Genomic DNA, 114,631 nt, shown 5'->3' on the forward strand with positions numbered 1-114,631 from the left:
GCGCATCGGCGAGCGGCTTGAGAATGACCAGTCGGCCATGCAGATGCAGATTATCGAGGAACCGGAAGTTCCCAAATATCCCTCGTCCTCGCGGCGGCTTCTTGGGGTGGCGTTTGTGTTGGCTCTCGCCGGCGGCGCGGGTGCTGCCGGGGTGGTGATCGCGGACATATTCACATCGCATATACGCGGGACCTTCGATCTCGCGGAGGCTCTGCAGGGACAAACCCTGGTCGTTATTCCGGAATGGTCGTCGAGCGGTGATGAGAGTCATGCTGTCGTGAACTGGGCGAACAGGGTCGTCAAGGAATTGCGAGGCCGCCCACTATTCCCGTGGCACTCGCAAACCCAAGATGGCTCGACGTCGTAGCCTGTTGCTGGATTGATTAGGGGTAAGATTGATGGATATCATTGCTAAAGCTCTCCAGCGGGCCAAAGCCAAACCGCATTTTTCTATCGCGGACAACACACGTCCGACTCCGGTTGCCGGAGAGGCGCTCGTTGAACGTGAGCGCTCAATAAACAAAGCAGGGGCGTTCACGCTCTCGTCTTCGGCGCTGATATCGAACCGCATCTTCGCGCAGGACGGTGCCCATCGGATGACGCGGTCCTATGACGTTCTGCGCGGCCAGCTGGCGACTCTCAACGAAGGGTACACGCCAGGGCTCCTCGCGGTAACGGCTCCCAACGCTGGATGTGGCGCAACCACGGCGGCGATCAATCTCGCGTTCAGCTTCGCACGAATGCGCGATGCGAACGTTCTCCTGGTCGATGCGAACCTCCGTTCACCCTCCGTGAAAAGGCTATTCGGTCGTAGCGCGACACCTCACGCGGAAGAGACGCGATGGCCCGACTTGAGCCAGGTGGAAGTCGACGGCCTGCATTTGCATGTCTTTGCGCCTGGCCAGGATGTAAACGGCACGGCAGGGCGGCCTGGAGCTGCTCAACTGTCGCGTCAAATCGACTCCGTTCGCAGGTCGCTAAATCCGTCGATAACGATCGTCGATCTACCACCGTTGCTCGCGGCTGACGAGACCGCCTCCCTGATGTCGAGTGCCGATACCGTCGTTCTTGTTCTCGCTGTTGGCCAATCAAAGGTAGCAGAACTCGAGATGTGCAAAACCTATCTTGATCCCCGCGCCAAGGTGCAGGTGGTCCTCAACAAATGCCGCAGGCATGGATTGTGACTGGCAGCGCCACCAACATCGATGACCCCGCGCTTGCGTATTTGGAGTTCTTGAATGTACGAACAGTTCTATGGCCTGACCGAGAAGCCCTTCTCCATTTTGCCTGATCCGAAGTTTCTCTATTTCGGTCAGTCGCACACGATGGCCTTTTCCATGCTTGAGTACGGGCTCGTGAATCAGGCCGGGTTCACGGTCATCACCGGCGCGGTGGGGTCGGGCAAGACGACGCTTATTCAGCACTTCCTTGCCAGCATGAATCAGACCGCCAAGGTCGGCATGATAACCCATACCACGCGTGCCGGCGGCAACCTGCTCGAATGGATCTTGATGGCTTTCGGGCAGGGCTTTGAGGACGCGTCCTATCCACGGCTCTACAAACGCTTCTGCGAGTTTGTCGAAGGAGAGGTTCGCCGGCGCGGGCGGGTGGTGCTTATTATCGATGAAGCACAGAATCTGGAGCCCGACCGGCTCGAAGAGCTCCGGATGCTGTCCAACATGAACACCACGTCGATGATGATGCAGCTGATCCTCGTCGGACAGCCGGAATTGCGGACAACACTGCGGCTGCCCGAATTACGGCAGTTCGCGCAACGCATATCGTCCGACTTTCATCTGCCTGAGTTGCAGCGTTCGGAGGCGCGCGCTTACATAGATCACCGCGTTCGCGTAGCGGGCGGTGCCGATCAACTCTTCTCGCCAGCCGCAAAGACAATGCTTTTCGAGGCATCCAAGGGCGTTCCGAGGCAGATCAACGTCCTTGCGGATCGATGCCTGGTCTACGCTTTCGCCAAGACGAAGGATCGCGTGAGCTCAAGCATCGTACGTCGCGTGCTGGAGGATCGCAACCGATACGGAATTTTCGCTTCCGAGGAAAAGCCCAAGCAACGTCATGAAGCTAGCGAGCCGCACTACCTTGCGAGCGTTTCGCGATGAGCAACGCTCCTGAACTCTTCGTGGTGGTGGTGAACTACCGCACCGCGGATTTGGTGATCGATTGCCTGCGATCGCTTGCCTCTCCGGCAATGTTGCCGCAGGGGACGCGCGTGGTTGTGGTCGATGCCGCCTCCAACGACAGCTCGGCCGATAAGTTCGCCGATGCAATCGAGGAGAACGGTTGGCATTCCTGGCTCGATCTCTTGCCCCTGGACGTGAACGAAGGGTTCTCCTACGCCAATAACCGGGGGAAGGATTATCTGACCGGACGATATGGACGACCGAAATACGTCCACCTGCTGAACCCCGACACAGTGGCTAAAGAGGGAAGTATCGTCGCCCTTGTGGATTTTCTGAAGGAAAATTCGCAGGTTGGCATTTGCGGGAGCCAACTCGAAAACCTCGATGGCTCCAATCAGTGCTGTGCCTTTCGGTTTCCATCGCCGATCGCGGAATTTGAAGCAGAGATCAGCTTCCGGCCGATGACGCGCTTACTGAATCGCTGGCGAATACTGCCCGAGTTGCCAGATGCACCAACGCCTGTCGGCTGGGTGAGCGGCGCGAGCATAATGATAAGGTCCGAGGTCTTCGACGATATCGGAAACCTCGATGAAGGATATTTTCTCTACCACGAGGAGGTTGATTTCTGTCTTCGCGCTGCGCGGGCGGGCTGGCAGTGCTGGTATGTCCCCAAGAGCCACATTATTCACCTGTGTGGACAGTCGACCGGTGTCACCGTCCTGGATCGGCGCCCGGGGCGTCGTCCGGCCTACTGGTTCGAATCCCGTCACCGCTACTTCCGGAAGAACCATGGCAGTACCTATACATTGGTTGCCGACGCATCCTGGGTTGCCGGCCATGTGCTGGGCGTGGTCTGGCGAACGATAAGACGGAAGCCGAACCTGGAATCGCCCTACCTGCTTCGCGATTTTTTGAAGCACGCTTGGCGAGCAAATTCACGAAAATTCAAGGACGCCCGGGCACCGCATTAACGCGTTCGATCAGCGCTTCCAGTGATCGTGCTGAATTAGATATGTCATGCATTTCAAGCACGAGACGCCGCGCCCGCTCTCCCATTTCCGAAAGCTGACGAACATCCGCAGACAACGCAGCTCGCATTGCGTTCGCCAACAATTCGACGTCGCCTGCCGGCACAAGCCAGCCACTTCCTGGCTGAAGGAGCTCTGGAATGCCGGCGATGTAGGTAGAAATGGCTGGTCGCTTTAGCGCCATGCTTTCCATCAGAACCACGGGCAATCCCTCGGCAAAACTGGCAAGCACCATTGCCTTCGCGCGATGAATTTCCGATCGGACACGGTCCTGCGAGATGCTGCCTGTCAATATGACGACCGTGCTTAAAGATAGTCTTTCGATTTCACGCTCGATCTGCGGGCGCAAAGGCCCGTCGCCAGCGAGGACGAGTTGGAAATCAACACCATCTCTCGCCAGCATCGATGCCGCCTGCAAAAGAATTAAATGACCCTTCTGCTCGCTAAGGCGCGCGACGCAAACAAGCCGGTTCTCACTCGACGTCGGAGAAGTTTCCTGGGGTGCTCGATAGCTTTCATCTATTCCGCACTTTACCACATGAAGCTTGTGCCAATCGGTAAGATCAGCCCAGCGCATCAGCTGGCTGCGTCCAAATGAGCTTACCGCGATTGTGAAGGAGGCCAGCTTCGCCTTGATGCCCAATCCTAGAGCCGCGGGCTGATCAAACTCCTCTGGTCCGTGTACGGTCATGCTGAATGGTACACGCGAGATTTCATGGGCGAGCGCGGCGATCGTAGCCGGGTTGGTGCCAAAGTGGACGTGCAAGTGCGAGACCTTGTCGGTCATACACCATCTCGCAAGCACCATCGCTTCGATGAGATAGGCCAGATGCCGCAGAAGATTTCCGCGCGAAGATGATGAAAATCGGAAGGCCAATACGAGGGCTTTGTAGCATCCGACGGGTCGGCTCGCGAGCATCGACAAGAAAGCTGACATCAATCCGACCATGCCGATCTTCAGCACATGTCGTGTTCGTTCCAACTCTTTGAAATCTTCAGCATCGGCCAATGGGCCAAGGGACGGTCTGATTGCATAGCGCTGAACGACGTGGCCTCGTGCTTCAAGTGCAACTATCTCCCGTCTGATAAAGGTGTGACTTGGCGCGGGGTATTGGTTGGTGAAATAAGCGATTTTCATAGAGGCTCGTTGAATGCCGGGAGCTGAGTTAGACTACACTACTACAGGAGTTCCCCCTTTTCTGAAATTCGTCCAAACGGGCGAACGAAATAAACGTTTGCTAACGGGATGCTGTCGACAGCTTCAACAACCGTCTTCGCGGGAATATGATGTGTTTCATGGGGAAAAGCTTAGGATTCGAATGCATCCTAAAGTCTATATGCCCATAACATTATAGATGAGTTGTATTCGTCATGTTCTGTTGGCGATTATATACTAAACATTGCGATGTTTTATCTATTGATCGATTTTATTTTTCGGCTTAGCATTGCTTAAATTATGAAGATAACACGCCTGAATACCGGGTGTAGTAAGGGTTTTCACGACCTAGGTCTTTGCACTGGTCAGTCAACACCTGCCAGTTGATAAGTTGTGTATGTCGAGATCGACTCGTTCGGGGGCTGCAGCCGTACGTTGGTCAGATCATGGGTGACTTCGATAATTGCGGCGTAATCATGCGACCAAGGCACTGACCAGCTACCCTGGATGGCTGCCGAGACACACGCCGGAAAAGCGCCCGCATCAGGCGGCAGCCGGTCTCAGCACGCGAGTGACAGGCGAGTTCAACGAACAAGTGTCGGGGTCAAAGACACTGCTGCAGGGGATGGAGTACGATGGGGTGGAAGGGCAATCGCCAGCGCAGTATAACATTTAGAAAAAGACTGCAGCGCCAAGCGCTTGACGGTTGGAACCTCGAAAGTAGTCGCGAGCCGGCATCTTCCCGATCCGCTATTCTTGCCTGCACTGCGCTGATCGTCCCGCCGCGGCCTGGCTCCGGTCTTGAGCAGAGCCATAATTGGGTCGTTCTGGTGAGAAATGAGGTACTCGCTCGAGCTCATCGGCAGATACCCGATCGGATGCAGGTACAAACGGCGCATGAGACAGACACCGAAAAATAGCGCCGCCGCCTTTGAGAGGTGAAGGCCGGAGCTTACAACCGCGGCGCCTTTGGTCAGTTCGTCCCCATGGCTAAGGTGCCCAATCAGACCTTTGGTTTGCGCTCCCCATTTGGTTCCTAGCAACTTTGGTGGTTTTACTTCGGAATTACGTAATAAGGCGTATTTCTGTTCAATTGTATGGCCCGTTAATATTGTGATAACTATACGGCAAGGTTGAGGGTGTAGACTATGACCGTGCCAGTAGAGGAGAGTTGGATCTCGCCGTTCCCGGGTCGAAAAAACCGGAAATGGCTTGGCTTCAACAGCATTGCGATTGCGTATCTCGCTGCTGCGGCGGATTTCATAGCAATCTTGGCCGCCAGCGGTGCCGGGTATTCGATATACGAACAGTTCGCGTTCGGAATTCTCGCCGATCCGTCGCTCTACGTTGGCATCGGCTTGCTGGTCGCTACGATTTTCGTATTGGCCATGGGTGGCGCTCATGCGTACCGCCCTTCTGAAATCTTGGCATTTCGACGCCAGATTTTGCTGGTCGGAGCATTTTTGCCATCCACACTTCTGTTTCTTCTAGCGGTCGCATTCTTTCTTAAGATCAGCGATACCATCTCTCGCGGAGCGGTGCTTGCAACGGCCGTGATATCAATCGCTGCGTTGATGTCGTTGCGTGCAATCTGGTACAGGCAATTGACCAGAGCGATGGCGCAGGCGTCATTTCCGACCCGCCGAGTTTTGCTGATTTGCGGAGAGTCGACCCCTGCGGGGAAGATCGTCGAAAAGGCCGCGCTGAGCGGCCTCTCGATCAAGAATGTCATGCAGATTTCCGAAACAGCACACGCCGCGTCCGGAACCGCTTATCAGCAGCATGGGATCGCTGACGTCGATGAAGTGCTGGTTGCGTGGAACGACTATGAACACCTTGGCGTTCTGGAGGCTTGCCTGCGTAGCCTGCAACAGTTCTGCGTGCCTGTCAGCGTCATGTTCGGCGGACTGGTCGGCGATGTCGTGGATGGCTTGGCTCACAATGTCGGTGAGAAACGAATATTTCAGACACACAGGCCGCCGCTGGATGTCTATGAGCGGGTTTTCAAGCGGATATTCGACGTGCTTTTCTCCCTTGGCGCCCTGTCTGTCATGCTCCCGATCTGTGTCGTCGTTGCGATCGCAATCAAGCTCGATAGTCCGGGTCCGATCTTCTTCAGCCAATCCCGCAAGGGCTATAGCGGCCGTACGTTCAGGATTCTGAAGTTCCGGAGCATGTCGGTTATGGAGGATGCCGCTGATATCCGCCAGGCGACACGGGGCGATAGCAGGATTACGCGTGTCGGCGCCTTCATCCGATCAACGAGCCTCGATGAGCTGCCGCAATTCTGGAATGTTTTGAAAGGTGACATGTCTGTCGTCGGTCCGCGCCCGCATGCGCTGGCGCATGACGATCTCTACGATGTGCAAATTGCGCGTTACGCTTCCCGACGGCACGTGAAGCCGGGGCTCACAGGATGGGCGCAGGTCAACGGCTGTCGTGGCGAAACGCCGACTGTCGACAAGATGGCGGAGCGCGTACGTCATGACCTGTGGTACATAAATAACTGGTCGCTATGGCTGGACATGCGGATAATTCTGCTCACCGTGGCCGGCATGCAGGATCGAAGCAACGTCTATTGATCATCACGCGGCGCTGTTTACCCTGCTTTTCAATAGTTTCGAAAGACGATTGTCTTGGAATCGCGGTAACGTCTATTACGGAGTTATCGCGGATTTCGTGCTTGGCTTTGGTTGCATAAGGGTGCGTAGACGATGATTTTGGTTACCGGCGGGGCGGGCTTTATCGGTTCGAACTTCATTCTCGATTGGCTGGCCACCTGTGACGAACCGGTGGTGAATCTTGATGCCTTGACCTACGCCGGCAATCTTCACAATCTGGCATCCATCAAGGACGATCCAAGATATACGTTCGTGCATGGTGATATCGGCGATACCGCGTTGATCGCCGATCTGTTCGGAAAGCATCAACCTCGCGCCATCATAAATTTTGCGGCCGAGAGCCATGTGGATCGGTCGATCCACGGACCGGAAGATTTCATTCAGACCAATATTGTGGGGACGTTTCGCCTGCTGGAGGCGACGCGCGCCTATTGGAGTAGCCTTGTCGATCGGGCGGCATTTCGCTTCCTTCATATATCTACGGATGAGGTGTTCGGCACGCTTGGTGCAACCGATCCGGCTTTCAGCGAGATCACTCAATATCAGCCGAACAGCCCGTATTCAGCGAGCAAGGCCGCCAGCGATCATCTCGTCCGCGCCTATCACCACACCTACGGCCTTCCGGTTCTTACGACCAATTGCTCGAACAATTACGGACCCTACCATTTCCCAGAGAAACTCATTCCATTGGTCATCCATAATGCGCTTGAAGGCCGTTCGCTGCCGATCTACGGTGATGGCCAGCAGATCCGCGACTGGCTCTATGTGAAGGACCACTGCAGCGCGATCCGGCGGGTCCTCGAAGCCGGCACGCCGGGCGAGACATACAATGTCGGCGGCTGGAACGAGCGCGCCAACCTCGATGTGGTTCACGTGCTCTGTGACATTCTCGACGAGCTCGCGCCCAAGAGCGACGGCGCATCCTATCGCAAGCAGATCACCTTCGTGACGGATCGCCCGGGCCACGATCGACGCTATGCGATCGACGCGCGCAAGATCGAAGTCGAACTCGGTTGGCGGCCCGTCGAGACATTCGAGAGCGGCATCCGCAAGACGGTTCGCTGGTATCTCGACAACGCAGAGTGGGTTCGCGGAGTAACATCCGGCAGTTATCGCAACTGGGTAGAGAAGCAATACGCATGAAGATTCTGTTGCTCGGCAGGAACGGCCAGGTCGCCCGCGAGCTGCAGCGGACACTTCTGCCATTCGGAACTGTAACCGCGCTCGGACGCAGTGAACTGGATCTCGACGCTATCGACAGTATCGAGCCCACCTTGCAGGCACACGTCCCCGACATCATCGTGAACGCCGCGGCGTACACACAGGTCGACCGCGCCGAGACTGATCAAGAGGCCGCCCGGCGCCTGAACGCGGAAGCGGTCGGGATTGTCGCGAATTTTGCTCGCAAAAGCGGGGCCACCCTCGTTCATTACTCGACGGATTACGTCTTCGACGGCACCAAGGATGGGCCGTATCTCGAAGCCGACAAGACCAATCCTTTAAGTGTTTATGGCGAAACGAAACGCGCGGGCGAACTTGCTATCGAAGCGTCCGGTTGCCGATTTCTCTTGTTTCGCACCAGTTGGGTCTTTTCCGCCGATGGCGCCAATTTCATCAAGACCATCCTGCGGCTGGCCAAGGAACGAACGAGTCTTCGTGTCGTCGCCGATCAATTCGGTGCTCCGACCTCGGCTGAGCTCATCGCTGACGTCACTGCTCTCGCACTGGCCGCCCACCGCCGAGACATGTTTGCAGACGGAATCTATCATCTGACGGCGGCGGGACGAACGAGTTGGCACGGGCTGGCATGCCATGTCGTCCAGCGGGCATCCCAGCTCGGTTTCGAGTTGAAGGCGACGGCGGAGAATATCGAACCGATCACCACCGCTGAATACCCCTTGCCCGCAGCGCGTCCGCGCAACTCGTCGCTGAGCACGGATCTTCTGGCAAGGGGACTGGGTCTTTCCATGCCCGCGTGGACCGTGCATGTCGACCGCATGCTTGAGCAACTTCGAAGACAGGAGCCGCAGTCTTGAACAGAAAAGGCATCATTCTGGCTGGCGGCTCCGGCACACGGCTGCATCCGGCAACGCTTGCCATCAGCAAGCAGTTGCTGCCGGTCTTCGACAAGCCGATGATCTATTATCCCTTGAGCACGCTGATGCTGGCCGGGATACGGGACATCCTGATCATCTCCACGCCGCAGGACATTCCACGCTTCGAACAATTGCTGGGGACCGGCGAGGACTGGGGCGTGAGCTTCACCTATGCGGTACAGCCATCGCCCGATGGACTGGCACAGGCATTCCTGATCGGTGAAACGTTCCTCGATGGCGCGCCTTCGGCGCTCGTCCTAGGTGACAACATTTTTTATGGCCACGATCTGCCTGTTCTGTTGCGCGATGGTATGGCTCGCGGGGAAGGGGCGACCGTGTTCGCCTATCACGTGCTGGATCCCGAACGTTATGGCGTTGTGGAGTTCGACTGCGACAAGAGAGCGGTTTCCATCGAAGAAAAGCCTATTCAACCCAAGTCGAACTATGCCGTTACCGGCCTTTATTTCTACGACGGTCGCGCGTCCGAGTTTGCCAGGCAGCTGAAGCCGTCGCCGCGAGGCGAACTGGAGATTACCGACCTCAATCGCCGCTATATGGAAGACGGTACGCTGACTGTCGAAATCATGGGGCGCGGCTATGCCTGGCTCGACACCGGGACGCATGACTCGCTGCTGGATGCAGGCCAGTTCATCGCCACGCTTGAACGCCGCCAGGGCCTCAAGGTCTCGTGCCCGGAGGAGATCGCCTTCCGCAACGGCTGGATCGGGCGGGACGATCTCGAACGCCTTGCAGTGCCGCTTGCCAAGGGCGGATACGGGAAGTACCTGCTGCGAATTCTGGCGGAGGGAACAAGCTTTTGACAGTTACGCGGCTTGCGATCCCCGAGGTGTTGCTGATCGAGCCGACGGTATTCGGCGACGATCGGGGTTTTTTCTTCGAGAGCTTCAATCAGGCTCGCTTCAACGAGGCGGTCGGCCGAGACATAAGCTTTGTTCAGGACAACCACTCGCGCTCTGGCGCTGGCGTGTTGCGCGGGCTGCATTACCAGATCCGACAACCGCAGGGAAAGCTGGTGCGGGTGGTCGAGGGGGAGGTATTTGATGTCGCGGTGGACCTGCGTCGTTCCTCTCCAACCTTCGGCAAGTGGGTCGGCGAATTCCTTTCGGCTGAAAACAAGCGGCAGCTCTGGGTGCCGGCCGGTTTCGCCCACGGGTTCGTTGTGACATCGGACGCAGCCCAGTTTCTCTACAAGACTACCGATTTCTATTCGCCGGAACATGAGCGTGCGGTTGCCTGGAACGATCCCACGCTCGACATTGCATGGCCGTTGAAGACGCCGCCGATCCTCTCCAAGAAGGATGCAGTCGCCACGACACTGGATGGGGCGGAACTGTTCGACTAGGCTTCGCATTTCCCGTGCACCCTGAAGGCGTGTGTGGCAATAGTAGCACCGGCTCGAACGAGGGGAGGGAGATCGCCGTCGATGAAGGGAATTCGCCAGCTAGCCAAGCATCTCGACATCTCGATCGGGACGGTTTCCCGCGCGCTGAACGGAAAGCCGGATGTAAACGAGGATACCCGCAAGCGTGTTCTCGAGGCGGCAGAAGAGCTTGGTTATGTCGCGAACCAGTCGGGGCGCAGCCTTCGCCAGGGGACGACGAATGTCATCGGCCTGATGATCGAATCCAGCAAAGAGATGGTTGAAAACAGCGACAACTTCTTCCTCGGTGTGACCGGCGGCCTGCAGAGCGTGCTGGCGCGGCACAAGCTCGATCTCGTGATGCTGCCGTGCCCGAACGATGAGGATCCGCACGAATATCTGAAGCGCATGGTCGCCCGCCGCGTGGTGGACGCGATGATCATCTCGGCGACGCAGCGCATCGACAAGCGTATCGATCTGCTGGTCAAGGCGAAGATCCCGTTTGTCGCACTCGGACGCAGTTCGTCCGGCGGCAGCCATCCATGGATCGACCTCGATTTCGAAGGCGTGGCGGCGTGCGCCGTGGATCGGCTGGTCGCCAAGGGGCACAAACGCATCGCCATCGCGGCGCCGTCGAACGATATCAACCTCGGCTATATTTTCGTCGATGCCTATCGCCAGTCTCTTGAACGCCACGGCATTCCGTACGATCCGTCGCTGGTCATCCGCGTCAAGTCGAGCGAGCAGGGGGGATATCAGGCCGGGCACGAGATGCTGTTGCTCGACGACCGACCGACCGCGATCATCCTGATCTACGAGTTGATGGCGATCGGGCTCTATCGCCGTCTGGCGGAGGCGGGAATTGTTCCTGGACGCGATCTGGCTGTCATTGGTTTCCGCGAGGAGCCACGCGGCAGGTTCCTGCAACCCTCTCTCACCTGTTTTCGAATGTCGCTCCGGGACCTTGGTGTCGAGCTCGCCGAGACGCTTCTTGCGACGATGCCTGCTTATGCAGAGCACTATCCGCGTGGCGCGCGCAATACGATATGGCCGTTGGAATTGGCACCTGGCGAGAGTGACGCATTCTCTCTGTCGAACTGACTCGCTGACGTATCCGGGCGGCGCATTTTTTCTGTTGGTCCTGCCAGCAATTTTCATTGTTGCGATGCAGCGATCGATAGCTAAGCGCCCGCATTTTCAGATGTTTTCCGCAGCATTTTTAGCTTGAATGCGACCTATTGACACCAGGAAACGTTTCTGACTAGTATCGTAAACGTTTACGGGGTCCGTTTCGGGAGGAAAACCAGAAGCGACCCATCGGAGGAAATCGTGACATTGAATGCCGTTCTCTGCGGTTGCGGAGCCATGTCGAAGGGCTGGTTGCGCGCCATCAAGGAAACCCCGGCTCTCGCAGCCGAAATCGAGATCAAGGGTCTCGTCGATGTCAATCCGGCGGCGGCTGAAAAGCTCGCCGAGGAATTCGGGTTGAGCGGTGCCGTGATCGGTTCCGATCTCGCCGACGTCATCGCAAAATCAAAAGCCGGCATCGTCTTCGACGTGGTTATCCCGACCGCGCGCTTCAACGTCGTATCGACGGCGCTGAAGGCCGGCTGCCACGTGCTGAGCGAGAAGCCCATGGCAACATCGCTTGCCGAGGGTGCAGCCCTCATCGATCTCGCAGCCGAGACGGGCAAGGTACACGCCATCATCCAGAACCGCCGTTTCATCTCTGGCGTCCGCCGCATGCGCCGTTTCGTCGAAAGTGGTGCGATCGGCGATATTACCGGCATCCATTGCGACTTCTTCCTGGCGCCGCACTTCGGCGGTTTCCGCGAAGAGATGGACAATGTCCTGTTGCTCGACATGGCGATCCACACCTTCGACGCCGCCCGCTTCGTCGCCGACAAGACGCCGCTGGCGGTCTACTGCGTCGAGCGCAATCCGAAGGGTTCGTGGTATCAGCACGGCGCTTCCGCCAACGCGACGTTCGAGTTCGCCGATGATGTGGTCTTCACCTATCGCGGATCCTGGTGCGCCGAAGGCGAGCGCACGAGCTGGGAGAGCCAGTGGCGCCTCGTCGGCTCCAGGGGAATGCTCACCTGGGACGGCGACGAGGGTTTCAAGGCCGCGACCGCTGGGCAGGAGCCAGGGCTGCTGCACGGCTTCACGCCGGTGGATGTTCCAGCGCCCGCCCATGACGAAGAGACACATGGCCACGCCAGCGTGATCGCGAGCTTCGTCGAAGCGATCAAGACGGGCAAGCGCCCGGAGACCGCAAGTTCCGACAATATCAGAAGCCTGGCCATGGTCTTCGGCGCGATCGAAAGCGCCAAGACCGGCAAGCGTATCGAAATTTCAGCATAAGGATCGAGATTGTGAGCAACCCCGCCAAGTCCATTCGCATCGGAACCATGGTCAGCGCCTCCAAGGGCGGCGCCGACAAGCGGATCGGCCAGATCGCCGATCTGGGCTTCGAAAGCTTCGAACCGTTCTTCTGGCAGACGACCAATGGGCAGAACCTCGCCGAACTCGGTAAGCGCTGCGTCGACGCCATCGGCGACCGCGACATCACCATCTCGACGCTCGGCATGTTCGGCAATCCGCTGGAAACGACCGATATCGATCTCGACACGCTCCAGGGCTGGAAGGACTGCATCGACAACGCGCATCACTTCGGCGCCACCTGCGTTGCTGGCTTTACCGGCCGTATTCGTGGCAAGGTGCTGACCGACAGCCTGCCGCGCTACAAGGAAATCTGGAGTGAGCTTGCCAAGCGCGCCGCCGACAAAGGCGTCAAGATCGCCTTCGAAAACTGCGCGATGGACGGCAACTGGCAGACCGGCGACTGGAACATCGCGCACAATCCGGATGCCTGGGAGCTGATCTTCAACGAGACGCCTGATGACAACATCGGCATCGAATGGGAGCCGTGCCATCAAATGGTTTATCTGATCGAGCCGCTGCCGCAGATCCGCAAGTGGGCGTCGAAAATCTTCCACGTTCACGGTAAGGATGCAACGATCCGCTGGGATGTCATCAAGGAGCATGGCATCTTCGGTAAGGAGAAGTTCGTGTTCATGCGAACGCCTGGTTTCGGCGACAGCAACTGGACGGACATCATTTCGGAACTGCGCCTCGCCGGCTGGTCGGGATCCATCGACATCGAAGGTTGGCATGATCCTGTTTATCGCGACGCGCTCGAGATGACCGGCCAGGTTCATGCGCTGAACCATTTGAAGCATGCCCGGGGCGGCGATTTCGTCGTCGATCCGGTTTGATGATATCGCGGCCGGCAAGGAGGAATTGCCGGCTTCACGATCAAGGATAACCACAAAGGAGGAGAACCATGGCTATCCGTAAATTTGCAATGATCGGCGCGCTTGCTCTGGCGGGCGTGTCGCTCTTCGGTCTTGCCGCCAAGGCCGAGGACGTCACCCTGACCCTCTGGTCGCTGGATCGTGATATCCAGCCGGCGCCGAACCTGATCAAGGAATTCAACGATCAGAACAACGGCATCAAGATCGAATATCGCCAGATCCAGTTCGACGACGTCGTCAGTGAATCCATGCGCGCGTTCTCGACCGGCAAGGCACCCGATATCATCGCCATCGACAACCCGAACCACGCGATGTTCGCCGCCCGCAAGGCGTTCCTCGATCTCACCGACATGATTTCGAAGTCGACGGTCATCAAGCCCGAGAACTACTTCCCCGGACCGTTGAAGTCCGCCACCTGGGATGGCAAGCTCTATGGCGTGCCGAAGGCCACCAACACGATCGCGCTTTACTACAACAAGGACATGTTCAAGGCCGCCGGCCTCGATCCGGAAAAGCCACCGCAGACCTGGGACGAACTGGTCGCGGACGCCAAGAAGCTGACCGACCCGTCGAAGAACGTCTACGGCCTGACCTTCTCGGCCAAGGCCAACGAGGAAGGCACCTTCCAGTTCCTGCCTTGGGCACAGATGGGCGGCGCGACCTACAAGACGATCAATGCTGATGGTGCTGTGAAGGCGCTGACTGTCTGGAAGCAGATCATGGACGAGAAGCTCGCTTCTCCCGATACGCTGACCCGCAGTCAGTGGGATGCGACCGCGACCTTCAACGCCGGCAACGCGGCTATGGCCATCTCCGGCCCATGGGAAATCGATCGCATGCTGACCGACGCCAAGTTCGACTGGGGCACGGCGCTGCTGCCAGTGCCGCAGGAAGGCGCACAGCGGTCTTCAGCCATGGGCGACTACAACTGGGCGATCTTCTCCAGCTCCAAGCATCCGGAAGAAGCCTTCAAGGCGCTCGAATTCTTCGCCTCGAAGGATGACACGATGTACCAGAAGTTCGGCCAGCTGCCGGCTCGTTCCGACATCGCCATCCCGCCGACTGGCAACAAGCTGAAGGACGATGCGCTGAAGACCTTCGTCGAGCAGCTGAAATATGCCCAGCCGCGTGGTCCGTCGCCGGAATGGCCGAAGATCTCCAAGGCTATCCAGGATGCGATCCAGGCCGCGCTGACCGGCCAGATGTCGCCGAAGGACGCGCTCGATCAGGCCGCCGAGAAGATCAAGGCCGTCGAAGAGTGACATATAAGGGCAAGCGGAGTGCGAGTGCGCTCCGCCTGTCCGACCCCAATGGCGTTTTCGCCATCCCACCGTTTCCTCCCGGCAGGGGCTGTCTTCCGCGCAAGCGCCAGGCAGCCCCGTTCGGAGCTTAAGGGGTATCCATGAAGAGGCTTTTTTCCAGCATCACCGATGGCCGCGGTTTCGACATCACGCTTGTCACCCTGCCGCTCATCTTCCTGTTCGTGCTTGCGGGCCTGCCGCTTGTCTACAACATCGTCATGAGTTTCCAGGAGGTCGACATGTTCAGCCTCGGGACCTTCGTGCGCCCCTTCGTCGGTTTCAAGAACTATGTCGATCTGTTCAAGCAGCCTGAAACGCTGCCGATCATCTACAACACCGTGCTGTTCGTCGTCGGCTCCATCGCCGGCCAGTTCCTGATCGGCTTCGGCCTGGCGCTGTTCTTCTGGGTAAACTTTCCCGGCGCCTCCTGGCTTCGCGGTCTGTTCCTTGTTTCCTGGGTCATGCCCGGCCTCGTCGTCGGCGCGATCTGGAACTGGGTGTTGTCGGGCGATTTCGGCGTCTTGAATTTCATCCTGCGCGAACGCGGGTTGATCAGCACCAACATCTTCTGGCGCTCGGACCCCAATTTCTCGCTCTGGGCCGTCGTCATCGCCAATATCTGGCTCGGCACGTCCTTCAACATGATCCTGCTTTCCGTCGGCCTTTCTTCCATTCCCGGCGATCTCTACGAGGCTGCCGAACTCGACGGTGCCAATGCCTGGCAGCGCTTCTGGACGATCACGCTTCCGATGATGCGCTCGACCATCGGCGCCATCGTCTCGCTCGGCCTGATCTTCACGCTGCAGCAGTTCGACCTGTTCGCGGCCATCACCGACGGCGGGCCGAACAATTCGTCCAACGTTACGCAATACTGGGCCTGGGATCTCTCGTTCCGGCAATATGACTTCGGCAAGGGCGCCACGATCTCCGTCATCATGATCGTCTTCGTGATGTTCGCCTCGATCGTCTATGTCCGGTCGACAAAACATGAGGTGCGCGGATGAGCGATACCAACCGCAACCGCCTGATGCTGTTCATCGCGATCGTCCTGGCGGCAATCTATCTCTTCCCCCTCTACTGGATGTACATTACGGCGCTGAAAAGCGGCTCCGAGATGTTCGCCAACCCGCCGAGCTTCTGGCCGTCCTCACCGCAGTGGGGAACCTACGCCTATGTCTGGGAAAGCCGGAACATGGGGCGCTATCTCTGGAACTCTATTGTCATTGCCTTCGGTTCCGTGGCGCTGATCACCGTGCTCGGCGTCGGCTGTGCCTATGTGCTGGCGCGCTATCGCAACATGTGGGTTGATATCGGCTTGTTCCTCATCCTGATGCTGCAGGTCCTGCCGGCGTCGCTGATGATCACGCCGATCTTCGTGGGCTTCTCGCAGTTCGGCCTGCTCGACTATCCGCGCTTTGCCGTGATCCTGGCGATCGCCGCGAAAAGCATGCCGTTCTTCGTCGTCCTGGTGCGCGCCACGTTCATGGCCGTGCCCATGGAGCTTGAAGAAGCCGCGCTGGTCGACGGCAATTCCCGCTTCGGCGCCTTCTTCAACATCGTGCTGCCGCTTGCCCGCAACGGCATTCTCGTCAGCGCCATCCTGATCTTCATGCAGGCCTTCGGCGAGTTCGTCTATTCGAAGTCGATGATCCAGGAAGCCGAGCTTCAGCCCGCCAGCGTCGGCCTAAACTCCTTCATGGGGCCGAACACCAGCGAGTGGAACAACATCATGGCCTACGCCACGATGTATGTGACGCCCGTTCTCGCCATCTTCGTTCTCTTGCAGCGCCGCATCGTATCCGGCCTCACCTCTGGAGCCCTCAAATGACCAATCAGATCGAGCTCAGCGGCGTCAACAAGCATTACGGTGCCTTCCATGCGCTGAAGAACATCAACCTTGAGATCGCCAAGGGCAGCTTCGTGGCGCTCGTCGGCCCTTCGGGCTGTGGCAAGTCCACCTTGCTGCGCTCTCTGGCAGGCCTCGAGAGTATCTCCGAAGGCGATCTGAAGATCGCCGGCGAGCTGATGAACAACGTGCCGCCGCGCAAGCGTGACGTCGCCATGGTGTTCCAGTCCTACGCGCTCTATCCGCATATGACGGTGGAGGAAAACCTGACCTACAGCCTGCGCATTCGCGGCGTTGCCAAGGCCGAGGCCAAGAAGGCCGCGGCCGACGTGGCCGCAACCACGGGGCTCTCCAACCTGCTCAAGCGCTATCCGCGCGAGCTCTCGGGTGGTCAGCGGCAGCGCGTGGCCATGAGCCGCGCCATCATCCGCCATCCCAAGGCGTTCCTGTTCGACGAACCGTTGTCGAACCTCGACGCGGCGTTGCGTGTCCACATGCGCAAGGAAATCCGCTCGCTGCACGACCGGCTCGGCGCGACCTCGGTCTACGTCACCCACGACCAGATCGAGGCGATGACGATGGCTGACCACGTCGTCGTCATGCGCGAGGGTGTCATCGAGCAGCAGGGCAAGCCGCTGGAGCTATACGACATGCCGGCCAACAAGTTCGTCGCGGGGTTCATCGGCTCGCCGGCGATGAATTTCATTCCTGGCGTCGTGCAGGCGGACGGAAGCGGGCTGACGATCGACCTCGGGACAGCACAGCACACCTTCCGGAGCGCGCGGCAGCTGCAACCGGGTCGCAAGGTCACGGTCGGTATCCGGCCGGAGCATATCGGGATCACGGCGGCCGGGCAGGGGACGTTCGACGTGCCCGTCGAGGTCGTCGAATCCACCGGCTCTTCTACCTTCATCACCGCCGCGACGACGCCGGAACTGACGATCGTGGAGACCGGTCGGGGTTCGGCACGTGCCGGCGAGGCGCTTGGTGTTCTGATCGACCCCGCGCAACTGCATCTCTTCGATGACGCAAGCGGCGTTCGCATCTGATAAGGCGAAGGGCGGTGGCCGCATCAGTCGCCGCCCAAATTTGCCCGCTGTTCCGCCTCTCCGGAGGAGCACATCGACGGGTCCTGCTGTGTCGCTGTCGTCAGGAAATCGAGCACTGTCCTGACCCGTAGCGGTATGTTGCGTCTGGACGGATAGACGAGATAGATCGGCAGGCGCGTCGGCGGAAAATCCTTCATCACATGCACAAGCCTGCCTGCGGCAATGTCGGGGATGGCGATGATGTGGGACAATATAGCCAATCCCGCGCCCGACAACGCAGCGCGATGGACGGCAACGGCACTGTTGGAGAGTAGCCTCGGCGTGATCCTGACCGCAACCTCATCCGACCCGCTCGAAAACGACCACGTCCGCCCGTTGCCGGCGCGGCTGTAGCAGATGCACTCGTGCGTCGAGACGTCCTGCGGTTTGCGCGGCGCCGGGTATCGTTCGATATAGGCGGGCGAGGCGACAAGGAAGGCCGTGGTCCAGCCGATCCGCCGGCATATGAGGCTGCTGTCTGCCACCTCGCCAAGCCGGACCTCGAGGTCGATCCCTTCTTCTATGAGATCCGATGGCTCCTCGCGGAGGATCAGTTCCACCGAGAGCTTCGGATGCGTTGACAGCAGATCGCCCATGCGATCGCTCAGGTAGAGACCCATTGGCACGGGCGCACTCAGGCGTACCTTTCCTGAGGCCGTTGTTCCGTCCGAGCCGACGGCGTCGCCAAGCTCTTCCACCGATTCCAGAATGTGAAGCGCCATAGGCAGCATGCGCTCGCCTTCGGCGGTAAGCGACAGGCCGCTCGTGGTCCGATGCAGCAGGCGGGTATTGAAGTGGCTCTCCAATGCCGCGACCTGGCGCGACACCGCCGGCTGGGTGACACCCAGATCGGAGGCCGCTGCCGAGAACGAGCGTGTCTCCACCACTCGCAGGAAGGCCTGCAATGCCGATACGATGTCCATGTGATCTCCCCCTCATACTTTTGCGCATAGGCTTTATGCCGCGATCCTAGCGAGGAATGACTTTACAGTCCAGTCATTACGGATATCTTGTATCCATAAGGATATTCACTGTCCTTAAATGAGAGGAAAGACAATGACACAGCGACTGAACTACATGCAGCATTCCCCTGAGCTCGTGAAAAAGTTCATGGATTTCAGCCTTGCGCTGAAGAGCAGCGTCATCGAGGGGAGCATTCGCAATCTCGTCCAGGTCCGCGCATCGCAGATCAATGGCTGCGGCTTCTGCCTCGACATGCACGTCAAGGAAGCGAAGATCGCCGGCGAGACGGAGCTTCGTCTCTACCACGTTGCCATCTGGCGGGAATCGACACTCTTCGCTCCACGTGAACGCGCGGCTCTTGCCTGGACAGAGGCCCTGACCAAACTGCCCGAGGGCGGCGTTCCCGACGAACTCTATGAACGCGTTCGCGGCCAGCTTTCGGAGAAGGAAGTCTCCGACCTGACCTTCTCGATCATGGCGATCAACGCCTGGAACCGCATCAGCATCGGCTTCAAGAACGTGCCCGGCTCCGCCGACAAGGTGTTCGGCCTCGACAAGGCCGGCCTGAACTAATCCGCAGCTGAATTTCATCCACTGTCCAACAACAACGCAGCCGCAGCGCGGCTGCGAAGGAGAACTGCTATGAAAATCGTTGTCATCGGCGGAACCGGCCTCATCGGTTCGAAGACTGTCGAACGCCTGCGCAGCCAAGGCCATGAAGTCATCGCGGCCTCCCCGAACACGGGTGTCAACACCATCTCGGGCGAGGGGCTGAGCGAGGCTCTCGCGGGCACCGATGTCGTGCTCGATCTCGGGAACTCGCCTTCGTTCGAGGACAAGGCCGTGCTCGAATTCTTCGAGACGTCCGGCCGCAACCTCATCGCCGCGGAAAAGGTGGCCGGCGTCAGGCATCATATCGCCTTGTCCGTGGTCGGCACTGAGCGTCTTCAGGAGAGCGGATACTTCCGTGGCAAGCTCGCGCAGGAAAAGCTCATCCGGCAATCCGGCATTCCCTATACCATCGTTCACTCCACGCAGTTCATGGAGTTTCTTGCAGGCATCGCTCAGTCAGGGACGGTCGGCCAGACCGTACGCCTGTCGCCTGCCTATGTGCAGCCGATCGCCTCGGACGATGTGGCGGATGCGATGGCGAAGGTGGCACTTTCGGCTCCGGCCAATGCCACTGTCGAGATCGCCGGTCCTGAACGCGTCCGTCTCAGCGACCTCGTTGCGCGTTATCTGAAGGCGACGAACGATGCGCGCATTGTCGAGGCCGATCCCGAAGCCCGCTACTTCGGTGCGCGGCTTGACGACAACTCGCTCGTCTCCAACGACAACCCGCATCTTGGCCACGTCACGTTCGAGCAATGGTTCGCCACCTCGAGGCCGGCCAAGTGACACCAACAGCGACGGGCTGCCTCAATATACATGAGCGGCCCATCCTGCTTATCTCTAAAGATGGAGTTTTGAGATGATCACGAATCTATCCGCCGCCATGGCAATCGCCATGCTCTCGGCAACCGCCGTCGCCGCCCACGACACCAGCAAGGCCTCGAAGGTCTCGGTCGTCTATGAACACGTGCTTCCCAATGTACCGGGCAAGAGCATCAAGGGCGTTCTTGTCGAATACGGTCCGGGTGGCTTCTCCGAGGCGCACACTCACCCGGATACCGCCTTCATCTATGCCACCGTGCTTGAGGGCGCGATCCGCAGTCAGGTGAACGACGGTCCGGTCAAGGTCTTCCATGCCGGCGAGAACTTCTCCGAGATGCCGGGTGATCGGCATGGTGTCAGCGAAAATGATAGCAAGACCAAGCCCGCAAAGCTGCTCGCGGTGTTCGTTGTCGATGCCGAGCAGAAAGAGCTGACATTCCCGATTAAGAAATGATGCCAGAGCGATGGCCCGCGCTGTTTGATGCCAGCGCGGGCGGTGGCTTTTAGACATTTTTGCTGGAGGTTAGCGGCGATGTCGCAAGTGTTTCATGACGTTATTCTGACCAGTCCGAGAATGTCGCTAATCGTCGTAGGCTTGGTGGGGATCGTCGCCTGGCATCTTATCCCGAACGAAAAAGCCAATACGCGGCTCATCGTTCAAATCCTGTTCTTCGGCGTCATGTCGGCCATCCTGCTCGCCGGGGGAATCGTGCCCTACCGTTTCGAGGGGCAGAGGATGGATGCCCGAGAAGCTGCCATCTCGGCAGTGGCGAAGGCGCTCTGGTGGATCCACCTGGCTTGGGCGATAATCGGCTTCATCAGGATCTATCTCGTGCTGGATGGCGCGCCGCGCGAGGCACGGCTTCTGCAAGATCTCGTCGTCGGCGTCGTCTATCTCTGCGTGGCGCTCTCGGTTCTCGCATTCGTCTTCGGTATTCCGATCGGTACGCTGGTCGCAACATCGGGTGTTATCGCCATCGTGCTCGGCTTGGCGCTACAGAACACCTTGAGCGACGTCTTCTCCGGCATCGCGCTTACGCTCGGCCGCCCCTATGTCATAGGTGACTGGATCTTGCTCAGCGATGGCACGGAGGGTCGCGTCATGGAGAGCACATGGCGAGCGACGCATATCCTTACGGCTGCGAACAATCTCGTCGTCCTTCCAAACAGCTTCCTCGCAAAACTCGGCCTGACCAATATCAGCCGGCCGGATGAGGCGCATCTGCTAACGCTGGCGATCCGGCTCGCGCCGACGCGCATGCCGGCGATCATTCGCGATGTCATGCGCTCCGCGCTGGCGAGCTGCAATTCCATCGTCAGGGAACCGCCGCCGATCGTGGCGCTGAAGGCACTCGACGCGACCGCGCTGGAGATCGAATTGCAGTTCAGGGTCGCGAGCCCGGCGCTCAGGACCGCTGCACGTAACGAGGTGCTTGATCTGGTCTATCGCCACTGCAAATCGGCCGGAATTCTGCTTGCGGTTCCAGCCACGGCCTCGGTGCTGCAAATGGAGCTTCCGACCGAGGAAAACACACAGCCGCCGCGCGTGACGCCGCTTGAGTTGATAGAGGCAATCCCGATCTTCGTTACGCTGACAAAAGAGGAGAAGCAGGTCCTTGCCGAGGCCACCATCGCGCGCGAGTTCGGAAAGGGAGACGTGATTGTGAGGGAGGGAGAGCTGCTTTCGTCACTGATGATGATCCGCGCCGGCGTGGTGATGATGCGCCATGACGGGATTGATCGTGGAAGGCTGGCGCCGGGTGATTTCGTCGGTGAAACGGGCTTGTTGGCGGGAATGGGCGAGGTCGCCACCTTGGAGGCGCTTACGCGCGTCACGGTCTACGAGATCGATCAGCGAAGCCTCGCGCCACTGCTTCTCAACCGCCCGGCTTTGGCCGAGGACCTCGCGGCGATTCTAGCCAGCCGGGTGCCGCGCGTCGAAAACGGAAGTGCCGCGGAGGCAAGCCAGGTGCACAGGGCGCGTGCCTTGCTGCATTCCATCCGCATGATCTTTCAAAGCTGAGTACGCGATATTAGCCGGCGCGCTTCAGAACCCACTCGTAGCTGCCCTTCCAGATATCCGGCGGCACCTCCTCGCCGAGGGTTTCGACAAGGTCGGAAAGGCGCACACCGCGCAGCGTATTGCGCCAGGCCTCATCGGCCTGCCACATCACGCGCGCGACGGCACAAGGCTTGGTATCGCAGAAGCCGGCGGGCCGGCAGGGATTGTTGGCGCGTATGTTGTTGCAGGTGAAGGTGCGGGCCTTGCCTTCGACCGCCTCGACAATGTCCAGAAACGTGATCTCGGACGGCGGCCGGGCCAACCGGTAGCCGCCGCTCGGGCCAAGCGTCGTCTCCACGAGGTTCGCTTGCGACACACTCTGCAGGGCCTTGGAGAGATATTCCTTCGGCAGGCCGTGAAACTCGGCCAGTGCCTTGGTGGAAAGGTACCTGCCTTCCGGCAGGCCCGCGAGAATGGCGCAACAGTGGAGCGCCCACTCGACTTGGCTTTTCAGATTCATTCGGCTTCTCGTGCAAAAGCAGGCAATTGCAGGGGTTTATTACGGATATAATATATCCTCAAATAAGGACAATGTAAACGAGCGGGGATCGATGCGCGTCCGGCTTGCAACACGATCCCCTGTTTGACGTCAGCGGATGCCCACTTTGACGAAATCATCCTTCATCTTCTTGTCTGGCTAATGTATTTGCCGCCAACGTTGCTATTTAGGATGGCATACCGGAGTTACCCGATGCAGTTCTCTCCTTCCGCCCCCACGTCGATCAATGGCGATGACGGTTCATGGCCGGTCCACCGGCGCGCCGTGCTGGACTGGTTGGTCAACGAGACGAACGGCCAGCGTTTCATCGATGAAATCATCCTGGAAATGTGCGCTCGGCTGAACGCGAGTGGCGTTCCGGTGGCGCGCTGTTCTCTTCATCTGCGCATACAGCATCCGCAATGGTCAGGCGCGAGAATATTGTGGCGCACCGGCATGGAGAAAGCGCAGATCGACACCTTCGACTACGCCACCAAGACCACGGACCTTTTTCTGCGCCGTCCGGCGAACGAGATCTATAAAGGCGCCAACGAGGTGCGGCAGGATTTGACGCGGCCGGATATCGACACAGAGCGTTACCCGCTGTTCGCCGAACTCAGGGAAAGCGGGTTGACCGACTATGTCGTCTGGCCGATCGACCATACGTTTGGCAAACGCCATGTGGTGACCTTCGCGACGGAACGTGCGGGCGGCTTCAGCGACGAGCACATCGCCTATCTCAAGGATCTGCTTCCGGCTTTCGCGCTGGTCATCGAGATCCGCATGAAGAACATCATGGCGCGCAATCTGCTGGAGACCTATGTCGGGCCTCACGCGAGCGAGCAAATCCTGGCGGGCGCCACTACGCGTGGCAGCGGGATGACGGTGAGTGCCGCCATCATGATCTGCGATCTGCGCGATTTCACCGAGCTCTCCGATATTTGGCCGCGCGACAATGTGATCGAGATGCTGAATGCCTATTTCGACGCCCTGTGCGAGCCGATCGAACAGCGCGGTGGCGAGATTTTGAAGTTCATGGGTGATGGCCTGTTGGCGATCTTTCCGCTCTCGAAGCCCACAGCCTGCGCCGACCTCTTGGCGGCTATCGCCGAAGGCCGCGCCGGCATGACCGCCCTGAACGAAAAGAATGCCGCCCATGGGCAGCCCGCGCTTCGCTATGGCGTTGGCGTCCATGTCGGTGACGTCATGTACGGAAACATAGGCTCCCGCAAGCGTCTGGATTTCACGGCGATCGGACCGGCAGTCAACGTGGCATCGCGTCTCGAGGAATTGACGAAGCTGATCAAGCGGCCGGTTCTGCTGTCGCGCGCCTTCGCGGAGATGGCCGGATCGAGTTTTGAGTTCGACAGTCTCGGCTCGTACCCGCTTCGCGGCCTAGGGCAGCCGGTCGATGTCTTCGGCATCAAGGATTGATATTCCGGGACGTCACGTTGACGGATCGCGAAAGACGAAGCCGGCGTGGATCGAAGATGTCGACCCCACGGTTTTGAACCGTGGGGTCTGCGGTGACGCGATGACTATGCCAGGAAACGCTCCGTCAGGCGCGCCCACATGGCCGCACCCGCCGTCAGGCTATCGTCGGCGAAGTCATACTTGGCGCTGTGCAGGATGGCGGAGTTCATGCCGTTGCCGAGGCGCAGGAAGCTTCCCGGCTTGTGCTGCAGGAAGTGCGAGAAGTCCTCGCTGCCGGGGATCAGTGGGCAAAGCGCGACATTGCCCTCGCCGACCAGTTCCTCGGCGACCATGCGAGCAAACTCTGTTTCCTTTTCCGAATTGACGACGACGGGGTTGCCGTAGGCGTAGTCGATCTCGACGGTGGCGCCGAAGCCCTCGACGAGGGAGGTCGTCAATGTGCGGATGCGCTTCTCGAGGGTCTCGCGGACCTTCGGATCGAAGGAGCGGACCGTAATCAGCATCTTGGCGCTTTCGGGAATGACGTTCGCGACCTCGCCGGCATGGATGGCGCCGACGGTGACGACAGCCGTCTGCGTCGGGTCGACATTGCGCGAGATGACCGACTGCAGCGCGACGACGAGATTGGCGGCGATGACAACAGGGTCGATCGTCAGATGCGGACGCGAGGCGTGGCCGCCCTTGCCTGTTATGGTGATTTCGACGGTATCGGCGGCCGCCATCAGCGGGCCGGAGCGCATCAGCCAGCTACCTTCTGGCGCGCCCGGATGGTTGTGCAGGCCGAAGATGGCGTCGAAGGGAAAACGCTTGAACAGACCGTCGTCGATCATCGCCTGGGCACCGCTGAAGCCGCCGGCTTCCTCGGCCGGCTGGAAAATCAGGTTCACCGTGCCGTTGAACTTGCGGGTGCGCGCCAGATATTCGGCAGCGCCGAGGAGAACCGTCGTGTGGCCGTCGTGACCGCAGGCATGCATCTTGCCCGGCACCGTGCTCGCATAGGGCTTGCCGGTCTGCTCGGTGATCGGCAGTGCGTCCATGTCGGCGCGGATGGCGATGCTCTTCTTGCCGGCGCCCTGTGTCATGCGGGCGACGACGCCGTGGCCGCCGACATTGCGCGTCACCTCATAGCCCCAGCCTTCCAGCTTGTCGGCCACGAACTTGGCGGTCTCGGTTTCCTCGAACGACAGTTCGGGGTGTGCGTGCAGGTGCTGGCGGATGGCGCGAAGCTCGGCATCCTTGGGCTCGAAATCCGAAAGGCGGGCAAAATCGTTGTCGATGGTCATATCCGTTCCAATTTTTTGCATGCTCGGTCCTGCGCCGGCCCCGGTGAGGAGGCCGGCCGGTTTCTTGAAGTCGCTTTGAACGCCTGGTGGACGAGGCGTCAGAGGAAGCGCGACAGGAAGGCCTGCGTGCGCGGATGCTGCGGATTGCCGATCACATCCTCGGGCTTGCCCTGCTCGATGACCACGCCGCCATCCATGAACACCACGCGGTCGGCCGCCTCGCGGGCAAAGCCGATCTCGTGGGTGACGACGATCATGGTCAGGCCCTGCTTGGCGAGATCGCGCATCGTCGTAAGCACCTCGCCGACCAGTTCGGGATCGAGCGCCGAGGTCGGCTCGTCGAACAGCATCAGCTTCGGCTTGATCGCCAGAGCGCGGGCGATCGCAACGCGCTGTTGCTGGCCGCCGGAGAGCTGGCGCGGATAGGCGTTGGCCTTGTCCGAGAGGCCGACACGCTCGAGAAGCCGCTTGGCGTTGGCGATGGCATCCGCGCGCTTCTCACCGTGGACGCCAACAGGCGCCTCGATGATGTTTTGCAGCACCGTCATGTGCGGGTAGAGGTTGAACTGCTGGAACACCATGCCGATCTTGCGGCGCTGGCGGGCGATGCCGTTGGGCGACAGCCGCTCCAGCCGGTTGTTGCGCACCCGGTAGCCGATCTGCTCGCCATCCACCTCGATATAGCCCTTCTGAATGGACTCGAGGTGGTTGATACAGCGCAGAAATGTCGATTTGCCCGAGCCGGATGGGCCGAGAACGACGACCACTTCGCCCGGCATGATGTCGAGGTCGATCCCCTTCAGCACTTCGAGATGGTCGAAGGACTTGTGGACGTTGCGGGCCTGGACCAGCGGCTTGCTATTGGAGACGGCGGTCAATGGCTTGCCTCCTCTGTGGCAACGGCGGCGGGCTTGGCGATGGCGCCATTGCGGCGTTCACTGCGGCCGTAATAGGCTTCGATGTAGCTTTGGCCGATGTTCAGCACCGAGGTGATGAGCAGATACCAGATGACGGCTACGAGCAGCATCGGGATGATTTCGAAGGTGCGGTTGTAGATCGACTGTACCGAATAGAGCAGATCGGCCATGGCGATGACGCTGACAAGCGACGTTGCCTTGATCATGCTGATCAGCTGGTTTCCTGTTGGCGGCACGATCGAGCGCATTGCCTGCGGAATGATGATCCGCCACAGCGCTCTGCCCTTGGTCATGCCGAAGGCTTCGGCGGTTTCCGCCTGGCCACGATCGACGGAGAGAAGGCCGCCACGGATGATTTCCGCCATGTAGGCTGCCTCGTTTAGCGCCAGACCGACGATCGCCGCCGTCATCGGCGTGATCACCGCATTCGTGTCCCAGCTGATGAGAGACGGACCGAACGGGATCGCGATCGACAGCTGCGGAAACAGCGTCGACATGTTGTACCAGAAGATCAGCTGGACGAGCAGCGGCGTGCCGCGGAAGAACCAGATGAACAGCGAGGCGAATCCGCTCGCCAGCCGATCGCTGGACATCCGCATGATGGCGATGATCAGGCCGAGTGCCACGCCGAGGATCATGGCGACGACGGTCAGACCGAGGCTGACATAGAGGCCGCTGATGACGGTCGGGTCGAAGAAATACTGGGCAACGACGGGCCAGCCGAAATTCTCGTTGTTGGCGACGATCCAGACGAAGTTGAGGACGATGACCGCGATGACGATCCACAGCACGAGACGCCCCGTCCGGAACGGCGTGTGGGCCGTCACCACATCGCGAAAGTCAGCACCGCCCGAAGGCGGTGCATTGGTCGTGGTTTCAGTGCTCATTTGGGAAGCTGTCCGCCGAGGTTGAGACCGGGTTCCTTGATCATGTTGTTCTCAAGGCCCCACTTTTTCATGATCGCGGCATAGCTGCCGTCGGCCATCAGAACCTTGATGGCGTCGATCAGGATAGGTCCGAGCGGCGAGCCCTTCGGCACGACGGCGCCCTGGAAAATATCCGAGAAGCCATTTTTCTGGCCGACGCCGGTCAGTTCCAGCTGGCCGTTCGCCTGCTGGACGAAGTAGGTCAGCGGCGCCTGCGAGGAGAAGAAGGCGTCGGCGCGCTTGGAGCGGACGGCCAAGATCGAGGCCGGCTGGTCGGTATAGGACTGAACCTCGACCGCACCCTTGCCATCGGCGACGCACTTGTCCGACTGCGCCTTGATCACCCGCTCGGCGGAGCCGCCGGCCATCACCGAGATGCGCTGGCCGCAGGATGTTTCGAGCGAGGTGATGCCCTTCGGATTGCCCTTCACGGTTGCGAAGACGACATATTCCTGAACCCAATCGACGAAGTCGTTGGCGGCTTCGCGATCCTTGTAGTCGCCGACCGGGCCGAAAGCGAACTGATAACGGCCGGAGTTCACGCCGGCGAGTAGCGCCGGCAGGCCGCCGACGGTGGCATGCTCGATCTTGACGCCAAGAACCGCGCCGAGGGCTTCCGTCAGATCGGCACTGGCGCCGGTCATGACGGTACCGGTGACGATTTCGTAGGGAGGGAACGAACCGTTGTTGACGGAGATCATCTTGCCCGCGGTCTTGATCTCCTCCGGCAGCCTGTCGTGCAGTGCCTGATCGACCGAGAGCTTGGGCAGTGCGGCATCCTGTGCCATGGCCGTTCCCGACAGCAGGAAGCCGGCCAATGCGAGGGAGGTAAGCAATTTCGATGGCATTTCGGTATTCCCCTTTTTCTCTGATGGAATGCGCGTTTATGAGGTGCTCACGGCGAATTACGACCGCCCGGATTTACCGGTTCGGGAAAAGCTCTTCAGGTGCCAGAACCCGCGGCAGAATGCCTTGCTGATGCAGTTCTTCGGAGAAGTCGGCAATCATCTTGCGGTTGGGTTCGAAGCCGCTAACGTTCCAGTTTTCCGGAAGATCGGTCGCGATCTTGCGGATTTCGTCAAACATCCACGGTGTCGTCTCGGCGTACTTGCGACGCTTGGCTGTCCAGATCCGCTGAGATTCATCGATCATGTCGCTCAGTTCAGCCGCAAGCCAGGGATGCTCCGCGGCAATTTCCGCCTTAATGCCGATAAGATGCATGCCGGGCACGTAGCCGACATCATTGAAATAGGCGAGTTCGGCGCCGCGGAAATCCCCCAGCACCTGGCGGAAGGGCGAATCCGCGTTGAAGTAGCCTTCCGGCATGAAGGGCGTGAAGATGGCATCGAGAAAACCTTCACGAAGAAGGTCGACCATCGGCCGCTCGCCGGGAGCGGCCTCGATGCGGCCGGCGCGGCCAAAGCCATCGAGACGGTCGACGATCGGATGCGCCTCGGTGAGGCGACCGGCATACCACGTGGCGTCCTCGACGCCCACGCCCTCGCGCCGCAGGGCGGCACGGGTCCAGGTATTACCGGAGTCGCGCCATCCGGTCACACCGATCCGCTTGCCGGCGAGCTGGCTCAGCGCGGTGATGGGGCTGTCCTTCATGGTGATGACGCAGCGGTGGCGGAAGCCACGCATGATGAAATTGGGAACGCCGACAACCGTCTCATCGCCATCGATGCGAAGCTGAGTATAGCGGCTGAAGGACATCTCGGCCGCGTCGTGCAACTCGTCCCTGCCGACATGCGAGACCAGGGTTCCTACCCGATCGACCTTCACCTCGACGCGCGGCGAGGAGACATCTCCAAGCACGAGGGGCGTCATGTAATCCCAGTCTCTCAAAGCCAAACGGATTGTAATCGGCATGCAATTCTCTCGCTAAAAATGGATTGCTGATTGCGTGAATAAATGTTCAATATACATTGATCAAATGTTATTATGTTATTGAACATTTATAGTGGTGACAAAATGAGCGATGCCCGCAGCGCCGAATGGTTTGCTGAAAAAATAAGCGACAGGACGATCCGGGGAATAGCTTTGGAAACCAGCGCATTAATACGCGCGGGCGTCTTGCCTGTTGGAACGAAACTGCCGGCTGTTCGCGATCTGGCATTTCGGCTGCAGGTCAGCCCAGCGACCATCTCAGAGGCATGGAGCGAACTGCGATTGAACATTTATAGTGGTGACAAAATGAGCGATGCCCGCAGCGCCGAATGGTTTGCTGAAAAAATAAGCGACAGGACGATCCGGGGAATAGCTTTGGAAACCAGCGCATTAATACGCGCGGGCGTCTTGCCTGTTGGAACGAAACTGCCGGCTGTTCGCGATCTGGCATTTCGGCTGCAGGTCAGCCCAGCGACCATCTCAGAGGCATGGAGCGAACTGCGGCGGCAAAAAATCATCACCGGTCGCGGTCGCAATGGCACCTGGGTGAGCGGAGATCGTTTCGTGGCCCGGCCGGAGCGATTGGCGAGTTCCGGCAATTACGGCGAAAACGTTCTCGATCTCACGCGGGCCGGGCCTGATGTTCGACTGTTGCCACCGCTGGCCGAGGCGATGGCCTACGGTGCTTCCGCTCACGAACTCAACAGCTACGAACGCAGCAGAATTCTGCCGGAACTGGAGGTGGCAGCGCGCGCGACCTGGCCTTACGATCCCGAGGCATTCCTTGCTACCAATGGCGGCTACAATGCCATCTACACGCTGTTTCATGCGCTGGTGACGTCGGGCAACACGGTCGCGATCGAGAATCCCACGGCGATGCGCCTTCTCGACATCCTGGAAGATCGCGGCGTCCGCATCATTCCTGTCGAATGCGATAATGACGGTCCGATCGTCTCGTCGCTGCAGCAGGCTATGCTCCAAAAGCCGTCGGCATTTCTCTTTCAGCCTCGCCTGCATTCGGTCACTGGCCAGACGGTCAGCAAGGAAAGGATCGAAGCGCTGGGCGACGTGCTGGAGGGTACGGACACGCTTATAATCGAAGACGATGGCGTCGCGGATGTCTCCGATGCACCGCGGCAATCGTTGGGAGCACGCTTTCCCGATCGCGTGATCCACATCCTCTCCTATTCTAAGACGCTGGGACCCGATCTGCGGCTTGCGGTTCTGTCGAGTTCGAAGGCGATTGTCGAGGAAATCCAATCGTACCGCAGCTTCAGCGCAGGTTGGACCAGCCGGGTGTTGCAATCCGCGGGAGCATGGTTGCTGCGAGATCCTTCGACGCAGGAAACCGTTGCGCGAGCCGGCGAAATTTATGCGCAACGTCGCGACACACTGTCCAATGCGCTGCGGGAGCGGGGTCTCACAGTGGAGAATGGGAAGGGTCTTTGCAACTGGATACCGGTGACATCGGCGCAGTTCGCGATGGTCACGCTTGCCGCCCGGGGAATCGCCGTTCATCCCGGAACGAAATTCTCGATCACGCCGAGTAACTATATCCGCGTTGCGACGGGAGCGTTGACCGATCGTTGCGAGGAAGTGGCGGATGGGATTGCCTTGGCGTCCGGACCGCCTTGAGCAAGCAAAAATCCTGCGATGAAGTGCAACTCCACCGCAGGATCTGGTTTGCGATTAGCCCGCGGGCGTCAGGGTGACCGAGGTACCGGTCGCCGCAACGTTCAGGCCGAGCTGGCCGGTGACGCTGATCGTCTGCAGCTGGATGGAGCCGGCCGTGCCGCCAACGAGAACGTTGGCACCAACACCGCCCACCAGGGTCGCCTCGGCCGTAATACCCTGATAAAGGCCGCCGAGGGAGCCGCGGTGATAGCCGGCGGTCGGAGCGAAAACGGCCCAGACAAGGCGACCGCGCGTGGTGAAGCCGAGATCGACACCCATCTTGCGGATGACGCCGGAGTAGTGATCCTGCGTGCCGCGTGTGGAGGAGAAGACGCAATCGGCCGACTTGGCTGAGCCCAGAACGTAGCCGACGCCGCCACCGACGTCACAGGTGAGCACGCCGATCTTCACGCCATCGCGATCATCGGGCTGCTCATAGGCAGGGGCGGTGGTGACGAGATCGGCGGCCTGTGCCGTCGAGGCTGCTACCGGGCCGAGCGACGCAACGGCAGCGAGCGTAGCGATGAAGGTCTTCATTTTTTTCTCCTTGCTGTAGAGGCGGGGCAGACGTTGCTGCTTGCCTTGTGGACGAATGTCCGAGTCGGCGGGAAACTATGGTCTTCCTTGGAGTTGAGCTTCAATGAGACGAAAGTAAGTCAATGTCCTTCAGGTCGGATGCGCTTGGGTCGTAAACAGTCGATCAGAACAATTGTTCCGCATACGTCCGAGAAAACCGCAATCGGCACTTCACGTTTCAAGACATTGTATTTCATGGGTGATTGGCGCTCGAGAAGACTGGCTTGGCGCCATCAGGCCTTCTGCGCGGGCTTTGTCGCCTGCTTATCCGCTGCCTTCTCTCCATCCTGCTTCTTCGCGTTCTTCAGCTTTTCGAGCAGTTTCTGTTTTGCCTCGTCGGCCGCCTTGCGCCGGTTTGCAAAGCTATCGTCGCCTGGATGTCTCAATGATTTCGTCCTTCGAGTTTCGTGGCACTGGAAGCCGTCCGAAAACGGGCGGCATCGCTATATAGTAGCGTTGCCGCTTGAGGCAAACAATGCAACCGCGCCGGCCCTTGGCGACGCCGCCGAATGGAATTAGCGCGGCTTCGTGCCCAGCGCGTGGAAGATGCCGCGCAACTCGGCAAGCCCGCGCATGCGTCCGATCGTGGGATAACCCGGTGTCACCGTCTTCGAGAGATCGTCGAGCATGCGGTGACCATGGTCAGACCGGAACACGATATCGTCTGAGTGGTCCCTCTTGCCATCCTCCGCCGCCAATTCCTTCAGGACGGCGACCATATCGACGTCACCTTCCAGGTGAGCGCTTTCATGGAAACTGCGACCGTCGCCTTCGCGCTTGGTCGCGCGCAGGTGCGCGAAGTAGATTCTCGATGCGAAGCGTCTGGCGATGGAGGGCAGATCGTTGTCTGCGCGCACGCCGAGGCTGCCGGTGCAATAGCACATGCCGTTCGCCTTCGAGGGCACGGCGTCGAACAGCGCTGCGTAGTCATCCGCGGTCGAAGCGATGCGGGGAAGCCCGAAGAGCGAGCGCGGCGGATCGTCCGGATGGAGTGTGAGCTTCACGCCTCTCGCATCAGCGGCCGGTGTTACAGCCTCCAGGAACTCGATCAGATGCTGACGAAGCCTGCCGGCGTCGATCCCCCTATAGGCTTCGAGCTTGTCCCGGAATCCGGGGACCGTGAGCGGTTCGGTGGTCGAACCCGGTAGCGCGGACGTGATGATCCGCGTAATCTCGGCAATCTCCTCTTCGGTCATCGCTTCGTAGACGTCGCGTGCGCGCTTCCGGTCTTCGGCGGAATATTCGATCTCCGCGCCCCGGCGCTGCAATACGAGGAGGTCGAAGGCTGCGAACTTCTCGTGGTCGAAACGCATGGCGGTCGCGCCGGTATCGATCTCGTAATCCAGCTCGGTGCGAGTCCAGTCGACGACGGGCATGAAGTTGTAGCAGATGATCGGGATGCCACAGGCGGCGACCGCTTCGAGGCTGGCGATCCAGGCTTCGATCTCGGTCTTCGCCTTCCCGCCCAGTCTCTTGACCGCGTCCGGTATCGGGATGCTCTCGACGACGGACCACGTTAAAGGTGAGCGCCCCGAAGGCGTGGTCTCGATCATCGACTGGCGCTCGCGGACCTCGCTTTCCGTCCAGGCCTGGCCGATCGGGATCTGATGCAGCGAAGACACGATATTCGTCGCCCCAGTCTGCCTGACATCATCGAGCGTTACCGGTGAATTGGGTCCAAACCATCTCCAGCCCTGCCGCATTCTTCTGTCTCCACCCTGTTGTTCGTTATTTTTGCTCTGCGTCAGCAGAAGTAATCGGGATAGCGCATACGCAACTCGGCGACATCGGGAATGACGGCGCTCAGGTGCTCTGTCATCGACGCCCGCGCCGCGCCAACGTCATGCGATGCAATGGCGTCACGGATCAGTTTGTGTTCCCTGATGACGTTATCCATCCTTCCCAGAGCGGGAAGGGTGAGCCGGCGCGCCCGGTCGATCTGGACCTTTACTGTCTTCAGGATAGCCCAAATACCGGGATAACCCGCAATCTCGGCAATCGCCTCGTGAAAAGCCTCATCCTCTTCGTGGAAGCCCGAGGTATCGCCGATCGCAGCCAGCGCTGTCTGTCGCGAGATGATCGCGTCAAGTCGGGCGACATCCTTTTCTCCTGCAATCTCGGTTGCCCGTTCGACGGTTGTCCCTTCGAGCGCCTTTCTGACGACCACCGCCTCGGGAATCGCGGAAACGGGAACGCGCGACACGACGGTGCCGGATTGCGGGTAGATATCGACCAATCCACCCTCGGCGAGCCGAAGCAACGCCTCGCGAACGGGGGTGCGGCTGACGCCGAATTCTTCGGCGATGCGTTTTTCCTGAAGCGGCATTCCCGGCGGCATGTGCAGCGAAATGATGTCGGTGTGAAGCCGCTCGAATATCGCATCGGCCGTCGTCGCACGGCGCAGCTTTGTGGACCGGTCCGAGGGGGAGAACGAAATGATCGTCTCGGTGGATGCCTGCGGCATGATGCGCCCTGTCGTTGACTTTCGTGCATACTAGTATATCAATTCAATTTCATTGCCAAGACGGACCGAGGAGGAACGGGACGTCTGATGCAGCAATCAGGAGGCCCAGCCAACAGTCGACAGAGGCGCTTCGATCTCGCCAAATACATAATGGGAGCGCAGACGCGTGTGGCCATGAGCCACTGGCGCTGCAGAAAGAGGAGGAGAGAAGATCATGAAGTTTACCCGCAGAACATTTGTGGCGACCGCGGCAAGTGCCGCCGTGGCCGGCTTGCTTCCAGTGCGAAGCTGGGCGCAGGCCAAGAAACCGGCAAGTCCCGTCACCATCACGATCGCCGATGTCGCCGGCAATCTGGCGCTTACGCAAGGCATGTTTGAAGCCTACGCTGCGGAAAAAGCCGACTGGGTCTCCAACTTTGCCTTCACCAAGGCGCCGGCGCCCGAGCTTCCAGGCAAGATCAAGGCGCAGCAGGCGGCAGGGAAGGTCGACATCGATCTGGTCCTGACCGGGACCGACGCGCTTTCGGCCGGTCTCGACCAAGGTCTATGGATCGATCTTTCCGCGCACAAGGGCGACCTTCCCAATCTTGAAAGCATCCTGCAGCCGCAAGCCTTCAAGATGCAGGCGCTCGCCAAGGATCAGGGCGTTGTCATCACCTATTACCCCTCGGGACCGCTGATCGAATACATGCCCGACAAGGTAGCGACGCCGCCGAAGTCGGCGCCGGAGCTGCTCGAATGGGCGAAAGCCAACAAGAACCGGTTCATCTACGCCCGGCCGGCGAACTCCGGCCCCGGCCGCACCTTCCTGATGGGGCTTCCCTATCTTCTCGCCGACAGCGATCCCCGTGATCCGGTCAAGGGCTGGGCGAAGACCTGGGAGTATCTGGCCGCGCTCGGTGAGCACATCGAATATTACCCGACCGGCACCGGCCAGGTGATGAAGGAGCTCGGCGAAGGCACGCGCGACATCGTCGTTTCCACCACCGGCTGGGACATCAACCCACGCGCGCTTGGCATCGTCCCTGCCGAGGCCAAGGTGCAGAAGCTTGACGGCTTCCATTGGGTGACCGACGCCCATTATGCGGTGATCCCGAAGGGCGTATCCGATGAGAAGATCGCTGTGCTGGTCGATGTCTTGAACTACATTCTGCAGCCGAAGCAGCAGGCGATTGCCTACGACGCCGGCTATTTCTATCCGGGTCCGGCCGTCAAGGACGTGACGATCGAGATGGCGCCGCAGGAAAGCCAGGATGTCATCAAGGAATTCGGTCGGCCGGAATATGCCGACTGGATCGCCAACAACCCGCTCGAAGTGCCGCTCGAGCCCAAGTCGCTCGTCGAGGCTTTCCGTATATGGGACGAAAAGATCGGCGCCAAGAAGGGCTGATCCGGATATCGCTGGCGCCGCGCTCTCTGGCGGCGCCGGCATCCTTCGCCAATAGATGGAGATTGGGTTGACCTCGATCCAGAATGCAGCGGTCTCGCCGCGCAATGCCGCGCGCCTCGAACTAGACGGCCTCCGCCGTTCCTTCGGCGCCTACAACGCACTCGATGGCATCGACCTCTCGATCGAACCGGGCGAATTCATCGCGCTCCTCGGGCCATCGGGCTGTGGCAAGTCGACCGCGTTGAACTGCATTGCAGGCCTGCTCGGACTGTCGGGGGGAGAGATCCGTCTCGGCGGCAACCGGATCGACCAGCTCGAGCCGGAAAAGCGCGGCTTCGGAATGGTGTTTCAAAGCTACGCACTCTTTCCCCATATGAGCGTACGCAAGAATGTCGGCTTCGGCCTGACGATGCAAGGCATCAAGGGTGCGGAGGCCGACAGACGCGTCGATGCTGCGCTGGCGCTTGTGCGTCTGGAGAGCCAGGCCGAGAAACTGCCCGGACAGCTCTCCGGTGGCCAGCAACAGCGTGTCGCCATCGCGCGCGCGGTCGTTATCCGGCCGCCGATCGTCTTGATGGATGAGCCCTTGTCGAACCTGGACGCAAAGCTGCGGCTCGAGATGCGCGCCGAAATTCGTGGCATCCACGACCAGATCGGCTCGACGACCATCTACGTTACCCACGACCAGGACGAGGCGCTGTCGCTGGCGGATCGCATCGTCGTGATGAGCCAGGGCCATATCGAGCAGATCGGCACGCCTCAGGATCTCTATCAACGGCCCGTCAACATCGATGTCGCCGACTTCATGGGCTTCCGCACCCGCATCGATGGTCGCGTTGTTGCCGTCTCCGGCAGCCAGGCTGAGATCGAGGCGGCAGGTGCGCGGCTCACGGGCGAGATGCGAACACCGCTTCAGGTGGGCGACGCCGCGGTGCTTTCCGTTCGGCCGGAAGACCTAGTGGCGGAAGCCGGCACCGACGGCATATCGGCCACCGTATCGAGTATGGAGTATCGCGGTCGTGCCTTTTTCGGCATGGCGCGCGCAAAGGATGGTGGGGAACTCTATTTCCGTGCGGACGAGCACCTGCCGCGCGGCGCGGCAACGACACTTCGCCCGGCTGCGGGCAGGGCGCTGATGTTCAAGGCGGCCGCACCATGACCGGGCCGTCGCTGCGCACCAGGCTTGCCGCGCGCGGCCTCGACGGAACGACGATGCTCGTTCTGCCCGGCCTGGTCTTCATGCTGGCGTTGTTTGTCTATCCGTTCTTGTACGGTGTCGTGGATTCGCTCGTGCCGAAGGAAGGCGAGTGGTACTCGAACTACGCGAAATTCTTCAGCGATCCCTTTCAATACAACACGATCGCCGCGACCCTCTGGCTCGCATTGCCGGTCACGATCATCAACCTTGCCCTTGCAGTGCCGATCGCCTTCCGCGTCCGGCTGATGCGCCGGCAGCGGTTGCTCACGACGATTCTCGTCCTGCCGATCACGCTGGGTACCGTCTTCGTGGCGGACGGCCTCCTGACATTCCTCGGGCCGCGCGGTTGGTTCAATCACACGCTTCTCCTGCTCGGAATTCTGGAATCCCCGGTCAAGCTCACCAACAACTACTGGGGCGTTTTCGCATCCCTGCTGATCACCGGTTTTCCCTTCGCGTTCCTGCTGACCTTGTCCTATGTCACCGGCATCGATCCGGCGATAGAACAGGCGGCGGCGACGCTTGGGGCCGGTCCGCGCCAGCGTTTCTTCCGGGTCTTCCTGCCCCTTCTGGTGCCCGGTCTCGCCGTCACTTTTTGTCTCGCATTCGTGCAGGCCTTCGCCGTCTTTCCATCGGCGGTATTGCTCGGCGCGCCGGCCGGTGCAACCCGAGTCATTTCGATCGCCGCCTATCAGGCCGCCTTCGAGCAATATGACCACTCGCTTGGTTCTGCTATCGCCATCGTCATGGGGCTCGTCGAACTGGTTGTCGTGCTCGCGGTGCTCGGCGCCCGTTCCTTCTTCTACCGCGGCCCGGCCGGCGGCACGAAAGGCTAATCATGATCCGCGATCAGGGGCTTGCATCGAAAATCTGGCGAACCGCGATCTGGGCGGTCGCCGCGCTCTTCGTGCTCAATCTGCTGGCAGTCATCGCGGCCGTCATCGTCAACTCCTTTGCGACCCGGTGGCTCGGTACATGGCTTCCGGCAGGCTGGACGACGCGGTGGTATTTCAGCGCCTGGAAAGAATTCCAGCTGACCAGTGTCGTGCTCGTCACCTTCGAGATCGTGTTCACCGTGGTGATCATCTCCGGGATCCTTGGTGTCATGACGGCCTATGCGTTAGCCCGGCGCGACTTTCCCGGCAAGCGGCTGATCGTCCTGCTTTTTCTGCTGCCGCTGCTGATCCCGCCGCTTACTTACGGCATTCCGCTTGCGACCGTGCTCTACCGCCTTGGCCTTGGCGGCACCTTCTGGGGCGTCGTCCTCATCAATCTTGTTCCGTCTCTGCCCTTCGTCGTTCTGGTGATGATTCCGTTCATCGAGCAGATCGACCCACGAATCGAGGCGGCGGCCCGTGTCTTCGGCGCCGGTACCACGAGCCTTTTCGTTCGCATCCTGCTGCCGCTGCTTCTGCCAGGAATGCTGGCTGCGTTGCTTCTGGTTCTCGTGCGGACCATCGCGATGTTCGAATTGACTTTCCTTATCGCCGGACCGACGACGCAGACGCTTGTCGTGTCGCTCTACTATGCAGTCTTCGCGTCCGGGGTACGAGCCGGGCAGTCGATCGACGCAATGGCCGTGGTTTACATGATCACGACGCTCTTCTGGCTGGTGATTGCGCTGCAGTTCGTCAATCCAACGCAGATCGTCGCGCGCGCCAAGCAGCAATCAGCTCATTGATGCCATGGCGAGAATTGCGGATCAATAATCATTGTCAATTTTAATGGTTTCATAAGTAAAGCGTAGAATATTTCGCCTTGGCAGAGTTCTGGGAGGAACTGCTCGTCATGATGACGTGCGCGCGTGCCATGATCCTCCAGATGCCTCCACATCCTTCGTTATCGTTTCTCGCGATGCTCGGGCAAGTCGAGTCGATGACTATCACCTGTGGTTTTTCAAGGGCTCGCTATGAATTTTCTTCAGAACGCCAAAATTCGCACCAAAATTGTCTCTGTCATTGTCCTGATGGGCATGATCTCGATTGCTGGCCTTGCTTATGTGAGTGCCCAGTACAAGGGCGCCGACCGTCGCTATTCCAGCTTCCTTTCGCACGAGAGCATGGCCGCCATGCTGAATGCGCGTGCCACTGGTGGCCTGTTGCAGCTGGGTTTCCAGCTGGGGCTTCTGCTGATTAAGGATCCCGCGTCGCCTGACTTCGCCGCATCGGTGAAGATCTACAACGACAACTTGGTGCTCATGAAGGATCGTCTCGACACGACTGCCACACTCGTAGATGCGCGGTCGCAGTCTGTTGCGGAAATGCAGAAGGCTATCGCTTCCTTTGACGCTCATGCACAGCAGGTCATCTCGCTGGCCCGGGAGGGCAAGCGCGAAGAGGCACAGCAACTGATGCTCAAGACCGGCGCAGAGCTGACGGCTATCCTGCCTCTTTTCGCGGGTGGCAACGACCAATTGATCAAGCTCCTCGAAACAGGTACCGCCGAACTTCAGGCGGAGACCAATGATTCGATCATTACCGGCCTCGTTTCGCTCGGCATTGCGCTCGTGGCGATCGTCCTTCTCGGTCTCTTCGTTGCCTCCCGCGGCATCACCGGTCCCATCGATCGTTTGCGCGAGCGCATGGGCAGCCTTGCTTCCGGCGAAACCGACAGTGCAGTCCCCGGTCTTGGTCGTAGGGACGAAGTCGGCCAGATGGCCGCGGCGGTCGCCACTTTCCGCGACAACGCCGTCGAGCGGCGCCGCCTCGAACAGGCAGCCGACGATGGACGCTCTCTGTCCGAAAGCGAAGCGCGCGCCCGCGAGGCCGCCAAGGCCAGAGATGCGGCTGACACACAGGCTGCTGTTGATGCCCTGGCCACAGGCCTTGAGCGACTTGCGGATGGCGATGTCTCCTACCGCATTCAACAGCCTTTCGTCGATCATCTCGATTCGCTCCGCGGCAGCTTCAACTCCTCGCTCGACAAGCTTCAGGGCGCGCTCAGTGAAGTCGGCAAGAATGCCAGCGTCATCAACTCGGGTGCGACTGAAATCCGCTCCGCCGCCGACGACCTCGCACGCCGCACCGAACAGCAGGCCGCCTCGCTCGAGGAAACGGCAGCGGCTCTCGAAGAGATCACCACCACCGCCAAGGATTCGACCAAGCGTGCGGAAGAGGCCGGTGTTCTTGTCGAGCGCACGCGTGCCGGCGCAGAAAAGTCGGGTGGCATTGTTCGTAACGCCGTGTCGGCGATGAACGAAATCGCCCGGTCGTCGGGTGAGATCATCAACATCATTGGCGTCATCGACGATATCGCTTTCCAGACGAACCTTCTGGCGCTGAACGCCGGTGTCGAAGCCGCACGCGCCGGCGAAGCAGGCAAGGGCTTTGCCGTGGTCGCGCAGGAGGTGCGCGAGCTTGCGCAGCGGTCGGCGAAGGCCGCCAAGGAAATCAAGGTCCTGATCAACACCTCCGAAGCGCAGGTCCGCACAGGTGTGTCGCTTGTCGGTGAGACCGGCGAGGCGCTTGTCCAGATCGAGAAGGAAGTGACCGAGATCACGGCGCATGTCCGTGCCATCGTCGAAGCGGCCCGCGAGCAATCGACCGGCATCCACGAGATCAACACCGCCGTCAACTCGATGGATCAGGGCACGCAACAGAATGCCGCCATGGTCGAGCAGACCAATGCGGCAAGCCACAGCCTGGCGAAGGAAGTTGGTTCGCTCAATGCCTTGCTTGGTCAGTTCAAGCTGCAGGGTGGTGCCGCACCCAGCGCGCAGCGTCCAAGCATTGCAAACGAAGCCTCCCGTCCCGCCACGTCACCGGCGCGTGCGCTGAAGGATCGCCTGGCCAGCAGCTTCCGCGGCAATGCAGCGGTAGCGGTCGCGCAGGACTGGGAGGAGTTTTGATCCAAACAGACAAGCCCGCGCATCGAAGATGAGCGGGCTTTTCGAAGGTGTTCCTAGAAGAACGGCGTATCCTAAAGGCCAGTCCGGCAGATAACCGGGCTGGCTTCGTCTTATTTCGCCCGCTTCAGGGCGTCGCCGATAACGGAAACGATCGTCGCGATCTGATCCTTCTCGATAATCAGCGGCGGCGAGAGGGCAATCGTGTCGCCCGTTACGCGGACCAGCAGGCCGCTCTTCAAGCAATCCACAAAGACATCATATCCACGAGTGCCGACCGCGCCTTCGCGCGGCGCAAGTTCGATCGCGCCGACGAGACCGAGATTGCGGATATCGATCACGTTCGGGAGACCCTTCAGCGAGTGAAGCGCTTCCTGCCAGGTTTCCGCAAGTGAGGCGCCGCGCGTGAGCAGACCCTCTTCCTCATAAATCTCCATCGTGGCCAGACCCGCCGCGCAGGCAACAGGGTGACCGGAGTAGGTGTAGCCGTGGAAAAGTTCGATCTGGTTGTCAGGACCGGTCATCAGTCCGTCATGCACCTTGCGGCTGGCGAACACGGCACCCATCGGCACGGAGCCATTGGTCAAGCCCTTCGCGGTGGTGACGAGATCCGGGACGACGCCGAAATAGTCGGTCGCAAACGGTGTGCCGAGGCGTCCGAAACCGGTGATGACTTCATCGAAGATCAGCAGGATCCCGTGCTTGTCGGCAGTGGCGCGCAACCGCTCCAGATAGCCCTTCGGCGGCAGAACGACGCCGGCCGAACCGGACATCGGCTCGACGATAACGGCCGCGATGGTTTCCGCGCCGTGCAAGCCAACCAGCCGTTCCAGGTCCTCGACAAGCTCGATGCCATGCTGGGGCAGACCTTTGGAGAACGCGTTGCGGTCAAGATCAAGCGTATGCCGCATATGGTCAGCGGGGATCTGCGGGAAAACGCGGCGGTTGTTCACCAGACCGCCGACCGAGATGCCGCCGAAGCCGACGCCATGATAGCCCTTTTCGCGTCCGATGATCCGGGTGCGGGTGCCCTGGCCGATCGCGCGCTGGTAGGCGATCGCGATCTTCAGCGCCGTGTCGACCGATTCAGAGCCGGAGCCGGTGAAGAAGACGCGGTCGAGCTTGGCGGATGTGCCGCCCGGCGCGTGCTGCGCGAGCTTCTCGGCGAACTCGAAAGCGATCGGATGGCCCATCTGGAATGTCGGAGCGAAGTCCAGCGTGCGAAGCTGGCGATCGACGGCGTCGGCAATGCGCTTGCGGCCGTGGCCGACGTTGACGCACCAAAGGCCCGCGGTGCCGTCAAGGATCGTCTTGCCGTCGACATCGGTGTAGTACATGCCTTCCGCGCTCGCGAGCAGCCGCGGCGCGGCCTTGAACTGGCGGTTTGCCGTAAACGGCATCCAGAAATTTTCGAGGGAAGGGCTGTTCGGCTTGTTGATCTGGTCCATGGCTCGCTCCATTGTCGGTGACACCAGTTCATCGATATTTCATCCGCGAACAAGTCCTTTTCTTAGCGCTGTTAAGCTATTGAAATATTGACTATGGGGTAGCAGTATTTTCGATATTTCGAACAACTGAAAAGCGGTGGGTGTCATGTCGGTCGATATAGGCAATCGGTTGCGTCATTTGCGTCTGGCGAACAAGCTTTCGCAACGCGAACTTGCAAAGCGCGCGGGTGTGACGAATTCGACGATTTCGCTCATCGAATCCAACGCCTCCAACCCGTCGGTCGGCGCCTTGAAGCGCATACTGGACGGAATACCGATCGGTCTGGCGGAGTTTTTCGCATTCGAGCCTGAGCGGACGAGCAAGGCATTCTACGCAGCCGAAGAACTCGTGGAGATCGGGAAGGGCGCCATCTCGTTTCGTCAGGTCGGCGACAATCTTTTCGGTCGAAGCCTGCAGATCCTCAAGGAATGCTACCAGCCTGGCGCGGACACTGGAAAAGTGCTTCTCGTTCATGAGGGGGAGGAGGGCGGGATTGTCCTGTCGGGCCGCCTGGAGGTTACTGTCGACGATGAGCGGCGAATTCTTGGAGCGGGAGACGCCTACTATTTCGAGAGTCGACGCCCGCACCGGTTTCGATGCATCGGGCCGGTCCCATGCGAGGTCATCAGCGCCTGCACGCCACCGACCTTCTAGCGGTGCGTGATAATCAGAACTGCCAGACCAACCCAGAAGAGGATCGATAGTTCGGCAGCAAGCAGAAAGCCCATTGCTCTGTCACTCATTGTCAAATCCTCCGTGGTTGCCTCCAAACAACTGATTAGGAAATGCAATTCTTGCCTGAGAGTTCCAAAAAAGTTCGCGCTTACGGCGTATTTTTGAGCGTGTTGGATGTTGTGGGGCGTTTTTTCCCGAGGCGGGGCGATTCTGCGGCGTCGTTGGTTTCGGCAATCAAACTTGCAGCAACCTCTCGCAGCAAAGCGGCGACGTTCGCCAGAAAGGCGTTCATCGCCGATCCGTGGCGCCAGAAGATCCCGACACGGCGGGCCGGAGCCGTGCCGTCAAAACGAAGCAGGCGAATGCTGTCCATAACGGGATGAAACGCCGCAAGCTCGGGGAGCAGCGTCAGACCAACCTCTGCGCCGACCATCTGCCGGAGCGTTTCAAGACTGGTGGCTCGGAACGACGCGCGTTCCCCGGCACCCGACAGTCGGCACACATCAAGCGCCTGTTCGCGCAGGCAATGTCCCTCCTCGAGAAGCATTAGATCGTGCCGGTCCAACTCGGCGAGCGCGAGGGAAGCACGTTGCGCGAGGTGATGGCTTCGCGGGACGGCAAGCAGAAACTCTTCCTCGAAAAGGAACTCGCTGCGTAGACCATCGTCGTTGACCGGCAACGCCAGGATTGCCGCGTCGAGGTTGCCATTGCGCAGGCGGGCAAGCAATCCGTCGCTCTTCTCCTCGATGAGCAGCGTCTCCAGCTCGGGAAACTGCCGGTGAATGCGCGGAACGACATGCGGCAGAAAGTAGGGGCCGAGCGTCGGAAAGATACCGAGCCGCAAGGTTCCGGCTTCAGGCGTCAGGCTGCGGAGCGCAGCCGACCTGATATCGTCGACCTCGCCCATGATCCGGCGGGCGCGCACCACGGTGTCCTCGCCGAAGGGCGTGAGCATCACGCCGCGCGACGAACGCTCTATCAATGGCGCGCCGAGATATTCCTCAAGCTTGCGAAGCTGCGTCGAGAGCGTGGGCTGCGTGACCGCGCACACCTCGGCGGCCCGGCCGAAATGCCGGTGATCCGCCAAGGCGATCAGGTATTCGAGTTCACGCAGCGTCATTAAAGTATCGACGGGCCGCCTATGCCGCCTGAACGGCGTCGGTATCCGGCACAGAAGTGCGGATCAGATGATCGAAGGCTGCGAGCGAGGCCTTCGCGCCTTCGCCAAGGGCGATGACAATCTGCTTGTAGGGGACCGTCGTGCAATCGCCCGCGGCGAAAACGCCTGGTACCGATGTCTGGCCATGGTGGTCGACGATGATCTCACCGCGTGGCGACAGATCGACGACGCCCTTCAGCCATTCCGTGTTCGGAAGCAGGCCGATCTGCACGAAGATGCCTTCGAGAGGCAGCGTATGGCGCTGGCCGGCAATCCGGTTCTCATAGACCAGGCCCGTCACCTTCTGCCCATCGCCCAGCACTTCCGTGGTCTGCGCGGACAGCAGGATATCAACGTTTGGGAGGCTACGGAGCTTGCGCTGCAAGACCTCATCGGCGCGCAGCTTGTTGTCGAATTCGACAAGCGTGACGTGGCTGACGATATTGGCGAGATCGATGGCCGCCTCGACGCCGGAATTGCCGCCGCCGATAACCGCGACACGCTTGCCCTTGAACAGCGGCCCATCGCAATGCGGGCAGTAGGCCACGCCCTTGTTGCGGTAATGATCCTCGCCCGGAACGCCCATCTGGCGCCAGCGCGCGCCTGTCGAAAGGATCACGGTCTTCGACTGAAGCTTCGCGCCGTTGGCAAGCTCGACCGCAATCATGTTATTATCAGGCACGAGCTTCTCAGCGCGCTGCAGATTCATGACGTCGACGTCATAGGCCTTCACATGTTCTTCCAGCGAGGCCGCGAACTGCGGGCCTTCCGTATGACGCACGGAGATGAAGTTTTCGATCGCCATCGTATCAAGCACTTGGCCACCAAAGCGTTCCGCCGCCACGCCGGTGCGGATGCCTTTTCGCGCGGCGTAGATTGCCGCAGCTGCACCCGCCGGGCCGCCGCCGATCACCAGCACGTCGTAGGCTTCGCGGTTGTTCAGCCGCTCGGCCGCGCGGGCCGCCGAATTGGTGTCGAGCTTCGAAACGATCTCCTCGACCTCCATCCGCCCCTGGCCGAAGAGCTGGCCGTTCAAATAGACCGTCGGGACCGACATGACCTGGCGGTCTTGGACTTCGGCCGGGAACACGCCGCCATCAATGGCGATGTGCTTCACGCGCGGATTGAGCACTGCCATAAGGTTGAGCGCCTGCACCACATCGGGGCAATTCTGGCAGGTCAGCGAGAAATAGGTTTCGAAGACGAATTCGCCGTCGAGATCCTTGATCTGATCGATGATCGCCTGCTCGGTGCGTGGCGGATGCCCGCCGACCTGCAACAGAGCCAGAACCAGCGAGGTGAACTCGTGGCCCATCGGGATGCCCGCAAAACGCAGGTTGATATCGTGACCCGGGCTGCTCAAGGCGAAGGAGGGCGTACGTTCGCCGTCGCTGCTGCTTTCGACAACGGAAATCTTGTCGCACAGCTTTGGGAGATCGCCGAGGAGTGCCGACATTTCGGCTGACTTGGCACTGTCGTCGACAGATGCGGTGATGACGATCGGGCGAACGACGCGTTCCAGATAGCTCTTGAGTTGGGGCTTCAGATTATCGTCGAGCATGGGGCACTCCGCTGAAAAGGGATGGCAGCGGCCACTTCGGGCGCTGAATAAGACTTTGAAAGGTGCCCTCCGCGACGAGGCGGAGGGCAAGGCACTTGCTGCGATCAGATCTTGCCGACGAGGTGGAGCGAAGGAGCGAGTGTTTTTTCTCCTTCTTCCCATTTGGCCGGGCAAACTTCGCCTGGATGCGCACGGACGTACTGCGCAGCCTTGATGCGGCGGAGAAGGTCGGCTGCATTGCGGCCAACGCCTTCCGCAGTGACTTCCATGGCCTGGATGACGCCGTCGGGATCGACCACGAACGTGCCACGGTCAGCGAGGCCTTCCGATTCACGCATCACTTCGAAGTTGCGGCTGATCGTGCCGGTGGGGTCGCCGACCATCGTGTACTGGATCTTGCCGATGGTCTCGGAGCTGTCGTGCCATGCCTTGTGGGTGAAATGGGTGTCTGTGGAGACGGAATAGACTTCAACGTCCATCTTCTGCAGTTCGGCATAGTGATCGGCAACGTCACCGAGTTCGGTCGGGCAAACGAAGGTGAAGTCGGCGGGATAAAAGAAGAATACCGCCCACTTGCCCTTGGTGTCGGCGTCGGTCACTTCAATGAATTTGCCCTGGCGGAAAGCCTGCGCTTTGAAGGGCTTAATGGATGTATTGATAAGGGACATGGATACTCCTGTGGAATTGCTGCGAAGCGAAATACCGCTTTCGCGTTGCAACATAAATACCGAGCAGCCATAAATGAAATAGATAAACAAAAAAAAATCGATTGATGAAAACTATCGGTCTCAACCGTCCTTATGCACAAAAGCCTCCAAGCTTGATCCGGGCTTGGAGGCTTTCAACGTATTGGGCAGCTTAACCGATGCGAAGCCTTAAGCGGCGTTCGGATAGCGCGAGGCGTACCAGCTGCGGAAGAGCTTGTACTGGTTTTCGAGATGACGGCGTTGCGAAGCGCTCAGCTTGTCGCTTTCGTTGAAGTGCAGCGCGTAGCGCTCGTCACCGTTCAGTACCAGCAGGTACTTGTAATGCAGAACGAGGTCCGGGCCTTCGTCATAGGTCGAAAGAACCATCAAGGCTTCCTCGAGGTCGCGTGCTTCGCGGCGCGCTTCGGCATCGCCCTTGGCGGCCTTTTCGCAAAGAGCCACCAGGTGGAGCACTTCCTTGGGCAGCGCGTTGCCAATACCCGTGATAGCGCCGCCGGCACCGCAATTGACGAAGCCATGATAGACACCCGTATCGACGCCGACCATCAACGTCAGGCTGTCATCGCCGGACGTGATGTTCTCGGCTGCATAGGTCATGTCCTGCTTGCCGCCGAACTCCTTGAAGCCGACGAGATTCGAGAAGCGCGAACGCAGCTCGAAGAACAGGTCGGCGCGGGTGGCAAAGCCGTAGTAGGGGCTGTTGTAGATAACGGCGGGCAGGTTCCTGCCGGCTTCGAGCACTGCGGAGAAATGGTCGCGCTGAGCGGCGACGGAAGAGCCGCGGGAGAGAACGCGGGGAATGACCATCAAGCCCTTGGCGCCGACCTTCGCCGCGTGGGCCGCATGGCTCGCGGCAGACTTGGTATTCACCGCACCGGTGCCGACGACAACGGGAACGCCGGCTTCGGCAAGACGTTTCACGCCTTCCTGGCGCTCGTCATCGGTGAGAAGCGGCCAATCGCCCATGGAGCCGCAATAGACAACGCCGGACATGCCGAGCGAGACGAGTTCCTTGCCCTTTTCGACCAGACCGTCGAAATCAGGCGTGCGGTCCGGCTTGCACGGCGTCATCAGAGCCGGGATGCAACCTTTAAATACTGAATCTGCCATCAGTTGTTTCCTCTTTGTGCCTACTGGCGCTGTGTGTAAAGAACACTAGTTGAAGGCTGATATATCAGAGTGTCGACTATTTGTCGACATCAAATTGAATGTCGTCCTTAGTGCCCGACATCGGGACATTTTCTCCTTATCGGCGCATTGGTTAGCCGTATGTTCACCGGACTTGAAAGCTGATCGGCACCAATTGCCGCCTTATCCGTTTGCGCCGCATGGAAAACTTCGGCCGCGTCCAGTACCGCTTGAGTGACCTCCTCGGAAACCGGGAAGGAAACCTTGCCATGACGACGGCCATCGTCCTACCGCTGCTGATCGGCGCCGCCGGCATTGCGATCGATTCGATGAATCTGATGGTTGCGCACGGCCATCTGCAGGAGGCATCGGATTCCGCGGCGCTTGCCGCCGCCACGTCCATTGCCGCGGGCAAGGTCGATGAAGCTGGCGCAAAATCCCTCGCGAAGGACATGGTCAGCGGTCAGATGGCCAACTACGTGGATGCAACGGCGCTTGCCGCGATCAAGCAGAATACCGTTGTCAACATCACCACCACGACGACCGCTTCCGCTGGCAAGAAATACGATATTGTCGTGGGCTCGGCTTATGACGTGTCCGTCACCCCGCTCACCAGTGTGATCAAGGGAACAAAGCAGAAGATCTCGGCAAGCAGCAATTCCACCAGTTCCGTCGGGTCGAACAAGACGGCGCTATCTATGGAGGTGCTCCTCGATGAATCGGGTTCCATGGCCGACAATACCAACACCGTGAAATCGACGAAGTGCGTTCTGCAACTGTTGAACATATGCCTGCAGACACAGACGATCTATGTGACGAAGATCGAAGCGCTGAAACAGGCCGCGGGCAGCCTCTTCGACGCTCTCGACAAGGTGGATCCATCGGCGAAGCTCGTTCGTACAGGTGCGATTTCCTATGCGAACGGCACCAAAGGGCAATCCGACATGGATTGGGGGACGACCGGCGTACGCCGCTACGTGTCCAACATGACGCTCACGCCCACCGGCGGTACGGATGCAAACGCTCCGATGGCGACCGCGGATACCACCCTGAAGAAGAACGCCTATGGCACGGACCCGGAAAGCGTGGCCCACGCCAAAAAGGGGAATACGAACGCGAACCGCCTGATCGTCCTGATGACCGATGGCGAAATGACCGGAAACAGCACGATCTGGAACAGGGGGCTGGACCAGGATATGCGAGACAAGTGTGCGCTCGCAAAGGCTGACGGCATCACGATCTACACCGTCGCTTTCATGGCGCCCGATAACGGCAAGTCTCTGCTCAAGTTCTGCGCGTCGTCACCGACCAACTATTACGAGCCGGACACGATGGACGCGCTTGTCTCGGCCTTCGCATCCATTGGGCAAAATGCGACAAAGCCGGTCACGCGGCTGACGCAGTAGACCTCAGGCCCCCTCGAAGCCAGCAAGCACGCCAACGGCATTGATCCCGATCTCTTCGACGGCGTAGCCGCCCTCCATCACGAAAAGCGTCGGCAAGCCGAGTGCTGAAATGCGCTCGCCGATCTTCGGGAAGTCATCTGTCTTCAGCTTGAACTTGCTGATCGGATCCTTCTCGAAGGTATCGACGCCAAGCGACACGACAACGACATCAGGTGCATAGGCCTTCAGCCGGCCGCAGGCATCTTCCAGCGATGCACTCCATTCCGTCCAGCTTGTTCCAAAAGGCATTGGATAATTGAAATTGAAGCCTTCGCCTTCGCCGCTGCCCCGCTCGTCGGCATGACCGAGGAAATAGGGATATTCCTGCATTGGATCGGCATGCAGGTTCAGCACCTGAACGTCGGCCCGCGCATAAAAGATTTCCTGCGTGCCATTGCCGTGATGATAGTCGACATCGAGGATCGACACGCGTTTGGCGCCGTTGTCACGCAGCCATTGCGCGGCGACCGCCGCGTTGTTGATGTAGCAATAGCCCCCTGCGAAAGCCGCGCCGGCATGGTGCCCGGGTGGCCTGCAAAGCGCGAAGGCGGCGCGCTCTCCGGCTTGAACGATGCCCGCAGCGGTGAGCGCGACATCGTGAGACGACTTGATCGCGTCCCAAGTCCCTTCAACGAACCCGGCACCGGCGTCGAAGGAATAGTAGCCCAGCAATCCATCGATAAAGTCCGGCGGCACGTCGCCACGCAGGCCGCGCGTCGGCCATGTGAATGGCAGCGCCGTTCCACTGCGTCCCTCCGCCGTCCAGCGGTCCCATACGGTCGGCAGGAAGTCGAGGTAGCCCTGGCGATGCACTTTTGCCGCCGTGGTCAGGTCATGGACATCTGGTTCGAGAATGGGGCCGAGCGCGACGGCCTGAATGCGCTCCGCCACGAACTTCGGCCGCGACGGCAGCTCGAAGCCCGACACGATCGCGCCGGCGACAAGTTCCAGCTGGCTCGAATGGCCGAGATGGCGCGGAGAAAACACGGTCTTCATGAAAATACCCATGCGCTTATAGAAATACCGCGCCACCCGGAATTCGGGGTGGCGCGGCTGTGACTCGTTACTTCTGCAGTTCAGTCCAGATCTTGGTGTAGAGCGCCTGAACATCAGGCGGGCAGGTCTGCGAGGGAACGCCGACCGACTTGAATTCATCCGGCACCTTGATTTCGGGCGCATCCTTCATGTCGGCGGGCATGTATTTTTCCGAGCCGGCGATGCCGTTTGCATAACGGTGGAAACCAGAATTCATGCCGGCGTTTTCAGGATCCATCATGAAGTCCTGGAAAAGCTTGGCGTTCTCGACATTCTTGGCGTCCTTGAGCACGACCAGATTGTCGCTCCAGTTGACGAACCCTTCCTTCGGATAGCCGAAATGAATCTTTGGATTGGCCAGACGCTGACGGAAAGCCGAGCCGTTCCAGTCGCTCGATGCGGCGAAGTCGCCCGAGCCCATCTTCTGGATCGTGCCGTACTCCATCGCGATCCAATTGGGCTTTGCGGCCAGCAGCGTATCGCGCACCTTCTTGAGTATGGTGAGGTCGCCCGTGCACTTCTTGCCGCCATTGTAAAGAATGGCCGCGTCCATGACGTCGATCATTTCGGGCACGACGTTGACCTTGCCCTTGAGCTCGTCCGGCGGATTGAAGATGATGCCCCAGGTGTTGATGTCGCCCTTATAGACATCGGTGTTCACGACCGTGCCGACGATGCCCATTGCCCACGGAACCGAATATTTGCGGCCGGGATCGAACTCCGGATCGGCCCATTCCTTGGCAACGTTCTTGAAGTTCTCCATCTTGCCCGGATCGGTCTCGAGCAGCAGGCCTTCCTGGATCCAGATCGGCAGGTAGTTCTGCGACGGCACCGCCATGTCGAAGCCGGAGCCGCCTTGGCGAACCTTGGCGAGCGCCGTGTCGTTCGAATCGTAGTCGGTGATGGTGACCTTCACCTTGTACTTGTCTTCGAACTTCTTGATCATGTCGGGGCTGGTGTAGTTGCCCCAGTTGTAGATGTTGAGTTCGCCCTCCGCCGAAGCAAGCGAGGTGGTGGCGAGCAGAGTGGCCAAGGCGACAATGCCGCAGTTCAAGATCTTCATGCTGTTCCCTTTCTTTGTTATTCGCGTTTCTTGCTGACGAAAAAGAAGACGGTGACCGCCGCGATCGAGAGGACGAGGAAGACCGTCGAAATCGCATTCATCTCAGGCGTGATGACACGGCGGATCTGACCAAGCATGTAGGTTGGTAGCGTGTCCTGACCTGCCGACTTGACAAACTCGGTGATGACGACGTCATCGAGCGAGATCACGAAGGCCAGCATGAAGCCGGCAAGAACGCCCGGCCAGAGAAGCGGCAGGGTGATATAGCGGAAGGTCTTCAGCGGCGTCGCATAGAGATCTGCCGCGGCGCGCTCCAACGTCAGGTCCATGTTCTCCAGACGCGCGCGAATGGGCAAATAGGCGAATGGGACGCAGAAGGCCGTGTGAGCCGCGATGAGGTAGCCCAGTCCCGTATAGCCTGTCCAGATCTTGATCCTCGAGAACAGGATGAGCAGGGCGACGGCCGTTACGATCTCTGGCACCATCAGCGGCGTATTGATGAAGGCGTATTTCATCGTCAGCCCGCGATAGGCAGCCGTCCGCGTCGTGGCTATGGCCGCCATGGTGGCGGCGATCGTGGCAACGATCGCGGCGATGACAGCAATCTGCAGGGATCGCAGCGAGGCATCGATAACCTGTTGGTTGTGGTAGGCCTGCGCGAACCAGCGCATGGAAACGCCCTGCCACGAGGCCAGGGATTCCCCGGCGTTGAACGCATACACCACCAGAACCGCGATCGGCAGGTAGAGTAGGAAAAAGCAGATAATGGCGATGGTGGTAAAGCCGGTCTGGCGCCGGACGGAAAAACGCCTAGCCATGCCGCGCTCCGTTCGATGCGGCGTTGCGCACATAGATGAGAAGAGCCGCCATGACGAAGATCATGAGCGTGATCGACAAGGCCGAGCCGAGCGGCCAGTTGCGGCCCTGTCCGAATTGCAGTTCGATCAGGTTGCCGATCATCAGGTTCTTGCCACCACCGAGAATGGTGGGCGTTACATAGGCGCCGAGCGAGGGGATGAAGACGAGAATCGAACCGGCAACGATGCCGGGCATCGATAGGGGCAAGACGATGCGGCGGAGCACTTTTCCGGGCGTGGCATAGAGATCGTAGGCCGCTTCGAGCAGACGGAAGTCAAGTTTTTCCAGGCTGGCATAGATCGGCAGCACCATCAGCGGCAGATAGACGTAGACCATACCAGTCAGGATCGCGGTATCGGTGAACAGGATCTGGATCGGCCGAGCGATCAAGCCGAGCCGCATCAGCGTCGTGTTGATCAGCCCTTCGTTGCGAATGATCTCCAGCACCGCGAAGGTGCGGATCAAAAGGTTGGTCCAGAAGGGGATGGTGATCAGAAACAGCCAGAGTTCCCGCGTCCGCTCCGGCCGTGTCGCGATGAAATAGGCCGTCGGGAAGCCAACCATCAGCGTGAGCACGGTGGTGAAGAAGGAGAGCAAAAGCGACCGGACAAGGATCGACACGTGAGCGTCTGCGAGGGAAAGCGTGTCGTCGAAGATGTCGCGCTGGAGGAAGACGCTGATCCAGCCATCGCTGGAAAACAGCCATTGCACATCGCCGTAAGGACCCGGTGTCAGAAAGGAATAGACCAGCACGATCAGGAGTGGCCCGCAAGCGGCAAAGAGGATGATCAGCAGGGCGGGGAGGGAAAGCAGCCAGCGGTTCCGGACATCCCGTTTCTTTTCCGCGTCGATGATCCCCGCCGTCATCTCCATGCTAACCTCTCAGCACCCGGGCGGCATCGGGCTCTATCGCGATTCCGACCGCGTCGCCTTTGCCGAAGGCGGCTGTGTGATTGGGCTTGTTCTGCTGCCTGACCATGAACCGCGTTGCGCTGTCGGAGAGCCGGACATGATAATGCGTGTCGGTGCCGCTATAGATGATATCGGTTAGCGTTCCGCCGATGTGGCTCTCCGCCGGCTCGCAAAGCGTCGCGTGTTCCGGCCGCAGCACGACCGTCACCGCGCCATTTGGAACGAAGCCATCCGGCACGCTTGCCGATATCCGTCCCGCAACGGCAAGCTCGACGTCCGCCCGTCCGCCCTCAAGGGCCGTTATCCGCCCTTCGAGGAAGTTGGTCTCGCCGATGAAGTCGGCGACGAACCGGTCGGTCGGTGCATCGTAGATCTCGCGCGGGTCGCCGACCTGGAGAACCTTGCCTGAAGACATGACCGCAATCCGGTCCGACATCGTCAGTGCTTCCTCCTGGTCATGCGTCACGAAGATGAAGGTGATGCCGGTTTCGGCCTGCAGCCGCTTGAGCTCGATCTGCATTTCCTTGCGGAGCTTGTAATCCAGCGCCGACAGCGGCTCGTCGAGAAGCAGCACCTTCGGTTGCGGGGCAAGCGCTCGCGCCAGCGCCACGCGCTGCTGCTGCCCGCCGGAGATCTGGCTGGTCCGGCGGTTGGCGAGCGCCTCCATGCGCACCAGTTTCAGCATGGCGCTGACCCTGGCGGCAATCTCCGCCTTCGGCCGGCCGAGCATCTGCAGCCCGAAGGCAATGTTTTCGCTGACCGTCATGTGCGGAAACAGCGCGTAGTTCTGGAAGACGGTGTTGATCGGCCGCTTGAACGGCGGCATGGCGGCGATGTTCTCGCCATTGAGCATGATCGCTCCATGGGTCGGAAATTCGAACCCGGCGATCAGTCGCAGCAGGGTCGTCTTGCCGCAGCCGGACGGCCCCAGCAGCGTGAAAAACTCATTCTGCCTGATGGCGAGCGAGGTTTCGTTGACGGCGGCTACGGCGTATTCGCCGAAGCCGAAAAACTTGGATACACCTTGAATCTCGACAGCATTCGTCTCAGCCATGCAAAAGGCCACTACCGCGCTATTATTATTTGGTTCCCAACTGTCGTTAGGTGAGCACAGCGCCGATCGATTGACAACCCGGATTCGCGCAAGAGCCCAATCTAGTTCGCCGAATAGGTGACGATACCGCCACAGATGGTCTTCACCGGCTCGACCTCATGCAGCTTTTCAGGCGCCACGTTCTCGATGTCGGCGCTAAGAACCGCGATATCGGCGAGATAGCCCGGCTTGATGCGCCCCTTGCGATCCTCTCGGAACTCGGCATAGGCGCCTTCCGTGGTGTAGCCTTCCAGCGCTTCCATCAAGGTGAAGCTCTGGTCCGGGTCGCCCTCCTGCCACGGCTCACGGATCATCGCCGCCTGGATGCCGCGAATGGGGCTGATCGGAGAGACCGGCCAGTCGGAGGCAAAGCAAATATGGGCACCCGCATCCTTGATCGTCCGCCAGGCGTAGCTTAACGGCCAACGGTTCCGGCCGATGCGCGATACCGTCGGCTCGAGCGGAACGCCCATGCAGCCGGGCGGGTGAGGGGGCTGCATGGAGGCAATCACACCGAGTTCCGCGAACCGCGGCAGGTCGTCCTGATGCACGACCTCGATGTGCTCGATGCGGTGCCGGCTGTCGCGAGGGCCGTTCTCTTCCCGCGCGGCTTCATAGCCATCCAGCACCGCCCGGACGGCACCGTCGCCGATCGCATGAACCGCGATCTGCAGCCCGCGCCGATCAGCCTCGACGGCCACCTCTCGGAAACGCTCGGGTGTGAACAGGCCTTCGCCGCGATAGCCCGGCCGGTCGGCGTAGGGCTCAACCATGACGGCCGTCCAGCTGTCCAGCACGCCGTCGTAAAAGACCTTGACCATGCCGGAGCGCAGGAAGTCGCTGTCATAGGCCTTCGACATGGCGGAAGCCTTTTCCAGCATGTCGATCGACATGAAGTTCTTGAAGTGGAACGGTATCGCCACCCGGCACGGCAACCCGCCATCTTCCTTCTCGATCGCTGCCAGCAGCTCGAGTTGGTAGAGATTGCCATCCATGTTCTGGATCGTGGTGATGCCGTGGCGAGCGCAGTATCCCAGCCCGCGACGCATGACCTCCAGGTCGGTGCGCCATTCCACGTCGGTCGGCCGAGGATTGGGCTCGCCGCCTGTCGCAAGCCCCAGCCGGTAGCGCGCGAAACCGCCGGCTGCCTGCACGGGGCTGAACGCTTCCATCTCACGCAATTCGCCGGTCGCCAGCCCATCGTCGCCCATGACGATCTCGTTGCCGGGCCGCAGCTCGGCGCCTTCAAGCAGATTGGAAAGCTCCAGGGCCTTGGTGTTGGCCCAGGCCGTATGATGATCGGGAGCGAACAGGACCAGCGGCTGGTCCGGCCAGATCGCATCGAGATGGTGTCGCGTCAATCGCTCCTCACCGCCGAGGATCGTGTAATCCGCGCCCTGCGCGAAAAGCATGGTCTGCTCGCGACGATCCTTTCCGTATTCCCGGATCGCCTCAGTCAGCGCCGGTAGTCCGTGCACGCCGCTGAGCTGCAGATGCACCAACTCGGCCGAACCCGAAAAGAGATGCATGTGGTTCTCGGAAAAGCCGGGCACGACGGATGCCCTGCCGGCGTCGATGATGCGCGTGCTGGCGCCCCGCATGGATGCCAGTTCACCCTCCACGCCGACGGCCGCGATCTTCCCATCGATGATGGCGATCTCCGCGGCGCGGGGGCGCTCCGGATCGAGTGTCAGTACATGTGCGTTGAAAATCAGGAGGTCCGCAAAAAGGGTCATATGACGCTCGCAATAGGGCTTGAGGGCAAATCTCTAATCTGGCGAAGCACTTTGCGGTGAGGCTATTCCATTGTGGTGATCCGGCGCCATCAAAAATTAATGCGCACTTGGCGTAACGTGTGTAGGCGGCCGCAGCCAAGCATTTGAAGCCTTGCACATCGCCCCATCCCGCTTACGTATAGCCTCGCTTGCCCCTTCAATTTCAGATACATCCAAAGAGGATCGTCTTTCATGACCGAGAAATCCACCGCAGATAATTTTCCCGCAGGCTATGAGCTCCCCAAGGTATGGACCTGGGACAAGGGCAACGGCGGTCAGTTCGCCAATATCAATCGTCCGATAGCCGGCCCGACGCATGACAAGGAACTGCCTGTCGGCAAGCATCCGCTGCAGCTCTATTCGCTGGCGACGCCGAACGGCGTGAAGATCGGGATCATGCTCGAAGAACTGCTGGCGGCCGGTCACAAGGGTGCGGAATACGATGCCTGGCTGATCAAGATCGGCGACGGCGATCAGTTCGGCTCGGGTTTCGTCAACGTCAACCCGAACTCCAAGATCCCTGCGCTGATGGACCGCTCGACGCCGGAGCCGACGCGCGTATTCGAAAGCGGCGCGATCCTTCTCTACCTTGCCAACAAGTTCGATGCCTTCTTGCCCAAGGATCACAAGGCGCGCACCGAGACCATGAACTGGCTTTTCTGGCAGATGGCATCGGCCCCCTATCTCGGCGGCGGCTTCGGGCATTTTTATGCCTATGCCCCGATGCACATCAAATATGCCGTCGATCGCTTCTCGATGGAGGTCAAGCGCCAGCTTGACGTGCTCGACCGGCATCTCGCCGACAACAAATACATGGCCGGCGACGAATATTCGATCGCGGATATCGCGATCTGGCCCTGGTACGGCAACCTCGCCCAAGGCAAGGCCTATGGCGAAGCGGGCTCCTTCCTGGATGTTCAGAGCTACAAGAACCTGCAGCGCTGGACCGCCGAGATCGCCGAGCGCCCCGCCGTCAAGCGCGGCCGCATGGTGAACCGCGTGAACGGCGATCCGTCCGAGCAACTGCACGAGCGGCACGACGCGTCCGACTTTGACACGAAGACACAGGACAAGATCGGCTAACCTCGATCCTCCGAACAACCGATGCCCGCGTCAACGCTCGGGCATCGGCACCGTTAGCGAGAATTTTTTTCTGTTGTCTTCTTGATGCAGGCGTAGGCCATTTTGTGAATCAGTGCCAAAATAGGCAATAAGGCCAATACGATACCGGCGGAACTTGATAGCCTCCCTGCATTCGATAACGGCCGCAGACGCCAATAATTCAAGAGGAAACACCCGTGAGTGCTTTGCACATCTTTACCCGGAACGCTCGAGCAACTCGCTGGCTTGGAACGACGGCTGCTGCTGCGATCGTAGGCCTGGCCACGGGTGGGGCGCTTCACGCCGCCGATTTCGATGCAGATGCGACGATCAATATCGGCTCGCTCTATGAGCCGCAGAACCTCGACAATACCGCCGGTGCAGGGCAAGGCATCAACGAAGCCTTCAACGGCAACGTCTACGAAGCACTCTTCCGCCTGAGCGACGACGGGGCCGTTGAACCTGTTCTCGCCAAGGATACCAAGGTCAGCGAAGACGGCCTGACCTATACCTTCACGCTGCAGCCGGGCGTTACCTTCCATTCGGGCGAGCCGCTGACCGCCAAGGACGTCAAATATTCGATCGAGCGCGTTACATCGTCGGAATCGAAAAGTTCCCGCAAGAACAGCCTGAAGACCATCGCCTCGATCGACACGCCCGACGACCAGACCGTCGTCATCAAGCTGTCCGAGCGCGCGATCTCGCTGCCCTACAATCTGAGCTACGTCTGGATCGTCAACGACGCAGCCAAGGATCTGCAGTCGAAGGAAGACGGTACCGGTCCGTACAAGCTCGAAGAATGGCGCCGCGGCTCGTCTCTCGCCGTTGGCCGTTTCGACAAGTACTGGGGCGCGAAGCCTAGCAATGGCGAGGTCGTGTTCCAGTATTTCACCGAAGCGACGGCCCTGAACAACGCGCTGCTGACAGGCGCGGTCGACGTGATCACGTCGGTCCAGAGCCCGGATTCGCTGGCGCAGTTCAAGGACAATGCCGATTTCACTGTCGCCGAAGGCAAGTCCACCACCAAGCTGCTGCTTGCCTATAACGACCGCGTCGCGCCATTCGACAACGTCAAGGTTCGCAAGGCGCTGGCACGCGCCGTGGACGACAAGAAGCTGCTCAACGCAATCTGGGGCGACTACGGCACGCTGATCGGCTCCTTCGTGCCGCCGACCGATCCCTGGTATGTCGATCTTACCAAGGTCGATGCCTATGATCCCGAGAGCGCCAAGGCGCTGCTTGCCGAAGCGGGTTATCCCGACGGTTTCACGTTCACGATCGACACACCGAACTACGACCCGCATCCCGTGGTCGCGCAGTTCCTGCAAAGCGAACTCGCCAAGGTCGGCGTCAAGGTGAACATCAACGTCATCACCGCCAACGAATGGTACACGAAGGTCTATAAGGCGCACGATTTCCAGGCGACGCTGCAGGAGCACGTGAACCACCGCGATATCGTGTTCTACGGCAATCCCGACTTCTATTGGGGTTACAACAACCAGAAGGTAACGGATCTGATCAAGCAGTCGGAGGCGAGTGCAACGACTGACGAACAGACGGCCAAGCTCAAGGAAGCCAATACGCTGATTGCGGAGGATGCTGCGAGCAACTGGTTCTATCTCTACCCGCAGATCGTCGTTTCGGCGAAGTCGGTGTCTGGCTATCCGGTCAATGGGCTGAATTCACAGTTCTTCGCTTATGGCATCAAGAAAAGCGTGGACTGATCACAGCGTCCATGCTCGACAGACCATGCCGCCCGAACTATTTTCGGGCGGCATTTTTAGTTCTCTAGAGGTCAGATCCCATTCTTACCTACCTCATTCGCCGCTCGGCCATCCTGATCCTCTCGGTCTTGATCGCCGCTGCCGTGTTGTTCCTCCTTCTCCGCCTGCTGCCCGGCGATCCGGCCAATGCCCTGGTCTCCGTGGGTGCCGATCCCGAGCAGATCGAGGCCGCGCGCCGGCAGGTAGGTTCCGACCTGCCGCTGACGGAGCAGTTCTTGCGCTTCGTCTCGAGCCTGGCGCGCTTCGAGCTCGGAAAATCATTCGTCAGTGGCGCGCCCGTGCTCGCCGAGATCGGCAACCGGTTGCGGGTCACTCTTCCGCTGACGCTAGCCGCATTCGTTACAGCCATTCTGCTGGCGCTGCCGCTCGGCATCATCTCGGCCGTGAAAAGCGACCGCTGGTACGGCGCCGCGATCTCCGTCATCTCGCAGCTCGGCATCGCCGTTCCAGTTTTCTGGATCGGGATACTGCTGGTCACCGTCTTCGCGGTCGATTTTCGATTGTTTCCTTCCGGTGGGTTCCCCTCGCGGGGATGGTCCGCGCCTGGTGCCGCGTTGCATTCGCTGGTCTTGCCCGTCGCGACGATTGCCATTGTCATGGCGGCCTCGCTGATCCGCTACGTGCGCTCCGCGACCCAGGATGTGCTGCGCAGCGATTATCTGCGCACCGCCCGCGCGCTCGGCGCCAGCTTCTCCGGCGCATTGATCCGCCACGGCATCCGTAATGGCGCGGTGCCCGTGATCTCGGTGCTGGGGATCGAGCTCGCCTCGACGCTGCTTGGCGCTGTCGTCGTCGAGCGTGTCTTCTCGCTGCCCGGCCTCGGCTCCATGCTGCTGCTTGCAATCGAGCAGCGCGACTATCCGAATGTCCAGGGCGTGCTTTTCATCTCTACGCTGATCGTGCTGATCGTCGGCTTTGCCGCCGATGTCACCCAGCGTATGATCGATCCGCGGCTACGCGGCCATATGGCGGGAGCGGCATCGTGAGTCTTTCCTCCGAAAACCAGGCCGTAAGGCCCGTTCCACGTTCGCGCCTGTCGGCAAGCCTGCTGGCCGGCGGAGCGATCGTCGCTCTGCATGTCTTGCTCGCGCTGCTGACATTGGTCTGGACTCCCTATGATCCGACCGGCATGGTCGGCGGGCGGCTGGAAGCGCCGTCGCTGCTGCATTGGGCCGGTACCGACCGGCTTGGGCACGACCTCATGACCCTGATCATGATCGGCTCGCGGATCGCACTGGTCGTCGGCGTCGGCGCGGTTGCGATAGGTGCTGCGATCGGTATTCCGCTCGGCCTGCTCGCGGCCTTCGCCACGCGCACGCTCGATGACATGCTCGTCGCCACCCTCGATATCCTGATCGCTTTCCCGACGCTTTTGGTCGCCATGCTGATCGTGGCCTCGAGCGATGGCGCCAGCCTCTGGAATGCCATCGTTGCGATCGGCATCGGCAGCTCGTCGATCATCGCGAGGCTGACGCGTATTCTCGCCAAGCGCGTTTTGACGATGGACTACATCACGGCGTCCCGCGTATCGGGCACGTCCTGGCCTGACGTCGTGCGCATCCATATCCTCCCCAATATCTGGCCGACACTGATCGTGAACCTCGCCCTTCAGTTCGGTCTTGCCGTCATCGCCGAGGCCTCGCTCTCCTATCTCGGTCTCGGTGCGCCGCCGCCGAATGCTTCCTGGGGCCGCCTCCTGCAGGAAGCGCAGAGCACCGTCTACACGGCGCCGTTCGGGGCTATCGCGCCCGGCATTGCGCTTGTGTCGCTGGTGATCGGTCTCAATCTTCTGGCGGACGGTTTTCGCGAATTCGCCGACCCAACACGCAGGAGACGCCGATGAGCCCGCTGCTTCACGTCAACCGCCTGAGTATCCAGGCCTCCGGACGTCAACTGGTTTCGAACGTCTCCTTTTCCATCACGCCGGGCGAACGCGTCGGCTTGATCGGCGAGTCCGGCTCCGGCAAGTCGCTGACGGCGCTGGCATCGATCGGCTTGCTGCCCGATGGCATGAGGGCGGAAGGCTCGATCCTGCTGGATGGCCGTGAAGTCGTAGGGGCCGCGGATCGCCATCTGGTGTCGCTGCGCGGCACTCTCGTCGCCACCGTCTTCCAGGAGCCGCTGACCGCACTTGATCCGCTGATGACCATCGGCAATCAGATTGCCGAGGTTGTAGGCCGCCGCGCGCGGCGCGACGGTCGCAGGCTTGATCGCCGGGCCGTGACGGCCGAAGTGATGACCCTGCTTGACCGCGTCGCCCTGCCGGACCCTGGCCGGATGATCAAGGCCTGGCCGCATGAGATCTCCGGCGGGCAGCGCCAGCGTGCCGCGATCGCCATGGCCCTGGCTTGCCGGCCGAAGCTTCTTATCGCCGATGAGCCGACGACGGCGCTCGACGTCACCACCCAGGCGGAGATCATCAAGCTGCTGCACGCCCTGGTGACCGAGAGTGAGATGGCGCTCCTCTTCATCAGTCATGATCTTCCTGTCGTCGCGCAAGCGGTCGATCGGGTGCTGGTGATGAAACAGGGCGAACTGGTGGAGGAGGGTGCCGTACGGACGGTATTCCGGGAGCCTCGGCACCCCTATTCGCAGTCTCTTCTGGCGGCTGCGCGAACCTTCGATCAGGCGCTCGGGAGTGTCCTATGAGCCTTTTTGACGTAAGGAACGTTTCCTTTGCCTACGCTCGCGGCAAGTCGGCGCTAAACGATGTCAGTCTCAGCCTGACGGCTGGTCGCAATCTCGGCATCGTCGGAGAATCCGGATCGGGCAAGACGACGATGCTGCGACTGCTTCTTGGGTTGACGCGTCCCTCGGAAGGCGAGGTCCTATTGAAGGGCGAGCGTCTCGATCCCTCGAATAAGATCTTCATGCGCGGCTTCCGGCGACAGGTTCAGGCAGTCTTTCAAGATCCGTATTCGTCGCTTGATCCCCGCCAGTCCGTTTTCGACATCATTGCCGAACCGATCCGCTCGCTGAAGCTCGAAGGCGACGTCAGGTCCATGGTTCGAGAGGCGCTGCAATCGGTCGGTCTCGACGAAAGCGCGGGGTCGCGCTATCCGCACGAATTCTCCGGCGGGCAACGGCAGCGGATCGCGATCGCCCGGGCTATCGTGTCGCGGCCGGAAATCATTCTTGCCGATGAGGTCGTCAGCGCGCTTGATCTGTCGACGCGCGTTCGCATCGTTGAATTGTTGAAGACGCTATCGAGCACGGTCACGCTGGTGCTGGTCTCGCACGACATCAGCCTCGTGGCGTTGCTGTGTGACGACCTGGTTATCCTTGAACGCGGCCGCATCGTTGAAAGCGGTCCGACGATGGAAATTCTCAAGAATCCAAAGCATCCCTATACGCGCGCGCTGCTGGCAAGCACGCCGCGTCTGCCGGACTACGCATGATCCATCAGTTCACCGTCGGCCGAATTTCCGGCCGACGGTATTGTCTTGTGTCAAGCGCGAACGCTCAGCGATTTCTCCGTCTTGGCATCGAAGAGGTGCACCTTTTCGAGATCCGGCACGATCGAGATGTCATCGCCTGATTGAAGCGACAGGCGATCGCGCACGGTCGCGACGATCTGTGCCGCTCCCAACGTGGCCGTTATCTGGGTCTCCGCGCCGGTCGGCTCGATGAGCGTGACTTTCGCCGTCGATCCACCCTGGTTGATGACAAGATGTTCCGGGCGGATGCCATAGACGACCTCCTGTCCTCTTTCGAGCGACAGGCCGGCGGGGATCGGCAGGCGCGCGCCTCCCTCCGCGATGAATTCAACCGGCCCCTCGGCACTGATCTTGCCCTTGATGAAATTCATACCCGGCGAGCCGATGAAGCCGGCCACGAAGAGATTTGCCGGCCGGTCATAGAGGTCGAGTGGCGATCCGATCTGCTCTACGTAGCCGTCGCGCATGACGACGATCCGGTCCGCCATGGTCATCGCCTCGATCTGGTCGTGGGTAACGTAAATGGTCGTGGTCTTCAGGCGCTGGTGCAGCTGCTTGATCTCAGAGCGCATCTGCACGCGCAGCTTGGCATCCAGGTTGGACAACGGCTCATCAAACAAAAACACCTGCGGCTGGCGCACGATCGCCCGCCCCATGGCAACACGTTGGCGCTGGCCGCCGGACAGATTGCGGGGATGACGGTCAAGAAGATGCTCGAGCCCCAGGATCTGCGCCGCCTCGCGCACGCGCCCCTTGATCTCTTCCTTCGGCGCCTTTGCCAGCCTGAGCGAGAAGCCCATGTTGGCCTCGACCGTCATATGCGGATAGAGCGCGTAGGACTGGAACACCATCGCGATATCGCGCTCTTTCGGTGCAACATTGTTGACGACACGGCCACCGATCGAGATCCGTCCGTCGGAAATTTCCTCCAGACCCGCGATCATCCGCAGCAGCGTGGATTTTCCGCAGCCCGATGGGCCAACGAGAATGACGAACTCGCCGTCCTGGATGTCGATGTTCACTCCATGGAGGATTTCCAGGTGACCATAATTCTTGCGGGCATTCGCGACGCTGACTGACGCCATAATTCTCTCCGGCTGAAACGCTTTGATGCAAGGTCGCCCGAATTTGTCGGGCGCTTTCGAAACTTACTGGCGGTTGGCGGTGGCCGCGGAATAGGGCGCCAGCGCTGCGTCGATCGCCGCTAGGCAAAGATCGCGAGCCCGCGGAGCCACACGTCCGGCGACGACCTCAGGATAAACGCGTGTCAGATACTGGCTGGTCAGCGTTTCCGGGATCCGATCGGGAAGTCGCGCGATCAATGCATCCACCGCGCTGGCGGCCTGCTTGTCGGGCCAATAGTAACGAACTCGGTCGCTGTAGCTGAAATGGCGCTGCACACGCAATTCGTCGGCCGAACCAGTGTAGTGACCCGCCCAATGCTGCGGCTGGGTCAGCATGATGGCCTCCATCTCGGCATGAAGGCTGTCCGATCCGCCATAGAGTGTGGACCTGATTGCGTCGAGCCCGTATAGCGCCTCGCGCAATGCGAAGGTCAAACCGGGGCCGACTTTCAGGATCGCGAAACCGTCATCGACAAGAGCCGAAAGCTCGCGGACAGTCTGATAGTCCGTCGAGTGAGCCTCGAAGAGAAGTCCCGGCATCCGGGAAAGTGTCGACGCCAGTCCCTGGGCGCGATCCGGCTTATACAGGACGACATTCGCGTTTCCGAATTCGACACCCGGCTGGACGACGATGCCGACGACGCGCTCCATGGCCGACCCGACGCCAGCCTTTTCGAAAGCCGATGCATGGACATCCAGCGTTTTCAACGCTGCGTCGGGGGCGGTAACCTCCAGTTCCTCGATCGCGTGCGTCGCCCCGCCGGGAGGAGGGACTTCCGTGCCGATGATGTAGACCGGCGGGCGTTGGCCGACGCGGTCGGCCGTATCCTCCGCGACCTTTGCCAGGCGAGCCGCCCTTTCGGCGGTCAGCTCGTCGTCAAGGGCAACCGGTTCTCCCGCGCAGCCCATCGACGTGTCGAGATGCAGTTTCCCGAAGCCCGCTTCGACATAGGCCGCGACCATTGCCTCGGCACGCATCATTGCTTCGTCCGCACCCAACTTCTTCCACGGATTGGGGCCGAGATGATCGCCGCCGAAGATGATGGACTCCAGTGGGAAGCCGACGACGCTGGCAATCTGCTCGATGAACTGCCGGAACATCGCCGGCGTCATGCCGGTATATCCGCCTTCCTGGTTGACCTGATTGCAGGTGGCCTCGATCAGGACCACCGCGTCTTCCGCCCTCGCCCGCCGCAAGGCGGCTTCGATCACGAGCGGATGGGCCGAGCAGACAGAGGTGATGCCACGCGGCAAGGCTCGTTGCCGCGTGCCGAAGAGCTTGGAAAAGGCACTCCTGCGGTTGTGATCCAGGGCGTCACTCATACCAGCGTCACGACCTTCGTCAGGTGCCGTGGCGATACCGTGTCGATGCCTCTTGATTGCGCGACACGCTCACCGAGGAGCTGCAGGGCGGGAAGAACGACAAGTGCCGCAAGCGAGAGATCGGCATCGACGGGCAGTTCAATATCGCCGGGACCGCCTAGACCGATGACGATGGCGCCCTTTTCCCGGAGTTCTTCGACGAGCTTGGTTTCGGCATCCTTCTGATCGGTGCTGTAAAGCATGACAGCAGCGGTCTTTTCATCGACGAGACTGATCGGTCCATGGCGATACTCGAGCGGATGGAACGGCTGTGTCAGGGCCTGACTCATCTCCATCAGCTTCAACGCGCCTTCCGCCGCAATGCCGAAGAGCGGACCGCCGCCGAGAAAGACGAAGTGGCTGCGATCGAGAAAGCGCTTGCTGAGCGAAGCATCAAGGGCTTCGGCAAGTCTCTTTGCGGAAGCGACGGTCGATTCCGGGATTGTCTGCCCGATCATCTGCAGACCGAGCAGCAGCATGAGGCTGGCCGAGACCGACATGACGATGCCTTCTTCGCCGTGGGTCGGCGAAGCAACGACATCATCGCTGCATTTCGCAAGTGAACTCTCCGCCTCGACGGTCAGGGCGGTGACGAAGGCGCCGTTTTCGCGGCTCTTCCTGGCGGCGGCAACCGTCTCGGTCGTTTCGCCGCTGCGCGAGATCGCCACCACATGCGTGTTTTTCCAATCAGGCCAGAAGAACGATGGGCGGTTCAGCCATTCGGCACCCGGCACGGCGATTGCCCGACGGCCTGCATTGTTCGCATACGCCGCCAGCGACATGGCGAGGTAGTAGGATGTCCCACAGCCGACATAGACGAGGACGTCGTCGCGCGTGGTTGCCGTATTCGAGCCCAGCGCCTTCTCCCAGAAGGGGAACTGTTCGCGGATGACTTTTTCAGTCGTGTTCATGATGACTCCGATTACTTGACCGAACCGGCCAGCAAACCGCTGACGAGATATCGGTTGAGGAAGATGACGACGAGGGCAGGGATGACGATCGCGATGGAACCGCTGGCCGTGATCAGCCCGTAGTCGATGAAGTTCTTGGTGACGAACTCGGGGATGAGAACGGTCAATGGCTTGGTTGCCTGCGGCGAGAAGATGAGGGGTACGAGATATTGCCCCCAGGCGCCGAGGAAGGTGAGGATTGCCGCGGCGGTGAGGCCCGGGCCGGCCAGCGGCAGCACGATGTTGAAGAAGATATAGAGACGTCCGGCACCATCGAGCTGTGCTGCCTCTTCAAGTGCCAGCGGCAGAGCCTCGAAGACGCTGCGCAACAGCCAGAGAGACAGCGGCAGATATGCCGAGACATAGATCAGCGCGACGCCGACATAAGTGTCGACGAGATGCATCTTGATCATGATTTGGTAAAGCGGGATCAGCACGGCGTAGGCTGGGATCGCCAGCGTCGCGACGACCAGACCGAACAGCGCATTGCGGCCGGGGAAGCGAATGCGGGTGAAGGCATAGGCGCCCAGTGCGGAAATCGCCACGCACAGCAGCGTTGCCGCCGCCGAGGTGATAACGCTATTCAGCAGCGCCGCGCGAAACTGCCGCCAGACCTCGACGCCACCGATGCGATCGACGTTGATGCCGAGCAGGCGCGAATAGTGGTCGAAGGTAAAGTGCTGCGGGAAGAAGTGGATCGGCCTGACGGAGAAATCGTCCGTCGGCGTGACGGAGCTCGCGACCGTCCAGTAGATCGGACCGAGCGACCAGATCAGCAGCACGGCGACGCCGATCCATATCATCAGGCGATAGAGAAGGGTGGGTTTCATCAGTCGAACCGTGTGTTGCGATAGACCCGAAGGACGTAAATGAGCGAGACGAGAAGCGAGACGAAGGTGATGACGACGGAGAGCGCCATGCCGTAGGAGAAGCGCAGGTTCTGGAAGGTCTCCAGATAGATCTGCACGAGGATCGGTCGCGTCTCGAGACTGGACCCGGCAAGAACCCAGGCTTCGTCGAAGAGATTGAAGGCGTTCACCGTCGCGTTGGTCATGGCAACCGCGATCGCGCTGCGAACAAGCGGAAGCGTGACCAATGCGAACATCTGCGGCCGCGTCGCGCCATCGATGCGCGCTGCTTCATATAGATGCGAGGGGATGCTCTGCATGGCCGCGAGAACGATGACGATCGTCAGGGGCATCATGCGCCACACATGCACGACGGTAACGGCGATGATCGCGCTCGTCCGATCGTTGAACCAGACGTGGTTCTCGAAGGGAAGCCCGAGAGATGTAAGGATGCCGTTCAAGAGGCCAGCGCCGGGTTGATAGATCCACAGCCAGATCACGGAATTGACGACACCCGGAAGCGCCCAGGGCAGGATGACCGCCGCGAGAACCCACTGCCGGCCGACCTTCAGTTGATTGATCAGCGAGGCAGCCAGCACGCCGAAGATCGTTTCCGCAAGCACGGCCAGGACGACGTAGACAAGAGTGTTGACCCAGGTCGTGCCGAGCTGCCCGTCGGAGAGCATTCGCGTGTAGTTCTCAAGCCCGACGAAGGGGGTGCCGGCCTGCATCGGATTGACCCGATGAAGACTGTCCCAGAGCGTTCGCGCCATCGGATAGAAGACGAGCGCCGCCATGGTGATGAGAATGGGGGACACCAGCAGCACGCCGAGAGTGATGTCGGCATTTAAGCCGACACCCTTCTTTGCTGCAGTCTCCTTATAGGCGACAGCGGTCATTGCGCCATCGCCTGCTTGGCAGCGTAGGCAATGCTTTCGACAGCCTGATCAACGGTCATCTGGCCTTTGGCTGCGCTGTTGATCGCGGTGTTTACGCCGCTGGAAAACTGCGGATACCACGGAGGCGTACCCTGCGGGAACAGCGCCTCTACCGTCTTCGACTGCGCGACGAGCGCATCGCCGCTATTTAGCTTGCCTTCCGAATTGAGCTCGGCCAAAGCGGAGGTGCGGGTCGGCAGGAAGCCGTTCGCCATGTTCTTTTTCTGGAACTCTCGGCTCGTGAACCACTTGACGAAAGCGACGGCCGCTTCCTTGTTCGGCGAGACGTTGGGGATCGCGAGCGCCTCCGGCAAGCCGAAGCTGCGGGTCTCGCCGCTTTCGGTCGGAACCAGGATCGCTTCGACCTGGCCGGCCACCTTGGACTGCTTGGGATCGTTCATCTGTCCGAGACGGCCGGGCTCGCCCGAGATCATGATGCTGGTCAGACCCTGAGAAAACATTCCCTCGTTGATCTGGCTATCCTTGAGACCGGTCGAAGCCGGGTCCACGAGACCTTCCTTCAGCAGCATCAGTTCGAAGGCGAGCGCCTTGTAGCCGGCTGAATCGGGCTTGGTGAAGAGTGGGTTGAAGTCCTTGTCGAACAGCTCGCCGCCGAATGCCTTGGTCAGAAGATACCAGCTCGTGGAAGCGCCCTCGGTCGCCGATACCGGCAGACCGATCGGATAGGTGGCGATGCCCTTTTCCTTGATCTGCTTGGCGGCAGCCACCAGCTGGTCGAGTGTCTTCGGGGTCTCCGTGATGCCGGCATCCGCGAAGTGCTTCTTGTTGATGAGCATCACGCGGAAGTCGTTCGAATAGGGAACGCCGAGCAGCTTTCCATCGACCGTGAAGATCTTGGCAACGCCGATGTCCTTCACGCTATCTGCATCGATCACGTCATTGAGCGGCATGTACCAGTCGGCTGCTGCGAACTGGCCGGTCCAGGACCAGTCGAATTCGGTCACGTCAGCCGGCGCGGTGCCGGCAACCAGCGCCGTCACCAGCTTCGGGCGGATGTCGTCCCAGGAAAGCGTTTGCAGGTCGACATGGATGCCGGTTTCTGCTTCGAATGCGGCGGCGATGTCGGGTCCCTGCGGCGACGGCATCAGTACGGTGATCGATTCCCCCGCGAGCGGCTTGTCTTGAGCGGCGGCAGGAAGAGCGACAGCCAGCGCGGCTGAGGCGAGCAGTGATAAGATTGTCTTACGCATGTTCCCATCCTTCTTTGTTATCAAGGCTTACGTGACTTTATTGCGCAAACGCCGCCTTTGCCGATGCGGCGACGTGCCCGATCCAGCTGTCGTCTATGGGCCAGTCGAGAAGTTGGGCGGCAGCGAAAAGCGCTCCGCCGATCGGTGGTAACTTTGGAGCAATCGGCGGACGGCCGATGCGTCTCTCCAGCGCGTTTAGCAAAACCGTGCTTCGGAATGTGCCGCCGGCAAAGGTCCAGTCGGCCCCCGGCTCACAGTGACCGGCAATCGCCCGGTGGTGCTTGGCGAGTTCGTCCGCCGCAAGGTCAAGCAGCCCAATGGCCGCTGCATCGCCGCTCAGCGCTACCCGATCGACCACGGCGGACAAGGCGGCGATGCTTGACCGCTTCGCATCCGTTGTCGCCCAGGCGCCCAGGCTGTCCATCGGGTTTGTCGCGTCGAGTTGAAGGTGATCAAAAACTGCCTTTGCCAGTGCCGTCGGCGGCAGGCGTCCATCAAGGCTCTGGCTGAGCAGATTAAGCGCCAGCCGGCCGATCCAGTAGCTGCTGCCTTCATCGCCGATGATATCGCCCCAGCCGCCGGTTCGGGCCGGCTCACCTTCCGCATTGCGTGCCCAGGCCATGGAACCTGTTCCAGAGAGCACCAGAATACCGGATCTGCCGGCCAGCGCGCCGAGGTGCGCAGCATCGACGTCGTTGAGTACGCGCGTCCGTGCATTCGGGAAGGCCTGCTCGATGGTTTCTTCGAGCAGGCGGGAAAGATGGGCGACTTCTCCGTAAACAGGCAGCGCTGCCGCGACTGCGGCCAATCGCGTCTCGTTGCGAAATGGCTCGATATGCGTCTCGAGTTCGGTCCGCCAGGCTGGATTGTCCATGGCGTTCACGCCGCCGCCTAGCTCGGTGCGAAGGATGTTTCCGCTACGATCGGCAAGCGCCACCATCATCTTGGTGCCGCCGCCATCAATGCCGAGGATCAGATCGTCGCTCAAGACTTTGCTCCCTGATCGGCAAAGATGGTCTCGACAGCAAGCTCGTTGAGTTGTGTTCGCCAGTCCTTCGACAGACCGGCATCGGTGATCAACTTGGCGCTGTTCAAGGGAGCAACTTTGTATGTCGCAGTCGCACCGAACTTTGAGGAATCCGCCAGGACAAACCGGTTGTTGGACCGGGTGAGCATCTTTCTGTTCAGGCTGGCTTCTGCACTATCCACACTGTAGATCGCGCCGTCGCCGCTCACAGCGCTTGCGCCGAGAAACAGCTGGTCGAACCAGATCGTCTCCAACATCGCTTCAGCCTGCGGACCGACGAGCGATGCGTTTTCGCTGCGCAACTGCCCACCGAGAAGCACGACGTCGAGGTTCGGGACGTTCATGAACTCCTGCGCCACGATCAGGCCGTTGGTAAAAATGCGTAGCGGCATGGAATTGATACGGATCAGCTTCGCAAGCTGAAGAACCGTCGTGCCGGCATCGAGGAAGATCGCGGTGCGGGGTGAGAGACGCTCATAGGCCGCATTGGCAATTGCGCGTTTGGCGGACAACTGCCGTTTTTCGCGCTCCTGAAAGGCAAGCTCCACCGAGGAACCCTCGGCAATGCGGGCGCCTCCATGAACACGATCGATCGCGCCTGCTTCCTGCAACAGCTGGAGATCGCGCCGCACGGTCGCGAGCGAGGCACCGACGGCATCCGCGATGTCCTGGATCGTGGAGAAGCCGTTGGCATAGAGATGGCTGCGGATGAGATCCTGCCGATCAGTCTTGAGGCCGCCGCTCTGGTTCAACGCGTGTTCCCTTTTTGCTTTCTAATTTCACTCAGGTTTTCATTTAGAAAGATCAATGTCAATCATGTTTATGATTTTTTTTGATCGTTTTATTTGAGCACAAAGAAAACGGCGCCTCCGAAAAGGCGCCGCTCATGGAAAGGGTAGGGTATTTTCAGTGATACTTGGGCAGCAGGTCACCATGCTGTTCGATCAGATCATCGACCATGCGCCAGATTTCGTCAGGCGAGAGTTCGGCGGAAGTGTGCGGATCGAGCAGTGCAGCCTGGTAGATCCGGTCTCTTTTGCCTGTCAGTGCGGCTTCTACGGTCAGTTCCTGCACAGAAATGCTCAACCGCATGACGGCCGCGAGCTGGGACGGAATTCTGCCGATCCGAGTGGGCTGGATGCCGTTGCGATCGACGTGGCACGGGACCTCGACGACGCATTCAGGCGGAAGGTTTTCGATCAGGCCGTTGTTCGGAACATTGCCGTAGATCAGCGCCGGCTTCCCGGTTACCGCAGCGTGGATGATGCCGGCGGCATATTCATTGCTTCGGCAGACATCGATCGGCTTGCCGCCTTCGAGGTCCTGACGCAGCGCATGCCATTCGGCGATCTGCACCTCGCATCGGCGGATATATTCATCGAGCGGAATATTGAGCTGATCCACCAGTTCCGGTCGCCGGTCCTTGATGTACCAGGACGTATATTCCGAGAAGTGCTCGCTGGATTCGGTGACGAAGTGGCCAAGCCGTTTGAGTGCGTCGAAACGGACACGGTCGTCGGCCGGAGCCTTGCCTTCTTCGCCAAGCGCCTTCAGCCTCGGATAGAGGTCCTCGCGGTGGCCGTTGGCGCCGATCTTCTCGTATTTGAGGAAGAAGGCGATGTGATTGATGCCGGCCGAGATGTAGTTGATGTCATCGATGTCCTCGCCGAGGCACTCGGCAAGATGGCCCGCGGTATGCTGCACGCTGTGACACAAGCCTACGTTACGGATGCTCGGGGCAATTTCCTTGATCGCCCAGCAGTTTATCGCCATCGGGTTGACGTATTGCATCAGCAACGCATTCGGGCAGACTTCCTCCATGTCGCGGCAAATCGCTTCCAGGACAGGGATTGTTCGCAGGCCGCGGAAGATGCCGCCGATGCCAAGCGTGTCGGCAATCGTCTGTCGCAGGCCATATCTCTTGGGAATGTCGAAATCCGTGACCGTCGCCGGCTTGTAACCGCCGACCTGCATCATGAGGATCACGAAGTCCGATCCCTTCAAAGCCTGTCGACGATCGAGCGTCGCTTCAATGCGCACGGAATCGAGCTTCAGCGCCTCGCATATGCGCCGCGCGACGATCTCCGACGTCTTTAGGCGCTCGGGATCAATATCGAATAGGCTGATGATGTAATCGTGCTCGGACGGCGTCGACAGGACATCGCCCAGAATGTTCTGGGCAAAGACGGTGCTTCCGGCTCCGACAAGGCAAATCTTCGGCATGTGGTTCTCCTCTGGTGGGGTTGAACCGTAATGCCTCTTCCAATCGGGATTTTCTTCCTGCTAAAAGCAAAATAATTCTCGAATCGGAGCAATCGCATATGAGCGTGAGGGAAAGCGGCGCGGCGGGGAAGTGGGTCGGATCGCCGCGCGATTTTCTCATTGAGCAACATGTCGCCGATACGATGACCTCGGCCCATTGGCACGACCATATAGAAATCAACCTGCTCCTCGAGGGTTCGATGACCTACCTGTTCAACGGGAGGCAGGAATATGTGGAGGCCGGGCGCCTCGTCCTTTTCTGGGCGGCCATTCCCCACCAAACAATCTCCGTCACGCCGGAATCGCCGCTTGTCTGTATCTATCTTCCGCTCGTTGATTTTCTGGCCATGCCGATCGAGGCGACCGCGAGACAGGCGATCCTGCAGGGGGCGTTCATACACGAGCCCAATCCTTCAGGCGAAACCATGGGTGCGCGCTGGATCGAGGAGTGGAGCCATGGCGATCAAGTCAGGCGACAACTGGTGAATGATGAGATCGGCCTGCGCGTGCGGCGATTGATCCTTGATCATGCGGATGTCGGTTTCAACCGCCGCGAGGCAACGGCGCTGGCTGGGCCCAGTGTCCGATATACGCAGACCCTTACAGACCTGATCAGCACGCGCTACCCCGAAGCCCTGACACTCACCTCCATAGCGAAGCTCGCCCGTGTTCACCCGACCACGGCAAACAGGTCATTTCGCGATGTACTTGGAATTTCGGTGATGGAGTATCTTACGCGCTTCCGCCTGGCCCGCGCGATGCAGCGACTGGCTGAGACGGACGACGCGATACTTGAGATTGCCCACGACTGCGGTTTCGGATCGTCCGCGCGCTTTTACGATATATTCAAGAAGCGGACGGAAACCACGCCACGTCAGTTTCGCCTCATGACCCGTTCGAGGTAATCTGGGGCAATCCTCAGCCCTGAACGGGATAAATCACGTCAAGCGATACTTCACCTTCCAGTATTCCGCGTTGGACATCTCGGCGTCCATGGCTGATTTCGATAACCGTATAAAGCTTATCGTCTCGAAAAGCGCTTGCATTCCGTGTCGAGACATCTTCCGCGGGCGCGGCATCGACTTCCATGAAGTCGAGTTCGCGTGCCGAGGCGACAATACGCGCATCACCGCTTGTTCTCGCCGCAACCACTATTTCGCCCTGATTGGGCGAGTTATCCCAGCGGGGATCGTCGGGAGCAGCCACCGGGACCAGCCTGTAAATATTCAGGGCCTCGTTTTCTCCGACATCGGGAGAGGATTCTCTCGCCGCGTCGGCTATCTGCGCCTGACTTTCGACAGATTGCGCGAAGGTGTTGGACGTGGTGGCGTTGTTGGGAGCATCGCCTCCGGATTTCACAACGTTCGACATCAAGGCTCTCCTGGAAGGGATGTGGCACTCGCCGCCGGTTTTCCCGGCGGCGAGGCGCGTATTGATTACTTGCAGGCGTTCGCCGCGTCGGTCGAGCTCGAGGTGGTGTTCGAGCTCGGGTTGGTCGTGCCGCCTGCCTCGCGGCGCTGGCAATCATTGGCGTCGCCGCCGGAGGTGCCCGTGCCCTGCCCGTTGATGTTGGGAGCAGGCGTGCCATTTCCGTTATCGCCTGTATTCTGTCCACCACTGGACTGAGACGTGCCACTACCGGCATTGTCGCCAGTGTTCTGCCCGCCGCCGCTACCACCGCCCGATGTCTGCGCCATTGCGGACGTAGCAAGGCCGACGGATAGAAGCGATACTGCAAGGATTTTCGTAAGCATTGGTATTTCCTCCGATCTTTTCTTGACTTTGAACTAACCAAGGAGGCTGGAGGATGTTCCCGGCTATACGCTTAATGTTGCGAACTGCTTCTGGATTAAGCGGACCCGGGCGTGAGGACGAGTATGTAAAGTGCCGCGATGACGACGGCGATTGCGAAAATGGTGATGACGAACCGCGACATGCCGCGGCGGGCTTTCTTACCTGTGCTTTTCATATCTCGGAAACACATATGGCCGCAGAAAGGTTCCGAGGCGGTGACGCCGCCATGGCAAGTTTGCCACTCCCGATAAATATGATAGGCATACTCATGTTCATCCCTTGCAATTCTGTGATAATTGCTGGAGATCGCCGCTAGGTGGCCAACCGGGACTATCGAACGCAATGAGACGACCCTTCCAGATGCTCCGTCGCGACGCGGTATTTCAAGGATCAAGCAGAGGCGGAAATCGACATTGAGTTTCTGGCACTCCATGGTTTGGCGCACCGAAGGCATCAAGGTGACGGCGCCGGTCAAGTGGCAACGCTACGACGGATTGGTCAGCGCCTTCTGGGAAGCGGAAAGCCAGGCAGGTGCCACCGGCTACTATCTTTCCGCCGATCCCAGGATCATGATCTTCTTCAGCGACGTTTCCTCGCAGGTGAAGATCTCGAACCGCAGCGGTGACTTCTCGCAATATCACCGGCCGATGACCCGGGCGATCTACATTCCGCCTGGCGTTCCGATGTGGACGACAAGCAGCGCGCTGCATCGGTTCTCTCATCTCAACCTGCATATGCACAAGGACCGGATGCTTCGGTATCTGTCGCCGGCAATCGGCGGCTCGGCGGCACTGACCGCGCTGCGCAGTCCCGTCGAGATACAGGACATAGGTGCCATCCAGACATTGGCCGGATTGCTTGTCGACGAGGTGTCGCAGCCCTCGAAGCACGCGATCTACGCTGAGAGCCTGGTCGGCAGCATCGTCACGGGTCTTATCGATATCCCGGAGGAGGGAAGCGACGGAGCGGGAGGGCGGCTCACGCAGGCGCAGATGAACAAGCTTATCGCCCGCATCGAGGCGCAGAGTGATGGACGGATGAGTGTCTCCGAAATGGCCGCAGTTGTTGGTCTTTCGGAAAGCTGGTTCGCCAATGTCTTCAGGCAGACGACAGGCAAGACGCCGCTACAATGGCAGCTTACGAACCGTATCGAACGGGCGAAGCAGCAACTGCTCGAGAACGAAATGACGGTGGCAGCCATTGCCGCCCAGTTGGGTTTTTCCGACCAGGCGCATTTCACCAAGGCCTTCCGCCAGATCGCCGGCGATACACCGGCGGCCTGGCGACGCGGAATTGTCAGGGACAACTAGCAAGGGGTCTGTCCCGCCCGGAGGATCCGAGCGGGAGGGTAAGGCTACCAGGTCTGGCGCAGGGTCGCGTAGATCGCGCGACCGGGGTTGTAATAGTAGGCGCCGCCGTCATCATTCGCGATGTGCTTTTCATCAAAGATGTTGCTGGCGTTGAGCTGGAAGGTTGTGTTTTCCTGAATTTTGTAGGTGAAGGCAGCGTCGAAGACGATTGCACCGTCTGATTTCCGCGTGTTCTTGTTGTCGAAGTAATAGGCTCCGACATACCGGGCGCCCGCTCCGAATGTCATGTCGCCGCGCGATCCATTGCCGGGCAGCGTGTAGGTGCCCCAAACAGAGGCCAAGTGTTCCGGCACCTGTGCAAAGCGCTTGCCATTCACCCCCGACGCATTGCCCGGTTCCACGATCTTTGAATCGATATATCCGTAAGCGGCGATCACGTTGATGTTGTCTGTGAGCTCCATTTTGGCCTCAAGATCCACGCCGCGATGCCTGACCTTGTCGACGGTTGATTCCAGATAGGCCGGCGCTTCGCGCGTCGTGATATTCTCCATCGTCAAATCGTAGACGGAAGCAGTGAACAATGCGGGAAAAGCATCCGGACGGTATTTGACACCTACTTCGTACTGCGTGCCGGTCGTGGGTTCGACACCGGTGCTAGGTGGCGCTACGGACTCTGCGTAGCTGGTGTAGACGGCGAGTTCTTCGGTAATCTTGTAGCTCAGACCCAGACGCTTGCTAAACTGGCTGTAGTCGCCGGATTTGACGCCTGTGACAGAACTTGCCTCATCCAGGTCCAGCCAGTCGTTGCGAAGCCCCAGGCTTGCCGTAAGTCTATCGAACAGGACCAGGTCTTGTTGAACGTATATGCCGTTGGTCCGCTGGTCGTTGGTCTTGCTCTCTGTCAACGGAACAGCAACAGCACCTGAGTACACCGGATTCTGCCAATCAATACCCGGTGCTGTCCCAAACCAGATCGGTGGATAAAGAGCATAGTTATCATTATCGGATTTGATGGTTTTGTAGTCAGTGCCGAAAAGCGTCCGGCTTTCGACCTGGTCGAAGCTCGCTTCATACAAAAGATGTGTATCGACCACGAACTGCCGGTCCGAGCCATTGCCACCGAAGAAAATGCGATCAACGGCCGTATCGGCAGGATCGCTGGCCCCGAGCTCATCGTAGACATAAGCGTAGCCGAATCTGTTGGCCGCCGTGCTGTACCGCGCGCTCGAATTGAAGGTCAGTCCGTTTCCGAAATCGTGGTCGAAGATAACACTGTAGGTGTTTCTGTTCGTCTTGTCGTAGTTGTAATCCGGCTCGCCGAAAAATTCGTCGCGATCCAGATCGGTGAATCGCGGATGGCCGCCGCCGCTTGGCGTGCCGTCCCTGTCCAGGTGATCGAATACGAATGACAGGCTTGTCGCATCGCTCGGGCGCCAGGTGAGGCCCCCCATGATGAAGTTCTCGTCATCCTGCGAATAGTCATATTCGCCATTGGACCGCTGGAACTTGCCGGTCAGGCGATAGGAGAGCGTGTCATCGGCAGTGATATTATCGCCAAAATCGATGCCGGTTTCCTTGTGTGCGTTGGAACCGCCGGTGGCATAGACTTCGCCGAAGCGCTCGCTCTTCGGAAGTTTCGTCACGTAGTTCACGGAACCGCCGGGATCGGACACGCCGAAGCCGGTCGAGTTGGCGCCCTTCAGCACTTCAACGCGATCGAAAGCGTAGGGTTCTTCCAGGATACCACCCCAGCTTCGGCCGATGGCCAGTCCATCGCGGTATGTGTAGGGGCTGAAGCCGCGGATCTTGAAATAGTCATAACGGTCATCGGAGCCGTAATAGTCCGTGTTGACACCGGCGGTGTACTGGATGACCTGCTCGACGCTTTTTGCGGCGCGCTCCTCGATTTCCTTGGACGTAATGACGGAGACGGTCGCCGGCGCGGTCAGGATATCGGTCGGCATCTTGCCGACGGCCGTGGTATCGGTCGCAACGATCGACTTCGAATCGTCGCTGGTATCGAGCTTGCTCGACTGTCCTTTTAGCAAGATGGGCGCCAGCGCCGTGTCGGAACTTGAACTCGCGGCATCCTGAGAAAACGCGAAGACAGGTGCCAAGGCGACAAGCGCGGTGCAGCCGAGAAAAATCGACATCCGGCTGCGAGGTTGTGTGCGTGCCGAGCGTCGGGCTGTTCGTTCAATGTCCATATTCAAGTTCCAGATCATAAATGGCTATTGCTTCGCATTCCCGGGTCGGTGCGGAGCCGTATGGAGCAGGGAGCCTCGCCAGGCTGTCGTCTGGTTTGAACATCCCCGATGTCATCGGCTAATAACTTGAGGCCATTTATCCAGTATTGTAAGATTCTCGCATTTTGTAAAAACCGACGGAAATTTCACGTCGGCTTTCTCCAAGGGTCAGCATTTTCATTGACTGGACCTAATTAACCTGAAACTGGAAGTCCACTTTAATATGAAGGTGGAGCTCGATGTTGCGCTCATTGCGTTTTGTGTTCAGGTTGGTGTCGGCAGTCGTGTTGCTGGTTGCGGCCAATGGCGCCAGGGCGGATGACAGCACAGTCTATCCGATCGTCATCAAGCACGCCTTCGGTACGACTTTGATCAACAAGAAGCCGCAGCGTGTCGCAACGGTAGCGTGGGCAAACCACGAGGTGCCTCTAGCGTTGGGCATTGTGCCCGTTGGTTTCGCCAAGGCCAATTTCGGCGATGATGACGGTGATGGCCTGCTGCCATGGGTGGCCGAGAAGCTGACGGAATTGCACGCCGACAAACCGGTGCTCTTCGATGAAGGCGACGGCATCGATTTCGAGGCTGTCGCGGCGACGAAACCCGACGTGATCTTGGCGTCGTATTCCGGGCTCAGCCAGGCCGATTACGACACTCTGAGCCAGATTGCCCCTGTCGTTGCCTATCCGGAGGCGCCGTGGTCAACCGACTGGCGCCAGATGGTACGGCTCAACAGCGCCGGTCTCGGCATGGCCGCCGAGGGCGAGGCGCTGATCTCTAAGATCGAAGGCGAGATCGCACAAGTGGTCTCCGCCCATCCCGAGCTTCATGACAAGTCGGCGATGTTCATCACGCATCTCAATGCGACGGATCTGAGCACTGTCAATTTCTACACGACCAACGACACTCGTGTGAAATTCTTCGCGGATCTCGGTCTGACGTCGCCGAAAAGCGTCGTGGAGGCATCCGCCCCAGGAAAATTCTCTGGCTCGATCAGCGCCGAACGCATCGACGCGTTCGACGACGTCGATATCGTCGTCACCTACGGCGACCAGAAACTGCTCGACGCACTGGACGCCAATCCCCTGACGTCCAAGATGCCTGCGGTCGAGAAGAGCTCGCTTGTGATGCTCGGGCGTAACCCGCTCGGCACCGCGGCAAACCCGACGCCGCTGTCGATCTCCTGGGTGCTGAAGGACTACGTCGACATTCTAGCGGAAGCCGCCCGTAAGTCGAAATGACAGCCCGCAGCCTGAAATCGTCGCAGCCGACTTTCGCCACCGTTCGCTCAAATGGAGGGCGCGGGGTCTGGCTCTGCGTTCTCGCGGCGCTGACGGTCGCGCTGTGCGCGCTTTCCGTCACTGTCGGCACACGCGAGGTCGGCTGGTCGGATATCTATGCCGCGCTGGTCGGTGCCTCGGATAACATCGGGCAGGCCGCGGTCACCGTCCGCATTCCGCGAACTCTGCTTGCCTTGCTGGCCGGTGCTGCGCTTGCACTTGCCGGCGGCATCATGCAGGGCGTTACCCGCAATCCACTTGCCGATCCCGGCATTCTCGGGGTCAACATGGGGGCGTCGCTGGCCGTGGTGATCGGCGTTGTCTGGTTCGGCATCACATCGTCCAGCGCCTACATCTGGGTCGCCATCGCCGGAGCGGGTTGCTCGGCGATATTCGTCTATACCATCGGCTCGCTCGGACGCGGAGGCGCGACACCGCTGAAGCTGGCCCTTGCCGGCGCGGCAACGTCAGTCGCGTTCTCCTCGATGGTGATCGCCGTCGTACTTCCGCGTGCGGATATCGCCGGTGGAATACGCTCCTGGCAGATCGGCGGCGTCGGCGGCGCAACGTTCGAGCGCATCGATCCAGTGCTGCCTTTCCTGGCCGTCGGTTTCCTCATCAGTTTGCTGTCGGCGCGAAAGCTGAACTCGCTGGCGCTGGGAGACGATCTCGCCGCCGGTCTTGGCGAGCGGGTCGCCTTCGCGCGCGCGCTCGCTTCGCTTGGCGCGATCCTGCTGTGCGGTGCAACCACGGCGGTGTGCGGTCCAATCGGATTCCTCGGCCTCGTGGTGCCGCATCTTTGTCGCCTGCTGGTTGGCGTCGATCATCGCTGGCTGCTGCCGTTCAGCGCGCTTGGCGGCGCTTGCCTGCTGCTGGCCGCCGACATCGTCGGCCGCATTGCGGCGCGGCCGGGAGAGATCGATGTCGGTATCGTCACTGCGCTGATCGGCGCGCCCTTCTTCATCTGGATCGTTCGGCGTCAGCGGGTGCGCGAGCTATGACCGTGATTTCCGCCGGCACCAACATTGACCATCTTGTCGTCAGCCGCCGCCGGCATGGGCGAAGACATGCAACCGTCGTTGCCGTTCTGCTGCTGCTCGTCGTCGTCCTGTTTGCGCTGACGTTATCTGTGGGGCAGTCGGTCACCCCGCCTCGCGACGTGATCAAGGTGCTGCTCGGCGAAGACGTGCCGGGGGCCACCTTTACCGTCGGTCAATTGAGGCTGCCGCGCGCCGTTCTGTCGGTGCTCGCGGGGCTTTGTTTCGGTCTAGGCGGCGTGGCATTCCAGATCATGCTCAGAAATCCGCTGGCAAGCCCCGATATCATCGGCATCACATCGGGCGCGAGCGCCGCCGCGGTCTTCGCGATCATCGTGCTTTCGATAACAGGCCCCATCGTCTCCGTACTCGCTGTCGCAGCCGGCCTCGGCGTCGCCCTGCTTGTCTATGGCCTATCGTTTCGCAACGGCGTTGCCGGGACGCGACTGATCCTCGTCGGTATCGGCGTATCTGCGATGCTCGAAAGCGTCGTTGCCTATATCCTCTCAAGCGCGCCCGCCTGGAACCTGCAGGAGGCGATGCGCTGGCTCACCGGTAGCGTCAACGGCGCTCAGTTGGGGCAGTCCGTGCCGCTCCTCTTGGCGCTTGTCGTCTTCGGCGGCCTGCTGCTCAGCCGTAGCCGCAATTTGGAAATCCTGCGCCTTGGAGACGATACGGCTGCGGCGCTGGGTGTCCGCGTCGGCGCAACACGCATCCTGATCATTGTCGGTGCCGTCGGCATCATCGCCTCAGCGACTGCCGTCACGGGCCCGATCGCATTTATCGCCTTTCTCTCCGGCCCCATCGCCGCGCGGATCGTGGGAAGCAGCGGATCGCTGCTTATCCCATCCGCTTTGGTCGGTGCCACGCTGGTGCTTGGCGGCGATTATGTCGGGCAGTTTCTGCTGCCGAGCCGCTATCCCGTGGGTGTCGTGACCGGCGCGCTGGGCGCTCCCTATCTCATCTTCCTCATCGTGCGTGTCAACCGGACCGGAGGCTCGCTATGACCATCCATTCCCTCACCGCCAGCCAGTTGTCGGCCGGCTATGGCGACAGCGAGATCCTCCGGGGTCTTGATCTCGCCGTGCCGCCGGGCAAGATCACCGTCATCGTCGGCGCCAATGCCTGCGGAAAATCGACCCTGCTGCGCGCCATGTCGCGACTGCTTTCGCCAAAGCATGGTCAGGTCTTGCTCGACGGCAAGTCGGTTCACCGTACACCGCCCCGCGAACTCGCGCGCACATTGGGCCTGCTGCCGCAATCTCCTATCGCGCCTGAAGGCATTACTGTCGCCGATCTCGTAAGCCGCGGCCGGCATCCTCATCAGGGCCTGTTCTCGCGCTGGACTCGCAAGGACGACGAGGCGGTCGAGCGGGCTCTGACGGCGACGCGGACGACCGAACTGGCGGAGCGGCCGGTAGACGAATTGTCGGGCGGCCAGCGCCAGCGCGTCTGGATCGCCATGGCGTTGGCGCAGGAGACGGGCGTCCTGCTACTGGACGAACCGACGACATTCCTCGACATCAACCATCAGGTCGAAGTGCTTGATCTGCTGACCGATCTCAATCGCACGCGCGGTACCACCGTCGTCATGGTGTTGCACGATCTCAACCTCGCGGCGCGCTACGCGGATCATCTTGTGGCGATGGCAGGCGGAGGCATCCACATTTCCGGCACGCCGGAGACCGTATTGACGGAAGAGCATGTCCGCGAAGTCTTCGGCCTCGACAGCCGCATCATCGTCGATCCGACCTCTGGCCGTCCGATGATGCTGCCGATAGGGCGGCACCGCATGGTGTCGGAGACGACCTGATGAGCAGGCAGGAAAGATATTCAGAAGGAGTAACGGCATGAGCGATGTCAAGGAATTCAGGCTGGCCGGAACCGCGTTGCCGAAAGACCCGATCGGGATGCTCGATGAAATCTGCGAGCACTTCGTCGAGCACGCCGAAGTGCGGCGCACCGGCAATCTCGCTCTATTGAAGAGCAAGGCCGGCGACGCCAGCATTCAGGTGGAAGGAAGCCGGCTGCTGATCGAGCTCAATTGCCCGACACCGCAGATGCTGCAGATGAGCCGCACGATGCTTGCCGAGCATCTGTTCTATTTCGCAGGCGAGGATCCGTTTGAGCTAAGCTGGGCAGAACAGCTGTCGCTCGCGTCTCTGCCTAATATTCACGAAGCCGTTGTCGTCTCGACAGAAGAGGTCACTCCTCATATGCGGCGCGTCAAGTTCGCCTGTGCCGACGTGACGCCCTTCATCGGCGGCGACATGCATGTCCGCCTGCTTGTGCCGCCGAAGGGAAGGGAGCCGGTATGGCCCGGTGTCCGCCAGGATGGGCGTGTCGCATGGCCCGAGGGTGAGGATGAACTGCTTGTCCGCGTCTACACGATCCGGTTCGTCGACGTGGACAAGGGTGAGCTATGGGTCGATTTCCTGCAGCACCCGGCCGCCGGGATCAAGACACCGGGAGCGGATTTCGCCATGGATGCGCAGCCGGGCGACAGGGTGGCGCTGGTCGGCCCGGGCGGCGGCAGTCTTCCGAATGCCAAGGACATGCTCTTCATTGGAGACGAGAGCGCATTGCCCGCCATTGCCCGCATTGTGGCGGAGATGCCTGTTGGTGCAACCATGCAGGCGATCATCGAGGTGCTCGACGCCGGCGAGGAGCAACTACTCCCCTCTGCCGGCAACCTCAGCGTTCGGTGGCTGCATCGCAAAGACTATCCGGAAGGCGCCAAGAACGTCTTGGCCGACGAGGCCACTAAGGCAATCATGGCTCTGGACAAGGGAAGTTTCGTATGGGCGGCCTGCGAGAAGGACGACATCCGAACGATCCGAGCGCTGCTCAAGAGCCGCGGGCATGACAGGAAGAACATGTACGTTGCCTGGTATTGGGAGCGGGATGCCTCCTGAGCGCGGTTGCTGAGCTTGCGTTTCTCCGCCGCCGCTTTGGCATTTTCCGGATCGCCTCTAGCGCATGTGCCTTGACGAGGCATGCGTTCCTGGACGAGGCATAAGCCATCACCTTGTCCAGAAAAAAGACGGTCGATCACAACCCCGGCCGCTCGCAGACATTGCCGAGGCACACATGAGAACTCTCCTCAACCACTCGCACATGGCTGCTGTCGGCTATCTCGAGCCGTGGAGCGTGCGGGCCGGTTCGATAACCCAGGCATTTATTTCCTGCACCGATCCCAACGCAACCATCGCCATCACTACGTTGGATCGCGACGATAAGGAGCGTGTCGAGTGGAAAGTCATAAGGCATGAGCCGACGTTTTCCACCCGGTCCTACACCCTGGGCTCCTGGATCGAATTGCCGGACGGTATTGCCGCAACCCGTATTCTTGATCTGAATTTCGAGATACTTTTCACCGATAACAGCGAGCCGAAACCGGTCGTTTCCTTTGGGTCATTTCGGCTCACCCTTGATCCCACCGGACGGCTGCTGGCCAGTGGCCAAATGGTCGCCAATGTGAGGCAGGAGCGTTGGTATCGGATCAAGCTCTCGCGAACACCTGGCAGCATTTCATGCATCGTGGAGACGGAGGGTGGTAATGTCGTCGGCAACTGCGCGGTCGCCGATGACGGCCAGCCGGGCAGCATCCTGATCGGCGCGGAGCCGAACCTGAACAGCAAAACGCTGAATGCGCGCATTGGCCGAATTCTTATCGAGGCTGATGAGGCCGCGCTCGAATGGCGCTTCCCAACCCGAGGACCGGTGGCCGCGCTTGCGCCTGTCGCTGGTGGCGACGCGGAGCTTGTCATCCACAATGCTCCCATCTTCGCAGTCGCCTCGGCACGCTTTACGGGCGGCGTACATGATCCGAGACTCGATCCCGAGCACTTCGACGCGGTGCATCTTCACGACGATGACTTCGGCGGTTTCGATTGGTCGGCGGATATGAGTATCGAAGTGCCCGCCCACGCCCGCTCAGGTGTCTATGCGGTCGAAATCACGACCAGTAGGGGCGTGGAAAAGCTGCCATTCTTCGTGCGGCCACAGCAGCCCCGATCCGCCGTTGGTGTGCTGCTGCCGACGGCGACCTATCTGGCCTATGCGGACGAACAGCTTCCGCCTCATCGCTACCCCTGGCACGGAAGCGATCGGGGACATCTCTTTGCCATCGACAACAATTTCCTCAGTCTCTACGACACCCACGGCGATCTTAGCGGCGTGAGCCTGACCTCCAGCCGTCGCCCGCGCGCCACGCTGCGTGACGACTATCACTATCCGCTCTCAAACTCGCCACATCTGCTTCCCGTCGATCTTCAGCTTCTGAAGTTCTGCGGACGGCATGGACTCGATGTCGATCTGCTGACCGACCATGATCTCGATGCGGAAGGAGTCGCCGCCATCGAGCGATATCAGCTTCTTTTGACGGGCAGCCACCCCGAGTACTGGTCTTCCAATATGATGAAGGGGCTCGAGAGCTACGTTCAGCGCGGCGGCAGCGTCGGCTATCTCGGCGGCAACGGGTTTTACTGGGTCGTGGCGTTTCAGGACGACAAGATGGAGTTGCGTCGTGGCAAGAACGATATCTGGAGCGGCCGGCCGGGGGAAATCCATATGGCCATGACAGGCGAGCCGGGCGGCAACTGGGAAGATCGCGGGCGGCATCATCCGCAGGCCTTGTTCGGCGTCACCTATGTCATCATGAGCTTCGGCCCGTCACGGCCCTATCGGCGGCTTGAGGGGAGCCATCATTCGGAATTCGCCTGGCTGTTCGACGGGGTCGCGTCGGACGTCTTCGGTCAGAGCGGAACAGTGCTCGGCGGGGCGGCGGGCTACGAGGTCGACGCAGTCCTGCGATCGGGCGAAACGCCCGCAAATCTCGTCAGGCTGGCTGTGGCGGATGATTTCGACGAGAGCTTCCAGTTGAGGCCGGATCTCTGGGTCGCGGATGGCGAGGTGGAGCGCGCAGCGCTTCGCCGATCCGACATGACGGCCTACCGCCATGAGGGCGGAGGGTTCGTGTTTTCGGCAAGCTCGGTCGCGTGGATCGGCGCGCTGCCTGGGGCCGGCGAAGACAATGACGTCGGCCGGATCATGCTCAATCTGATCGGAAAGTTTACCGGATAGGGCAGGGCCGCCGGCCCAAGCCGGCCGGCAGACAGGACGGGATCAGTGGTCGTCGGCGCCCTGAGAGCCTGCCCGGATCGCCGCCAGCACATCCTTTTGTAGTGCGATGAACTCCGCGGAAGCAATCATGTCCTGATTGCGCGGTCGCCCCAGACCGACGTGGAAGGTGGTGTTGATCCGGCCTGGATTGATGCTCATGGCGATGATGCGATCCGAGAGATAGACGGCTTCCTCGACATCATGGGTTACGAAAAGCACGGTCAGCCGGTGTTCTTCCCAGATCTGGGTCAGAAGCTCCTGCATCTGATGGCGCGTCAGCGCATCAAGAGCGCCGAACGGCTCGTCCATCAACAGCATCTTCGGCCGGTAGGAAAGTGCGCGGGCAATGGCCACACGCTGCTTCATGCCGCCGGACAGCTGCGACGGGAAGGCATCTGCAAAGCGATCGAGCTTCACGAGATTGATGTGATGGCGCGCAACCTCGCGACATTCGGCGCTGGAAAGCCCGGCGGCCTGAAGCGCGAACTCCACGTTCTGCAGCGCGGTCAGCCAGGGCAGCAGCGTATAGGACTGGAAGACGACGCCGCGGTCGAGGCCGGGCCCGACGATCGGTGCACCGTCGGTGAGTAGCACGCCGTTGTCGAAGCCCTGCAGCCCGGCGACGATCGAAAGCAGCGTGCTCTTGCCGCAACCGGAAGCGCCAACGAGGGATACGAACTCATTGTCTGCGAGTTCGATATCGATGTCGCTGAGCGCGTGTACCCGGTTCTTGGAGTTGCCGTACCACTTGTTCAGGGATTCGATCTTGAGTTTCGGCTCGCTCATTTCAATGTCTCGACGAATAGCGGAAGAATACGCGCTCCAAGGCCTTCATGGTCTGGTCTGTTAGAAGGCCGAGAAGACCGAGGAGAAGGATGTAGCCGATGATCGTCTGGGTCTGGAAATAGCGCTGCGACACGACGATCCGGTATCCGAGACCCGAGGTCGCGGCGACCAGTTCGGCGAGCACGAGCCAAGTCCATGCCCAGCCGAGGCTGATGCGCAACGTGTCCCATATGCCGGGTAGGGAGGATGGCAGCACGATGCGGCGCAGGATTTTCGTTTCTGACAGGCCGAGCGTCCGGCCAAGACCGACGAAGTCCGGAGGAACACGCTTGACGCTGTCCATGACCATCAGCACCTGCTGGAAGAAGGTGCCGATGAAGATGATGACGAATTTCTGGATGTCGCTGGTCCCGGCCCAGAGAATGGTGAGCGGCACGAAGGCCACGACCGGCATGTAGCGCACGAAGTCGACAAAGGGTTCAATCGCCGCTTCCCAGGTCTTGAAGCAGCCGATCATGATGCCGATCGGGATTGCCAGCGCCGAGGCGATGGCGAATCCGATCAGCATCCGGTAGATGCTGATCCCGGCATCGGCGAGCAAGGTGCCGTTTAGGGTCAGTTCGACCATCTTGTCCCAGACCGCGCCGGGGCTCGGCAGGAAGATGGGCTTGACCCAGCCGGTTGCTGTCGCCAGCCACCACACGAAGAACAGCAAAAGGAAAACGGTGAGCGCGATTGCGACATAGATGCGACCGTTCAGCGGATCACCGATGCGAAATGCGCTCGGCGGCCGCCCGACACCCGCGCGTGGCTGCGCGCGGGATCCCTTGTTGGATGAGTGCTGTCCTTCGGTGGCAGACATTCTATGTTCCCTAAGGCGGTTTACTTGTTCGCGGCGTCTACGAACGAGGCGTCGAGCATCTGCTCGATGGTTACGTCCTGCGTCAGGATGCCGGCGGTCTTGGCAGCCTTCTGCACGTCCACGAAGGTCTTGGTCTTGAAGTCGCCGGCAAAGGCCTTGTTGGCCTCCGCCGTCGTGTAATACTGGACGCCGTCGAACGCGGTCGCCAGATCCTCGGGCGAAGCGCCGACTGCCTTGGCAATGATGTCGCGGGCGTCCTTGGTGTTGGCCTTGTACTCGGCGACTGCCAGATCCCAAGCCTTGAGCATGGCAAGAACCTGACCGGGCTTGGACTTGAGAACGTCGTCACGCACTACGAAAACGTCGGAGACGAGGCCCGGGTCTTCACCGGCGGCGAACAGCAGCTGGACGTTTTTGTCCTGGGCGCGGGCCGACGAGATGTAGGGTTCGTAGGTCACGGCAACGGGAACGCGACCGGCGATCAGCGCCGAGCCGGCGTCTGCGGCGGGCATCGGAACCTTGGTGATGTCGTCGATCGTCATTCCATGGCTTGCAAGCGCGTAGTTCAGCAGGATGTCGCTGGTCGTGCCTTCTTCATAGGCGACGTTCTTGCCCTTCAGGTCCGCGACGCTCTTGATGTCGCTGCCGGCGATGATCGCATCGGCCGAGAGGCTGAAATCGAGGAGGGAAACGATCTTGACCGGCAGGCCGGCGGCGACCATGGCCATGGCCGTATGGGTCGCGATGTTGGCGCCATCGAGCTGGCCGCTGGCGAGCGCCGCGTTCAGGTCCTTGTCTTCGGTGAAGTTGACCAGTTCCACGTCATCGAGCTTCGCGGCCTTGAAGAGGTCCTTCGCGGCGGCAACGTGCCACTGACCGTAACCGAGCCAGGGCTCGATACCAATCTTGAAAGTACCCGCTTCCGGCTGGGTGGGAATGCTGTCGGCAGCATTTGCCGGAATCGCATGGGCAAGCGCGCCAATCAGGCCAATGGCGATGGCTGCGCGGGAGATTTTGCTCTTGAACGATGAGTATGTCATGGAAACCCCTTTTCTGACGTTTAACGTTGGCTGGACTGCGTGAGCAGCAACTTCATTCGCGTCTTTTTATTGCGTCCGGGCATGAAGATGGTTTCCCGGGCGCGTGTTTCTAATGCGGTATTTTCCCTAGATGTTGCAAACCTTTAATGCTGTGTCCGCAACAAAATTATCATCCCAAATCATTCTGATCTCATCTGTGACACCGAAGGCGCCCGTCTCAGTTTTGCTCCGGATCGATCATATCGAAGAAGCGGGTCATCACATCATCCCCCGTGACAGGCTCGCTGCCCGTCATGACGGCGACGGAGAAACCGATCAGCGATGAAGTGGGGTTGTGGGTGGTGGCGCCGGCGCGCAGGTTCATGACGAGTGTCGGGCATAGAAACAGCCCAAGCCGCACCACCTCCCGCCAATCGGCGGGAAGCATGTCTCTGGCCTTCAGTTCCTGCAGAAGGGGACGCCACATGGCCGTGGCTTTCACGCCGAGCAGCGCTTCGCGAACAGGGCTCAGGTGCCAATCGAAGTCGGCGAACAGCTTCCCGTCCTCATACCGCGCTGCCGCCTTGTATTTCGCCTGCGCGACAGCGGGGTCGTAAAGCCAGAAAGGGTGGGCGAGGATGTTGTGGAACGTCGTCTTCACTTCGGCGAGCAGCGTCGGGATATGTTCGCCGGCAAAGGCGGGATCGAAGAACGAAAGTTCTGCCCGTTCGCCGTCACTCGAGTACCAGACGTTGGCATTGTGGGCATCGCCATGGGCGGTGACGCCGCCGGCATCGGCAAGCTGCGGCGGCGCCAGGCGGCGATATGCGGCATCGAACAGTTCGCCGATGGTGCGCTCATATTCAACGCCGCCGACCACGAAACGCGCCGAGGACAACTCCCCCCAGGACAATTTCGCACCGGGAAATTCGAAGTCCTTGCCCACGTAAAAGCTCGCGAACCGGCCACCGGGATAGACGGCTTCCGGCGGCGTGATCAACCGATCGTGAAAGAGGCGGTGCACGGGTTCGCCGGCGACCTGCTCGGCCGTTACCGGATGCAGCGTATTCAGATAGACCTTGAGAACGGTCTCATTCAACCGCTTCTCGGCCGCTACCGCTTCGTCGGCGGCGTGGTCGTCGTGCGCCATATCCAGCGCGCGCAACACATCGGAGAAACGCGGGTCCGACCGCCGTTTGTAGACGAGAATCTGCTCGCCTGGCAGCGTCGACATCATCAGCGGCTGGTCGACGGGGAGGCCAGCGCGGGCAATGATGTCGGCGCGGTAATACTCACCGCTCATCGCCTCTTCGCCTTCTTCCTGATGAAACTTGAAGAAGTATTTGTTATCGTTGGCTTCGAAGAATCCGTTCAGCGAATTCAAACTGTATTGGTCGTAGTTGATCGTGACGTTCTCGGCAGCGACTTGGAAAAGGTCATGGAGAAGTCCGGCAAGCAGAGTTTCGGCAACCCCGTCGCGCTTCTTCGCGTGATCCCGGATTGTCGCTGTTCTGCTGGCATTATCTGTCATGTGGTCTGCTCTTCGATATGTATGCGTGGTCAGTTGTTATTAAACAGCCCGCCAGACGGCGCCGAGACGTTGCTGCATATGACTAATCCCTAATCCGAATGATGGTCTTCAGGTTGTCCGTCTGTCCATCGAGCAGTCGGCGATAAGCGGCGGGGACTTCGTCGAGGGACGACAGCACTTCGCTGAATTTCAAAAGCTCGTCCTGCAACTGCGGCAGAAGCGAAACGGCTTCCACAAGCTCGTCTTCATAGGCATGACAGCCGAGAAGCGCGATCTCGCGTTCCACCAGAATGTTGGGATCGAGATCCAGGCGTCCATGGCTGATGCCGACCAGCGCCAGCGCTCCGCCGCCCGAAAGCAGCTCCAGCGCCTGGCCGACGGCCTTAATGCTGCCGGTCGCATCGAGCGCGTAGCGCAGCCGTGCCCCGCCTAGCTTGGCGGCGATATCCTCGGCCGTCAGTTCCGCGACGGTGCCACTGCAGATCTCCGCGACCATGCGGGCTCGCTCGCCCTTCAGGTCGGAAAACAGAAGCTGTCCATCGTGAAGCTTCGAAAGCAGAAGGCCACTTAGCCCGCCGATCGTGCCGCAACCGACCAAAAGTACCGGTTCACCCGCGGGCACGCGGAGACGCCGGACTGCGTGCAAGGCCACCGCCAGCGGCTCGGCCATCGCCGCGACACGCGGGTCAAGCGATGGCTCGTGGCGGATGATCAGCCTTGCGGGAAGCTGTACCTCCTCCGCAAAGCCACCGTCGCAAACTTCGCCCACAAAGCCGAGGCGTTCGCACACATTGGTCCTGCCGGACGCGCAGGCACTGCATTCGCCGCAATAGAAGCGGGAATCCGCCGCAACGGTATCCCCCACAGTGAAGCCTGCTACGCCATGTCCGACCGCCGAGATGCGGCCGCAGAATTCGTGGCCTGCCGTCGACGGGCGTCTCGATATCCATTGACCGGTGCGGAAATTGTGGAGATCCGAACCACAGATGCCGGCCGCCCGCACGTCGATATTGACGTAGCCCGGCGGCGGCGGCTGAAGTCCGTCGACCTCCTCCAGCCGCAAATCCATGGCATCGTAAAGACGCACCGCCTTCATCGTTCAGCCCTTAGGCTTGAGGTAAGCATCGCGGACCGGCGATACCGCGTTGGCATGCGAGGAGAAGCCTTCGTATATGGCGAGCTTATGCGCATTTTCGGCGAAAAGCGGGTAGGCGGGAGCGGTGACGTAACCGATCGAACTGCGCTTGACGAAATCGGTGACCGAAAGCGGACCGAATGTGCGCGCCCAGCGGCTGGTCGGCAGCACGGCATTCGGGCCGAGGCAGAAGTTGCCGATGCTGACGGGCGTATACGGTCCCATGAGGATTTCCGCGGCCTCCGTGATCTGGCCAAGATGCGAGAACGGATCAGTGGACAGGATTTCCAGATGCTCCGGCGCATAGGCATTGACGAAGTCGTAGCTCTCCTGGATCGACGAGGTCAGCACAACGCCGCCGCACTTGCCCGAGAGCACGGTGCTCGAGAAATCGACGCGTTGCGCCGTCATCCGCGCCCAATGCTCGGGCAGGGCGGCAAGCGCTTCTTCCGCCACGCGGCGGCTGTGCGTGACGAGATAGGCCGATGAATCGGGGCCGTGTTCGGCTTCGATCAGCAGATCGAGCGCGGCAAGACCGCCGTGAACAGTATCGTCCGCGAAGATCATCGCTTCGGACGGGCCGGCTGGAAGACCGGTGTCGATGACGCCGGCCAGGATGCGCTTGGCGGCAACGACCCACGGGCTGCCGGGTCCGACGATCTTCAGCGCCGGCTTGATGGTTTCCGTACCATAGGCAACGGCCGCCACGGCCTGCGCGCCGCCAACCTTGTAGACGGTCTCGACGCCCGCGAGACGCGCTGCGACCAGTGTTGCTGCATCCACGCTGCCATCTGGCGCCGGCGGCGTGACGATCGCGAGATGCGGGACGCCTGCGACGACGGCAGGCACGGAGGTCATCATGGTCACGGAAGGGAAGGAGCCCTTGCCGCGCGGGACATAAAGCGCCACCGACTGGATCGGCGTGAAACGGTCGCCGGCGAAGGCGCCCGGACGGACCTCCTTCAGCCACATGGCTTCCGGCTTCTGCTCCTCATGGAAGACGCGGATGTTTTCGATGCCGAACTTGATGGCGTCGATGACATCGGTGCTGACCAGACCGAAGGCCGCGTCAAACTCGGCTTCCGTTACCTTGATGGTGGCTTCCGAAATGTCCGCCTTGTCGAGTTCGCGTCCGAAACGCGCAACGGCGCGATCGCCCTCGGTACGCACCGCCTCGAGGATCGGCTTGACCTTGTCCATGAAGCTCGAAATGTCGTTTTCCGAGCGGCGCAAAAGCGCAGCTTTTCCGTCCGCGGAAAGCTTCGAATATTCGTAGAAGGACACGTCCGTCATTTCACATTCCCTTTGTGAGGCCGTCGGCGCGGCGGAATGGCAGGCACGCGACAGCAGTCGCTCAGGCTCATAGCCCAAGCGGCGACAGTATTGAAATAGGTTTCCCGTTTGCCCGTGCATATGCATTCGAGCATCACCGGCGGAAACCCCGGTATTTCATCGTGTATTCGAGATCAGGATGTCGCAAGCCAGCCCACGGCCGAAAGCCTAAGGCCTTCTAGTTCCACTCTTATTTCTTGTCTTTAAATGTATATACATGTCCGGGCGCGCGGCATCAAATGCTTTTTGCCGCGCCTGCCTCTTTTTTATATCGAGGCCAAAAAACCGCCATCCACAGGCAGGCAATGGCCGGTAATGTAAGCGGCGGCATCACTGACAAGGAAGACCACCGCACCGCCGATATCGGAATTATCTCCAAATCGGCGCTGCGGAATCTTGTCGAGCATGCGTGTCTGCCAACTGGTGTCCTCGTAGAAGACCTCGGTCATCGCCGTACGGAAATATCCCGGCGCAACGGCGTTGACGCGTATGCCCGAAGCAGCCCATTCAGCTGCAAGGGCTCTCGTCATGCCGAGCAGTCCCGATTTCGATGATCCATAAGGTACGGCCGTGGGGATGCCGACAAAAGAGGTGAGCGAGCAGAGGTTCACGATGTTTCCACCTTGAGGCTGCTTGGACATGCGGCGTGCCGCTGCCCGTGCCCAGAAAAAGGCGCCCTTCAGGTTCGTATCGATGATACGGTCCCACAGTTCCTCATTGACGTCGAGCGAAGGGGAGACTTGTTCGATGCCCGCATTGTTGACGAGAATATTAATGCGACCAGCAAAAGCTTCGAACTGATCAAGTACGCGTTCGATGGACGGCACATCGTTCACGTCTTGAGATGCGACGGCACACTTTCGTCCACGTGCCTCAATCAGCGCTCGCGTCTCCGCCAGCGAATGTTCGTCGCGCGCCGTGACGCACACATCGGCTCCGGCATCGGCCAGAGCCAGAGCAATCGCCTGACCGAGCCCGCGGCTCGCGCCAGTGACAACCGCGATCCGCCCTTCGAGACTGAATATATTTCCCATTCGTCCACTTCCTAAGTCTCACAAATTGGCTCGCATTTTATGGCTATACATCATGGTGATGCGCAAGCCGCGCCAACTAATAGCGAGAGATATTCCGCTCACTTTTGCTACCATGTGCCACGCTGTCTCTTATCGAGCCCTATCGGCGCGCCATATCTTCTGTCGCTGATGCGACGAGGCAACCGATGAATGTTCGACGAGGTTCAGCGTCGACCCCAGTCGCCGAGCACGCCCTGACGCTCAATATTCACCCCGTTTCCGCCGGATCTCGTGCAGCATCCTCAGATTCTCACGTGCTTGCCGAGCGTTTACACGCGCCTTTTCCATGTTGAGGAGCCGTTCGCGGTCCCGATAGTACTGGTCAAGGTCCGCGCAGGCCCCGTTGCCTCCGTTGAAACATCTATGGTGATCTCTGTAGGGCTCCCCTGCGTCGGCGGTGCAACCCGCAAGGATCATGGCGCCGAGGCCGCTCCCTGCCAACATCACGACCGTCAGGAGGGGTGTACGGAATTCCTTCATCTTTTGAACATCCTATGGTTTTTGCCGCGGTCCCGGCCTGCGGAGTGCTTCAGCCGGCATATATGCCGGCCTCGTCCGATACGTCTTGCGCGGGGATTGCTACCCGGCGGCGCGGTACGCTAGTCTTGACCTTCATCCTCCTGCGCGGCTTTCATCGCCAGGGCGAGCTCCTGCTTCGAGACAAAGCCGTCCTTGTCGGCATCGACCTCATCGAAACCGGCTGCGAACGCCTTGTTCTCGGCGGCTTCCGCCTTGCTGATCTTGCCATCCTTGTCGATATCCAGCGTATCGAAGGTCTGATTGAAGATCTTGACCTGCTGGGCGATGGTCTTTTCAGTGAATGCGCCGAATTCCTCGCGCGAGATAGATCCGTCGCTGTTTGCATCGATCTTGGTGAACGTCGCGTCGATTTCCCGCTTGATGGCATCCTGCGATGCTTTCGGATCTTCCGGTGGCACGGTTGTCTGTGCCTGCGCCAGGCCGGTGAAGAGAAGGCTCGCCATGGCGATTGCGGCGGTTTTCATAGTCATGATTGCTCCTGTCATCATCATCTGTTCGGTTCGGTCAGTAGCGTGGTTGATAGCGATCGTAGCGATGCGGCCGGCGATCGCGGTCGTAACGACGCCAATCCTCGCGGCGCGTAGCTCCATGGTCCCTACCAACAACCGCACCGATCAGCCCGCCAGCAACGGCTCCGCCTATTGCGCCGCGTGGATCTCCTTGCGAAGCAACCGCACCGGTCAGAAGCCCCAGCCCAACGCCGAGCGCGATGTTTCTGGACTTCTTGTCCATCGCCTCGGCGCTACCCGCCGCAATCAGCAGGGATGCCGATAGCAGCATGGCGAGCAGCGCCCTTGAGCGTCTTGTGTCATTCATGATCCGTCTCCTCTCTGTTGTTCGAAAGCACACGGACAGTCAGATGGCGACATTGTGAGAACATTACGGGTCCAAAATAATCCTCCCATCCGCCGTCCGTAATGTTCCTGCAATCTTCCTTCGGTCAGTTCACAGGGCCAAAGCGGCGTCGATCAGGGCCGCGATGGCCGGGCGCCGGTTCTTCGACCCAGAGCGGGCGTCCGCCTTCCTTCCCGGTCGGTCGCGTTATCGTTCGGAAGTCGGCAGAATTCGAATTGGGGAAACCGTGTCGCTTCATCTCATCAGTCTTTTGGCAGCCACCATGGCGATGGTGACCGGATCCGCGCTTGCGCAGCAGCTCGATTCCGCAGCCGTCGAAATCTCGGAGGTCGATGTTGGCGTGGTCAAACGTCAGAATATCGCAAATGAGGTCCGCATTGCCGGATCCCTGACACCCATTCGCCGGTCGACGCTGACCTCGAGGGTTTCCGCTACCGTTATCGATCTGCCGGTCAAGATTGGCGATGTCGTCAAGAAGGGGGACCTTCTCGTTCGCTTCGACACGGAAGCGCTGGCATCGGCAGTGGCCGCCAGAAGAGCGGAAATCGACGCCCTGGATGCTCAGATTGCGCTTGCCGATGCCGTGCTTGAACGTAGCACGACCCTTGGAGAGAGGGGCGCCTCGTCCGAAGCCACGCGGCTTGAGGCGAAAGCAAATCTCTTGAAGTTGAAGGCACAGCTTCGCATCAAGCAGGCCGAGGTCGCTGATGCGGAACGATCTCTTGCTTACGCGTCGATGCACGCGGAATTCGATGGCGTCGTCGCCTCACGTTCCGTCGAGGAAGGCCAGACGGTACCGCTCAACACGGAATTGATGACGATCGTTGATCTGACACGGATGGAGGTCGATGCCGGGGTTCCGACAAGCCGTATTCCGCTCGTGCGCCCCAGGCAGCCCGTCGTCCTTAACGTGGAAGGTTTTGCTGGCCGCACCTTCACTGGTGAGGTCGTGCGCATATCGCCAACTGCGGTGGCCGGGTCCCGGTCCGTGCGAGTGTTTCTGGCGATTGAAAACACGGAAGGTTTGCTGCGGGGCGGCATGTTCACAACGGGCATCTTGAAGGTCGACGAACAGAGCGACGTAATCGCGCTTCCGGTGGCCGCGATCAGGCATGACGAGGATGGCTCCTTCGTCCTGCGTGTGGAGAGCGGCGTGCTGCACCGGGTCTCCGTGGATCTCGGTCTCACATGGAGCGACCGCAATCTCGTCGCCGTGCAAGGCCTCGGTGAGGGCGAGATGGTTGTGACATCGCCACTGCCTGATATCGTCGCTGGGACACGCGTCGTGATAGAGGGACACTGACCCATGTTTCTGACTCGTGTCAGTGTCAGCCATCCTGTGTTCGCGACCATGATGATGGTTGCTGTCGTCGTCGTTGGACTTTTTTCCTACAATCGACTGGGAGTTGATCTTTTTCCCGAGACCGATCTTCCGATCGTCGTCGTCTCGGCCACCTACAACGGCGCCTCGCCGGCCTCGGTGGAGAACGAGGTGTCGAGGCCAATCGAACAGGTGTTGAACACGATTGGCGGCATAGACAGCATCACGTCTGAATCCTACGAGGGCCAGTCGATCGTTGTCGTTCAATTCGATCTGGATGTGAACTCACAGCTTGCCGCGCAAGAGGTACGCGATCGGGTGGCGCGCCTTCAGGCCAGCTTTCCCGACGGCGTGGATACACCGCAGGTCACACGGTTCAATCCGGATGATCAGCCGATCCTGTCGATCGCGGCCTCGTCTTCCACGCGCTCATTGTCCGACATCACGACGCTTGCCAATCGGATCATCATCAACCGGTTGAGCGTGATGCCCGGCGTCGGGCAGATCACGCTGGTCGGCGGCAGCGAGCGGCAGATGCTCGTCGTCCTCGACCCCGATCGGCTGGAGGCCTACGGCATCGGTGTCGCGACTGTCATGGACGCCATTCGGCGGGAAAACCAGGATCGTGCCGCCGGTACGCTCATTTCGGGAATCAACCAGCGGATTGTCACGGTGGAAGGCCGCATCGAGGACGTTGCGGGCTTCAACAGTATCATTGTCGCGCAGAGCGGTGGCTATCCGGTCTACCTCGCCGATGTGGCGAGCGTACTCGACACCGGTGCAGAGGTAACAAGCCGGGCGACCTACCAAGGCGTGACGTCTCTCGGGTTGGACATCGTCAAGGTGCAGGGAGCAAACACTGTCGAAGTCGCCTCGGCGATACGCCAGCAGGTTCTGACTCTCAATGCGGAACTGGTAAAGGAAAACATAAAGCTGACGATAACCCGCGACAATTCGACGGCGATTGCCGCGCAGGTTTCCGAGGTGCAGCGCACTTTGATCGAAGGTGGTATCCTTACCGTCATCATCGTCTTCCTGTTCCTGAACTCGTGGCGGTCGACCGTGATCACGGGGCTCACGCTGCCGATCTCGGTGATTGGAACCTTTGCCGCTGTCCATGCGCTCGGATTTACACTGAACACGATGACCTTGATGGCCCTGTCACTATCGATCGGCATTCTGATCGACGACGCGATCGTGGTGCGCGAAAATATCACGCGTCATCTGCAGATGGGTAAGGATCATGTCAGCGCCGCGCTCGACGGGACAAACGAGATTGGCCTTGCTGTTCTAGCTACGACGTTGTGCATCGTGGCAGTTTTCCTTCCCGTCGCCTTCATGGGCGGGCTGATCGGGCGGTTTTTCCTTCAGTTTGGTGTGACGGTCGCTGTTTCGGTGATGATCTCGCTGTTCGTTTCGTTCACGCTTGATCCAATGCTGTCGAGTGTCTGGCATGACCCGCAGTCTCGGAAGGACGCAAAACGTGGCCCTCTGGGGCATGCCGTACAACGGTTCGACAGATGGTTTGAAGGACTGTCTGACCACTATCGCGGCCTCATTCTCTGGACACTTGGTCACCGGAAAACAACAGTCGCCTTCGTCGCCGTGATGTTTCTGGGCAGTCTTCTGCTCATCCCACGCGTGGGCGCCGAATTCCTTCCACCGGCGGACCAGGGCGAGGTCAGTGTTTCGCTCAAGGCGCAGGAGGGTGTTTCGCTCGACTACATGGCGGCAAAAGTCAGCCAGGTGGAACGAGCGCTCAAGGCATTCGACTATGTCGCCACGACCTACTCGACCATCAACTCCGGCGGTGCACGCGGATTCAATCAAGCCCTGGTCGCAGTTCAACTCGTGCCGGGCGATCGACGGGCGCTGACCACGGCGGCAAGCGTGGATTCTATCCGCAAGCGGTTGTCGAGTATCGCCGGACTCGATATTTCCGTTGGCCAGTCCTCGGGTGTCGGGGGATCTGCCAAGCCACTGCAACTCTCCATTCTTGGCGATGGCGAGAAGGAGCTGCGGCGGATCTCCGATCAGATTACCGCGGCGCTCAAGGCTATCCCGGGTGCAACCGAAGTTGAATCATCGATCGAGAACGTCCGGCCGACCCTTGCCGTGAAGATCCGGCGCGAGGCCGCGAGTGATCTCGGCGTCTCGATCGCGATGATCGGCGACACGCTGCGGCCGCTGGTCGCCGGGGACGCCATTTCGGTCTGGAACGCGCCCGATGGCGAGTCCTACGATGTCATGGTGCGGCTTCCGGCGACCGGCCGACGCGACGCTGCGCAATTGCGAAACCTGACCATTTCCACAGGGAAAAGCGACAGCGACGGCAAGCCGATCGTCGTGCTGCTCGACCAGGTCGCGGACGTCATCGAAAGCAGGTCGCCGGACGCGATCACGCGTAAGGATCTCTCTCGCGAAGTCCGCATATCAAGCAATATCGAGGGCCGCCCGCTCGGGGAGGTGACCGACGATCTCAATGCTGCCATCGGCAAGCTGGACATTCCCACCGGATACCGTATCTCCTTTGGCGGGGATGCCGAAAATCTTGTCGAGAGCACCGGCTACGCCCTTCAGGCCCTGATGCTCGCCATCATCTTCATCTACATCATACTCGCATCCCAGTTCGGCTCGTTTATCCAACCAATCGCCATCATGATGAGCCTGCCGCTATCGTTGATCGGGGTCCTTCTCGGGCTGCTTTCAACAGGTTCCACAATCAACATGTTCTCGATGATCGGCTTCATCATGCTGATGGGACTGGTCACGAAGAATGCAATCCTGCTCGTCGATTACGCCAATCTCGGCGTGCGCCAGGGCAAGGATCTTCGGCAGAGCCTTATCGATGCCGGTGCCGTACGTTTGCGACCGATCGTGATGACCACGCTTGCTATGATATTCGGCATGTTGCCGATGGCGCTTGGCTTGGGCGACGGGGGTGAGCAGCGCGCTCCGATGGCTCATGCCGTTATCGGTGGATTGATATCGTCCACGTTGTTGACCCTTGTCTTCGTGCCAGTTGTGCTCACCTATCTGGATGGCCTGTCTCGTCGCCTCGCGCACTGGTTCGCTCCAAACAAGGTGACTGGCGCGGCGGCGGAAGGGTCAAGACAGTAAGGGATCATCTCGTCATCGGCACGATCCACCTGCTTGAAAGGAGCTACCCTTGCCCAGAACAGCAATTGTTCTCGTCGTGAGATTCCGGTTCGGGGTGCCGATCCTGTCGCAACGTTTCTCTCTCGTTGGGCCAGTCGTTGCTCAAGAAGAAGACAGGTGCCGTGAGGTAGGTTGAAAGTATGAGACTTCTGTTGGTGGAAGACGAGGTAGAGATGGCAAGGGCGCTCAGCACCGTCCTAACGCAGAACCAGCATGTCGTTGACCATTTTACACGCGTCGAGGACGCCCGCGAGGCGATCCTTGCCCGCGTGCACGATGTTGTCATACTGGACCGGCAACTTCCTGATGGAGACGGCCTCGAACTTCTACGTGACATGAGGCAGGCCGGCGATACGACGCCGGTCATCGTTCTCACCGCCTTCAACGCCCCAACCGATCGGATACTGGGACTGGATGACGGTGCAGACGATTACCTGGGAAAGCCTTTTCTAGCTGAAGAACTGATGGCACGACTGCGCGCACTGGCGCGACGGCCAGATAGTTACGCCAGCCAGGTCATCATTGAGGGCAATGTACGCTTTGACCTCGATCACCAGGACCTTTTCGTCAAGGGGGAGATGGTCAGTCTGCCGAGGCGGGAGATGCTCGTGCTTCAGATTCTGATGCGCCGCGCTGGACGCACCGTTTTGCGCGGAGCACTGGAAGATGCCGTTTACGGTTACGATGACGACATTCAGTCGAACGCTCTGGACAGCCACGTGTCCCGCCTGCGCCGCAGATTGGTCGAGGCTGGGGCTAACGTCTCCATCCATACGGTGCGTGGTGTTGGCTATCTCTTCAAGGTGAGCGAATGAGCTGGAACCCTTTTGGCCAACGATCGCTCAAAAGTCAGCTCGTCATTCGCTTCGGGATCGTCCTTGGCCTGTTGATGATCGTACTGAATGTCGGGTTTCTAGGCTTTCTCTATGTCGTCCTCCCAGAGAAGATCGACGCGGACGAAGCGGTCAAGCCGGTGATCACCGCGGCGTTGAAGGAAGACAGCGGAGAGCTTGTCGTCGACAGGAGCGGCGCCCTTGCGGAACTTACGGAAACGACACCGTCCTTCTGGTTCGCCGCTGTCGACGCTTCCGGACGGCGCGTCAGTTTTGGCCAGGTCCCGCCGCAATATGCCGGACTGCTCTCTATTCTGAATGATATTCATCTCGTCGACATTCGCGGGGAAAACGGATCATCGATCACGGCGAAGTTCGCCGACCTCGTCACCGCAGCAGGCCCGGTGAAGGTGCTCTACGGCGGAAAGCCGACACCCGGCACCTACATCTCCAATGTGATGATGGGCCTGAGTGTGGTCTATGTGCCGTTCACCCTGATTCCTGTCGTGCTGGTATTCCTCGCTCTGCCTCTGCTGGTTGGCCGTGGTCTTTCCGGCACGACAAAAACGATTGGGCGCATGGCATCAATCGATGCCAACAGTCTCGGGACACGGCTCGCCAAGGACGATGTCGTCCTGGAGCTTCATCCTCTTGTCAACGCGATCAACGCGACACTCGAACGGATTGACGAGGATGTCCGTTTGCGGCGGCGCTTCTTCGCCAATGCAGCCCATGAATTGCGCACGCCGATTGCAATACTGCAGACGAGACTGGAGGGCATGGCGCCCGGTCCGGAGAGAAGTCGGTTGCTCAAGGACACCGGCCGCCTGGCTGAGACGGCCGAGCAGCTTCTCGACATGGAGCGCTTCGGCAATATCCAGTCCTGGGCCGATGTCGATCTTGTCGATCTTTGCAAAACCGTGGTTGCGGACTGCGCACCGATCGCCATAGCAGCAGGGTATGAACTGGGGTTCTACACGCCGGTGTTGAAAATGATCGTCAGGGGCGACAGGGATTCGCTTCAGCGCGCAGTTACCAACCTCGTACGAAATGCAATCGAGCATGCCGGGGGAGCCGGTGATATCCGGGTAGAACTGAGCGAGGGAGGAGTGATCGACGTCGGTGATGACGGGCCCGGCATCCCTTTTGGAGAGCGTGAAAAAGTCTTCGAGCCGTTCTACCGCAGTACACCAAGACAAACCGGTGCCGGACTGGGATTGAGCATCGTCCATCAGATCGCCCAGTCTCATAATGGATCCGTGTCCATTGTCCCCCAGGTGTGCGGCGCGCGATTACGGCTGAAATTAGGGAGGTAGCCATATTTCGAGATTGCCTCATGCAGCGACGAAGAGGTGGCCACGGTCGTTCGCAGGCACGGATTGAGCCGCCTCACACCAAAGACACTGTCCACCTACGAGGCTCTCAGTGGCGAACTCAAGAAGATCGGAGACGCATCACTCGAGAGAGGCTTCCGGCCACCCCACAGATAGTCAAAGTTGTGGCCTTCGATTTTAGCCGTCTGATAAGTGGAAGCCTGAGATAGAAGCCAAAGCTGTGTGGCGCAAAACAGGATCCGGCACTGTCGACGCAACTTTTTTCCCTGGAGCGGCGATATCAGCCAGCCGCCAGATAATCTGCGAGCTTTCTTGCGTGAACGGGCAGCGCCGCGAAGTTGCGCGAGCAGACAAGAAGGTGGCGCAGAGCCCAGGTGTCCGAGAGTGAAACGACACCGAGGGACAGTACTCCTTGATGGCGCGTCGCGTAGACGTCAGGAACGATCGCCAGCCCGATCCCGCTAGCGACCATCGCGCAGATATCCTCGAAACTGTCGAGGCGGATACGAAGCTTGAACTGGCGGCCTTCGCGCGCGGCATGGGTCGCGAGGTGCCCCTGCAAGGCGCTGTCAGCTGGCAGACCGACGAAGGGCTCGTCAAGGACGTTGCGGAACGCGACCGATTCCCTTCCCGATAGCGGATGATCCCGAGCTGTGATCAGCACGAGCCTGTCGGTCTTGAAAGGTCGCGTCTCGAGCGAGCCAGTGTCCGTCGTGTCGGCTGCTATGCCAAGATCGGCAAGACCTCCTGCGACGGCGGCAACGACGTCGGGGCTCTGCCGCTCCTCAAGATCGAGGTCTATCGTTGGGTGGTCTACAAGGAAGCGCTGAAGGGCTTCCGGCAGGTGAGCCATAGCCGCGCGGCCGGACAGCAGGCGGATCTGCCCGCGCAATCCCTTCGCGTAAAGCTGCAGATCGCCGCGCATCTGCTCCATCTGCCCGAGCACGATGCGAGCATGATGGGCGAGGGCGTCGCCTGCCTGTGTTGACCGTACTCCACGCGCGCCGCGCTCCAGCAACGGGACGCCGCTCATCTCCTCCATCCCACGTATGCGCGCACTTGCAGACGCCAGGGCCATGCCGGCGCGCTCGCAGCCCTGTGTGATGCTTTCCGCCTCCACCACATGGAGGAACAGGCGAAGATCAGTCATATCGAAGCGCATGTTTCCTCCCGCAAAAGACCCTTCGGATTTGACGAAGGCTTCCGTTGTATCTTCCGCATTGTGCCATGTCGCCTGCCGAAGATCATGGGAGCACAATTATCAAACCCGGAAACATCATGGACGCGTCCGAAAAGATCCTGCGAGCCTTCATCTTAAGATTGGTATTTCTCTTACTCGCCGTGTTCGCGGCGCGGCACCTTCCCGACCATGGACTGCGGATGGCTTCGACCGAGGCAGCGGCAGCGGCACAAGTCGCATGCACCGCTGGCCCCTCGATTGACGATGGAGCCAGCGAGCGGGTTGGCGAAATGCCACTATATGACTGATGAGGCAGAGGCCGGTTTGCGCGAGCTGTCCGAAAGGATCGCGTTGCGATCAATAGCGCTCTTCGAGCGAACGCACGATCATATAGAGAGCCGGCACGACGAACACGCAAAGCATTGTGGAGATCAGCATGCCGCTGACCACCGAGATCCCTATCGATCGGCTGGCATTCGCGCCGGCGCCGGTTGCAAGGACGAGTGGGATCATCCCTAGAATGAATGCGATCGACGTCATCAGGATCGGCCGGAAACGCAGTTTGCCAGCAGTTACCGCGGACTCGAGCAGCGATTTGCCTTCCTTGATTCTCAGGTCGCGGGCAAACTCGACGATCAGGATCGCATTCTTGGCCGCGAGCGCGATGAGCAGAACGATGCCGATCTGCGTATAAAGGGTATTTTGCAGGCCGAGCGCCAGAAGGACCGCGACCGTGCCGGCAAGGGCAAGCGGGACCGATAAGATAACGGGGAGGGGACCGAGCCAGCTGCCGTATTGGCCGGCGAGTACGAAGTAGGCGAGAACAAGGGCCAGCCCGAAGGCGATATAGATCTGGTTGCCGGTCAGTTTCTCCTGATACGAGATGGCGGTCCAGTCGGTCGTTGCACCGTTGGGAAGCGAGGCGGCCGCGGCTTTGTCCATGATCGCCATCGCTTCGCCGGAACTCACGTCGGATTGCGGCCGACCGACGATCGACATGGCGGGGTGAAGATTGTAGAGCGATATCAGCGACGGTCCGATCTTTTCCTCGACCGTGACGATGCTGCCAATCGGCACCTGCGATCCCGATCCATTCGGAACGCTCAGACGTGAAATGCCCTCGGAAACTTTCCTGAACGAGCCCTCCGCCTGCACATAGACCTGGAATGTGTGGCCGAAACGGGTGAACTGGTTGACATAAGTCGACCCGAGATAGCCCGAAAGCGTGTCGAAAACGTCTCCGATCGACACGCCGAGTGTCGCGGCCTTGGTCCGGTCGATGCTGACGGCGAGCTGCGGAGCGTTGACGTTCGCGTTGACCTGCACATTCTGCAGGCGCGGATCGTTTCTGGCTTCGGTTGTCACACCGTTGGCGATATCGGCCAGCCGCCCGAAGTCGCTACTGCCATCGGTCAGCTGGACCATCATCGTGAAACCGCCGGTGTTGCCGATACCCTGGATCGACGGCGGCGGAACCACCGTCGCGAAGCCGTCGTCAAGGCGGGACAGGCTCTTGGATATCTTCTGATAAATTGGAAGCAGCGCTTCCGATTTGCCGCGTTCGTCCCAAGGCTTCAGGACAATGTAGGCGAGGCCAGCGCTCGCAAGCGGCGCGTTGTTGTCGAGCAACGAGACGCCGGCAACGGTGATCACGTTATCGATACCGGGCTGATCCTGCAGCTTCGCCTGCACCTCTTTCAACGTCTTATCCGTCCGTTCAAGCGAGGCGCCCGGCGGCAACTGAACGGCTGCGACGAGATAGCCCTGGTCCTCGAGCGGCAGGAAACCAGTCGGAACGCGCGACAATCCGACGAAGGCGAGCACCACCACAGCCGCGGTCGCGAGCGCGATGACATAGCGAAAACGCAACATACGGGAGAGGAGCCCGGTATAGCCGCTTTCGAGACGATTGAAGCCGCGCTCGAAGAGCCTGAATAGGATATTGCGTTCTTCGATCGGTTTGACCGGTCGCATCCAATGGGCAGCCTGCACAGGCTTTAGCGTGACTGCGTTGATGGCACTGATCACAGCTGTGCTGGCGATTACCAGCGCGAACTGCTGATAGAGCTTGCCCGTCAAACCGGGAAGGAAGGCGGCAGGCAGGAAGACGGAAACAAGCACCAGAGTGATGCCCATGATTGGTCCAAACAGCTCCTCCATGGCCTTTTCGGCCGCCTTAGGGCCGCTCAGTCCGTGAGACATTTGTCGCGCGGCGCCCTCAACGATAACGATCGCGTCGTCGACGACGATGCCGATCGCCAGCACCAGCGCAAAAAGGGTGGACATGTTGATCGAGAATCCCATCGCGGCCATGGCGGCAAAAGCGCCGATCAGCGTCACCGGCACGGTGGTTGCCGGCACGAGCATGGCGCGCCAATCCTGCAGGAACAACAAAATGACGGCAAGCACGATGATGAAGGCCTCAATCAGCGTCTTGTAAACCTCGTCCACCGCCGCGTTGACGAATGTGGTGGTGTTGAACGGCACGGAATAGCTCAGGCCGGGCGGAAAGGATTTCGACAGCTCGGTCATCCGCGCCTCCACCGCCTTTGCGACGTCGAGCGCATTCGCCTCGGGAAGCTGGCTGATCGCCAGCGAGGCGGATGCCTTGCCGTTGACGCGAAAGACCTGGTTGTAGGATTTCGAACCGAGCTCGACGCGTGCGACGTCCTTGACTCGGGTTACCGCCCCGGTGTTGCTGTTGGTCTTGACGATCACATCCTCGAATTGTTCGACCTGGTCCAGCCGGCCCGAGATTTCGATCGGGGTCTGAAAGCCCTGGCCGGTGTCGACAGGCGGCATGCCGATCTGCCCGCCGGAGACGCTTTGGTTCTGCGACTGGATGGCGCTGACGACATCGGCGGGTTTCAGGCCGCGCGCCTGCAGCCTGTTGGCGTCAAGCCAGATGCGCATGGCATAGTCGCCGGCACCGTAGACGGTAACATCGCCGACGCCGGGAACGCGTGCCAAAGCATCCTTGAGATTGATCGTCGCGTAGTTGGCGAGAAACAGGCTGTCATATTTGGAATCCTCCGCATCGAGTGTCACGAAGGCGAGGATCGAGGTCGAGCGCTTGCGTACGGAGACCCCTTGTGACTGCACGGAACTCGGCAACTGCGCGTTGGCGGCATCCACCCGGTTTTGCACCAGTATCTGTGCTTCATCGGCGTCAGTGCCGATGTCGAAGGTGACGGTCAGATTGTAGGTTCCGTCGCTGGCGCTCGTCGACTGCATGTAGAGCATGTCCGGAACGCCGTTCACCTGCTGCTCGATCGGCAACGCGACGGTGTCCATGAGCGTCTTGGCGCTGGCGCCAGGATAGCGCGCGGTGACCTGCACCGTGGGCGGCACGATATCGGGATATTGTGTGATCGGAAGGCGCAGGAAGGCGATGGCGCCAAGCAATATTGTCAAGAGTGCGATGACGTTTGCGAGGACGGGGCGCTCGATGAAGAAGCGGGAGAACATGATGGCTCCGATCAGTTGGCGGCCGGGGCGGCGGACTGCTTGGCCTCGCCCTGGGCTTGCTTCGCGGCGTCTTGCTTCGCCACCTTGTCGCCGGGCCGGACGCCGGAGGCGGCGTTGGTGATCACCCAGTCCTTGGCGGCCAGAGAGCCCTGGATCTGCTGCAGGTCGCCGCTGCGGTCGAGCGGATTAACCGAGCGTCGCTCCACGACATCGCTTTCGTTGACCACAAGCACAAAGCGGCCTTGCTGGTCCGTGCCGATGGCGGAGGGCGGCACGAGCAAGGCGCCGTTCACCACGCCCAAGGGTATGCGCAGGCGCAGAAAGAGGTTCGGCACGAGATCGCGGTCCCTGTTTTCGAAGACGGCGCGTACGGAAAGCGTTCCCGTTTCGGCATCCGTCTGCGGAGAGATGTAGTCGAGCTTGCCCTGATGCGGGAAACCGTCGTCGGCCTTGGTTGCGGCATCGACCGCGATCGTCTCCACGTCCTTCGACGTCAATCCGCGGGCGCGGGCCTGTTTGCGGATGCGCAGCATGTCGGTATCGGAGACCGAGAAGGAGACATGGATGGGATCGAGCCGGACGATGGTTGCGAGCGTTGTCGGACTTCCGCTGCCAACGAGGGCACCGACATCCGCCTGATGCTCGGTGACGAAACCGTCGAAAGGCGCCGTTATGTTGGTATAGCCCAGATTGATCTGTGCCTCGCGAAGTGAAGCCTTCGCCTGATCGAGCTGCGCCTTGGCTTCATCGCGCGTTGCCCGCGCGTTGTCGACGTTCGCTTCCGTCGTGGTTGATGACCGCGCCAGTTGTTCCTGCCGGTCGAGCTGCACCTGCGCATTGTGGAAGCTCGCTTCCGTTTGCTCGACCGTTGCCTGGGCCTGCTGGAGCTGGGCTTCGTACTGATCGGGTTCGATCAGGAACAGGCGCTGGCCGGCCTTGACCTCGGTTCCGTCCTTGTAGTCGATGGATTTGAGATAGCCGGAGACGCGCGCGGTGAGATCGACGCTATCGAGCGCCTTTGCTGTGCCCGTCTCATAGAGGTAGCGGGTCACGTCGGCGGATTGCGGCTGGATGACCGGGACTGACTTTAGAGCCGGAGCTTGCGGCGGCTGATCGTTGCAAGCTGCGAGCGATGCGACGATGGAAAGCAGGATAAGGCTGCGTCCACAGACGCCGAAGATCGAGTTTTTCAAGAGAGACATGCCAGCCTGCCTTCACGCAACGATGGTCGATTGAATTCAACGGAGACCGCGGTTGTCGCAGGCTGGGATCGCGGGGAAATTACAGCTTTGTTGCAATTTGTTGCGGACGCTACGGGGAACCGCAGCGTCCGTTTGCGCGATGTTCTCCGCTCAGGGGCGATCGAAGCCACCGTGCCGGATGACGGTGTTTCCTCTCGGGCCACGTGTCACCGATGCGCCAGCGCATCTGTCGTCATTGCAGCCGCCAATCGCCGCCCTGCCGCCGCCGCGGGGGCCATGGGTGACGGAAGCACCGCCACAATTGCCATCCTGGCAACCGCCGGCTACATGCCGTCCGCCTCCGCGCGGGCCGTGTGTTACGGCAGCCGCACCGCAGCCATTGTCGTTGCAGCCGACGGCGACCGAACGCGAGTAGCCGCCATAGTAGCGGTTCCACTGGCCGTACCAAGGCTGCGCATGATAGTGGGCATCCCAATAGGCTACCGTGAAGGCGACGGTGGCAATGCCCACCGCTGGCACGACCGCCGCCGTGAGCACCGTCGGCTGACCTCTATAGATTACCTGCACGTAGCTCGCCGCCACCCAGCCCCGATAGCCGCCCCAGCCGATATCGCACCAGGATTGGTCGGCGATGCATCCATAGATCGATAGCGAAGCACTGCGGGGCAATACGCTGACGACAGGATATCGCGTGCTCGGGCCGGCGCGCAGATTGACGTCGGAGAGCGCTATGCCGCCAGTTGCGGCGAAACTCTTCGTCACGCCCCCAAAGGATACGAACAGCAGGAAGCTGATGAATAGGATGGCAATCAGTAAGCCGTCCCTGACCCAGCCGACGACTCGGTGTAGTTTGGCGGCGCGTGCGCCAGCCGGGGCAGCGGCGGGACGGCTGCCTTTACGTTGAACCGCATTCATTGGTGGATACCTTTCTCTGATGAACACGGTAGAGAAAATGCGGAACGATCTTTGATGCGGTATTTCAAGTTTGCTTCCAAAGATTACAGCTGGCTGCTCCTGCTGTACGGGCAATTCGGGGCGGCGGCACTGCCGCCTGCAACAAATCGCAATATTTCTGAAACGCTGATGAAAGGCAGGTGTCGTTTCATGCGGGGCGCATCTGAGGCCGATGGCTTGGTTGGTCACCCAGGCTGACTTTGACCTTTTGCAAGATGATGCCGGGCCGATTACAGAGTGCTACGAAGGGTAGTGGCTGCCAGAGACGAGGAAGCGCAGTGGACGAGACGTTGAAGATCCTTGTCGTCGAAGACGATCCCGAGATCAGGGACCTTCTCGACGAGTTCCTCACGGGGGAAGGTTTTCTGGTGCATACAGCCGACAGTGCTGCGTCCGCCGACCGGCGGATCGAGCGCAAATGGGCCGATCTCGTCGTCCTCGACGTCATGATGCCACGCGAGGACGGCTTCTCGTTCTGCCGCCGCATCCGTGCGCGCTCGCAGGTTCCGATCATCATGCTGACGGCAAAGACGAACGATATCGACCGCATCGTTGGACTGGAGTTTGGTGCGGACGATTATCTCGGCAAGCCGTTCAATCCGCGCGAGTTGCTTGCACGCATCCGTGCGGTCCTGCGGCGGACCTCGCCAGCCGGCGGGGCGCTGGAGGCCGCCAACGGAATCAAGCGTTTCGCGGGCCTAATCGTTGACCCCGAGGCACGCACGATCTCGACCGAGGACGGAACCGCGGTGCCGCTCACAACGACGGAATTCGATCTGCTTGCCTGTTTCCTCGATAGGCCGAAGCGCGTGCTGTCGCGCGACCAATTGCTCGACTTGACCCGTGGCGCGAGCGCCGAAACCTACGACCGGACGATCGACGTTGCGATCTCGCGTCTGCGCACCAAGCTCGCCGCCTGCCTGCCGCCGAATGTACAGGTCATCACCACTGTGCGTAATGCCGGCTATCTCTTCAATCTCAATGTGACGGACGGCTAGATGGGCCGTTTCGGGATTCTCTCCAGAATTGCTCTCATCGTCACCGCGGCGCTTTTCCTCGGCCAGATGGCGGTCCTGCTCTCCTATATCTGGCAAAACGGGCGTTCTCCGTTGCCGCCCTACGCAATAGCCGATCGGGTGGTCGCGGTGGTGCGCCTGCTGGATGAGACGCCGCCGCTGGCGCGTCCACAAGTGCTCGACGTGGCCAATGCGCAGGGCTTCGCCGTCACCTACGCCGCCGACATACCTGCCGATTTCGAGGATAATCTCAGTATTTCAAGGCTTCGCGTTGTCACTCAGGCGAAGATGGAAGACTATGCGCCCGGCCGGATCGTCAGAGCCGGCACTCGTCCCGGCCAGGCACAAAGCCGTGACGAATTCACGATCACCTTTGTCGTTGGCCTGAAGAGCGGCGAGGTCGCCATCTTCACGATTTCCGACGAGACGACACTGAGAATCTGGAATGTTCCGATCGGCTTCCTTGGCGGCTTGTCCGGCATCGTTGTCGCTCTCCTAGCGGTGTTGGCGGTCGCGCGCGAAACAAGGCCGCTGACGGAGCTTGCCCGCAGTATCGACGAGCTCGGAAATCGAGTCGAACCCGTTCCCGTCAAGGAGCGCGGCGCGCGGGAACTACGCATGCTGATCCGCGCGATCAACAACATGCAGACCCGCATTCTTGCGCTGCTGACCAATCGAACGTTGTTCCTAGGCGCGGTGTCGCACGACCTGAAGACCTACCTCACGCGCTTTCGCCTGCGCTTGGAGATGATGCCCGCCGGTCCGCATCGGGACCGCGCGGTACTCGATGTCGAAGCTATGGAGCATTTGTTGAACGACGTTTTGCTTTTCGCAAGCGAATCCGGGAACACCGACTCCGTCGAGGAGATCGCCGACGTCAACGAGGCACTACGCTATTGCGCCTCCGGCCTCGATGATGTCAGTATCGACCTCTCGACGACGCCCAAGGCGCTCGTCGTGCGCATGCCGAGATCGGCGCTGTGCAGGGTCATCGACAACCTGCTCTCCAATGGCGTGCGTTACGGCAACCATGTCCGCGCCTACACCGAGCAGCGTGACGGCGTTGCCTGCCTCGTCTTAGAGGACGATGGCCCGGGAATACCGGCGGAGGACCTCTCATTGGTGTTCGAACCCTTCTTCCGTGGCGAGCCATCTCGAAATCGCGGCCACGGGGGCACGGGGCTTGGCCTGTCCATCGTCAAGCAGATTCTCGACGCTTATGGCGGCAGGGTCGTGCTTTCGAACCGGGATCACGGTCGCGGCCTGCGCGCCATGGTCTTTCTTCCGCTCGCGGCCCCGGCGGCCACTGACACAGAGTGAAATAATGTCGAATTAGGATGGCAAATCCGCGGGACTATTCCTGTGCCTCCTGACGCTGCGCAATGCTGCGTCCCAATCCAGGAGTGGTGTTCATGCCCGAGAAAACGAAACGACATTACCGGCGGTTGCTTCAAGACCCCATGATCCGTCAGATGATGGCGGCGGACGGCGTCTGCCCGCTGGAGCTCGAAACGCTGTTGAACGAGGCGGCCGACCGATTGCCGCACACGGGACGGCATGGCTCTTCCACCTACATCGTTCTGCGCGCGCAAGTCGGACGCTTCGTCGACGAGCGGCATTCGGCTCAATGCAGCCGACTTCTCAGGATGGGGTGTTCCCCGACGGTGCACTGATCGAGCGGGAGCGCAAAAACACCGCGATCCGGCCGGGATGCGGTGTTTCAATGTCATGGTGCTAGCGATACGACGATTGCCGCGAGGCGAGGGCTACGCAGCCCTCGCGCCGACACGTCACCTATCGCGGCAGCGGACCGTGTACCCTCCATATGAAACCGCCATCGGCGTCGGATTGGCGATCCAGGTTGGTCTTCCCATCGGTGGCGACCAAGCAGTCGATGAGCTGATCTCGCAAACCATCCAGCGCGTTGGTGAAGACGCCACTTTCGCTTCTGAAGCTGTAGGCCAGATCAGCGACCTCGGCGAACGCTGTCGCTTCGGGAACGCATTGATAATCGATGTCACCATCGTCGGCGGATGCTGCCGAGGATGTTACCGTGAGCGCCGCAAGAATGGTCGCGGCAAGAATTCTGCTGGAGGCGGTGATGGATCGCTTCATGTTTGCTTCCTGACGTTGATCGTGCGAAATGCCGCTCGTCTCGCTTGTGGTCGACAGAGCGCGGACGAGCGGCTTTGATCTGCCGGTGGGTGCGCTAAAGGTGGGCGCTATTTCCTGGCAGCCGACAGCTTTTCGATCGTTGACGTGCATATGCCCGAAAGCTTGGCCTTGTTCTCCTTGATGCAGGCCATGAGCTCACCGTTACCCGGCTGGATGCCTGGGCATAACTGCTGGATGTCCTGCTTGCAGTTGTCGCGAAGTTCCATCTTCTGCGACATCGAAAGCTGCTGCTGGGCGGATGCAACACCCGCGGAGGTGAGAAGGAATGCGACGATGTAACGGTTCATGTTTGATCTCCTTTGCTTGTGGAACGGGCCGCCATCGCTAAATCGACCCAGTCATTGCGGATCGTTCGGCGGCAGCGGCCAGTATGCCGGCCCCGCAGGCCCAAGGCGTTGTAATCGGCCACGGGCCGGCGAGAACGGCACGACTGTTTTCGCGGCAAAGGCTCGCCGCCCAATTGCAGGATTGTTTCTTATTGTTACGGTGCGGAATGAACTCGCGATTGCCGTGCCGATGTCTTGATTGCCGCGGCTGCACCCGGCGACCTCCCACGGAGGCACAACGTGGACTTTACCGAGACATGATATCCACGCTCATGCGGCCCGGCACATAGCACGTCGAAGACAAAAGGCGGCGTGTTTATCCCATTCAGCTCTCTGCCGACCGTTCGTCGGCGGGGCCATTCCAGCGGGCGAGGTTCAGGGCGCTGTTGATAAGGCCGACGTGACTGAACGCCTGCGGGAAGTTCCCCAGCATGGTCTCCTGATGAGGGTCATACTCCTCGGAGAGGAGACCTACGTCATTGCAAAGTCGTAGCAATCTCTCGAAGAGCGTCTTCGCGTCTTCTTGACGCCCGATCAGGGTGAGGGCATCGACCAACCAGAAACTGCACGCCAGGAATGCGCCTTCGCCCGGCGGCAGCCCATCGTCGACCTCAGCGGTCTCGTACCGCAGGACCAACCCATTCCGCATAAGTCTCTTCTCTATTGCAGCGACTGTTCCAAGATATCGGGGATCATCCTCCGGCAAAAAGCCGACCAGGCCGATGTGCAGCAGACTGGCGTCGAGCGTCTTAGATCCGTAGGCCTGGACGAAACTACCAATATTCTCGTCATATGCCTTCTCGCAGACCTCGCGGTGAATTTCGTCCGCGGCGGCGCGCAGCTCTTGTGCGGCTTCTGCGTCGCCAGCCTCCATCGCCATCCACGCACCACGATCAAACGCCACCCAGGCCATGACCTTGGAGTATGTGAAATGCTGCCGGTTGCCGCGAACCTCCCATATGCCTTCGTCGGGCTCGCGCCAGACCCTGGAGAGAAACTGGATGAGGGCGGAGTTTAAGGTTTTTCCACGGGGGTGGGGTGGCAACCCGCCCTTCAGGGCCTGTGTCATGGCGTCGGCGACTTCGCCGTAGACATCGAGCTGGAATTGCTCCGCGGCGGCATTCCCAATCCTGACCGGTCTGGAAGAACGGTATCCCTCAAGCCATGTGGCTTCCCACTCCATCAGGTTTCGCTCACCCGCCACGCCATACATGATCTGCATCTGCTGGGGTGATCCCGCCACGGCACGCAACAGCCAGTTGCGCCATGCGGCGGCTTCGTCGTAGTAGCCGAGCTTCATGAAGGCCAACAGCGTCAACGTGGCGTCGCGCAGCCAACAATACCGATAGTCCCAGTTTCGCGGCCCGCCGAGCTGCTCCGGAAGCGATGTTGTCGCCGCGGCCACTATCCCGCCTGTCGGCATGTACGTAAGCGCCTTCAGCGTGATCAGCGAGCGTTTGACCTGCTCTGTCCAAATGCCGACCTCAGGACACTTGCTAACGAAATCCATCCAGAAGTTCGCGGTTTCGCGCTCTGCATTCTATATCTTTCTAGCCGTGAGCAGCGGCAGATGGGATCGGCAATAGGTGAGGGTGAAGGCGAATTGCTGGCCAGCCGAGACGTTGAAAGACGCTTTGGTTCGCATATCTTCGCCCTGCAGTTCGATAGGCGATGTGAGGACAAGCATATCAGGACCTGCAATGGCTGTCAGAGTGCCGTCATTGGTCTGCGTGACCCAGGGTACGGTCCGTCCGTAGTCGAAACGGATTACAAGCTCGAAGTCGAAAGCAACGTGGCCGGCCTTGCCTTCGACAACGCGAACGACATCGTTGACGCCGTCTCGAAGTGGCATGAAGTCGCGTACCGTTGCGACGCCGGTCTCCGTCTCGAACGTTGTCTCGAGGATCAGCGTGTCTGTTTGATATCGTTGTGACGAGTGATATTTCTGCGAAGGGGTGATGGACCACCTCCCGTTTTCTTGGTCGCCCAGAATAGCCGCGAAACAGGCGGGAGAGTCGAAGCGCGGAAAGCAGAGCCAGTCGATTGATCCTTCGCAAGACACGAGAGCCGCCGTCTCACAGTCCCCTATCAGCGCATAATCCTCGATCCTGGTTTTCAAATTGATCTCCGTCGTTCGGTCAATCCGTTCGTAGGTAGCGCGGTGGCGCGATCGTCAACCGTTGCTCCGCAAAAGCCACTGTTGCCCGTATGTGGTCCCGCACTGGCAACGCCCTGGATTCCGTTGGCTACACCGCATCGACGAGGCGCTTAGGTGATAAGGTATCCGAGGGCCGGCAACGCCCTGCTGCCCGTGACGACACCGTTGTCCATGCCTTCTTTTCGAGAAGCTTTGGGCGGCTGGCTTCACCGGCTGCGTGACTTGGTGAAGCCAGCATGACTAGATGAAACCGATGTGACCACCGAAGGGAACGTCGTCCTCATCAAGATTTCCGGTGCCGATCCTGTCACTTTCGCCAGATAGTTTGCGCGTGGCAGGTTCGTCGGCGTCCTTTTTGTCATCGCCGCGTTCTCTATGCTCTGAGGCGCGTTCCTCGCCGAGACCGGAACGTTTTGCATTGCGCGGATCACGAATATCGTTGATCGCGGACTGCCGCTCCGCCACCCATGCCATGTCTGGTTCGGCGAGGGACACGCTACGATCGATGCGCGTCGCGGCGGAGGCAACGGTTGACGAAACCTTTTCGACTTTTTCGACCATGAGGCCTCCCGATCAATCGCCCGAGCGCTATGACTTCTTGAACGCCTTCCGACCTTCTTCGTCCAGCGCGGCAAACTGATCATTCGTCAGAACCACATCCGCCGCCTGAACATTCTCTTCCAAATGCCTGACTTTCGACGTCCCCGGAATCGGTATCATCACCGGACTGCGCTTGAGCACCCAGGCAAGAGCGACCTGACTTGGCGACACCCCGTGCAGCGTCGCAACAGAATCGAGCAGTGACCCCGGCTTGGCGAGATCGCCAGCGGCGAGGGGATACCAGGGAATAAAGCCGATCTTGTTTTTGGTGCAGTAGTCAAGGACGTCTTCACTGGTGCGGTCCACCAGATTGTATCGATTCTGAACTGTCGCAACCTTGAACACCTTCGAGGCGGCCTCGATATCCGCAACGGAAACCTCGCTGAGACCTGCATGTCGGATAAGGCCGGAATCAATCAACGACTTGATCGCGTCGAATTGCTCTTTCGCGGGAACCTTGGGATCGATGCGATGGAGTTGCCAGAGGTCGATTTGCTCAACACCCAGATTCCGCAGGCTCTTGTGAACCTGTTGGATGAGGTATTCAGGTCGCCCCACGGGCAGCCAGATATCCGGACCATGCCGGGTCAACCCACCCTTTGTCGCGACGATCGAGCCTTCCGCGTAGGGATGAAGCGCCTCCTTGATCAGCCACTCAGAAACATCCGGACCGTAGGAATCCGCCGTGTCGATGAAGTTGACCCCAAGCGCCGGAAGACGCCTCAACGTCCGGATCCCTTCATCATGGTCAGCTGGTGGACCCCATATGCCCGACCCGGTCACGCGCATCGCGCCGAAGCCAAGCCGGTTCACTTCCAGATCGCCGCTGATTTTGAATGTCCCTGATTTTGCTGCGCTGTACTCCGGCATGGCCATACCCTCCTACCGATGGTGACGTTTTGAGTATCCCTAAACTTAGGGAAATCCACGCGGGGTTAAAGGCTTTCCGCCATATTTAGGACCGACGCGAGAGGAGTGGCTATATGCGGCGTCTAGGTTCCAGAAAATGCCGTTTCGTTTCTGTTGCTGAGTGAGTGAGTGCGGAAAAAGCCCGCAATCGAAGGGCGCGGAGCTACCGTTGCACTGAAAATGATTTCATAACCGTTGCGCATGCCCTGTTGCGCCGCCAGCGACGAAATTGGATTTCGTATTGCGTTTGCGCTGTTGCGTTTACAACGCGGAAAGGCGGTCTCCTGCGCGAGAAGCCTCCCGCCGTGTGCGTCTACGCCTCTCGGTCGGCGGTAGGGCTATCGCTGGTGAAAAACAAGCCCCATCCCCTCGTTCCGTCACTTTCAACCAACTCGATCCCTCGATCGCGGAATACAGAACGTACCTTCATCATCGTGTCGATCAGCACATAGTCCTGGGCTGTTTCAATACTGTAGATCGTTCGATCAGACAGACCTGCCAAATCAGCCAGTTCCTTTCGGGAAAGGCCTAGAGCCGTCCGTGCGGCTTTCACGATCAGGTGTTTCGTCGACATTCGCAACAAATCTCACGACCGCTGAATCCTTGCAAACTGAACGACAAAAATTG

104 protein-coding genes and 1 pseudogene (1 of these 105 running past the window's edge) are annotated in these 114,631 nt (G+C 60.0%); 51 read left to right on the forward strand and 54 right to left on the reverse strand.

The features are described 5' to 3' along the window. The 4 genes in view from QTL95_RS03105 to QTL95_RS03120 are tightly spaced (at most 54 nt apart) and all read left to right on the forward strand, a layout consistent with a single transcriptional unit that may run on beyond the window. A protein-coding gene (locus QTL95_RS03105) for a GumC family protein (protein ID WP_289718494.1) crosses the window boundary here: on the forward strand, positions 1-367 show its final stretch. The gene continues 1,172 nt to the left of window position 1, outside the view; the window shows 367 of its 1,539 coding nt (coding positions 1,173-1,539); the start codon falls outside the window, past its left edge; its stop codon occupies positions 365-367. A 31-nt stretch (positions 368-398) separates the two neighbouring features. Further along, positions 399-1,184, forward strand: coding sequence for a hypothetical protein (locus QTL95_RS03110; RefSeq protein ID WP_289718495.1), 786 nt, complete (start codon positions 399-401; stop codon positions 1,182-1,184). A gap of 54 nt (positions 1,185-1,238) precedes the next feature. Continuing rightward, entirely contained in the window at positions 1,239-2,117 is an 879-nt protein-coding gene (locus QTL95_RS03115; RefSeq protein WP_289718496.1) for an ExeA family protein, read from the forward strand. Next, positions 2,114-3,109 (forward strand): glycosyltransferase family 2 protein, encoded by a 996-nt coding sequence (locus QTL95_RS03120; protein ID WP_289718497.1) that lies wholly within the window; start codon positions 2,114-2,116, stop codon positions 3,107-3,109. Before QTL95_RS03115 ends, QTL95_RS03120 begins: the two co-directional genes overlap by 4 nt. On the opposite strand, the gene QTL95_RS03125 is transcribed toward QTL95_RS03120, so the two are convergent. After that, positions 3,084-4,304, reverse strand: a complete 1,221-nt coding sequence (locus tag QTL95_RS03125) for a glycosyltransferase family 4 protein (protein WP_289718498.1) — start codon at positions 4,302-4,304, stop codon at positions 3,084-3,086. The two genes, QTL95_RS03120 and QTL95_RS03125, sit on opposite strands and share 26 nt — an antisense overlap. A gap of 1,166 nt (positions 4,305-5,470) precedes the next feature. Between QTL95_RS03125 and QTL95_RS03130 the strand changes: the two genes are divergently transcribed. The 12 genes from QTL95_RS03130 to QTL95_RS03185 all read left to right on the forward strand — a co-directional run bounded on the left by QTL95_RS03130 (position 5,471) and on the right by QTL95_RS03185 (position 17,933). Further along, on the forward strand, positions 5,471-6,904 hold the full coding sequence (locus QTL95_RS03130) for an exopolysaccharide biosynthesis polyprenyl glycosylphosphotransferase (protein WP_289718499.1): 1,434 nt from the start codon (positions 5,471-5,473) through the stop codon (positions 6,902-6,904). A gap of 132 nt (positions 6,905-7,036) precedes the next feature. Then, a complete protein-coding gene (gene rfbB, locus QTL95_RS03135) occupies positions 7,037-8,086 on the forward strand; it encodes a dTDP-glucose 4,6-dehydratase (RefSeq protein WP_289718500.1) in 1,050 nt (349 codons plus the stop codon). Then, complete coding sequence (rfbD, locus tag QTL95_RS03140) at positions 8,083-8,979, forward strand: dTDP-4-dehydrorhamnose reductase (protein WP_289718501.1); 897 nt, start codon at positions 8,083-8,085, stop codon at positions 8,977-8,979. The genes rfbB and rfbD overlap by 4 nt, the downstream gene beginning before the upstream one ends. Continuing rightward, positions 8,976-9,860, forward strand: a complete 885-nt coding sequence (gene rfbA, locus QTL95_RS03145; protein WP_289718502.1) for a glucose-1-phosphate thymidylyltransferase RfbA — start codon at positions 8,976-8,978, stop codon at positions 9,858-9,860. Before rfbD ends, rfbA begins: the two co-directional genes overlap by 4 nt. Further along, entirely contained in the window at positions 9,857-10,402 is a 546-nt protein-coding gene (rfbC, locus tag QTL95_RS03150; RefSeq protein ID WP_289718503.1) for a dTDP-4-dehydrorhamnose 3,5-epimerase, read from the forward strand. The genes rfbA and rfbC overlap by 4 nt, the downstream gene beginning before the upstream one ends. An 81-nt stretch (positions 10,403-10,483) precedes the next feature. Next, complete coding sequence (locus tag QTL95_RS03155; RefSeq protein ID WP_289718504.1) at positions 10,484-11,521, forward strand: substrate-binding domain-containing protein; 1,038 nt, start codon at positions 10,484-10,486, stop codon at positions 11,519-11,521. A gap of 228 nt (positions 11,522-11,749) precedes the next feature. Continuing rightward, on the forward strand, positions 11,750-12,784 hold the full coding sequence (locus QTL95_RS03160) for a Gfo/Idh/MocA family protein (RefSeq protein ID WP_289718505.1): 1,035 nt from the start codon (positions 11,750-11,752) through the stop codon (positions 12,782-12,784). Positions 12,785-12,795: 11 nt separating this feature from the next. Continuing rightward, a complete protein-coding gene (locus QTL95_RS03165; protein ID WP_289718506.1) occupies positions 12,796-13,698 on the forward strand; it encodes a sugar phosphate isomerase/epimerase family protein in 903 nt (300 codons plus the stop codon). A gap of 68 nt (positions 13,699-13,766) precedes the next feature. After that, the gene (locus QTL95_RS03170; RefSeq protein ID WP_289718507.1) at positions 13,767-14,999 is read left to right on the forward strand and encodes an ABC transporter substrate-binding protein; all 1,233 of its coding nucleotides are present in this window, start codon (positions 13,767-13,769) and stop codon (positions 14,997-14,999) included. Between the two features lie 140 nt (positions 15,000-15,139). After that, a complete protein-coding gene (locus QTL95_RS03175; RefSeq protein WP_289718508.1) occupies positions 15,140-16,042 on the forward strand; it encodes a carbohydrate ABC transporter permease in 903 nt (300 codons plus the stop codon). Further along, the gene (locus QTL95_RS03180) at positions 16,039-16,866 is read left to right on the forward strand and encodes a carbohydrate ABC transporter permease (RefSeq protein ID WP_289718509.1); all 828 of its coding nucleotides are present in this window, start codon (positions 16,039-16,041) and stop codon (positions 16,864-16,866) included. The genes QTL95_RS03175 and QTL95_RS03180 overlap by 4 nt, the downstream gene beginning before the upstream one ends. Beyond that, the gene (locus QTL95_RS03185; RefSeq protein ID WP_289718510.1) at positions 16,863-17,933 is read left to right on the forward strand and encodes an ABC transporter ATP-binding protein; all 1,071 of its coding nucleotides are present in this window, start codon (positions 16,863-16,865) and stop codon (positions 17,931-17,933) included. Before QTL95_RS03180 ends, QTL95_RS03185 begins: the two co-directional genes overlap by 4 nt. Positions 17,934-17,956: 23 nt before the next feature. On the opposite strand, the gene QTL95_RS03190 is transcribed toward QTL95_RS03185, so the two are convergent. Continuing rightward, on the reverse strand, positions 17,957-18,895 hold the full coding sequence (locus QTL95_RS03190) for a LysR family transcriptional regulator (RefSeq protein ID WP_289718511.1): 939 nt from the start codon (positions 18,893-18,895) through the stop codon (positions 17,957-17,959). A gap of 133 nt (positions 18,896-19,028) precedes the next feature. Here QTL95_RS03190 and QTL95_RS03195 point away from each other — a divergent pair, with 133 nt between their 5' ends. The 4 genes from QTL95_RS03195 (at position 19,029) to QTL95_RS03210 (ending at position 22,392) form a co-directional block, all read left to right on the forward strand. Next, on the forward strand, positions 19,029-19,508 hold the full coding sequence (locus QTL95_RS03195; RefSeq protein ID WP_289718512.1) for a carboxymuconolactone decarboxylase family protein: 480 nt from the start codon (positions 19,029-19,031) through the stop codon (positions 19,506-19,508). A 69-nt stretch (positions 19,509-19,577) separates the two neighbouring features. Further along, on the forward strand, positions 19,578-20,333 hold the full coding sequence (locus tag QTL95_RS03200; RefSeq protein WP_289718513.1) for an SDR family oxidoreductase: 756 nt from the start codon (positions 19,578-19,580) through the stop codon (positions 20,331-20,333). 73 nt (positions 20,334-20,406) lie between these two features. Next, positions 20,407-20,823 carry a cupin domain-containing protein gene (locus QTL95_RS03205; RefSeq protein WP_289718514.1) on the forward strand — a complete coding sequence of 139 codons (417 nt, stop codon included), beginning with the start codon at positions 20,407-20,409 and terminating at the stop codon, positions 20,821-20,823. A gap of 78 nt (positions 20,824-20,901) precedes the next feature. Next, positions 20,902-22,392 (forward strand): mechanosensitive ion channel family protein, encoded by a 1,491-nt coding sequence (locus QTL95_RS03210; RefSeq protein WP_289718515.1) that lies wholly within the window; start codon positions 20,902-20,904, stop codon positions 22,390-22,392. 10 nt (positions 22,393-22,402) lie between these two features. Here QTL95_RS03210 and QTL95_RS03215 read toward each other — a convergent pair whose 3' ends face one another. Beyond that, positions 22,403-22,891 (reverse strand): RrF2 family transcriptional regulator, encoded by a 489-nt coding sequence (locus tag QTL95_RS03215; protein WP_289718516.1) that lies wholly within the window; start codon positions 22,889-22,891, stop codon positions 22,403-22,405. Between the two features lie 231 nt (positions 22,892-23,122). On the opposite strand from QTL95_RS03215, the gene QTL95_RS03220 reads away from it, so the two are divergent. Beyond that, positions 23,123-24,343 (forward strand): adenylate/guanylate cyclase domain-containing protein, encoded by a 1,221-nt coding sequence (locus QTL95_RS03220; RefSeq protein WP_289718517.1) that lies wholly within the window; start codon positions 23,123-23,125, stop codon positions 24,341-24,343. Positions 24,344-24,447: 104 nt separating this feature from the next. On the opposite strand, the gene QTL95_RS03225 is transcribed toward QTL95_RS03220, so the two are convergent. The 5 genes from QTL95_RS03225 to QTL95_RS03245 form a co-directional block, all read right to left on the reverse strand. Then, on the reverse strand, positions 24,448-25,626 hold the full coding sequence (locus QTL95_RS03225; RefSeq protein WP_289718518.1) for a M20 aminoacylase family protein: 1,179 nt from the start codon (positions 25,624-25,626) through the stop codon (positions 24,448-24,450). A gap of 98 nt (positions 25,627-25,724) precedes the next feature. Then, the gene (locus QTL95_RS03230) at positions 25,725-26,504 is read right to left on the reverse strand and encodes an amino acid ABC transporter ATP-binding protein (protein WP_289718519.1); all 780 of its coding nucleotides are present in this window, start codon (positions 26,502-26,504) and stop codon (positions 25,725-25,727) included. Further along, entirely contained in the window at positions 26,501-27,430 is a 930-nt protein-coding gene (locus QTL95_RS03235) for an amino acid ABC transporter permease (protein ID WP_289718520.1), read from the reverse strand. Before QTL95_RS03235 ends, QTL95_RS03230 begins: the two co-directional genes overlap by 4 nt. Next, positions 27,427-28,317, reverse strand: a complete 891-nt coding sequence (locus QTL95_RS03240; protein WP_289718521.1) for an ABC transporter substrate-binding protein — start codon at positions 28,315-28,317, stop codon at positions 27,427-27,429. The genes QTL95_RS03235 and QTL95_RS03240 overlap by 4 nt, the downstream gene beginning before the upstream one ends. A 73-nt stretch (positions 28,318-28,390) precedes the next feature. Then, positions 28,391-29,341, reverse strand: a complete 951-nt coding sequence (locus QTL95_RS03245) for a nitrate ABC transporter substrate-binding protein (RefSeq protein WP_289718522.1) — start codon at positions 29,339-29,341, stop codon at positions 28,391-28,393. Positions 29,342-29,443: 102 nt separating this feature from the next. Here QTL95_RS03245 and QTL95_RS03250 point away from each other — a divergent pair, with 102 nt between their 5' ends. Further along, complete coding sequence (locus QTL95_RS03250) at positions 29,444-30,994, forward strand: aminotransferase class I/II-fold pyridoxal phosphate-dependent enzyme (protein WP_289718523.1); 1,551 nt, start codon at positions 29,444-29,446, stop codon at positions 30,992-30,994. Positions 30,995-31,048: 54 nt separating this feature from the next. Here QTL95_RS03250 and QTL95_RS03255 read toward each other — a convergent pair whose 3' ends face one another. From QTL95_RS03255 to QTL95_RS03270, 4 genes are all read right to left on the reverse strand, one after another. After that, positions 31,049-31,570: a DUF992 domain-containing protein gene (locus QTL95_RS03255; RefSeq protein WP_289718524.1), complete on the reverse strand. Its 522-nt coding sequence runs from the start codon at positions 31,568-31,570 to the stop codon at positions 31,049-31,051. 272 nt (positions 31,571-31,842) lie between these two features. Beyond that, a complete protein-coding gene (locus tag QTL95_RS03260; protein ID WP_289718525.1) occupies positions 31,843-31,995 on the reverse strand; it encodes a DUF6481 family protein in 153 nt (50 codons plus the stop codon). A gap of 129 nt (positions 31,996-32,124) precedes the next feature. Continuing rightward, positions 32,125-33,312 (reverse strand): mannonate dehydratase, encoded by a 1,188-nt coding sequence (uxuA, locus tag QTL95_RS03265; protein ID WP_289718526.1) that lies wholly within the window; start codon positions 33,310-33,312, stop codon positions 32,125-32,127. Positions 33,313-33,353: 41 nt separating this feature from the next. Further along, entirely contained in the window at positions 33,354-34,073 is a 720-nt protein-coding gene (locus QTL95_RS03270) for a GntR family transcriptional regulator (RefSeq protein WP_289718527.1), read from the reverse strand. 214 nt (positions 34,074-34,287) lie between these two features. Between QTL95_RS03270 and QTL95_RS03275 the strand changes: the two genes are divergently transcribed. The 5 genes from QTL95_RS03275 (at position 34,288) to QTL95_RS03295 (ending at position 40,508) form a co-directional block, all read left to right on the forward strand. Continuing rightward, a complete protein-coding gene (locus QTL95_RS03275) occupies positions 34,288-35,463 on the forward strand; it encodes an extracellular solute-binding protein (protein WP_289718528.1) in 1,176 nt (391 codons plus the stop codon). 55 nt (positions 35,464-35,518) lie between these two features. Next, positions 35,519-36,622, forward strand: a complete 1,104-nt coding sequence (locus QTL95_RS03280) for an ABC transporter ATP-binding protein (RefSeq protein ID WP_289718529.1) — start codon at positions 35,519-35,521, stop codon at positions 36,620-36,622. Continuing rightward, positions 36,619-37,497: an ABC transporter permease gene (locus QTL95_RS03285; protein WP_289718530.1), complete on the forward strand. Its 879-nt coding sequence runs from the start codon at positions 36,619-36,621 to the stop codon at positions 37,495-37,497. Before QTL95_RS03280 ends, QTL95_RS03285 begins: the two co-directional genes overlap by 4 nt. A 2-nt stretch (positions 37,498-37,499) precedes the next feature. Beyond that, positions 37,500-38,342: an ABC transporter permease gene (locus QTL95_RS03290; RefSeq protein WP_289718531.1), complete on the forward strand. Its 843-nt coding sequence runs from the start codon at positions 37,500-37,502 to the stop codon at positions 38,340-38,342. 228 nt (positions 38,343-38,570) lie between these two features. Further along, positions 38,571-40,508, forward strand: a complete 1,938-nt coding sequence (locus QTL95_RS03295) for a methyl-accepting chemotaxis protein (protein ID WP_289718532.1) — start codon at positions 38,571-38,573, stop codon at positions 40,506-40,508. A 110-nt stretch (positions 40,509-40,618) separates the two neighbouring features. Here QTL95_RS03295 and QTL95_RS03300 read toward each other — a convergent pair whose 3' ends face one another. Further along, positions 40,619-41,953 (reverse strand): aspartate aminotransferase family protein, encoded by a 1,335-nt coding sequence (locus tag QTL95_RS03300; RefSeq protein WP_289718533.1) that lies wholly within the window; start codon positions 41,951-41,953, stop codon positions 40,619-40,621. 145 nt (positions 41,954-42,098) lie between these two features. On the opposite strand from QTL95_RS03300, the gene QTL95_RS03305 reads away from it, so the two are divergent. Continuing rightward, the gene (locus QTL95_RS03305) at positions 42,099-42,647 is read left to right on the forward strand and encodes a cupin domain-containing protein (protein ID WP_289718534.1); all 549 of its coding nucleotides are present in this window, start codon (positions 42,099-42,101) and stop codon (positions 42,645-42,647) included. A gap of 169 nt (positions 42,648-42,816) precedes the next feature. Here QTL95_RS03305 and QTL95_RS03310 read toward each other — a convergent pair whose 3' ends face one another. The 4 genes from QTL95_RS03310 to QTL95_RS03325 all read right to left on the reverse strand — a co-directional run bounded on the left by QTL95_RS03310 (position 42,817) and on the right by QTL95_RS03325 (position 47,205). Next, on the reverse strand, positions 42,817-43,788 hold the full coding sequence (locus tag QTL95_RS03310) for a LysR substrate-binding domain-containing protein (protein ID WP_289718535.1): 972 nt from the start codon (positions 43,786-43,788) through the stop codon (positions 42,817-42,819). Positions 43,789-43,807: 19 nt separating this feature from the next. After that, positions 43,808-45,388, reverse strand: coding sequence for an alkyl hydroperoxide reductase subunit F (ahpF, locus tag QTL95_RS03315; RefSeq protein ID WP_289718536.1), 1,581 nt, complete (start codon positions 45,386-45,388; stop codon positions 43,808-43,810). Between the two features lie 104 nt (positions 45,389-45,492). Beyond that, positions 45,493-46,056: an alkyl hydroperoxide reductase subunit C gene (gene ahpC / locus QTL95_RS03320; RefSeq protein ID WP_037180103.1), complete on the reverse strand. Its 564-nt coding sequence runs from the start codon at positions 46,054-46,056 to the stop codon at positions 45,493-45,495. 207 nt (positions 46,057-46,263) lie between these two features. Further along, a complete protein-coding gene (locus QTL95_RS03325) occupies positions 46,264-47,205 on the reverse strand; it encodes a dihydrodipicolinate synthase family protein (RefSeq protein WP_289718537.1) in 942 nt (313 codons plus the stop codon). A 287-nt stretch (positions 47,206-47,492) separates the two neighbouring features. On the opposite strand from QTL95_RS03325, the gene QTL95_RS03330 reads away from it, so the two are divergent. Beyond that, complete coding sequence (locus tag QTL95_RS03330; protein ID WP_289718538.1) at positions 47,493-48,629, forward strand: vWA domain-containing protein; 1,137 nt, start codon at positions 47,493-47,495, stop codon at positions 48,627-48,629. Positions 48,630-48,632: 3 nt separating this feature from the next. Here the strand turns inward: QTL95_RS03330 and QTL95_RS03335 are convergent, their stop codons facing one another. The 6 genes from QTL95_RS03335 to QTL95_RS03360 form a co-directional block, all read right to left on the reverse strand. Further along, positions 48,633-49,664 (reverse strand): histone deacetylase family protein, encoded by a 1,032-nt coding sequence (locus QTL95_RS03335; protein ID WP_289718539.1) that lies wholly within the window; start codon positions 49,662-49,664, stop codon positions 48,633-48,635. A gap of 67 nt (positions 49,665-49,731) precedes the next feature. Then, the gene (locus tag QTL95_RS03340; protein ID WP_289718540.1) at positions 49,732-50,766 is read right to left on the reverse strand and encodes an ABC transporter substrate-binding protein; all 1,035 of its coding nucleotides are present in this window, start codon (positions 50,764-50,766) and stop codon (positions 49,732-49,734) included. A 17-nt stretch (positions 50,767-50,783) separates the two neighbouring features. Further along, a complete protein-coding gene (locus QTL95_RS03345) occupies positions 50,784-51,584 on the reverse strand; it encodes an ABC transporter permease (RefSeq protein ID WP_289718541.1) in 801 nt (266 codons plus the stop codon). Continuing rightward, positions 51,577-52,497 carry an ABC transporter permease gene (locus QTL95_RS03350; protein ID WP_289718542.1) on the reverse strand — a complete coding sequence of 307 codons (921 nt, stop codon included), beginning with the start codon at positions 52,495-52,497 and terminating at the stop codon, positions 51,577-51,579. Before QTL95_RS03350 ends, QTL95_RS03345 begins: the two co-directional genes overlap by 8 nt. Position 52,498: 1 nt before the next feature. Then, positions 52,499-53,590 carry an ABC transporter ATP-binding protein gene (locus QTL95_RS03355; protein ID WP_289718543.1) on the reverse strand — a complete coding sequence of 364 codons (1,092 nt, stop codon included), beginning with the start codon at positions 53,588-53,590 and terminating at the stop codon, positions 52,499-52,501. Positions 53,591-53,691: 101 nt separating this feature from the next. After that, complete coding sequence (locus QTL95_RS03360) at positions 53,692-55,365, reverse strand: amidohydrolase (RefSeq protein WP_289718544.1); 1,674 nt, start codon at positions 55,363-55,365, stop codon at positions 53,692-53,694. 231 nt (positions 55,366-55,596) lie between these two features. Here QTL95_RS03360 and yghU point away from each other — a divergent pair, with 231 nt between their 5' ends. The 6 genes from yghU (at position 55,597) to QTL95_RS03390 (ending at position 61,687) form a co-directional block, all read left to right on the forward strand. After that, positions 55,597-56,487, forward strand: a complete 891-nt coding sequence (gene yghU / locus QTL95_RS03365; RefSeq protein ID WP_289718545.1) for a glutathione-dependent disulfide-bond oxidoreductase — start codon at positions 55,597-55,599, stop codon at positions 56,485-56,487. A gap of 287 nt (positions 56,488-56,774) precedes the next feature. Beyond that, on the forward strand, positions 56,775-58,229 hold the full coding sequence (locus tag QTL95_RS03370; protein ID WP_289718796.1) for an ABC transporter substrate-binding protein: 1,455 nt from the start codon (positions 56,775-56,777) through the stop codon (positions 58,227-58,229). A 95-nt stretch (positions 58,230-58,324) separates the two neighbouring features. Continuing rightward, a complete protein-coding gene (locus QTL95_RS03375; protein WP_289718797.1) occupies positions 58,325-59,275 on the forward strand; it encodes an ABC transporter permease in 951 nt (316 codons plus the stop codon). 47 nt (positions 59,276-59,322) lie between these two features. Continuing rightward, positions 59,323-60,132 (forward strand): ABC transporter permease, encoded by an 810-nt coding sequence (locus tag QTL95_RS03380; RefSeq protein ID WP_289718798.1) that lies wholly within the window; start codon positions 59,323-59,325, stop codon positions 60,130-60,132. Then, the gene (locus QTL95_RS03385) at positions 60,129-60,938 is read left to right on the forward strand and encodes an ATP-binding cassette domain-containing protein (RefSeq protein ID WP_289718546.1); all 810 of its coding nucleotides are present in this window, start codon (positions 60,129-60,131) and stop codon (positions 60,936-60,938) included. Before QTL95_RS03380 ends, QTL95_RS03385 begins: the two co-directional genes overlap by 4 nt. Then, positions 60,935-61,687 carry an ABC transporter ATP-binding protein gene (locus QTL95_RS03390; protein ID WP_289718547.1) on the forward strand — a complete coding sequence of 251 codons (753 nt, stop codon included), beginning with the start codon at positions 60,935-60,937 and terminating at the stop codon, positions 61,685-61,687. The genes QTL95_RS03385 and QTL95_RS03390 overlap by 4 nt, the downstream gene beginning before the upstream one ends. A gap of 50 nt (positions 61,688-61,737) precedes the next feature. On the opposite strand, the gene QTL95_RS03395 is transcribed toward QTL95_RS03390, so the two are convergent. From QTL95_RS03395 to QTL95_RS03435, 9 genes are all read right to left on the reverse strand, one after another. Then, on the reverse strand, positions 61,738-62,811 hold the full coding sequence (locus QTL95_RS03395; protein ID WP_289718548.1) for an ABC transporter ATP-binding protein: 1,074 nt from the start codon (positions 62,809-62,811) through the stop codon (positions 61,738-61,740). 63 nt (positions 62,812-62,874) lie between these two features. Beyond that, a complete protein-coding gene (locus tag QTL95_RS03400; RefSeq protein WP_289718549.1) occupies positions 62,875-64,173 on the reverse strand; it encodes a D-tagatose-bisphosphate aldolase, class II, non-catalytic subunit in 1,299 nt (432 codons plus the stop codon). Then, on the reverse strand, positions 64,170-65,123 hold the full coding sequence (locus QTL95_RS03405; RefSeq protein WP_289718550.1) for an SIS domain-containing protein: 954 nt from the start codon (positions 65,121-65,123) through the stop codon (positions 64,170-64,172). Before QTL95_RS03405 ends, QTL95_RS03400 begins: the two co-directional genes overlap by 4 nt. 11 nt (positions 65,124-65,134) lie before the next feature. Continuing rightward, positions 65,135-65,992 (reverse strand): carbohydrate ABC transporter permease, encoded by an 858-nt coding sequence (locus QTL95_RS03410; protein WP_289718551.1) that lies wholly within the window; start codon positions 65,990-65,992, stop codon positions 65,135-65,137. Next, positions 65,992-66,909, reverse strand: coding sequence for a carbohydrate ABC transporter permease (locus QTL95_RS03415; RefSeq protein WP_289718552.1), 918 nt, complete (start codon positions 66,907-66,909; stop codon positions 65,992-65,994). Before QTL95_RS03415 ends, QTL95_RS03410 begins: the two co-directional genes overlap by 1 nt. Then, positions 66,906-68,159, reverse strand: a complete 1,254-nt coding sequence (locus QTL95_RS03420; protein ID WP_289718553.1) for an ABC transporter substrate-binding protein — start codon at positions 68,157-68,159, stop codon at positions 66,906-66,908. The genes QTL95_RS03415 and QTL95_RS03420 overlap by 4 nt, the downstream gene beginning before the upstream one ends. Before the next feature lie 37 nt (positions 68,160-68,196). After that, positions 68,197-69,147 (reverse strand): N-acetylglucosamine kinase, encoded by a 951-nt coding sequence (locus tag QTL95_RS03425; protein ID WP_289718554.1) that lies wholly within the window; start codon positions 69,145-69,147, stop codon positions 68,197-68,199. After that, positions 69,144-69,938, reverse strand: coding sequence for a DeoR/GlpR family DNA-binding transcription regulator (locus QTL95_RS03430; RefSeq protein ID WP_289718555.1), 795 nt, complete (start codon positions 69,936-69,938; stop codon positions 69,144-69,146). Before QTL95_RS03430 ends, QTL95_RS03425 begins: the two co-directional genes overlap by 4 nt. A 154-nt stretch (positions 69,939-70,092) precedes the next feature. Then, positions 70,093-71,409, reverse strand: a complete 1,317-nt coding sequence (locus QTL95_RS03435) for an alpha-glucosidase/alpha-galactosidase (RefSeq protein ID WP_289718556.1) — start codon at positions 71,407-71,409, stop codon at positions 70,093-70,095. Between the two features lie 104 nt (positions 71,410-71,513). Between QTL95_RS03435 and QTL95_RS03440 the strand changes: the two genes are divergently transcribed. After that, complete coding sequence (locus tag QTL95_RS03440) at positions 71,514-72,353, forward strand: helix-turn-helix domain-containing protein (RefSeq protein WP_289718799.1); 840 nt, start codon at positions 71,514-71,516, stop codon at positions 72,351-72,353. 13 nt (positions 72,354-72,366) lie between these two features. Here the strand turns inward: QTL95_RS03440 and QTL95_RS03445 are convergent, their stop codons facing one another. Beyond that, a complete protein-coding gene (locus QTL95_RS03445) occupies positions 72,367-72,819 on the reverse strand; it encodes a hypothetical protein (protein ID WP_289718557.1) in 453 nt (150 codons plus the stop codon). 65 nt (positions 72,820-72,884) lie between these two features. Next, complete coding sequence (locus QTL95_RS03450) at positions 72,885-73,202, reverse strand: oxidoreductase (RefSeq protein WP_289718558.1); 318 nt, start codon at positions 73,200-73,202, stop codon at positions 72,885-72,887. Between the two features lie 453 nt (positions 73,203-73,655). Between QTL95_RS03450 and QTL95_RS03455 the strand changes: the two genes are divergently transcribed. Beyond that, positions 73,656-74,552 (forward strand): helix-turn-helix domain-containing protein, encoded by an 897-nt coding sequence (locus QTL95_RS03455; protein ID WP_289718559.1) that lies wholly within the window; start codon positions 73,656-73,658, stop codon positions 74,550-74,552. Positions 74,553-74,596: 44 nt separating this feature from the next. On the opposite strand, the gene QTL95_RS03460 is transcribed toward QTL95_RS03455, so the two are convergent. Then, on the reverse strand, positions 74,597-76,759 hold the full coding sequence (locus QTL95_RS03460; RefSeq protein ID WP_289718560.1) for a TonB-dependent siderophore receptor: 2,163 nt from the start codon (positions 76,757-76,759) through the stop codon (positions 74,597-74,599). Positions 76,760-77,037: 278 nt separating this feature from the next. Between QTL95_RS03460 and QTL95_RS03465 the strand changes: the two genes are divergently transcribed. The 6 genes from QTL95_RS03465 (at position 77,038) to QTL95_RS03490 (ending at position 84,197) form a co-directional block, all read left to right on the forward strand. Further along, entirely contained in the window at positions 77,038-78,036 is a 999-nt protein-coding gene (locus tag QTL95_RS03465) for an iron-siderophore ABC transporter substrate-binding protein (RefSeq protein ID WP_289718561.1), read from the forward strand. Then, positions 78,033-79,076 carry a FecCD family ABC transporter permease gene (locus tag QTL95_RS03470; RefSeq protein WP_289718562.1) on the forward strand — a complete coding sequence of 348 codons (1,044 nt, stop codon included), beginning with the start codon at positions 78,033-78,035 and terminating at the stop codon, positions 79,074-79,076. Before QTL95_RS03465 ends, QTL95_RS03470 begins: the two co-directional genes overlap by 4 nt. Next, positions 79,073-80,119: a FecCD family ABC transporter permease gene (locus QTL95_RS03475; protein ID WP_442981247.1), complete on the forward strand. Its 1,047-nt coding sequence runs from the start codon at positions 79,073-79,075 to the stop codon at positions 80,117-80,119. Before QTL95_RS03470 ends, QTL95_RS03475 begins: the two co-directional genes overlap by 4 nt. Beyond that, a complete protein-coding gene (locus QTL95_RS03480; RefSeq protein WP_289718563.1) occupies positions 80,116-80,925 on the forward strand; it encodes an ABC transporter ATP-binding protein in 810 nt (269 codons plus the stop codon). The genes QTL95_RS03475 and QTL95_RS03480 overlap by 4 nt, the downstream gene beginning before the upstream one ends. Before the next feature lie 37 nt (positions 80,926-80,962). Then, positions 80,963-82,027, forward strand: a complete 1,065-nt coding sequence (locus QTL95_RS03485; RefSeq protein WP_289718564.1) for a DUF2218 domain-containing protein — start codon at positions 80,963-80,965, stop codon at positions 82,025-82,027. A 175-nt stretch (positions 82,028-82,202) separates the two neighbouring features. Beyond that, on the forward strand, positions 82,203-84,197 hold the full coding sequence (locus QTL95_RS03490; protein ID WP_289718565.1) for a N,N-dimethylformamidase beta subunit family domain-containing protein: 1,995 nt from the start codon (positions 82,203-82,205) through the stop codon (positions 84,195-84,197). 42 nt (positions 84,198-84,239) lie between these two features. Here the strand turns inward: QTL95_RS03490 and QTL95_RS03495 are convergent, their stop codons facing one another. The 9 genes from QTL95_RS03495 to QTL95_RS03535 all read right to left on the reverse strand — a co-directional run bounded on the left by QTL95_RS03495 (position 84,240) and on the right by QTL95_RS03535 (position 93,330). Continuing rightward, a complete protein-coding gene (locus QTL95_RS03495) occupies positions 84,240-85,022 on the reverse strand; it encodes an ABC transporter ATP-binding protein (protein WP_289718566.1) in 783 nt (260 codons plus the stop codon). Between the two features lies 1 nt (position 85,023). Next, a complete protein-coding gene (locus QTL95_RS03500; protein ID WP_289718568.1) occupies positions 85,024-85,884 on the reverse strand; it encodes an ABC transporter permease in 861 nt (286 codons plus the stop codon). A 20-nt stretch (positions 85,885-85,904) separates the two neighbouring features. Continuing rightward, entirely contained in the window at positions 85,905-86,924 is a 1,020-nt protein-coding gene (locus tag QTL95_RS03505) for an ABC transporter substrate-binding protein (protein WP_289718569.1), read from the reverse strand. 217 nt (positions 86,925-87,141) lie between these two features. After that, positions 87,142-88,434, reverse strand: a complete 1,293-nt coding sequence (locus QTL95_RS03510) for a hypothetical protein (RefSeq protein WP_289718570.1) — start codon at positions 88,432-88,434, stop codon at positions 87,142-87,144. 82 nt (positions 88,435-88,516) lie between these two features. Then, positions 88,517-89,530: a zinc-dependent alcohol dehydrogenase gene (locus QTL95_RS03515; RefSeq protein WP_289718571.1), complete on the reverse strand. Its 1,014-nt coding sequence runs from the start codon at positions 89,528-89,530 to the stop codon at positions 88,517-88,519. A gap of 3 nt (positions 89,531-89,533) precedes the next feature. After that, the gene (gene hisD / locus QTL95_RS03520; protein ID WP_289718572.1) at positions 89,534-90,862 is read right to left on the reverse strand and encodes a histidinol dehydrogenase; all 1,329 of its coding nucleotides are present in this window, start codon (positions 90,860-90,862) and stop codon (positions 89,534-89,536) included. A gap of 305 nt (positions 90,863-91,167) precedes the next feature. Then, positions 91,168-91,935 carry an SDR family NAD(P)-dependent oxidoreductase gene (locus tag QTL95_RS03525; protein WP_289718573.1) on the reverse strand — a complete coding sequence of 256 codons (768 nt, stop codon included), beginning with the start codon at positions 91,933-91,935 and terminating at the stop codon, positions 91,168-91,170. 638 nt (positions 91,936-92,573) lie between these two features. Beyond that, a complete protein-coding gene (locus QTL95_RS03530; protein ID WP_289718574.1) occupies positions 92,574-92,984 on the reverse strand; it encodes an EF-hand domain-containing protein in 411 nt (136 codons plus the stop codon). Between the two features lie 34 nt (positions 92,985-93,018). Continuing rightward, positions 93,019-93,330: a bacteriocin gene (locus QTL95_RS03535; RefSeq protein ID WP_289718575.1), complete on the reverse strand. Its 312-nt coding sequence runs from the start codon at positions 93,328-93,330 to the stop codon at positions 93,019-93,021. A 265-nt stretch (positions 93,331-93,595) separates the two neighbouring features. Between QTL95_RS03535 and QTL95_RS03540 the strand changes: the two genes are divergently transcribed. The 4 genes from QTL95_RS03540 to QTL95_RS03555 all read left to right on the forward strand — a co-directional run bounded on the left by QTL95_RS03540 (position 93,596) and on the right by QTL95_RS03555 (position 99,998). Further along, positions 93,596-94,672 carry an efflux RND transporter periplasmic adaptor subunit gene (locus QTL95_RS03540; RefSeq protein ID WP_289718576.1) on the forward strand — a complete coding sequence of 359 codons (1,077 nt, stop codon included), beginning with the start codon at positions 93,596-93,598 and terminating at the stop codon, positions 94,670-94,672. A gap of 3 nt (positions 94,673-94,675) precedes the next feature. After that, positions 94,676-97,810: an efflux RND transporter permease subunit gene (locus QTL95_RS03545; protein WP_289718577.1), complete on the forward strand. Its 3,135-nt coding sequence runs from the start codon at positions 94,676-94,678 to the stop codon at positions 97,808-97,810. A gap of 179 nt (positions 97,811-97,989) precedes the next feature. Then, the gene (locus QTL95_RS03550; protein WP_289718578.1) at positions 97,990-98,664 is read left to right on the forward strand and encodes a response regulator transcription factor; all 675 of its coding nucleotides are present in this window, start codon (positions 97,990-97,992) and stop codon (positions 98,662-98,664) included. Continuing rightward, positions 98,661-99,998, forward strand: coding sequence for a sensor histidine kinase (locus QTL95_RS03555; RefSeq protein ID WP_289718579.1), 1,338 nt, complete (start codon positions 98,661-98,663; stop codon positions 99,996-99,998). The genes QTL95_RS03550 and QTL95_RS03555 overlap by 4 nt, the downstream gene beginning before the upstream one ends. Before the next feature lie 298 nt (positions 99,999-100,296). Here QTL95_RS03555 and QTL95_RS03560 read toward each other — a convergent pair whose 3' ends face one another. The 4 genes from QTL95_RS03560 to QTL95_RS03575 all read right to left on the reverse strand — a co-directional run bounded on the left by QTL95_RS03560 (position 100,297) and on the right by QTL95_RS03575 (position 106,781). Next, on the reverse strand, positions 100,297-101,178 hold the full coding sequence (locus QTL95_RS03560; RefSeq protein WP_289718580.1) for a LysR substrate-binding domain-containing protein: 882 nt from the start codon (positions 101,176-101,178) through the stop codon (positions 100,297-100,299). 375 nt (positions 101,179-101,553) lie between these two features. After that, the gene (locus QTL95_RS03565) at positions 101,554-104,664 is read right to left on the reverse strand and encodes an efflux RND transporter permease subunit (protein ID WP_289718581.1); all 3,111 of its coding nucleotides are present in this window, start codon (positions 104,662-104,664) and stop codon (positions 101,554-101,556) included. Between the two features lie 11 nt (positions 104,665-104,675). Then, positions 104,676-105,866, reverse strand: coding sequence for an efflux RND transporter periplasmic adaptor subunit (locus QTL95_RS03570; protein ID WP_289718583.1), 1,191 nt, complete (start codon positions 105,864-105,866; stop codon positions 104,676-104,678). A gap of 150 nt (positions 105,867-106,016) precedes the next feature. Then, on the reverse strand, positions 106,017-106,781 hold the full coding sequence (locus tag QTL95_RS03575; protein ID WP_289718584.1) for an SH3 domain-containing protein: 765 nt from the start codon (positions 106,779-106,781) through the stop codon (positions 106,017-106,019). A gap of 54 nt (positions 106,782-106,835) precedes the next feature. On the opposite strand from QTL95_RS03575, the gene QTL95_RS03580 reads away from it, so the two are divergent. The 4 genes from QTL95_RS03580 (at position 106,836) to QTL95_RS03595 (ending at position 109,509) form a co-directional block, all read left to right on the forward strand. Then, the gene (locus QTL95_RS03580; protein WP_289718585.1) at positions 106,836-107,018 is read left to right on the forward strand and encodes a hypothetical protein; all 183 of its coding nucleotides are present in this window, start codon (positions 106,836-106,838) and stop codon (positions 107,016-107,018) included. An 80-nt stretch (positions 107,019-107,098) separates the two neighbouring features. Next, entirely contained in the window at positions 107,099-107,818 is a 720-nt protein-coding gene (locus tag QTL95_RS03585; protein ID WP_289718586.1) for a response regulator, read from the forward strand. Then, the gene (locus tag QTL95_RS03590; RefSeq protein ID WP_289718587.1) at positions 107,819-109,156 is read left to right on the forward strand and encodes an ATP-binding protein; all 1,338 of its coding nucleotides are present in this window, start codon (positions 107,819-107,821) and stop codon (positions 109,154-109,156) included. It begins immediately after the preceding gene. 92 nt (positions 109,157-109,248) lie between these two features. After that, on the forward strand, positions 109,249-109,509 hold the full coding sequence (locus tag QTL95_RS03595) for a hypothetical protein (RefSeq protein ID WP_289718588.1): 261 nt from the start codon (positions 109,249-109,251) through the stop codon (positions 109,507-109,509). A gap of 121 nt (positions 109,510-109,630) precedes the next feature. On the opposite strand, the gene QTL95_RS03600 is transcribed toward QTL95_RS03595, so the two are convergent. The 6 genes and pseudogenes from QTL95_RS03600 to QTL95_RS03625 form a co-directional block, all read right to left on the reverse strand. Further along, positions 109,631-109,951 carry a hypothetical protein gene (locus tag QTL95_RS03600; RefSeq protein ID WP_289718589.1) on the reverse strand — a complete coding sequence of 107 codons (321 nt, stop codon included), beginning with the start codon at positions 109,949-109,951 and terminating at the stop codon, positions 109,631-109,633. Positions 109,952-110,058: 107 nt separating this feature from the next. Further along, positions 110,059-110,298: a cysteine rich repeat-containing protein gene (locus QTL95_RS03605; RefSeq protein ID WP_289718590.1), complete on the reverse strand. Its 240-nt coding sequence runs from the start codon at positions 110,296-110,298 to the stop codon at positions 110,059-110,061. A gap of 364 nt (positions 110,299-110,662) precedes the next feature. Beyond that, a pseudogene (locus QTL95_RS03610) lies at positions 110,663-112,456 on the reverse strand (glycoside hydrolase family 15 protein). Positions 112,457-112,735: 279 nt separating this feature from the next. After that, entirely contained in the window at positions 112,736-113,056 is a 321-nt protein-coding gene (locus QTL95_RS03615; protein ID WP_289718591.1) for a hypothetical protein, read from the reverse strand. 27 nt (positions 113,057-113,083) lie between these two features. After that, the gene (locus QTL95_RS03620) at positions 113,084-113,965 is read right to left on the reverse strand and encodes an aldo/keto reductase (protein WP_289718592.1); all 882 of its coding nucleotides are present in this window, start codon (positions 113,963-113,965) and stop codon (positions 113,084-113,086) included. Between the two features lie 352 nt (positions 113,966-114,317). Further along, entirely contained in the window at positions 114,318-114,578 is a 261-nt protein-coding gene (locus tag QTL95_RS03625) for a helix-turn-helix domain-containing protein (RefSeq protein ID WP_289718593.1), read from the reverse strand. Between the last annotated feature and the right edge of the window lie 53 nt (positions 114,579-114,631).

Source organism: Rhizobium sp. S152, from assembly GCF_030380735.1.
Classification (GTDB): domain Bacteria; phylum Pseudomonadota; class Alphaproteobacteria; order Rhizobiales; family Rhizobiaceae; genus Rhizobium.

What these genes read in the sequence shown, in the direction of transcription:
- QTL95_RS03155 (WP_289718504.1), top strand. Translation starts at nt 10,484, where the DNA reads ATGAAGGGAATTCGCCAGCTAGCCAAGCATCTCGACATCTCGATCGGG.
- QTL95_RS03310 (WP_289718535.1), bottom strand. Translation starts at nt 43,788, where the DNA reads ATGACGCTGCGTGAACTCGAATACCTGATCGCCTTGGCGGATCACCGG.
- QTL95_RS03205 (WP_289718514.1), top strand. Translation starts at nt 20,407, where the DNA reads ATGATCACGAATCTATCCGCCGCCATGGCAATCGCCATGCTCTCGGCA.
- QTL95_RS03515 (WP_289718571.1), bottom strand. Translation starts at nt 89,530, where the DNA reads ATGAAGGCGGTGCGTCTTTACGATGCCATGGATTTGCGGCTGGAGGAG.
- ahpF (WP_289718536.1), bottom strand. Translation starts at nt 45,388, where the DNA reads ATGCTCGACGATAATCTGAAGCCCCAACTCAAGAGCTATCTGGAACGC.
- QTL95_RS03225 (WP_289718518.1), bottom strand. Translation starts at nt 25,626, where the DNA reads ATGACCATCGACAACGATTTTGCCCGCCTTTCGGATTTCGAGCCCAAG.
- QTL95_RS03505 (WP_289718569.1), bottom strand. Translation starts at nt 86,924, where the DNA reads ATGACATACTCATCGTTCAAGAGCAAAATCTCCCGCGCAGCCATCGCC.
- QTL95_RS03120 (WP_289718497.1), top strand. Translation starts at nt 2,114, where the DNA reads ATGAGCAACGCTCCTGAACTCTTCGTGGTGGTGGTGAACTACCGCACC.
- QTL95_RS03545 (WP_289718577.1), top strand. Translation starts at nt 94,676, where the DNA reads ATGTTTCTGACTCGTGTCAGTGTCAGCCATCCTGTGTTCGCGACCATG.
- QTL95_RS03485 (WP_289718564.1), top strand. Translation starts at nt 80,963, where the DNA reads ATGAGCGATGTCAAGGAATTCAGGCTGGCCGGAACCGCGTTGCCGAAA.
- ahpC (WP_037180103.1), bottom strand. Translation starts at nt 46,056, where the DNA reads ATGTCCCTTATCAATACATCCATTAAGCCCTTCAAAGCGCAGGCTTTC.
- QTL95_RS03235 (WP_289718520.1), bottom strand. Translation starts at nt 27,430, where the DNA reads ATGAGCACTGAAACCACGACCAATGCACCGCCTTCGGGCGGTGCTGAC.
- QTL95_RS03500 (WP_289718568.1), bottom strand. Translation starts at nt 85,884, where the DNA reads ATGTCTGCCACCGAAGGACAGCACTCATCCAACAAGGGATCCCGCGCG.
- QTL95_RS03195 (WP_289718512.1), top strand. Translation starts at nt 19,029, where the DNA reads ATGACACAGCGACTGAACTACATGCAGCATTCCCCTGAGCTCGTGAAA.
- QTL95_RS03360 (WP_289718544.1), bottom strand. Translation starts at nt 55,365, where the DNA reads ATGACCCTTTTTGCGGACCTCCTGATTTTCAACGCACATGTACTGACA.
- QTL95_RS03115 (WP_289718496.1), top strand. Translation starts at nt 1,239, where the DNA reads ATGTACGAACAGTTCTATGGCCTGACCGAGAAGCCCTTCTCCATTTTG.
- QTL95_RS03335 (WP_289718539.1), bottom strand. Translation starts at nt 49,664, where the DNA reads ATGAAGACCGTGTTTTCTCCGCGCCATCTCGGCCATTCGAGCCAGCTG.
- QTL95_RS03615 (WP_289718591.1), bottom strand. Translation starts at nt 113,056, where the DNA reads ATGGTCGAAAAAGTCGAAAAGGTTTCGTCAACCGTTGCCTCCGCCGCG.
- QTL95_RS03285 (WP_289718530.1), top strand. Translation starts at nt 36,619, where the DNA reads ATGACCGGGCCGTCGCTGCGCACCAGGCTTGCCGCGCGCGGCCTCGAC.
- QTL95_RS03525 (WP_289718573.1), bottom strand. Translation starts at nt 91,935, where the DNA reads ATGGGAAATATATTCAGTCTCGAAGGGCGGATCGCGGTTGTCACTGGC.
- QTL95_RS03445 (WP_289718557.1), bottom strand. Translation starts at nt 72,819, where the DNA reads ATGTCGAACGTTGTGAAATCCGGAGGCGATGCTCCCAACAACGCCACC.
- QTL95_RS03190 (WP_289718511.1), bottom strand. Translation starts at nt 18,895, where the DNA reads ATGGACATCGTATCGGCATTGCAGGCCTTCCTGCGAGTGGTGGAGACA.
- QTL95_RS03410 (WP_289718551.1), bottom strand. Translation starts at nt 65,992, where the DNA reads ATGAAACCCACCCTTCTCTATCGCCTGATGATATGGATCGGCGTCGCC.
- QTL95_RS03460 (WP_289718560.1), bottom strand. Translation starts at nt 76,759, where the DNA reads ATGGACATTGAACGAACAGCCCGACGCTCGGCACGCACACAACCTCGC.
- QTL95_RS03465 (WP_289718561.1), top strand. Translation starts at nt 77,038, where the DNA reads ATGTTGCGCTCATTGCGTTTTGTGTTCAGGTTGGTGTCGGCAGTCGTG.
- QTL95_RS03495 (WP_289718566.1), bottom strand. Translation starts at nt 85,022, where the DNA reads ATGAGCGAGCCGAAACTCAAGATCGAATCCCTGAACAAGTGGTACGGC.
- QTL95_RS03345 (WP_289718541.1), bottom strand. Translation starts at nt 51,584, where the DNA reads ATGGCTAGGCGTTTTTCCGTCCGGCGCCAGACCGGCTTTACCACCATC.
- QTL95_RS03130 (WP_289718499.1), top strand. Translation starts at nt 5,471, where the DNA reads ATGACCGTGCCAGTAGAGGAGAGTTGGATCTCGCCGTTCCCGGGTCGA.
- QTL95_RS03405 (WP_289718550.1), bottom strand. Translation starts at nt 65,123, where the DNA reads ATGAACACGACTGAAAAAGTCATCCGCGAACAGTTCCCCTTCTGGGAG.
- QTL95_RS03255 (WP_289718524.1), bottom strand. Translation starts at nt 31,570, where the DNA reads ATGAAGACCTTCATCGCTACGCTCGCTGCCGTTGCGTCGCTCGGCCCG.
- QTL95_RS03280 (WP_289718529.1), top strand. Translation starts at nt 35,519, where the DNA reads ATGGAGATTGGGTTGACCTCGATCCAGAATGCAGCGGTCTCGCCGCGC.
- QTL95_RS03580 (WP_289718585.1), top strand. Translation starts at nt 106,836, where the DNA reads ATGCGGTATTTCAAGTTTGCTTCCAAAGATTACAGCTGGCTGCTCCTG.
- uxuA (WP_289718526.1), bottom strand. Translation starts at nt 33,312, where the DNA reads ATGCGGCAGGGCTGGAGATGGTTTGGACCCAATTCACCGGTAACGCTC.
- QTL95_RS03170 (WP_289718507.1), top strand. Translation starts at nt 13,767, where the DNA reads ATGGCTATCCGTAAATTTGCAATGATCGGCGCGCTTGCTCTGGCGGGC.
- QTL95_RS03565 (WP_289718581.1), bottom strand. Translation starts at nt 104,664, where the DNA reads ATGTTCTCCCGCTTCTTCATCGAGCGCCCCGTCCTCGCAAACGTCATC.
- QTL95_RS03530 (WP_289718574.1), bottom strand. Translation starts at nt 92,984, where the DNA reads ATGACTATGAAAACCGCCGCAATCGCCATGGCGAGCCTTCTCTTCACC.
- QTL95_RS03330 (WP_289718538.1), top strand. Translation starts at nt 47,493, where the DNA reads ATGACGACGGCCATCGTCCTACCGCTGCTGATCGGCGCCGCCGGCATT.
- QTL95_RS03210 (WP_289718515.1), top strand. Translation starts at nt 20,902, where the DNA reads ATGTCGCAAGTGTTTCATGACGTTATTCTGACCAGTCCGAGAATGTCG.
- QTL95_RS03415 (WP_289718552.1), bottom strand. Translation starts at nt 66,909, where the DNA reads ATGACCGCTGTCGCCTATAAGGAGACTGCAGCAAAGAAGGGTGTCGGC.
- QTL95_RS03200 (WP_289718513.1), top strand. Translation starts at nt 19,578, where the DNA reads ATGAAAATCGTTGTCATCGGCGGAACCGGCCTCATCGGTTCGAAGACT.
- QTL95_RS03125 (WP_289718498.1), bottom strand. Translation starts at nt 4,304, where the DNA reads ATGAAAATCGCTTATTTCACCAACCAATACCCCGCGCCAAGTCACACC.
- QTL95_RS03180 (WP_289718509.1), top strand. Translation starts at nt 16,039, where the DNA reads ATGAGCGATACCAACCGCAACCGCCTGATGCTGTTCATCGCGATCGTC.
- QTL95_RS03550 (WP_289718578.1), top strand. Translation starts at nt 97,990, where the DNA reads ATGAGACTTCTGTTGGTGGAAGACGAGGTAGAGATGGCAAGGGCGCTC.
- rfbB (WP_289718500.1), top strand. Translation starts at nt 7,037, where the DNA reads ATGATTTTGGTTACCGGCGGGGCGGGCTTTATCGGTTCGAACTTCATT.
- hisD (WP_289718572.1), bottom strand. Translation starts at nt 90,862, where the DNA reads ATGACGGACGTGTCCTTCTACGAATATTCGAAGCTTTCCGCGGACGGA.
- QTL95_RS03600 (WP_289718589.1), bottom strand. Translation starts at nt 109,951, where the DNA reads ATGAAGCGATCCATCACCGCCTCCAGCAGAATTCTTGCCGCGACCATT.
- yghU (WP_289718545.1), top strand. Translation starts at nt 55,597, where the DNA reads ATGACCGAGAAATCCACCGCAGATAATTTTCCCGCAGGCTATGAGCTC.
- QTL95_RS03475 (WP_442981247.1), top strand. Translation starts at nt 79,073, where the DNA reads ATGACCGTGATTTCCGCCGGCACCAACATTGACCATCTTGTCGTCAGC.
- QTL95_RS03340 (WP_289718540.1), bottom strand. Translation starts at nt 50,766, where the DNA reads ATGAAGATCTTGAACTGCGGCATTGTCGCCTTGGCCACTCTGCTCGCC.
- QTL95_RS03395 (WP_289718548.1), bottom strand. Translation starts at nt 62,811, where the DNA reads ATGGCGTCAGTCAGCGTCGCGAATGCCCGCAAGAATTATGGTCACCTG.
- QTL95_RS03625 (WP_289718593.1), bottom strand. Translation starts at nt 114,578, where the DNA reads ATGTCGACGAAACACCTGATCGTGAAAGCCGCACGGACGGCTCTAGGC.
- QTL95_RS03595 (WP_289718588.1), top strand. Translation starts at nt 109,249, where the DNA reads ATGCCCGAGAAAACGAAACGACATTACCGGCGGTTGCTTCAAGACCCC.
- QTL95_RS03185 (WP_289718510.1), top strand. Translation starts at nt 16,863, where the DNA reads ATGACCAATCAGATCGAGCTCAGCGGCGTCAACAAGCATTACGGTGCC.
- QTL95_RS03570 (WP_289718583.1), bottom strand. Translation starts at nt 105,866, where the DNA reads ATGTCTCTCTTGAAAAACTCGATCTTCGGCGTCTGTGGACGCAGCCTT.
- QTL95_RS03605 (WP_289718590.1), bottom strand. Translation starts at nt 110,298, where the DNA reads ATGAACCGTTACATCGTCGCATTCCTTCTCACCTCCGCGGGTGTTGCA.
- QTL95_RS03240 (WP_289718521.1), bottom strand. Translation starts at nt 28,317, where the DNA reads ATGCCATCGAAATTGCTTACCTCCCTCGCATTGGCCGGCTTCCTGCTG.
- QTL95_RS03300 (WP_289718533.1), bottom strand. Translation starts at nt 41,953, where the DNA reads ATGGACCAGATCAACAAGCCGAACAGCCCTTCCCTCGAAAATTTCTGG.
- QTL95_RS03220 (WP_289718517.1), top strand. Translation starts at nt 23,123, where the DNA reads ATGCAGTTCTCTCCTTCCGCCCCCACGTCGATCAATGGCGATGACGGT.
- QTL95_RS03305 (WP_289718534.1), top strand. Translation starts at nt 42,099, where the DNA reads ATGTCGGTCGATATAGGCAATCGGTTGCGTCATTTGCGTCTGGCGAAC.
- QTL95_RS03450 (WP_289718558.1), bottom strand. Translation starts at nt 73,202, where the DNA reads ATGCTTACGAAAATCCTTGCAGTATCGCTTCTATCCGTCGGCCTTGCT.
- QTL95_RS03175 (WP_289718508.1), top strand. Translation starts at nt 15,140, where the DNA reads ATGAAGAGGCTTTTTTCCAGCATCACCGATGGCCGCGGTTTCGACATC.
- QTL95_RS03400 (WP_289718549.1), bottom strand. Translation starts at nt 64,173, where the DNA reads ATGAGTGACGCCCTGGATCACAACCGCAGGAGTGCCTTTTCCAAGCTC.
- QTL95_RS03250 (WP_289718523.1), top strand. Translation starts at nt 29,444, where the DNA reads ATGAGCGATGCCCGCAGCGCCGAATGGTTTGCTGAAAAAATAAGCGAC.
- QTL95_RS03385 (WP_289718546.1), top strand. Translation starts at nt 60,129, where the DNA reads ATGAGCCCGCTGCTTCACGTCAACCGCCTGAGTATCCAGGCCTCCGGA.
- QTL95_RS03590 (WP_289718587.1), top strand. Translation starts at nt 107,819, where the DNA reads ATGGGCCGTTTCGGGATTCTCTCCAGAATTGCTCTCATCGTCACCGCG.
- QTL95_RS03435 (WP_289718556.1), bottom strand. Translation starts at nt 71,409, where the DNA reads ATGCCGAAGATTTGCCTTGTCGGAGCCGGAAGCACCGTCTTTGCCCAG.
- QTL95_RS03270 (WP_289718527.1), bottom strand. Translation starts at nt 34,073, where the DNA reads ATGCCGCAGGCATCCACCGAGACGATCATTTCGTTCTCCCCCTCGGAC.
- QTL95_RS03480 (WP_289718563.1), top strand. Translation starts at nt 80,116, where the DNA reads ATGACCATCCATTCCCTCACCGCCAGCCAGTTGTCGGCCGGCTATGGC.
- QTL95_RS03470 (WP_289718562.1), top strand. Translation starts at nt 78,033, where the DNA reads ATGACAGCCCGCAGCCTGAAATCGTCGCAGCCGACTTTCGCCACCGTT.
- QTL95_RS03420 (WP_289718553.1), bottom strand. Translation starts at nt 68,159, where the DNA reads ATGCGTAAGACAATCTTATCACTGCTCGCCTCAGCCGCGCTGGCTGTC.
- rfbD (WP_289718501.1), top strand. Translation starts at nt 8,083, where the DNA reads ATGAAGATTCTGTTGCTCGGCAGGAACGGCCAGGTCGCCCGCGAGCTG.
- QTL95_RS03245 (WP_289718522.1), bottom strand. Translation starts at nt 29,341, where the DNA reads ATGCCGATTACAATCCGTTTGGCTTTGAGAGACTGGGATTACATGACG.
- QTL95_RS03290 (WP_289718531.1), top strand. Translation starts at nt 37,500, where the DNA reads ATGATCCGCGATCAGGGGCTTGCATCGAAAATCTGGCGAACCGCGATC.
- QTL95_RS03560 (WP_289718580.1), bottom strand. Translation starts at nt 101,178, where the DNA reads ATGCGCTTCGATATGACTGATCTTCGCCTGTTCCTCCATGTGGTGGAG.
- QTL95_RS03295 (WP_289718532.1), top strand. Translation starts at nt 38,571, where the DNA reads ATGAATTTTCTTCAGAACGCCAAAATTCGCACCAAAATTGTCTCTGTC.
- QTL95_RS03110 (WP_289718495.1), top strand. Translation starts at nt 399, where the DNA reads ATGGATATCATTGCTAAAGCTCTCCAGCGGGCCAAAGCCAAACCGCAT.
- QTL95_RS03620 (WP_289718592.1), bottom strand. Translation starts at nt 113,965, where the DNA reads ATGCCGGAGTACAGCGCAGCAAAATCAGGGACATTCAAAATCAGCGGC.
- QTL95_RS03215 (WP_289718516.1), bottom strand. Translation starts at nt 22,891, where the DNA reads ATGAATCTGAAAAGCCAAGTCGAGTGGGCGCTCCACTGTTGCGCCATT.
- QTL95_RS03275 (WP_289718528.1), top strand. Translation starts at nt 34,288, where the DNA reads ATGAAGTTTACCCGCAGAACATTTGTGGCGACCGCGGCAAGTGCCGCC.
- QTL95_RS03510 (WP_289718570.1), bottom strand. Translation starts at nt 88,434, where the DNA reads ATGACAGATAATGCCAGCAGAACAGCGACAATCCGGGATCACGCGAAG.
- QTL95_RS03390 (WP_289718547.1), top strand. Translation starts at nt 60,935, where the DNA reads ATGAGCCTTTTTGACGTAAGGAACGTTTCCTTTGCCTACGCTCGCGGC.
- QTL95_RS03355 (WP_289718543.1), bottom strand. Translation starts at nt 53,590, where the DNA reads ATGGCTGAGACGAATGCTGTCGAGATTCAAGGTGTATCCAAGTTTTTC.
- QTL95_RS03575 (WP_289718584.1), bottom strand. Translation starts at nt 106,781, where the DNA reads ATGAATGCGGTTCAACGTAAAGGCAGCCGTCCCGCCGCTGCCCCGGCT.
- QTL95_RS03325 (WP_289718537.1), bottom strand. Translation starts at nt 47,205, where the DNA reads ATGGCAGATTCAGTATTTAAAGGTTGCATCCCGGCTCTGATGACGCCG.
- QTL95_RS03535 (WP_289718575.1), bottom strand. Translation starts at nt 93,330, where the DNA reads ATGAATGACACAAGACGCTCAAGGGCGCTGCTCGCCATGCTGCTATCG.
- QTL95_RS03555 (WP_289718579.1), top strand. Translation starts at nt 98,661, where the DNA reads ATGAGCTGGAACCCTTTTGGCCAACGATCGCTCAAAAGTCAGCTCGTC.
- QTL95_RS03350 (WP_289718542.1), bottom strand. Translation starts at nt 52,497, where the DNA reads ATGGAGATGACGGCGGGGATCATCGACGCGGAAAAGAAACGGGATGTC.
- QTL95_RS03490 (WP_289718565.1), top strand. Translation starts at nt 82,203, where the DNA reads ATGAGAACTCTCCTCAACCACTCGCACATGGCTGCTGTCGGCTATCTC.